Here is a 114,674-nt window from a genome sequence, read left to right as displayed (position 1 = left end):
TCTTCATCGTGGCAGCCGTGTCGGCGCTGGCGCAGTGGCTGATCGGCGGCAACGCCGGGATCTTCGCGGCGATGGTGGAAAGCATTTTCGCCATGGCCAAGCTCTCGGTCGAAGTCATGGTCCTGCTGTTCGGCACCCTCACCTTGTGGCTGGGCTTTCTGCGCATCGCCGAAAAGGCCGGGATCGTCGAATGGCTGGCCAAGGTCCTCGGCCCGCTGTTTCTGCGGCTGATGCCGGAAGTACCGGCCGGTCACCCTGCCCTCGGCCTGATCACGCTGAACTTCGCCGCCAACGGCCTGGGCCTGGACAACGCCGCCACGCCTATTGGCCTCAAAGCCATGAAAGCACTGCAGGAGCTCAACCCCAGCGCCACCATCGCCAGCAACGCGCAGATCCTGTTTCTGGTGCTCAACGCCTCGTCGCTGACCCTGCTGCCCGTGACCATTTTCATGTACCGCGCCCAGCAAGGCGCGCCGGATCCGACGCTGGTGTTCCTGCCAATTCTGCTGGCGACCAGTTGCTCGACTATCGTCGGTTTCCTTTCCGTAGCCTTCATGCAACGCCTGCGCATCTGGGACCCGGTAGTGCTCGCCTATCTGCTACCCGGCGCGCTGATCCTTGGCGGTTTCATGGCCCTGCTCGGCACCCTATCTGCGACAGCGCTGGCGGGATTGTCGTCGATCCTCGGCAATCTCACGCTGTTCGGCCTGATCATGCTGTTTCTGCTGATCGGCGCGCTGCGCAAGGTCAAGGTGTACGAGGCGTTCGTCGAAGGCGCGAAAGAAGGCTTCGATGTGGCGAAGAATCTCTTGCCGTATCTGGTCGCGATGCTGTGTGCAGTCGGGGTGTTGCGCGCCTCTGGTGCGCTGGATTTCGGCCTGGACGGTATTCGGCATCTGGTCGAGTGGGCCGGTTGGGACACGCGCTTCGTCGATGCATTGCCGACGGCGATGGTCAAACCGTTTTCCGGCAGCGCGGCGCGGGCGATGCTCATCGAGACCATGCAGACTTCCGGCGTCGACAGCTTCCCGGCGCTGGTCGCGGCGACGGTGCAGGGCAGTACCGAAACCACGTTCTATGTGCTGGCGGTGTACTTCGGCGCGGTGGGCATTCAGCGCGCACGGCACGCGGTGGGGTGTGCGTTGCTGGCGGAGTTTGCCGGAGTGGTGGGCGCTATCGGGGTCTGCTACTGGTTCTTCGGCTGAGCAAAAATTCCCATGTGGGAGCGAGCCTGCTCGCGAAGACGGAGTGTCAGTCAACGCTTAGGTGACTGATACACCGCTTTCGCGAGCAGGCTCGCTCCCACAGGGATTGTGGTGTGTCAGCGCGGTTGCGGGGCCAGTTTCTGCCCTTGCTCTACGGCCCATGCCACAACCTTGGCCGTGAGGCGATCACTGGCCTGGCCAAACCCGGCGACCACCGCTGGCACCTGCACATCATTCAACGGCTGGCGCTCTTCAAAACGGCGGCTGGCGAGGATGCGCTGGTCGTAACCACGCACCAGCAACGCATCGACCCGCACCACGACGCCGGCCTGGGTGCCCTGATATTCGGTCTGAAACGCCTGCAAACTGCCGCCCAGCTCCAAATCCGCCTGGAAGTTGCTGTCGTCGGTGCTCAGCAGCGTCACTCTGCCGTCACGCTGGAATCCATCGAGCAGGCGATTGCGCAGCAGCACCGGCGCCGGATCGCTCCAGCGCGAGCCCTTGTAGGAGCTGATCACATCGCCCTGCGGAATCACGGCAATGCTCGGCCGGTTCAGCGCTTCGCTGGCCTGCAACTTATTCAAGCGCAGCGACCACGACTGCGTCGCCGCCGGGCTGGCCGAGGCGGGCGCTTGGGCGGCGGGCAGGCGGTAGACGTCCGAGGGTTCCGACTTGGGCAAGATCGAGCAAGCACCGATCAGGGTCAGGCCAGCGCCGAGCAGGGCGATTCGAGTCAGCTTCATGGGGTGAATTCCTTGTTCTTGTCGCTGCCCAGCAGGTAGCCGCTGGGGTTGGCCTCAAGGCGTTGAGAAATGGCGCGCAGCGAGGTCAGCGTCTCGCGCAGTTCGCGAATCGCCGGGGCCAGGCCGTTGAGGCCCTGCATGCCGTTATCCAGGGAATTCTGGTTTTTGCTGAGCAAACCGTTGATGGTCACGCTGCTTTGCTCCAGCGACTTCATCGCCTGCTCGGCGCTGCCCAGGGCCTGTTTGCCCTGATCGTTGAGCAGGCCGTTGGCGTTGCGCATCAGCAGTGAGGTCTGCTCGAGCATGCTGCCGGCCTGTTTGCCGACGGTCGCCAGTTGCTGCATCGCTTGTTTGATGTCGCCGCGCTGGTCGTTGATGGTACCGGTGGTCTGTTCCAGATGGGCGAGGGTCTTGCTCACGCGCTCGACGTTTTCCGCGGAGAACATGTGGTTGGCGTTTTGCAGCAGGGCGCTGATGCCGGTCATCAAGTCGCTGCTGTCATTGAGCAGACGCGAAATAGGCGAGGGCGAGGCGATCAGCGTCGGCAGCTTGCCGTCATGCCCGCGCAGTTTCGGGCTCTCGGGTGTGCCGCCGCTGAGCTGAATGATCGAGGTGCCGGTGATGCCGGTCAGCGCCAGTTTGGCCTGGGTGTCTTCCTTGACCGGCGTGTCGCCCGCCAGACGAATCCGCGCCAGCACCCGGCGCGGGTCCTGCGGGTCGAGGCGCAGGCTGACCACGTCTCCGACCTTGATCCCGCTGTACTGCACCGAGCTGCCCTTGGACAGACCGCTGACCGCTTCGTTGAACACCACTTCGTAATCCTTGAACTCGGTGTCGACGCTGGACTTGGCCAGAAACAGGCCGAAGAGCAGGGCGCCGGCCACGACGATCACCGTGAACAGGCCGATCAACACATGATGGGCTCGGGTTTCCATTTCAGACCTCGTTGAGCAGTTTGGCGGCGTCCAGCGCCGAGCGGCCGCGCGGGCCGTGGAAGTATTCGTGAATCCACGCGTCGGCGGTTTCCGAGACCACGTCGATCGGGCCGGCGACCAGCACTTTCTTCTGCGCCAGCACCGCCACGCGATCGGTGATGGTGTACAGCGTGTCGAGGTCGTGGGTGACCAGAAACACACTCAGGCCCAACGCATCACGCAGGGTCAGGATCAATTGATCGAACTGCGCCGCGCCAATCGGATCAAGGCCGGCGGTGGGTTCGTCGAGAAACAGAATGTCCGGATCCAGCGCCAGGGCCCGCGCCAGCGCCGCACGCTTGATCATGCCGCCGGACAGCGACGCCGGGTATTTGTCCGCCGCCGACAGCGGCAGCCCGGCCAGTGCCAGTTTCACCGCCGCCAGGTGCTCGGCGTCGTGGCGGCTGAGGCCGGCGTGTTCGATCAGGGGCAGGGCGACGTTCTCGGTTACGGTCAGCGAAGAGAACAGCGCGCCTTTCTGGAACAGCACACCGAAACGGCGTTCGATCAGCGAGCGTTCATGCTCGGGCAGATTCGGCAGGTTCTGGCCGAAGACCTTGACCATGCCCTCGCTGGGCCGATTCAGCCCGACGATGCTGCGCAGCAACACCGATTTGCCGGTGCCGGAGCCACCGACCACGGCGAGGATTTCGCCCTTGTACACGTCCAGATCAAGGTTCTCGTGCACGCTCTGCGGGCCGAAGCGATTGCACAGGCCACGGACCTCGATCACCGCCTCCGAGGGCGCGCGGGGTAGACGACTCACCAGCCCATCTCCATGAAAAACAGCGCGGCCACCGCATCGAGCACGATCACCACGAAAATCGACTGGACCACGCTGGAGGTGGTGTGCGCGCCGACCGACTCGGCGCTGCCGCTGACCTTGAAGCCTTCCAGGCAACCGATCGCCGCGATCAGGAAGGCGAAGATCGGCGCCTTCACCAAGCCGACCAGAAAATGCTGAATGCCGATGTCCGATTGCAGCAGCGAGAGGAACATCGCCGGCGAGATGTCCAGCGACACTGCGCAGACCACGCCGCCGCCAACAATCCCCGAGAGCATCGCCAGGAACGTCAGCATCGGCAGCGCCACCAGCAGCGCCAGCACGCGCGGCACTACCAGCAACTCGATGGGGTCGAGGCCGAGTGTGCGGATCGCGTCGATTTCTTCGTTGGCCTTCATCGAGCCGATCTGCGCGGTGAAGGCACTGGCGGTGCGCCCGGCCATCAGGATCGCCGTGAGCAGCACGCCGAATTCGCGCAGGAACGAGAAGCCGACCAGGTCCACGGTAAAAATCGTCGCGCCGAAACTGGCCAGCACTGTGGCGCCGAGAAACGCCACCACCGCGCCGACCAGAAACGTCAGCAGGGCCACGATCGGCGCGGCGTCGAGACCGGTCTGCTCGATGTGCGCGATCATCGGTGTAATGCGCCAGCGCTTGGGCCGCAACAGACCACGGGCGATGACTTCGAGAATCAGGCCGACGAAGCCAAGCAGCTGCATCGTGTCTTTCCACACCGTATCCACTGCGCGGCCGATGCGCGTCAGCAGTTGCACGCTGACGCTGACCTCCGGCTCCTTGATCGGCACGCAGAAATCACTCAGCGAGCAGTACACGGTTTGCAGCAAGGCGCGGTCGGCAGTTGAAAGGGTGCAATCGGGGTGTTCGGCGGTTTTGCCCAAGCGTTCGGAACCGAGCAGCTCGACCAGCAACGATGCGCCAGCGGTGTCGAGGGCACCGAGGTCGTTGAGGTCTATCGGTGTATTGGCGTCGTACTGGCCATGGAGCTTTTCGCTCAGGTGCTTGAGCGCGGTGTAATGGGCGAGCGTCCAGTCGCCGCTGACCCGCAGGCGGGCAGGGCTGAACGCGGTGTCCAGGTGGGCACTGCCGGGGGTTGGGCTGCTGGTCATAAGCTCCGTGCTTGTACGGCCGTTACGAGATCCTACGTAATAGCACGAACCGGATTACTTTTCTTTGGCCGGTGTGCTGTCGGTGATAGCGAAACGCAGCACGCCGATCAACTGCCCGTCCTCGGTCAACACCCGCACCTGCCACTTGCCCGCCGGGTTGCCGGGGAAATTCTGTTTGTGCGTCCACGCCCGGTAGCCTTCCTTGCGCCCGCCATGGATGTCGAGGGCGATGCGGTCGACCTCTTTGCCGTTGAAGGTCCACACGTGATAAATCCGCTCATCGAGGCCGCGCGGCGCGTTGATTGCGGTGTAGGCGTAGAGCCCGCCGCTGCGGATCTGCTCGGCGCTGACGGTTTCGAGGCTGGCGCCGGGGGTGCGATCCTGCAGCTGCGTGCTGATCGCCACGTCGGTCATCCACAGCGTTGCCGGTGGCACCCACGAACGCAGCGCCCAACCGACGCCGCCGATGCCGACTGTGATGAACAGAATCGCCAGGGCGTTGCGCACCGTGCGGATCGGGAAGATCGACGCCAGGCTCGGGAACGACAGCAGCACGGCAATCCCCAGCGCCCATTTGAAACTCTGCGCGGTGGTCAGGTGCATGATTACTGGCAGCGCGGTGAGCAGGGCGGCGAACAGGGTCAGGGTGTGCAGCGCGAGAAACGCCCAGCGCCGTGGCGCCAGCCATTTGTAGTACAGCGGATCGACGATAGAGATCAGTGCAGCAACGCTGAGCAGCCCCGTGAAGACAAACTGGCCGCTGTTCCACGTGGTGGTGATGAAGAAGAATGGCAGAACGAAAAACAGGCTTTCCTGATGGATCATCTGCGTCGCGTAGCGCAGCAGCGGCTGGGGAATCTCGCGTTTAAAGATTCTCGTGAACAGGCCGGTCAGGGTGTTTTCCAGCATCAGCCAGATCCAGCTGAGCAGCATGATCACTGTGATCCAGCTGGCCAGCCCCTGTTGGCGATCGACGAGGATGAAACTGCCGACCCCGGAAATGAAACCACCCGCCGCAATAACCCCGGGGTAGCGCTTCATCAGCTCGAGAATGCGCTGGATAAGGAGGGTCAGTTTTGGCATTTTGGCGGTTCACGACGATAGGGGGAAAATCCCGGAAAGGTTAACGCCGCATGCCCCCTGTGGCGAGGGGATTTATCCCCGATCGGCGGCGCAGCCGTCGTAGAGCCTGCAAGCGAATTTTGTCTGGATATACCGAGCTGCCCTTATTGGGGCTGCTGCGCAGCCCATCGGGGATAAATCCCCTCGCCACAAGTGCTCACTCATCACAGGATTAATGGCTTCCAGCGATTTTGTGGCGGCGATGCAGGCGCCAGCCGATCACGATCAGCAGCAACAACCCGATTCCACCCGCGACCAGCCACAACACCTGATCATCACTGATCAACGGCTTCTCGATCCGGATATACCCCGGCTGCAACAGCAGCTCGCGCATGGCCTTGTTCGCCGCTTCCAGCGTCACCCCTTGCAGCTCGCGCGCGGGATTGGCAAAGCGGCCATCCTGATAGTCGGCCAGCGCGCTCCAGTAATAGTCCGCCAGCGCGCTGTTGCCCTGCACGGCCCAGGCTTGGTGAGCCATGGCGGCTTGTTTGATGCGGGCGAAAGTGCTCGGCTCGAGGCCGTTTTTCAGCAGGTCGGCCTTGAGGTCTTCAAGCACTTGAATGGCTTCGTCGACGTCATCGCGATCCAGGTCCGCGTTGAGGCTCATGAAGCCGACACCGCCGAACACTTCGCGCTCGGCCCACGGCCCGTACGACAAGCCATGGTTGAGACGAATCTGCCGGTACAGCGCCCAGTCGAGATAATCCTTGAGAATATCGAACGTCTGGTCGTACTGATCGTCGAGCACCGGTTCCGGCACCAGCCAGTGCAGCTTGGCGCTGTCGCCGATAAAGCCACGGGTAAGGGTGCGTTCATGGGCGGCGCTGGTGCGGATGTCCGGCAGAGGCCGATGTTCGCTCGGCTCGACCGGCTCCAGCTCGCCCCAGGTGCGCTCCAGATAGGCCGGCAGCAGTTTGTCGAGTTCGCCGACGACGATCAGGGTCATGTTGTTCGGCGCGTACCAGGCTTTGCGCACCTTCTCCAATTGCTCTTGGGTCAGATGGCCGACTTCGGCGCGCTGCGGGCATTTCAGTCCCAGCTCGACAGCCAGTTGATTGCTCGCGGTATGACCGAGGTCCTGACGGTCGAGGAAACGTTGCAGCTTGGTGTAATGCCCGCCGTCCTCACGCTCGACCACCCGTTTCGCCGCGTTGATTGCGTTGTCGTCGATGCGTGTCTGGGTCAGCAGCGCGAGCAGCAGGTCGAGCACCTTGCGCTGGTTTTTCGCCGGGGCTTCGATGACGAACGTGGTGTCGGCATTGCTGGTGAACGCATTCCAGTCCCCGCCGAGCGCCTGCATGCGTTCTTCCAGACCGCCTTCGCCGGTGGCGTCGATACCGCTGAACAGCAGGTGTTCGAGCAAATGCGGCAGCTCTTTTTCGTCGCAATCGAAGTCATCGAGGCCGACGCCGACCACCAGCCGGATCGCCACATGCCCACGCTCGGTGCCGGGCTTGAGCATCAGTTGCAAACCGTTGGGCAGCGCATAGCCTTCGACCTGAAAGCGATCCAGGGCGAAGGCGGGCAGGGAACCGAGCAACAGACAGGCGAACAACAGGCAACGCATAACAGGCTTCCATACGGCTGATTTGGAGATCCGTGTCGTCAGTCAGGGCCGCATCGCTGGCAAGCCAGCTCCCACAAGGATCTGCGGCGCTCACAAAACCCTGTGGGAGCTGGCTTGCCAGCGATGCGGCCTCAAGGCTGAACCACTGTAACTGACTGACCCCAGCCCCAGACGTTCAAGGCGAATGCGTAATGTCGGCCATGTCATCCACCGCCAGCGCGCCGGTGTCCGCAGTTTCCAGCACGACATAGGCGCTGCTGCAGAACAGCGAATTGAGCCGTTTCATGTCGGCAATCAATTCCAGATGCAGCGAACTGGTCTCCAGACTCTGCACGATCTTGCGTTGCAACCGGCTGACGTGCGCATGGGCCAGACGCCGTTCCTGCGCGCGAAAGCGGCGTTTCTCCCGCAGCAACTGCCGCGCGCTCTCGCGGTCGCCGCTGAGAAACACCGACAGCCCCAGGCGCAGATTGGCGATCAGTTGCTGTTGCAGCCCGGCAAGATCTTCCAGGCCTTCTTCGGAAAACGAACGCCGTTGCGAAGTCTTCTGCTGCTGGATCTTGCGCAGCATGCGCTCGATCAGGTCGGCGGCGAGTTTCAGGTTGATCGCCAGTTCGATGATCTCGGCCCAGCGCCGACTGTCCTGCTCGCCAAGATCTTCGCGGGGCATCTGCGCCAGATACAGCTTGATCGCGCTGTACAGCGCCTCGACGTCGTCGGTCAGTCGGCGCATCTCCTGAGTGACGGCGGTCTGCTTGCCGCGCAGCACATCGAGGGAGGCGTCGAGCATGTTGTCGAGCAGATCGCCCATGCGCAGGGTTTCCCGCGCGGCATTGGCCAGCGCCAGGCTCGGCGTGACCAGCGCGGTCGGGTCGAGATGGCGCGGTTTGGCGGTGCCGTTGACCTCCGGCCGCTCCGGCAGCAGCCACGCACAGAGCCGCGCCATCGGCCCGACGCTGGGCAGCAGGATCAGGCAGCGCGCGGTGTTGTAGAGCAGGTGGAAGCCGATGACCATTTCCTGCGGGCTGAAATCGAGGCTGTCGATCCAGTGCACCAGCGGGTCGAGCACCGGGATGATCAGCAGCAGGCCGATCAGTTTGTACAGCAGACTGCCCAGCGCCACCTGGCGGCCGGCGGCGTTCTGCATGCTGGTGCTCATGAAGGCGAGAATGCCGCTGCCGATGTTGGCGCCGATCACCAGACCGATTGCCACCGGCAGGCTGATCACCGCAGCCCCGGCCAGCGTGGCGGTGAGCAGCACGGCGGCGAGGCTGGAGTAGGAAATCATCGCAAACAACGCGCCGACCAGGGCGTCGAGCAAAATGTCGCCGGTCAGCGAGGCGAAAATCACCTTCACCCCTTGCGCGTGCGTAATCGGCGCGGCGGCCTCGACGATCAATTGCAGGGCGAGAATGATCAGCCCGAGACCAATGGACACCCGGCCCATCTGCCCGAGCCGCGTCTGTTTGCGCGACAGAAAGAAAATCACCCCGAGGAAAATCAGCAGCGGCGACAGCCACGACAGATCGAGGGTCAGCACCCGCGCCATCAACGCGGTACCGACGTCTGCGCCGAGCATGGTCGCCAGCGCCGGGGTCAGCGCCATCAGACCCTGCCCGACAAACGAAGTGACCAGCATCGCCGTGGCGTTGCTGCTCTGCACCATGGCGGTGACGAGAATACCGGCGATGAACGCCAGCCATTTCTTCGACATGTTCTGGCCGATGACATGTCGCAGATTGGTGCCATAAACCCGCAAGATGCCGGTTCGGACGATGTGCGTGCCCCAGATCAACAGGGCGACGGCGGACAGCAAATTGAGCAGGGTGAGCATGCAGACCCCCTGTAGTAGCAGCGCCCCAGAGGGGCAAGTGGACGGCACCGCGCGGTTTCTACCTTCTTGATACTTAAGCTGTAGTTGGCGAACGGTCTCGGCGCCAGCATTGCACAGCTAAAGCGTGGATTGAAACAAAAGTGTCATCAAAACAAATGCATCCACTCACCGAATCCGACACGTTTTCCCTCTGTTGCCCAAAACAACTGTGGGAGCGAGCCTGCTCGCGAAAGCGGTGGGCCAGCCAACATTGTTGTCGACTGGCACTCCATCTTCGCGAGCAGGCTCGCTCCCACAGGGGTGTAGCGTGTTGCCGCTGGACTACCGGGTTACTGGCCCGGAACATCCTTGCGCAGTTTCACCGGATCCTGTTGCTGTCTCTTCTTGGCCATCGCGCCGCGCAGTTTGATGTTGATAGCCTCAACCGCCAGCGAGAACGCCATGGCGAAGTAGACGTAGCCTTTTGGCACGTGCACGTCGAACGATTCGGCGATCAGCACGGTACCGACCACCAGCAGGAAGGACAGGGCGAGCATTTTCAGCGACGGGTGCTTGTCGATGAATTCGCTGATCTTGCCCGACGCCAGCATCATCACCAGCACTGCCACGACGATCGCCGCGACCATGACCGGAACGTGGGAGACCATGCCGACGGCGGTGATCACCGAGTCCAGCGAGAAGACGATATCGATGATCGCGATCTGGATGATGGTGTAGAGGAAGTTGCCGCCCTTGCCCGATGGCGCGTCGTCGCTTTCGTCTTCACCTTCCAGCGCGTGGTACATCTCCTGCGAACTCTTCCACAACAGGAACAGGCCACCGAAGAACAGGATCAGGTCGCGACCGGAGATGCCCTGGCCGAACACTTCGAAAAGATCGGCAGTGAGGCGCATGACCCAGGTGATCGACAGCAGCAACAGGATCCGCGTGATCATGGCCAAGCCAAGACCGAAGATCCGCGTGCGCTGCTGCATGTGTTTGGGCATGCGGCTGACCAGGATCGAAATCATGATGATGTTATCGATACCGAGGACGATTTCCAGGGCGGTCAGGGTAAAGAAGGCAACCCAGATTTCGGGGTTGGTCAGCCAATCCATGTGTATTCCTTTGAGCAATTGTTAAACCGAAAAAGGTCCGGGCTTCAAACCGCGAAGCCAGGACCCGTTACGGTGAGTCTTGGGCTTATAGAGTGCTGAACACCGGGAAAGTCCCCAACAGCAGTGCAGCAATCAAAATGCAGATACACACCAGGATCGCCCATTTCAGGGTAAAACGCTGGTGATCACCGAAATCGATGCCGGCCAGCGCCACCAACAGATAGGTCGACGGCACCAACGGGCTCAGCAAGTGGACGGGCTGGCCGACAATCGAGGCACGGGCCATTTCCACCGCAGTGATTCCATAGTGGCTGGCCGCTTCGGCCAGCACCGGCAACACGCCATAGTAGAAAGCGTCGTTGGACATGAAGAAGGTGAACGGCATGCTCACCAGCGCCGTAATCACCGCCAGGTACGGGCCGAGGAAATCCGGAATCACCGCCAACAGGCTCTTCGACATCGCATCGACCATGCCGGTGCCCGACAGGATACCGGTGAAGATACCGGCCGCAAAGATCAGCCCGACCACTGCCAGCACGCTGCCGGAATGCGCGGCGACGCGATCCTTCTGCATTTGCAGGCACGGGTAGTTGACGATCATGGCAATACTGAACGCCACCATGAACAGCACCGGCAGCGGCAACAGGCCACCGATCAGCGTGCACATCAGGCCGAAAGTCAGTGCGGCGTTGAACCAGATCAGCTTCGGACGGCGTGCGTCAGGGAATTGCGAGACGCTGATTTCACTGTGATCGATCTCGTCGCCGACCAGATGCAGCTCGCCGAGACGGGCACGCTCACGCTTGCCGTAGAAGTAGGCAATCAGCAGGATCGCCACAACACCAGCGGCCATCGCCGGGATCATCGGTACGAAAATATCCGACGGATCGACATGCAGCGCACTTGCCGCACGGGCGGTCGGGCCGCCCCACGGGGTCATGTTCATCACGCCGCCGGCGAGGATGATCAGACCGGCCATGATCCGCGGGCTCATGCCGATGCGGCTGTACAGCGGCAGCATCGCGGCCACGCAGATCATGTAAGTGGTCGCGCCGTCACCATCAAGGGAAACGACGAGCGCCAGAACGGCGGTGCCGACCGAAACTTTCAACGGGTCGCCCTTGACCAGTTTGAGAATTTTGCGCACGGCCGGGTCGAACAGGCCGGAGTCGATCATCAGGGCGAAATACAGAATGGCGAACATCAACATCACGCCGGTCGGCGCCAGTTTGGTGATGCCTTCGAGCATCATCGGGCCGATTTTCGGCGCGAAACCACCGAACAGGGCGAACAGGATCGGGATGATGATCAGGGCGATCAGCGCGGACAGGCGCTTGGTCATGATCAGGAACATGAACGTGATGACCATGGCGAAGCCAAGGAAAGTCAGCATGGGAATACTCCAGGCGTAGCGCGGCTAATGGAATGAGCGGATCGGGCGAGATCAGCGCAGAACGGCAGGCGCGAGGCGTACGGGCGGAGTGACCAGCAGGAAGCGGGAGAAACGGCGGGTTGCAGAAGACATCAGAATCACCATTGTTGTTAATTGGGCCGGGCCTGTGGAAAAAACACAGGGCTTGGGCCAACCGGTCTGTTGCCGGGAGTGGGGCGATCCTAATCGGGGAAGCTTTCAGCTACCTTTCGCGAGCGAAAGCGATGAATGAATGGTCAACCGGCGGTCGGATGCAACGACAGCCAATGAATACGGGACTAGTAGCGATGCGGATAAACGGACAGACAGCGCTGGCTGGCAGTCTGGACATATCCGTTATCAGTTCAGCGTCAGCATCTGATTAAAAAAATCGACAAATCCAGCGGCCGCACCGCGCCCATCCAGATCGCGTGTTCGGTGTGGTCGAGCAAGTCGTCGCCCGTGTCCGGATGCAGGAACACCACCAGGCCTCTGCGGTTGAGTGCCAGCCATGGCAGCACCTCGCCAATCAGCTCGGGGCCGAAAGCCAGTTGGCAGCTCCAGTCGGGGTGCGGCCCTACCGGGCGTTCGTGCACGCGGCCCATTTTCAGCGCAAACAACTGCGCGGCCTGTTCGCACAAGGCCCGCGCCTGGTCGATGGTTTGCGCGTCGAAATAGACATGGGCGTGATAGCCCTTGATCCCTTGCATCGTGTCGCCTCTCAATCGGTTCGAACCCTTGGCTGTTTCCACCGTCACAGGTCATACAGGACAAATATAAGGAAAACAGCCATGAAAAATGCCGAGACCCCAGTGGTCAAAGTGGTGCTTTATGGTGCCATGGCCAGCCTGGGCGGTGCATTGATGGCTGAATTGCTGCGTCGGCAACACGAAGTCATCGCCATTCTCGACGATCTCACCGCACTCGCGCCGCGTCCGGGGTTGCGCACCAAGACCGGTGATCTGTTCGATGCCGAGCGGGTCAATCAAAGCGTCGCCGGCAGTTCGGCGGTGATTTGCCTGCTGGACGCGCCGGGGTTGCCGTTCAGCAGCGACCACGTAGAGCGCTCGGTGACGCTGGGGCCGGTGGAACAAGTGCTGGCAGTCGACGCCTTGGTCGAAGGTTTGCAACTCGCCAGCGTGCCGCGCCTGTTTCTGGTCGGCAACTTCGGTGTGCTCGACGAGCCAGAAAATGACGAGCGCCTGCAACGTCACGCTGCCGAAGAAATCCTCGAGGCGGTACAAAGCAGCTCACTGCGCTGGACCCTGGTCAATGCGCCCCATGGCGTTGCCGGGTTGACCATCGAGCACTTCAGTCAGGTGGGCGGCAATCTCGAACCGGGGCTGGCCGAACCGCTGGAGCGCCTGAACCGTGTCGCGGTGGGCATCGCCGATGAGCTGCGGTTGAACCTGCATGTGGGGCAGCATGTGAATTTTGTGGCGGCTTCTGATTCGTAAAAGATCGTCCGATCTTTTGCTCTTCATACCGCAATAGAAGGCAACGCCAACCCGTTCAACGATTCCGCACTGCTGGCCTGCTCGGCCATCAACCAGTCAACGAACAGTTGAATCAACGCACCCCGACGCTTGCGTTGCGGCAACACCACGTAATACCCCAGCCGCGACAGCGTGGTTTGCGCCAGCGGCCGGCACAGCAAACCCTGCACCAGCAAGTTATCCACAAGGTGCCGCCAGCCAATCGCCACGCCTTGTCCGCCAATCGCCGCTTGAATCAGCAAGGTGTAATTGTCGAAGCGCAATTGCCCCGGCGCTGGCGGCGTAGTCAGGCCCAACTGACGAAACAAGCCACTCCAGTCGAACCAGTTGCTGCTGTTTTCCCCACGCAGATGCAACAGCGGAAATTCCAGCAGGGCCTGCGCAGGCAACGGCAATGAACGCTCCTTGAGCAGCAGCGGACTGCACACCGGGAACACCTCTTCGCTGAACAGCCAGTGGCTCTCGCCCTGCTTGAATCGACCATCGCCAAACAGGATCGCCACGTCGATGTCGGTGCGCAGCATGTTGTGGTTGCGCTCGCTGGTGACCAGGCTGACATCAATATGCGGATTGGCCTCATGGAAGCGATGCAGGCGCGGCATCAGCCAATAAGCGGCGAAAGCGAAATCCGTGGCCACTTGCAGCACTTCATGTTGCTGCTGAGTGCTGATTGCGCTCAATCCTGCGTCGATATTCTGCAAACCGAGGGTAACTTGCTCGAACAGCAGCGCGCCAACCTCTGTCAACTCGATACCCCGGTAAATCCGGTCGAACAGGCGCGTACCGAGCTGCTCTTCCAGACGTTTCATTTGCTGGCTGATCGCCGGCTGCGTGGTGCCAAGCTCCACCGCAGCAGCGGTAAAACTTCGATGGCGGGCCGCCGCTTCAAAAGCGCGCAGCAGATCTAGGGACAGGTCACCGAGGGCGTCATACATAAGCTGTGCTTATCCTAGTCATTGTCGGGCGCGGGCTTTACCGAAGGAGGCATGGGATCCATCCTCGGTCACAGCAGTCTCGCATAAATATTCAACATGGAATGCCGCGATCACATGAAGCGCAAGAACATTCTTTTCATCATGGCCGATCAAATGGCCGCGCCAATGTTGCCGTTCTACGGCCCATCGCCGATCAAACTGCCGAATCTGTCCCGCCTCGCCGCCCAAGGCGTGGTGTTCGATGCTGCCTATTGCAACAGCCCGCTATGCGCGCCGTCGCGCTTCACCCTGGTCAGTGGGCAGTTGCCGAGCAAGATCGGCGCCTACGACAACGCGGCCGATTTCCCCGCCGACATTCCAACTTATGCGCATTACCTGCGGCGTCTCGGCTACCGCACCGCGCTGTCGGGCAAGATGCATTTCTGCGGGCCGGATCAGTTGCACGGTTATGAAGAACGCCTGACCAGCGACATCTACCCGGCCGATTACGGTTGGGCGGTGAACTGGGACGAGCCGGACGTGCGGCCGAGCTGGTATCACAATATGTCTTCCGTGCTGCAAGCCGGGCCGTGCGTGCGCACCAATCAGCTGGATTTCGACGAAGAGGTGGTGTTCAAGGCGCAGCAGTATCTCTTCGATCACATCCGCGAGGACGGCGACCAGCCATTCTGCCTGACCGTGTCGATGACCCACCCGCACGATCCGTACACGATTCCCAAGGCTTTCTGGGATCTGTATGACGATGCCGATATCCCGTTGCCTACAGCCTTGAACCAGGACCAACTCGATCCACACTCGCAACGTCTGCTCAAGGTTTACGACCTGTGGGACAAGCCGCTGCCTGTGGATAAGATCCGCGATGCCCGTCGCGCCTACTTCGGTGCTTGCAGCTATATCGACGCCAATGTCGGCAAACTGCTGCAAACCCTTGAGGAAACCGGGCTGATCGATGACACAATCATCGTCTTCTCCGGTGACCATGGCGACATGCTCGGCGAGAAGGGCCTCTGGTACAAAATGCACTGGTTCGAGATGGCCGCGCGGGTGCCGCTGCTGATCAGCGCACCGGGACAATTCGAGGCGGGCCGGGTCAGCGCCGCGGTTTCCACCGCCGACTTGCTGCCGACGTTCGTGGATCTGGCCGGTGGCACGCTTGAGCCGGGCCTGCCACTGGACGGCCGTTCCTTGCTGCCGCACCTGCAAGGGCAGGGCGGGCATGACGAGGTGTTCGGCGAATACATGGCCGAAGGCACTGTCAGCCCGCTGATGATGATCCGCCGGGGCGCCTTCAAATTTATCTACAGCGAAAGCGACCCGTGCCTACTCTTCGATGTGGATAACGATCCGCGCGAAGAAGAGGAACTGAGCCAATCGCCGCAACATCGTCAGCTGTTCGACGATTTTCTCGCTGAAGCGCGGGCCAAGTGGGACATTCCGGCGATCCACCGGGACGTACTGGCCAGCCAGCGCCGACGCCGTTTCGTCGCCAATGCGTTAACCATCGGCAAGCTGAAGAGCTGGGACCACCAGCCACTGGTCGATGCCAGTCAGCAGTACATGCGCAACCACATCGACCTTGATGATCTGGAGCGCAAGGCCCGTTATCCACAACCCTGCCAAAACCAATAACGTTAAGGGGAAGTCCATGCGCAAGTTATCCACAGCTGTCACCGTTGGCCTGATCGCATTGAGCAGCGCCTCGGCCTTCGCCGAGCAAAGTTGCGAAACCGTGAAAATGGCCGATCCGGGCTGGAGCGACATCGCCGCGACCAATGCCATCACCGGATTTCTGCTCGACGGCATGGGCTACAAGGCCAAGGTCGACACCCTTGCGGTGCCGATCACCTTTGGCGGATTGAAGGATGGTCAGGTTGACGTGTTTCTCGGCAACTGGATGCCGGCGCAGCAGGGCTTCTACGACAAGTTCGTCGCCACCGGTGATGTGACGCAACTGGCGAAAAATCTCGAAGGCACCGAATTCACCCTCGCCGTCCCCGACTATGTCTGGGAGGCGGGTGTGCATGATTTTGCCGACCTGAACAAATTCGCCGACAAGTTCGACAAGAAGATCTACGGCATCGGATCAGGCGCGCCGGCGAACATTTCGTTGCAGGAGATCATCAAGAAGAATGACTTCAACATGGGTCAGTGGAAGCTGATCGAGTCCAGCGAACAGGCGATGCTCGCCGAAGTGTCGCGGGCGGTGAAGAAACAGAAATTCGTCACCTTCCTCGGCTGGACCCCACACCCGATGAACGTGCAGCTGAAAATGCGTTACCTCAAGGGCGGCGAAAAATACTTCGGCGACACCGGCAACGTCTTCACTCTGACCCGCAAGGGCTACGCCGAGGCCTGCCCGAATGTGGGCAAGTTGCTGACCAATCTGGCGTTCACCCAGGACATGGAGAACAGCATCATGGCCGAGGTGGTGAACAAGAAAATCAGCAATGCCGAAGCAGCGAAGGCATGGATCAAGGCGAATCCGGCGGTGCTGGACAAGTGGCTGGATGGGGTGAAGACCGTGGATGGCAAGGATGCGTTGGTGGCGGTGAAGGCCAAGCTTTGATCTCAGGGTTGCTGGAATAGCGTTCGGCTGGAGATTTTTGCCCCCTCACCCCAGCCCTCTCCCCAAGGGGGCAAGGGGGAAAGGGAGCCGATCGCTGTTGAATTGCGTTCAACGCCGAAATCGCAGGTCGGTGAATCTTCAACAAACAGCTCGGTCAGTCCCCTCTCCCTCAAGGAGAGGGCTAGGGTGAGGGGCTTTTGCACCTGACACCCTGATAACCTTGAACAAAACCCCAACCGCGAGGACCCATGGCCCTACCCAGCCGCCATTCACTTTTTCCTTTCCTGAGCTGGCTGCCACGGCAAACCCGAGCCAGCGTCGGGCGGGACCTGATCGTCGGCCTCAGCGGTGCGATTCTCGCGTTACCCCAGTCGATAGCCTACGCACTGATTGCCGGTCTGCCACCGGAATACGGCCTGTATGCGGCGATCATTCCGGTATTGATCGCCTGCCTGTGGGGTTCGTCGTGGCATCTGATCTGCGGCCCGACAGCGGCGATTTCGATTGTGTTGTACGCCAGCGTGAGCCCGCTCGCGGTGCCGGCGTCCGAGGACTACATCACCCTGATCCTGCTGCTGACCTTTCTCGCCGGGATTTTCCAATGGCTGCTCGGCTTGCTGCGCTTCGGCGCGCTGGTGAATTTCGTTTCGCATTCGGTGGTACTTGGCTTCACTCTCGGTGCTGCGGTGGTCATCGCCATCGGGCAGTTGCCCAATTTGCTCGGCCTGGAGTTGCCGGCCAACACCACGGCGCTCGCCAGCCTGATGGATCTGTTGCGACATCTGGGGGCTGTGGATAAACCTTCGCTGATCCTTGGCATCGCCACGGTAATCGTCGGTGTGGCCCTGAAAAAACTCCTGCCGCGCTGGCCGACGCTGTTGCTCACGCTGGTGCTGGCCAGTCTGCTGGTGTGGATCTGGCCGGCGATTTTTGGTCACGTGCATCTGGTCAGCGCTTTCGTCGGACGCCTGCCGCCCCTGAGCGCCTTGCCGCTGGATCCGGAGTTGATCCTGCGCCTGCTGCCGAGCGCCGTGGCGGTGGGCATGCTCGGGCTGGTCACCAGTCTGTCGATCGCCCGTTCGATATCGGCGCGCTCGCAACAGTTGCTCGACGCCAATCAGGAAGTCCGCGCACAGGGTCTGTCGAATATCGTCGGTGCGTTCTTTTCCGGGTCGCTGTCCGCCGGATCGTTTACCCGCTCGGGATTGAGTTATGAGGCGGGTGCCTGCTCGCCGCTGGCCGGGGTATTTTCGGCAATCTGGGTGGCGCTGTTCGCGGTGTTCGGCGCGGGGCTGATCGCGCACATTCCCATCCCCGCCATGGCAGGCAGCATCCTGTTGATCGCCTGGGGTCTGGTCGACCACCGGGGCATTCGCGCTTTGCTGCGGGTCAGCCGCGCCGAGTTCGTGGTGATGGCCCTGACCTGCCTCGCGACCTTGCTGCTGGAATTGCAGACGGCGATCTACGCCGGGGTGCTGGCGTCGCTGTTTTTCTACCTCAAGCGCACCTCGCAACCACGGGTGCAGCATTGGCGCGACGGTGACGACGATGTGCTGCGGGTGGGCGGTTCGATCTTTTTCGGCGCCAGCCATTACCTGCAAGTGCGCCTGCAACGCCTGCATGGCGCGCGGGTGGTAATCGAGGCACAGCAGATCAACTTCATCGATTATTCAGGGGTAGAGATGCTGCATCAGGAAGCGCGACGGCTGCTGGGCCAGGGTCGCAGCCTGACCTTGCGCCGGGCGCGGCCGCCAGTGGTGGAGGAACTGAGGAAGCTGGAGGGGGCGGAGAAGTGTCCGATCAGGTTTGAGGATTGAGCTGATATCGGTGGTGATGCGATTCGCGAACAGGCTCGCTCCCACATTGATCGTATTTCAATGTGGGAGCAACGCTTAAAGGGCCAGTTGGCGGCGCAGCTCGGCGAGTACCGGCGCGGTATCCGGGCGTACGCCGCGCCACAGCAGGAACGCCTCGGCCGCCTGTTCGGCAAGCATGCCCAGACCATCCATCGCCAGCGCCGCGCCGTGCTCAGTGGCCCAGCGGCAGAACGCGGTCGGTTCCTTGCCGTACATCATGTCGTAGCACAAGGTCTGGCCCGGCTCGATCAGGCTTGGCGCAATCGGCGGCACGTCGCCGGTCAGGCTGGCCGAAGTGGCGTTGATGATCACGTCCACCGGCTCGCGCAGCCAGTCGAAACCACTGGCCGACACCGGCCCCAGATCGCCGAACAATTCCGCCAGCAGTTCCGCCTTGTCCACCGTGCGATTGGCGAGGATCACCGAGGCCGGTTTCTCCGCCAGCAAAGGCTCCAGCGCACCGCGTACTGCGCCACCGGCGCCGAGCAAGAGGATGCGCTTGCCGGTCAGGCTGAAACCGGCATTGACCGTCAGATCGCGGACCAGTCCTGCGCCATCGGTGTTGTCGCCGAGCAGCGAACCGTCGTCCAGTTTGCTCAAGGTGTTCACTGCACCGGCGCGCTGCGCGCGGGCGGTCAGGCTGTTGGCCAGCCGGTAAGCGTCTTCCTTGAACGGCACCGTAACATTGGCGCCGCGGCCTTCGCGAAAGAACGCCGTGGCGCAGCCGGCAAAATCATCCAGCGGCGCGAGCAGCGTGCTGTAGTCGAGGCGCTGGCCGGTCTGTTCGGCGAACAACTGGTGAATCATCGGCGACTTGCTGTGGCCGATCGGGTTACCAAAAACAACGTAACGATCCATCACCCGTCCTCAGGCCTCGGCCAGCCAGTCGCGATCCTGCAGGAAGTACTCGGTCAGGCGTGCTTCTGCGCTGCCCGGCTCGGCCTTCCAGTCATAACCCCAGCGCACTTGCGGCGGCAGCGACATCAGAATCGATTCGGTACGGCCACCCGACTGCAAGCCGAACAGCGTGCCACGGTCGTAAACCAGGTTGAATTCGACGTAGCGGCCACGGCGGAATTCCTGGAATTCGCGTTGCTGTGCGGTGAAGGCGTCGTTCTTGCGCCGTTGCACGATCGGCAGGTAGGCCTCGATATAGGCATCGCCGATGGCGCGCATGAAGGCGAAGCTGGTGTCGAAATCCCACTCGTTCAGATCATCGAAGAACAGACCGCCAATGCCGCGCGGCTCATGGCGATGCTTGATGTGGAAGTAGGTGTCGCACCAGGCCTTGTAGCGCGGATAGACGTCCGCACCGAACGGCGCACAGGCTTGCTCGGCGACGCGGTGCCAATGAATGCAGTCTTCTTCAACGCCGTAGTAAGGGGTCAGGTCGAAACCTCCGCCGAACCACCAGACCGGTTCTTCGCCTTCTTTTTCAGCAATGAAAAAACGCACGTTGGCGTGGGAGGTCGGCACATGCGGGTTGTGCGGATGAATCACCAGCGACACGCCGAGCGCCTCGAAGCCACGCCCGGCCAGTTCCGGCCGATGGGCGCTGGCCGAGGGCGGCAGGCCGCTGCCGAACACGTGGGAAAAATTGACGCCGCCCTTTTCGATCAGCGTACCGTTTTCCAGCACGCGGGTGCGCCCGCCACCGCCCGCCGGCCGGGTCCAGGCGTCTTCGACGAAGCATTTGCCGCCGTCTTCGGTTTCCAGTGCAGCGCAGATGCGGTCTTGCAGATCGAGCAGATAGGCCTTTACGGCGTCGGTGCGGGTCGTCATGGCTTCACCTTGAATCGGGCGGCACCCGGGCAGGCGGGCGGCGCAAATGGGCGCGTAGCATACCATCGCAGACCGGCGCGCCGCAGTTGACGAAGATCAAGCAGGGGAGTTGGATAGAGGGCTTAGCAACGACCCAAGGAGAGCAGGCAGATGGCAAAGCGTATCCAGTTCCGCGCCCACGGCGGTCCCGAAGTGCTCGAATATGTTGACTACGAACCCGCTGCGCCCGGGCCGAATCAGGTGCGCGTGGCCAACCAGGCGATCGGCCTGAATTTCATCGACACCTATTACCGCAGCGGCCTCTACGCGCCACCGGCGTTGCCGTCCGGCCTGGGTTCGGAAGGCGCCGGCACGGTCGAAGCGGTGGGCAGCGACGTCACCCGGTTCAAGGTTGGCGATCGCGTGGCATACGGCAGCGGCCCGCTCGGCGCCTACAGCCAGTTGCATGTGCTGCCGCAGGACAATCTGGTGCACCTGCCCGATGAAATCAGTTTCGAAACCGCCGCCGGGGTCATGCTCAAGGGCCTGACCGTGCAATACCTGCTGCGCCAGACCTACCAACTGCAGGGCGGCGAAACCATTCTGTTCCACGCCGCAGCCGGTGGCGTCGGCTCGCTGGCCTGCCAATGGACCAAAGCGCTGGGCGTGAAGCTGATCGGCACCGTCAGCTCGAAGGAAAAAGCAGAACTGGCCAAGGCGAACGGCGCCTGGGCGACCATCGACTACAGCCATGAAAACGTTGCCGAGCGCGTGCTGGCGCTGACTGACGGCAAGAAAGTCCCGGTGGTGTATGACGGCGTCGGCAAGGACACTTGGCTCACATCCCTGGACAGCGTCGCACCACGGGGCCTGGTCGTGAGTTTCGGCAATGCTTCGGGCGCGGTAGATGGCGTCAATCTGGGCATTCTCGCCGCCAAGGGTTCGCTCTACGTCACCCGGCCTACGCTGGCGACCTACGCCAACAACGCCGAGAACCTGCAGCGCATGGCCGACGAGCTGTTCGAGATGATCATCAGTGGCAAACTGAAGGTCGACATCAGCCAGCGCCATGCACTGGCGGATGCGGCGAAAGCACAAACCGAACTGTCGGCACGGCGCACGACCGGTTCCACAATTCTGCTGCCATAACGCCTCAAGTTGATACTCGGCGAACTCTTCCATGAGTTCGCCGAGGTTCTTGTGGCTATATCAAGTACATCTTGCGGTGAAGTTTCTTCGCCGCAGGCCTGCGACCGGCAAACTTCCTGCGCAACTTCTTCGATTCATATACGAGCCATTTCTCAGCCCACTCTTCAATCACTGGCGGATCAATACTGACGGTTAAAAACATCACGATACTCCGGCTGATGCGCGTTCATGTTTACCGGCTGATCCAGGGCCATGAGGATTTGTCGCCACTCGGCAGACAACAGCCAATAATCGCCACGGGCACGTTGCTCGATATGCATTGCCTGCGAAGCGATCGGGGTCAGGCCGAAGCGCTGATACAGTTGCCGCTGTGGCGATCTGCACAAGGCCGTGACTCCCTGATATCCACGATCAATCGCCCATTCCGCAGCGGTGGCAAGCAGACCATTGACCGACACCGGCCGGTGCTGCTGGGAATGGGTGATCAGGCGGCTGAACTCGACGTGGCGCGCCAATGCCACAGTGGGAGACACATGATGCTGCGCCAGTGAAGCCCATTCGAAGGGCGCCGGGGTTGCCCGCAGCACCGCAATAAGCTGATCACGCTGATACAACAGAAAGTGCGTGCTGCGCGAGGTGATCGCCAAGCGGGTTTCCAGCGCCCGGGCTCTGGAGGTGAGCATGTAATGCTGCAATCGCAGGCGAAACTGCCGATTGATGAAGCGTTCAAATTCCCCGGCATCCGATCCTGCCTCAAGAATGGCCACACGATAGTCGGCCTGTTGATTCTTGAGTGTCTCCTGAAAGCCCTGCAGATAATCCTTGAGGTGTAAATCCGTAATATCCATTACTTCTCCGCAGCCATTAATATTTCGAAGTTGCTTCAAGCACATTGAAAGAATGGATGCTTTTGGAAATCTCGCCACTGCACGCGTTCTGATAATCACGTGGGAAAACTTACAGATATTTCAGACTCAAAGATCCGTCTGACGCATGCAAGAACAATTGCAACAGACAGGCTTTAAACAGCTGCAGAAATAATTGCAGACATGCGCAAAGCTCCTCGTCGATACCGCCGAGGAGTGCGCACAGAACACAAAAGAATTGGTGTCAGTCAGGACGAATGACGTCACCGCTCGCCAGGTCGCGGATCACGCTGGGGTTCTTGCGCCCGCCAAGGCTGCCGCCAAGCACCAGGTCGACCTGACCACGGAAATACTGCTCGATGCGCAAACGCGTGCGTGCTGGCGGTCGCCCCTGTGGATTGGCCGATGTCGAAATCAACGGCCCGACCAGCGAGCACAAATCGCGCACCTGCGGGTGATCGCTGACCCGCAGCGCCACGGTGTCATGCACGCCTGTGACCCATTCCGGCAACAGGTTCTGATGCGGCACCAGCCAGGTGTTCGGCCCCGGCCAGGTACTGGCCATGCGGTCGATCCAGTCCTGGGGGAAGTCCTCGAAGAGGAAATCGAACTGGCGGATGTTGTCGGCGACCAGGATCAGCCCTTTGCTCACCGAGCGATTCTTGATCGCCAGCAAGCGGTCCACCGCGTCTTCATTCCACGGGTCGCAACCCAGCCCCCAGACGGCTTCGGTTGGATAGGCAATCACTGCGCCGGCGCGAACTTCACGCGCGGCTTGTTGCACACGCCAACTGTTGACCATGAAAAAACTCTCCACAAACAGGTTTCGCGCAGTTTACCGATCTTCCTCGTAAAACCTAGCTCGACCGCGCCAGCCAGCGACCGTTTTCGCATACCGCACGGCCTTCGATTTCCAGCTCGGTCAACGTTGCCAGCACTTTCGGCAACGCCCAGCCACAACTCGCGGCCAAGGCCTCGCTGGTGTGCGGCGCCGCGTGCAGCAGCGCCAGCAACGGGTGATCGGCCTTCGCCGCCGCCGTGGATAACAGTGGCTGCTGCCAGCCGCGCAGGGCTTCGAGGATGTGTTCGATAGTCTCCACCAACACCGCCCCGTCGCGAATCAACTGGTGACAACCGCGCGCGCCGGGGTGATGGATCGAGCCCGGAATGGCATAAACCTCGCGGCCCTGTTCGGCTGCCAGCCGCGCGGTGATCAACGAACCGCTGGCAACACTGGCCTCGACCACCAGCACGCCGAGGGACAACCCGCTGATGATACGGTTGCGCCGGGGGAAGTTGCTCGGGCTCGGCCCGGCGTCCAGCGGAAACTCGGAAAGCACCGCGCTGCCCGAGGCAATCATTGCCTCAGCCAGGCGTTTATTGCGTTGTGGATAAAAATTTTCCAGCCCCGTGCCGAGCACACCCACGGTCAAGCCACCAACATCCAGAGCAGCCTGGTGGGCAGCAGCATCGATGCCCAGCGCCAGACCACTGTTGATGACAAAACCGGCCCCGGCCAGACTGCGGGAAAACGCCGCCGCCGTATCCATGCCCGGGCGCGAAGCGCGGCGGCTGCCGACCATCGCCAGTTGCGGTTTTTCCAGAATCGAAGGATCGCCGGCAACAAACAACAGCGGCGGCGGATCGGCAATTTGCGCCAGCAACGCCGGGTAATCCGCTTGGTCCCACATCAGCAAATGTTGATCGGGACGCTCTAGCCAGCGCATTGCGTGGCTGGCGCCGTCGCGCACCGTCGGACAACGCCGCGCCTCGGCGCAAGCCGCCGGCAAACCCAGCGAGCGCCAGGCACTGGCCGGGGCACTGATGGCTTTTGATGCGGAACCGAAGGCCTCAAGCAGTTTGGCAAAACGCTTGGGACCGATATCCGGCATGCGGTGCAGGCGCAGACGCGCTTCCAGTTCCGCCGGGGAAATGGCCGTACTGACAGACAACATGAATGGATCATCCTTGATCGTTCTATGCTCCGAACCATTCGGAACAAGTTGTGGATAACTCTGTTGGTAACTTGTTAAGCAAGCTTACGGATTTCGCACCTTGTCGAGCACCGCCAGCGAGCGTGAAGCATTGAGGACCAGGCCGTAACTGAGTTTGTCGTAGGTGCGGAACACCATCAGCAGGCCGGCGCGTTCATCGGGAATTTTCAACGGCTGGCCGGTGATCCGATCACGCACCGTTTCGCCGGTTTTCATCACCGCCAGAACATTGCCTTCGGCCAGACCGTCACGTTTGCCTTTGTTCAGGGTAACCACGTCCATCACACCGATCTGCGTAACGCCGCGTGGCACGTCAATGATCAGCCCGTCGATGGACCGCTTCGGCGCGCTGGGCATGAACGTTGAATTGATCGAACGTTCTTCACCGCCGAACAAGCGGTCACCGAGGCGTACTTCCTGGGTGGTGCGTTGCAAGGCGAGGGTGGCGACGTCGCCTTCGGTGGCAACAATCTCGCCGCCGCCGATATCGTCGGCGTTGATGCCGAGGAATTCCTTGGTCTGCGGATCGGTGTAGACCTTGCCCTGGCGGAAGATGCCGTACACCGGTTGCTCCGGATCGAAATGGCCGCGGGCGAAAATACGATCGCCTGTACCGCTGAGCACCCGTTCGGCATCGCCGGCGACGATGTACGGCGCCTTGTCGAAGTCTTCGGCCTTGTCGACGATGCGGTTGCTCAGCAGAAAGCTGTTGATCGATTTCAGCGGAATGCTTGGAATCGCCTCGGCCACCGGGCTGGTGCGAATCCGTGGCGAGAGCTTGATGGTGCCGCGCGACTCGCCACGATGGACGGTCAGTTGCGGTTGGCCGTTGACGTAGCTGAGGGTCAGCGTGTCGCCGGGATAGATCAGGTTGGGGTTTTCGATCTGCGGGTTGGCCCGCCACAGTTGTGGCCATTGCCAGGGCTCGCGCAGGTATTTGCCGGAAATGTCCCAGAGCGTGTCCCCGGAAACCACCGTGTATTGCTGTGGAAAACCATCCCTGAGTTGCACTTGCCCTTGCGCGGCGCCAGCCGAAGCCAGAAGCAGCAGGGCGAGTAGTGTTTTCCTCATGCAGTGAATCCCTTTATCATGTGCATTCGCGTGAATCGTCAGAGCCCCCGTGGCTCGCTTCTGTTTTTCAGAAGCTACGCTTCACAACGGTAGCCTGCATCTTCGGACCCGCCAGGCCATCGACCCGACTTTACTCAACGTGTGCAGCAATCGAAGCCTATGGCCATTTTAAACATCCTCGAATTTCCGGACCCGCGTCTGCGCACTATCGCCAAACCAGTGGCTGTAGTGGACGACGAAGTGCGTCAGTTGGTCGACGACATGTTTGAAACAATGTATGAAGCGCCGGGCATCGGCCTCGCCGCGACCCAGGTCAACGTGCACAAACGTATCGTCGTGATGGACCTGTCCGAAGACCGTACCGAGCCACGGGTGTTCATCAACCCCGAGTTCGAACCGCTGACCGACGAGATGGACCAGTATCAGGAAGGCTGCCTCTCGGTACCGGGCTTCTACGAAAACGTCGACCGCCCGCAGAAGGTCAAAATCAAAGCGCTGGACCGCGACGGCAAGCCTTATGAGCTGATCGCCGAAGGTCTGCTCGCGGTGTGCATCCAGCACGAATGCGACCACCTCAACGGCAAATTGTTCGTCGATTACCTGTCCACGCTCAAACGCGACCGGATCAAGAAGAAGCTGGAAAAGCTGCACCGCCAGAACGCTTGATGCCCCTCTCCAAAGGCTTGCTGCGGCAAGCCTTTTTCTTTTTATGAGACGCCCTTCATGACTGAGCCACTGCGCATTGTTTTTGCCGGTACCCCGGAATTCGCCGCCGAACACCTCAAGGCCCTGCTGAGCAGCCCATACGAGATCGTCGCGGTCTACACCCAGCCGGATCGCCCGGCCGGCCGTGGGCAAAAACTCATGCCGAGCCCGGTCAAACAACTCGCCCTGGAAAATAATATCCAGGTGTTGCAGCCGCCGACCTTGCGCAATGCCGAGGCTCAGGCAGAGCTGGCCGCGCTGAAGCCGGATCTGATGGTGGTGGTCGCTTACGGTTTGATCCTGCCGCAAGCGGTGCTGGATATTCCGCGTCTGGGTTGCATCAACAGCCATGCGTCGTTGCTGCCGCGCTGGCGCGGTGCGGCGCCGATCCAGCGCGCGGTCGAACACGGCGATGCCGAAAGCGGTGTGACCGTGATGCGCATGGAAGCCGGGCTGGATACCGGGCCGATGCTGCTCAAGGTCGTCACGCCGATCGGCGCGCAAGACACTGGCGGCACCCTGCATGATCGCCTCGCCGAGATGGGGCCGCCCGCAGTGGTGCAGGCGATTGCCGGTCTGGCTGCCGGCACCCTGCAAGGTGAGGTGCAGAATGATGAACTCGCTACTTACGCACACAAACTCAACAAAGACGAAGCACGCATCGACTGGAGCCGTCCGGCGGTGGAGCTGGAACGTCTGGTCCGCGCGTTCAACCCATGGCCCATCACCCACAGCACGCTCAATGGCGAAGCGTTGAAAGTGCTGGCCGCGACCGTGGCCGACGGCACTGGCGCTCCGGGTGAAATCCTCAGCGCCAGCAAGGACGGCCTGATTGTCGCCTGCGGTGCACAAGCGCTGTGCCTGACCCGCCTGCAATTGCCCGGCGGCAAGGCGCTGAACTTCAGCGACCTGTTCAACAGCCGCCGCGAGAAATTCGCCGTCGGCAGCATGCTCGGCGCTGCGGTGGAAGCGCAATGAATCCGCGTCTGGCCGCCGCCAAGGCCCTCGCTGCCGTACTCAGCGGCAAGGCTTCGCTGAACAGCTCCCTGCCGACGCAACTGGACAAGGTCGAGGATCGCGATCGCGGTTTCACTCAGGACCTGGCCTTCGGCACCGCACGCTGGCAGCCACGCCTGTCGGCACTGGCGGAAAAACTCCTGCAGAAACCTTTCAAAGCCGCCGACGCTGATGTCGAGGCGTTGCTGCTGGTTGGTCTGTATCAACTGCTCTACACCCGCGTACCGGCCCATGCCGCGATCGGCGAAACCGTCGGCTGCGCAGACAAGCTGAAAAAGCCCTGGGCCAAAGGTCTGCTCAACGCCGTGCTGCGCAATGCCCAGCGCGAAAGCGAGACGATCTTCGCCGAACTGGAACGCGACCCGGTGGTGCGCACAGCTCACCCGCGCTGGCTGCAAAAATCCCTGAAGGCATTTTGGCCCGAGCAGTGGGAAGCGATCTGCGCAGCGAACAACGCGCATCCGCCAATGATCCTGCGGGTCAACCGTCGTCATCACGGCCGCGATGCTTATCTCGCGTTGCTGGGCGACGCCGGGATCGCCGCGACACCGTGCGTTTACAGCCGCGACGGCATCGTCCTCGAAGCTGCTGCCGACGTGCGCAGCCTGCCGGGTTTCGCCGAAGGCTGGATCAGCGTGCAGGACGAAGCCGCGCAACTGGCCGCCGACCTGCTCGATCTGGCCCCGGGCCAGCGCGTACTCGACGCCTGCTGCGCCCCCGGCGGCAAGACCTGCCACATCCTTGAAGCCGAACCGGCCCTGGCCGGGGTGGTGGCGGTGGATCTGGAGGCCAAGCGTCTGGTGCGGGTGAAGGAAAACCTCGAGCGCCTCGGCCTCGACGCTGAACTGATCGCTGCCGACGGTCGCGATATCGACAAATGGTGGGACGGCAAACCGTTCCAGCGCATCCTCCTCGATGCGCCATGCTCGGCCACCGGCGTGATCCGCCGCCATCCGGACATCAAGCTGACCCGCCAGCCCGACGACATCGTCGCGCTCGCGCAACTGCAAGGCGAACTGCTTGATGCGATGTGGAAAGCCCTCGAGGTCGGCGGCATCCTGCTCTACGCCACGTGCTCGACGCTGCCGACCGAGAACACCGAAGTCATCGCCGCGTTCCTCGAGCGCACGCCCGGCGCGCGGGAACTGGATCTGGCCACAGCGGCCGGGATCAAGCAGCCCCATGGTCGCCAGTTGCTGGCCCAGCAGGGCGGGCATGACGGGTTCTACTACGCCAAGCTGATCAAGATCGCCGCCGCGCGCGGCTAAACGGATTCATGGAGTGACTGGATGAAAATCATCATCCTCGGTGCGGGACAGGTCGGCGGTTCGCTGGCCGAACATCTGGCCAGCGAGGCCAACGACATCACTGTGGTCGACACCGATGGCGAGCGCCTGCGCGACCTCGGCGACCGCCTCGACATCCGCACCGTGCAGGGCCGGGGCTCGCTGCCGTCGGTGCTGCGTCAGGCCGGTGCCGACGACGCCGACATGCTGGTCGCGGTGACCAACAGCGACGAAACCAACATGGTCGCCTGCCAGGTCGCCCACACGCTGTTCCACACGCCGACCAAAATCGCCCGGGTGCGCGAAGCGTCGTACCTCAATCGCGAGGAACAGCTGTTCCAGAACGAAGCGATTCCGGTCGACGTGCTGATCAGCCCCGAGCAGGTCGTGACCAATTACATCAAGCGCCTGATCCAGCACCCCGGCGCGTTGCAGGTGATCGACTTCGCCGAAGGCGCGGCGCAACTGGTAGCGGTGCGCGCCTACTACGGCGGGCCGCTGGTCGGCCAGCAACTGCGCCAATTGCGCGAGCACATGCCGAACGTCGAAACCCGCGTCGCGGCGATCTTCCGCCGTGATCGGCCGATCCTGCCCCAGGGCGACACGGTGATCGAGGCCGATGACGAGGTGTTCTTCATCGCCGCCCGTGAGGACATTCGCGCGGTGATGAGCGAAATGCGCCGCCTCGACGAAACCTACAAACGCATTGTCATCGCCGGCGGCGGGCAGATCGGCGAGCGTCTGGCCGAGGCCATCGAAAGCCGTTATCAGGTGAAGATCATCGAGATGAGCCCGGCGCGTTGCCGCTACCTCTCCGACACCCTCGACAGTACCGTAGTGTTGCAGGGCAGTGCCTCGGACCGCGATCTGCTGCTGGAAGAGAACATCGCCGACGCCGATATCTTCCTCGCCCTGACCAACGATGACGAAGCCAACATCATGTCGTCGCTGCTGGCCAAACGGCTGGGGGCGAAGAAGGTCATGACGATCATCAACAACCCGGCCTATGTCGATCTGATCCAGGGCGGCGACATCGATATCGCCATCAGCCCGCAACTGGCGACCATCGGCACCTTGCTCGCCCACGTGCGTCGCGGCGATATCGTCAGCGTGCACTCACTGCGCCGCGGCGCGGCGGAAGCGATCGAGGCGATTGCCCACGGTGATGCGAAATCGAGCAAGGTCATCGGCAAGCCGATCGAGAAGATCGGCCTGCCGCCCGGCACCACCATCGGCGCGGTGATCCGCAATGAGAAGGTGATCATCGCCCACGACGACACGGTGATCGAAGCGGGCGACCACGTGATTCTGTTCCTTGTGGATAAAAAGCATATTCGCGATGTGGAGAAGCTGTTTCATGTGGGGTTGAGCTTTTTCTGACCTGAAAACAACGTTGCCCGTAATTGCCCCTTCGCGAGCAGGCTCGCTCCCACAGTGGAATGCATTCCAACTGTGGGAGCGAGCCTGCTCGCGAAAGCGGTCTGACAGACTCGCTGGTTCTCTGACGAACAATAGAAAGGAATCCGCCAATGCTCGAATCCCTGGAAAAAATGCTCGCCAAGGGTGTGGATAACGCTCTGCTGCGCTTCGGTCTGGGCAAGGGTTATCTGGACTTGGGTGAAAACGCCAAGGCTGCCGAGCATTTTCAGCGCTGTGTCGCATTCGATCCGAAATACTCGGCGGCGTGGAAGCTGCTGGGCAAGGCGCAGCTGGCGCAAGGCAATCACGCCGCTGCGCGTCAGGCCTGGGAACAGGGCCTGGAAGCGGCCCGCGCCCACGGTGACAAACAGGCCGAGAAGGAGATGACGGTATTCCTGAAAAAGCTCGAGCGGCAGACGCCTTAAGCTACAGATAGCGCAAAGCGTCTGCATTTACCGTCACCACATGGAGGCGGCTCAGTACCAGCGCGCCTCGCCCGGCGGACGCTTCTTGAAGCGTTTCATGCTCCACATGTACTGGCTCGGATACGCCGCAACATAACGTTCCACTACCTTGCTCATCGCCGCGCAGGACTCTGCGGTATCGGTGCTGTACATCGCTTCGGGCGCGGCTTCGAGAATGACTTTGTAGCCCGAGCCGTCAGGCAGGCGCAGGGCGTGCAGGAACACACCGACCGCTTTGCCGCCGGCCAACATGTTCGGCACGAATTTGCTGGTCAGTGCCTGAGTGGCGAAGAACGGCACGAAAATCCCGGCGGATTCGGCCGGTTCCGGGTCGGCGGGGATGCCCACAGCACCGCCCTTACGCACTTCCTTGATGACGCTGAGAATGCCTTCCTTGGTCGACGCTGCGACCTTGTTGCCCAGCTGCACGCGCTGTTTGCGCAGCAATTCATCCACTGCCTTGAGCTTCGGCGGACGGTAGAAAATGATCGGTTTGCACTGGCTGCAATAGAAGTGGTTGAGCACTTCCCAGTTGCCGAGGTGGCTGGTGATGCCGACCACGCCTTTGCCCGAGGCCAGCGCATCCTTGAGCACATCGAGGCCTTCGACTTCACGGACCAGATCGATCGAGCGCTGCGCCGGCCAGATCCACGCGCAGGCGCTTTCGGTCAGCGACTTGCCGATGTCCTTCAGACTCTGACCGACCAGACGCTCACGTTCGGCCGCATCCATCTGGGGAAAACACTTGGCGAGGTTGATCCGCACCACGTCGCGGGAACGGTTGGGGGTTTTCCACATGATCCAGCCGATCGCCGAACCCACGGCCTGCACGGCTCGCCATGGCAGCAGGGCAAACAGCCGCAGAGCGCCTACCAGCAAGGCGCCTTTAAACTTTTCCACAGGTCACTCCTGATCTTTGTGCTGTGCGCGAGGCGCGCATTCTAACCGGCGTTGGCGAGCTGCGCGTAGCGGTCGCAATCCTGGGTGTGGTCCATGACCATGCCCGAGGCCTGCATCAGCGCGTAGCAAATGGTCGGACCGACGAAGGTGAAGCCGGCTTTTTTCAGCGCCTTGCTCATCGCCAGCGCTTCGGGGGTGATCGCCGGGACTTCGCTGCGATCCTTGAAATGATTGATGATCGGTTGCTCGCCAACAAACGACCAGAGCAACGCCACCGGATCTTCCAGCGCCAGCCAGGCCTGAGCATTGCGCCGCGCAGCATTGAGTTTGAGGCGATTGCGGATGATGCCCGGGTCGAGCATGAGCTCGTCGATTTCGGCATCGCTCATCTGCGCCACGCGCTGCACGTCAAAGCCGAACAGCACCTCGCGATAGCGCTCACGTTTGCGCAACACCGTGATCCACGACAGCCCGGCCTGGAACCCTTCGAGCAAAAGCAACTCGAACAAACCCTGCGCATCGCGCAGCGGCGTGCCCCACTCCTGATCGTGATAAGCCATGTACAGCGGATCTTCGGTACACCAAAAGCAGCGTGGCATAAGGCTCCAGGGGGCGTGCGCAGCAACGAATCGGGTATACTCCCGCTCTTTAAATCGCAGCCCAAGAAACAGGTGAATTTCGTGAGCCAGCCTACGCCAGCCGTGCGTACCTTCCAAGACTTGATCCTCGCGCTCCAGCAATACTGGGCCGAGCAAGGTTGTGTGGTACTTCAGCCCTACGATATGGAAGTAGGCGCCGGCACTTTCCACACCGCGACCTTCCTGCGCGCCATCGGCCCGGAAACCTGGAACGCCGCTTACGTGCAGCCAAGCCGCCGTCCGACTGACGGCCGTTACGGCGAAAACCCGAACCGTCTGCAGCACTACTACCAGTTTCAGGTCGTGCTCAAGCCCAACCCGGACAACTTCCAGGAACTGTACCTGGGCTCGCTCAAGCATGTCGGCCTCGACCCGCTGGTGCACGACATCCGCTTCGTCGAAGACAACTGGGAATCGCCGACCCTCGGCGCCTGGGGTCTGGGCTGGGAAGTCTGGCTCAACGGCATGGAAGTCACCCAGTTCACCTACTTCCAGCAAGCGGGCGGCATCGAGTGCTACCCGGTGACCGGCGAGATCACCTACGGTCTCGAGCGTCTGGCGATGTACCTGCAAGGCGTCGATTCGGTCTACGACCTGGTCTGGGCTGACGGCCCGTTCGGCAAAGTCACCTACGGCGATGTGTTCCACCAGAACGAAGTGGAGCAGTCCACCTACAACTTCGAACACGCCAACGTCGACAAACTGTTCGAGCTGTTCGACTTCTATGAAAGCGAAGCCAAGCGCCTGATCGAACTCGACCAGCCGCTGCCGTTGCCGAGCTACGAAATGGTGGTGAAGGCGTCGCACACCTTCAACCTGCTGGATGCGCGCCGGGCGATCTCGGTGACTGCGCGTCAGCAATACATTCTGCGCGTGCGCACCCTGGCGCGTTCCGTTGCGCAAGCCTACCTGCTGGCACGCGCCAAGCTGGGCTTCCCGATGGCGACCCCGGATCTGCGTGACGAAGTACTGGCCAAGCTGGAGGCTGCACAATGAGTGCGCAAGATTTTCTGGTTGAACTGGGCACCGAAGAACTGCCACCCAAAGCCCTGAACACTTTGGCTGATGCGTTCCTCGCCGGTATCGACAAGGGCCTGCAAGCCGCCGGCCTGAGCTACGAAAGCAAAACCGTGTATGCCGCGCCACGTCGTCTGGCCGTGCTGATCACTGCGCTGGCTACTCAGCAGCCGGATCGCAGCATCAACCTCGATGGCCCGCCGCGTCAGGCCGCGTTCGACGCTGATGGCAATCCAACGCAAGCAGCTCTGGGCTTTGCCAAGAAGTGCGGCGTCGACTTGAGCGAGATCGACCAGAGCGGTCCGAAACTGCGCTACAGCCAAAACATCGCCGGCAAGCCGACCGCGAGCCTGCTGCCGACCATCGTCGAAGACTCGCTGAACGACCTGCCGATCCCGAAACGCATGCGTTGGGGTGCGCGCAAGGAAGAGTTCGTGCGTCCGACCCAGTGGCTGGTGATGCTGCTCGGTGACCAGGTCATCGACTGCACGATCCTCGCGCAGAAGGCTGGCCGTGAATCTCGTGGTCACCGTTTCCACCATCCGCAAGCCGTACGCATCGGTTCGCCGTCGAGCTACCTCGCCGACCTGCGTGCCGCTTACGTATTGGCCGATGCCAACGAGCGTCGCGAGATCATCAGCAAGCGCACCGAAGAGTTGGCCACCCGTCAGGAAGGCACCGCGATCGTGCCGCCGGCGCTGCTCGACGAAGTGACCGCGCTGGTCGAATGGCCGGTGCCGCTGGTGTGTTCGTTCGAGGAACGCTTCCTCAACGTTCCGCAGGAAGCACTGATCACCACCATGCAGGACAACCAGAAGTACTTCTGCCTGCTGGATGCCGACGGCAAGTTGCTGCCACGTTTCATTACCGTGGCCAACATCGAAAGCAAAGACCCGCAGCAGATCATCGCCGGTAACGAGAAAGTGGTGCGCCCACGCCTGACCGACGCCGAGTTCTTCTTCAAGCAGGACAAGAAGCAGAAGCTCGAAGAGTTCAACCTGCGCCTGCAGAACGTGGTGTTCCAGGAAAAACTCGGCAGCGTCTACGACAAGGCCGAGCGCGTATCGAAACTGGCCGCGTACATCGCCGCACGCATCGGCGGCAACGCCTCGTGGGCAGCCCGCGCAGGCCTGCTGTCGAAGTGCGACCTGGCCACCGAAATGGTCGGCGAGTTCCCGGAGATGCAAGGTGTCGCCGGTTACTACTACGCCCTCAATGACGGCGAGCCACAGGATGTCGCGCTGGCACTGAACGAGCAGTACATGCCACGCGGTGCCGGTGCCGAATTGCCAGCGACCCTGACCGGTGCAGCCGTCGCCATCGCCGACAAGCTCGACACTCTGGTCGGCATCTTCGGTATCGGCATGCTGCCAACCGGCAGCAAAGACCCGTATGCCCTGCGCCGTGCGGCACTGGGCGTGCTGCGTATCCTGATCGAGAAACAACTGGATCTGGACCTGAACGACGCCGTGGCTTTCGCGGTGAATGCGTTCGGCGGCAAGGTCAAGGCTGCCGGTCTCAACGAATCCGTGCTGGAATTTATCTTCGACCGCCTGCGTGCGCGTTATGAAGACGAAGGCGTCGACGTCGCCACTTACCTGTCGGTCCGTGCCCTCAAGCCGGGCTCGGCGCTGGACTTCGACCAGCGTGTGCAGGCGGTTCAGGCCTTCCGCAAACTGCCGGAAGCGGCAGCGCTGGCGGCGGTGAACAAGCGTGTGTCGAACCTGTTGAGCAAAGTCGAAGGCTCGGTACCGACCGTGGTCGAGGCCAAGTATTTCGACAACGCCAACGAGTTCTCGCTGTACTCGGCAATCCAGCAAGCGGATCAGGCGGTGCAGCCAATGGCCGCGGCGCGGCAGTACAACGAATCACTGGCGCGCCTGGCGGCCCTGCGCGAGCCGGTCGATGCGTTTTTCGACGCAGTGATGGTCAATGCCGACGATGCCAATGTGCGGGCCAACCGTTACGCGCTGCTGGCGCGTCTGCGTGGGCTGTTCCTCGGTGTTGCCGACATTTCGCTGCTGGGTTGAGGGATTGCTGTTGAAACTGCTGATTCTCGATCGTGACGGCGTGATCAATTATGACTCCGATGCCTACATCAAGTCGGTGGAGGAGTGGATTCCGCTGCCCGGCTCGATCGAAGCGATTGCGCAGTTGAGCAAGGCCGGCTGGACGGTGGCGGTGGCCACCAACCAGTCGGGCATTGCTCGCGGCTATTACGACCTCGCCACCCTCGAGGCCATGCACGCGCGCCTGCGCGAGCTGGTCGCGGAGCAGGGCGGTGAAGTTGGCTTGATCGTGTATTGCCCGCATGGCCCGGATGAGGGTTGCGATTGCCGCAAACCGAAACCAGGAATGTTGAAAACCATTGCCGAGCATTACACGGTGCCGTTGACCAACGTCTGGTTCGTCGGCGACAGCCTTGGTGACCTGGAGGCCGCCAAAGCCGTCGATTCACAGCCAGTTTTGGTGAAGACCGGGAAAGGCGAGAAGACTCAGGGCAAAACCCTGCCGGTTGGCACTCTGATTTTTGACGATCTGGCGGCGATTGCCGCAGAACTTATCCACAACTAGAGTACTTCTGAATTTCCTGGCCAAGGATTGCTCGGGAGTGCGCTTGAACAGTCGGGGCATTGCCCCGTAACGGTAACCGTCGCCATGTCGATACTGCGGGCCTTCAGAATCTTTGTTTTTTATCTGCTGCTGGGCACAACAGCGTTGCTGTGGTGCAGCCTGAGCTTTTTCATCGCGCCGTTTCTGTCCTTCAAGGCGCGCTATCGTTTCATCAACGTGTACTGGTGCCGTTGCGCCCTGTGGCTGACCAAGGTTTTCCTCGGCATCCGCTACGAAATCAAAGGCGCGGAGAACGTGCCGGACCGGCCCTGCGTGATTCAATCGAACCACCAGAGCACATGGGAGACGTTCTTTCTCTCCGCTTATTTCTCGCCATTGAGCCAAGTGCTCAAGCGCGAATTGCTCTACGTGCCGTTCTTCGGCTGGGCGATGGCCATGCTGCGCCCGATCGCCATTGACCGCGACAACCCGAAAGCCGCGCTCAAACAGGTCGCGGCCAAAGGCGATGAGCTGCTCAAGGACAACGTCTGGGTGCTGATTTTTCCGGAAGGGACACGAGTCCCGTACGGCACCGTTGGGAAGTTTTCCCGCAGTGGCAGTGCATTGGCTGTGAATGCGGCGCTTCCGGTGCTGCCGATTGCACACAATGCCGGCAAATTCTGGCCGAAAATCGGCTGGGGTAAACAGTCCGGAGTGATCACCGTGGTCATCGGCGAACCGATGTATGCCGAAGGCAGCGGGCCGCGCGCCATCGCTGATCTGAATGACCGTGTGCAGGCGTGGAACGAGAAAACCCAGCGCGAAATGGGCTCGCTGCCACCGGCGCCACAGGCACCGGCCGCGAGTGACCAACTGGCTGTCTGAATTTTGTGGATAACCTGTGTACGCTTTTGCTTCAAAAGACCGTAATTGTTTTCTAACTTGTTGATTTTAATCAATATTTATTAATCGATGAGTTGAACGAAATCCGTGCATAAGTTTTATTCGGATGTAAAAAAGCCGGCCGTTATAGCCGGTTTTTTTGTGCCCCTTTTTCATTCAGCAATCAGCGGCAACTCGATGCGGAATGTGGTTCCGGTATCGACCACGCTATGACATTCGATCGTCCCGCCATGATGGTCGATCACAGCCTTGACCATCGACAAACCCAGGCCCACGCCGTCGATGCCCTGAGCGGAGGAGAAACGCCGATACTGGCTGAACAGGTCAGGCAATTCATCGGCAGAAATCCCCTTGCCCTGATCGGTCAATTCGCAGCGCAGCCACTGTCCGTGACAACTGACCTTTAGTTGCACAGTGGTGTCTGCCGGGCTGTACTTGATCGCGTTCTCCAGCAGGTTGAACAGGGCGCGCGTCAGCAAACCCTGATCGGCCAGAAGCAGACGCTCCTGGCATTCTTCATCGACTTGATTCAACAGTTCGATATGTTTCTGCTGAGCGATGGGCAGGGCCTGATCGAGGACGTCCAATACCAGCATCGCGAACAATGTCGGGCGGAACTGGTAGGTCTCGGACTCAGCCCGCGCCAACAAGACGAAACCATCGGTCAGATCCAGCGCTCGGCGCACCTGACGCTCAATCTGCTCGAACAACGGCGCATCAGCGCCCGCCTGATGACGATGTACATCCAGCAGGGCGAGAATCGCCGAATGTGGCGCGCGCAGGTCATGGGAGAGAAAGCGCAGCAGAACGCCGCGCTGCTCCTCGGCCGCACGCTCGGCACTCAAATCCGTCAGGCTGAGGAGCCAACCGATCGGCGTATCGCCGTCGACCGGCAGCAGCGCTGCTCTTTCCAGGCGCAGGCTGCGCTCCTTGTGATCGCGAAATTCCAGCAGCGGCAGGGTGGCCAGCGGCGGTCGCGGCGCTGTGGACAACTCCGGATAGCCGAGCCGTGCCAGTTGATCGAGTACGTCATCGCCCACCAGCGGATCCTCGAACAGCTCGCGCGCCTTGCGATTGCCCAGCAGAATCTTGCCCTGCGGATCACTGATCAGCGTCGCCACCGGCAGGTATTCCAGGCCATCGGCAATGAACCGCCGGGTATCGCGGGTGCGGCTCATGGCTTGTTCGAGCGCCATGATCTGTCCCTGCAAACGGTCGGCACCGGTGAAGCGGGTCCGGCGTCGTTCCGGGAAGACTTTAGGTTCACTGTCCAGACGCGCCAGCTCCCAGCCGAAATAGGTCAGCACCACACTCAGGCGCCGCCAGTTCCAGATCAGGTAACCGAACAACATGCCCAGCGCTGCAGATGTGGGCGACCACCAGTAGCGGATCTCGGCGAGCAGGGCGCTGGCAATCAGCGTACAGGCCATACCGATCAAGGTGACCCACAGCGCCCAGCGCGGTCGCCACAGCAATAATCCCAGCACACAGGCGACCATTGCCACCGACAGCAGCGCGCCGAGCGCTGGCGACGGATTGTGCAAATTGATCTGGGCGCGATAAGACAACAAGGCAGTCAGTGGCAACAGCACTAGACTTATCCACAACCACTCGCGCACCAGCCGGCGGAACAGACGCTGGACCTGGCTCGGCTCACGACTTTCACGTCGGCGTTGAGGGTTACGCATAAGGCAAAGGGCAGGGCAGCGGGAATGGTTTCATAGGTCTCGGGTCTGAGGCGTAGACCCGAGGAATCATAGCGGACGTCGACCAGCGACGGGCCGCTTCTTTCATCGCGGCCGAGGAGTCGCTATTGTCGACATCCCAGCCCCAGCGACAAGGAACACCGCCGATGCGCGTTGCCATTCTGGACGACGAACCCGCCGAACTGCGCCGGGTCGAGCAAACCCTGGAGCAAATGGCCGAAGCTGGCGAACAGCCGTGGTCACTGCACAGCTTCGAGCGCGGCGAAGACTTGTTGCGCCAGTTGCGCCGGGAGACTTTCGACCTGCTGATCCTCGACTGGCAACTACCGGACCTGACCGGCTTGGCACTGCTACGCTGGACCCGCGAACACATGGACGCGCCACCCGTCGCAATCATGCTCACCAGCCGCGATGGCGAGAGCGATATCGTTCAAGCCCTGAACGCCGGTGCCGATGACTATGTCAGCAAGCCGTTTCGCCCCAATGAGTTGAAGGCGCGGGTGGCAGCGGTATTGCGTCGGCATAGCCAGCCGCGCAGCGCAGCGGGTGAAGTGCAGACGTTTCACGATCTGGTTTTCGACGACGCCGAACTGACCGTCACCCGTGAAGGCAAACCGATCCTCATGACCGAGCGCGAATACCGCCTGGCGCGATGTCTGTTCAGCAATCTGGGTCGGCCGCTGTCGCGGGACTATTTGTATGAGCGCTTCTGGCCGAACGAGGAGACGACATCCTCGCGACCACTGGATACGCACATCTACCGGCTGCGCAACAAGCTGGGGCTGACGGCGGATCGCGGTTGGCAGTTGCTGACGATTTATGGATATGGGTATCGGTTGGAGAGTGTGGCGACAGGGGGCGACTGAGCCACGACAATCGAAAAATTTATCAAACGATGAAAAAGGGTCTCAGGGAATTGACTGCTTATCACGAACAATCGAAACCTGCTGCCTCCATCGTGGTGTTCGAGGCCAGCGTTATCTCGGGTGACTGTGCCGAGGCTTTGCAGACCTTGGGTTTGAGCGTGACACCTGTGGCGCTGAATGAAGATAACGTCATGGCTCTGATGAGCATGCGGCCCGACTACGTGCTCACCATCAACTTCAATCAGTACATCAGTGAAGTCTGCGAACTGCTGAGAATTCCTTATCTGGCCTGGGTGATCGATACCCCGTGCTATCCGATCTATGACAAGGCGATCAATCATTCACACAGCTTTACTTTCATCTATGACGCGTCAGTTGCGCGCGGGTTGAGGCAGAGCGGGGTTCGGCAGGTCTATCATCTGCCGGTCGCTGCCAACCTGGAGCGCATTGATCAGATCGATTGTTTCTCGCAGGATTCGTCTTTTGGAAACGACATCAGTTTTGTCGCCAACCTGACCCGTACCGAATACCGGACTTCGATGTTGCCGCACCTTTCGCCGCAGACCGGCGAGCGGTGTCAGCGGCTGATCGACTTGCTAGATCAACCCGAGGGTTTCTTGAACCTGTCGGCGCAGTTGGGCGAAGAGCTTATCGGCACGATCAAGCAAGAGTCGAGCTACCCGCTGGTGGGCGATCACTATCTTTCGGTGGCGCAGAAGCTGGCTTACCTGCTGGGCAGAGAGCATTCGTGGCAAGAACGCATCGACGTTATTCAACAGCTTGAAGAACGCTTCAGGGTTGCCGTGTATGGCAATAATGAATGGCAAGCCCAAGTCCGCAGCTACGTCGGACATGCCGACCACTTCGCAGAGATGCCGGGGATTTTCCAGCGCTCGAAAATCAACCTCAACATCATCCGCTCGTTCGTGGAATCTGGCCTGCCGATGCGCGTGTTTGATGTGCTCAGCTGCGGCGGCTTCCTTGTCAGCAACGATAAGGATGACCTGCACAAGCTGTTCACCGATGGCAAAGATCTGGTGATCTATCGCGACACTCAGGATCTGATCGAAATTTGCGGCTATTACCTTGAGCACGATGAAGAGCGCAGGGCGATTGCCCGGCACGGGCGGGCAACATTGGCGCAAAATCATACCTTTGTGCAGCGCATGAGCGACATGCTGTCCACGGTGCAGAGTGAGCTGCGCGGTGAGCCGGGGGCGTTCAGCCGCTGGTATCACTGATCTCGTTCCCTCCGACATAAAAAACCCCGGCGCACTGGCCGGGGTTTTTATGGGCGGGCAAACAACAGGGATCAGAAATCCAGGTTGGAAACCGCCAAGGCGTTGCTCTCGATGAAGTCCCGGCGAGGTTCGACCGCATCACCCATCAGGGTGTTGAAGATCTGGTCTGCACCGATGGCGTCTTCGATGGTGACCTTCAGCATGCGCCGCACGCTTGGATCCATGGTGGTTTCCCATAGCTGATCCGGGTTCATTTCACCCAGACCCTTGTATCGCTGAATAGTGTGGCGCTTGGTGCTTTCGGCCATCAGCCAGTCAAGGGCTTCCTTGAACTCGGTAACGGCTTTCTTGCGTTCGCCACGCTGGATGTACGCGCCTTCGTCGAGCAGGGTGCTCAGCTGCGCGCCCAGGGTGACCACGGTTTTGTAGTCGTTGCTGCCGAAGAAGTCGCGGTTGAAGGTGACGTAGTTCGACAGGCCGTGGGAGATCAGTTCGACCTCTGGCAGCCAGACGCCACGTTCACGGTCTTCGCGCAGGCTGGCCTTGTAGACCAGGCCGGACTTCTCGTTGGTGCGCAGGCGGACTTCGTACTGGGCCAGCCACTCTTGCATCGCTGCGTGGTCGCCAAGGGTTTCCAGGCTGACGGCCGGCAGGTAGATGAAGTGCTCGGTCAGTTCCTGCGGGTACAGGCGCGACAGACGCTTGAGCGTCTTCATGACCATGCGGAAGTCATTCACCAGACGTTCCAGCGCTTCACCGGAAATGCCTGGGGCTTCTTCGTTCAGGTGCAGGCTGGCATCTTCCAGGGCCGACTGCGTCATGTACTCTTCCATGGCGTCGTCGTCTTTGATGTATTGCTCTTGCTTGCCTTTCTTGACCTTGTACAGCGGCGGCTGGGCAATGTAGATATAGCCTCGCTCGATCAGCTCCGGCAGTTGACGGAAGAAGAAGGTCAGCAGCAGGGTGCGGATGTGCGAACCGTCGACGTCAGCATCGGTCATGATGATGATGTTGTGATAGCGCAACTTGTCGATGTTGTACTCTTCGCGCCCAATGCCGCAGCCCAGCGCGGTGATCAGCGTGCCCACTTCCTGGGACGAGATCATCTTGTCGAAACGCGCTTTCTCGACGTTGAGGATCTTGCCCTTCAACGGCAGGATCGCCTGGGTCTTGCGGTTACGTCCCTGCTTGGCAGAGCCGCCCGCGGAGTCACCCTCCACCAGGTACAGTTCGGACAGCGCCGGGTCTTTTTCCTGGCAGTCCGCGAGTTTGCCCGGCAGGCCGGCGATGTCCAGTGCACCTTTGCGGCGGGTCATCTCACGAGCCTTGCGCGCCGCTTCACGGGCACGGGCGGCGTCGATCATTTTGCCGACCACCAGCTTGGCTTCGTTGGGGTTTTCCAGGAGGAAGTCGGAGAAATACTTGCCCATCTCCTGTTCCACCGCGGTCTTAACTTCGGAAGACACCAGCTTGTCTTTGGTCTGCGAGCTGAACTTCGGATCCGGCACCTTCACCGAAATGATCGCGGTGAGGCCTTCACGGGCATCGTCACCGGTGGTGGCGACTTTGTGCTTCTTCGCCAGACCTTCCTGTTCGATGTAGTTGTTCAGGTTACGCGTCAGCGCCGAGCGGAAGCCCACCAGGTGGGTGCCGCCGTCGCGCTGCGGGATGTTGTTGGTGAAGCACAACAGGTTCTCGTTGAAGCTGTCGTTCCACTGCAGGGCGATTTCCACGCCGATGCCGTCTTCACGCTGGATGTTGAAGTGGAATACCTGGTTGACCGCAGTCTTGTTGGTGTTCAGGTATTCAACGAACGCACGCAGGCCGCCTTCGTACTTGAAGAGCTCTTCCTTGCCGCTGCGCTCGTCCTTGAGGACGATGCCGACACCGGAGTTGAGGAAGGACAGTTCACGAATGCGCTTGGCCAGGATGTCCCAGCTGAAGTGAATGTTCTTGAAGGTTTCGCTGGACGCCTTGAAGTGGATCTGGGTACCAGTGGTTTCGCTGTCGCCAACGATGGCCATCGGTGCCTGAGGCACGCCGTGGACGTAGGTCTGTTCCCAGATCTTGCCACTGCGACGAACGGTCAGGACCAGCTCTTCGGACAGTGCGTTCACTACCGAAACACCTACACCGTGCAGACCGCCGGAAACCTTGTAGGAGTTGTCGTCGAACTTACCGCCAGCGTGGAGGACGGTCATGATGACCTCAGCGGCAGAAACGCCTTCCTCTTTATGCACGTCTACCGGGATGCCACGACCGTTGTCTTTAACGGTGATGGACTCGTCCGGGTGGATGATGATGCTGATGTCGTCGCAATGGCCGGCGAGGGCTTCGTCGATCGAGTTGTCGACCACCTCGAACACCATGTGGTGCAGACCGCTGCCATCGTCGGTGTCACCAATGTACATACCGGGACGTTTGCGTACGGCATCCAGGCCTTTCAGCACTTTAATGCTCGTTGAGTCGTACGTATTTTCTTCGCTCAATGCCTTCACTCCCGATGGTCGTGGGTCTGGGTGATACGGCCCTGTTCCACGTGGAACAAAGCGACTGGCGTTTCCGTCTGCCAGCCTTCCCTCAGTAATTCGTGATCTACACAGGTGATGAACACCTGGCAGCGTAAGTCTTCCAGCAAGCGGCACAGCGCGCGACGGTGGCTCTCGTCCAGCTCGGACGGCAAGTCATCCACCAGATAAATACACTGTCCGCGGCGGGCCTGGCTGACCAGGTGCCCTTGGGCAATCCGTAGCGCACAGACCACCAACTTCTGCTGACCCCGGGACAAGATGTCCGCGGCATTGTGTGCGCCCAATCTGAGACGCAAATCAGCTCGTTGCGGTCCGGCCTGGGTGTGCCCCATCTGCTGGTCCCGTTGCACGGAACCGGCGAGTACGGCGCTCAATTCGCGGTCCTTGTCCCAGCCTCGGTAATAGCTGAGCGTCAAACCCTCGAGCTCAACCAGTTCGCTCAAGGTCTGTTCGAAGACCGGTTTCAAGGCTGTGATGTAAGCGCGGCGGTATTCATCGATTTCAGCGCTGGCCTGGCACAGTTCCCTGTCCCAAACCGCTTGCGAAACGGCGTCAAGTGTACCATGCCGCAGCCAGGAGTTTCTCTGGCGCAGCGCCTTCTGCAAACGCTGCCAGGTGGCCATGAAACGCGGTTCAACGTGGAACACGCCCCAGTCGAGAAACTGCCGGCGGATCTTCGGCGCGCCCTCCAGCAGACGGAAGCTGTCCGGGTTGATCAACTGCAGCGGCAGGATCTCCGCCAGCTGCGCAGCGCTGCGGGCGTTCTGGCCATCGATGCGAATCTGGAACTCACCCTGACGGTCGCGAGAAATCCCCAGCGCACTGTGTCCGCCTTCAGCCAGCTCAACCTGACCAAATACCGTACAGGCGAGCTGTTCGTACTGAATGACCGGCAACAGCCGCGTGCTGCGAAACGAACGGGCAAGCCCCAGCAGATGAATGGCTTCCAGAACACTGGTTTTGCCGCTGCCGTTGGCGCCGTAAAGAATGTTGATGCGGGGGGAGGGGGAGAAGGTCACCGGGTGCAGATTGCGCACCGCGGTGACCGAAACACGACTTAACGACATTCAGGATCTGCTGATTACAGACGCATCGGCATGACAACGTAAGCCGAATCGTCATTGTCGGACTCTTGCACCAGCGCACTGCTGTTGGAGTCGGACAGGATCAGGCGAACCTGCTCGGTGGTCATCACGCCCAGCACGTCGAGCAGATAGCTGACGTTGAAGCCGATTTCCAGCGAGCCGCCGTTGTATTCAACGCCCACTTCTTCTTCCGCTTCTTCCTGCTCCGGGTTGTTGGCCTGGATCTTCAACTGACCGCTGGCCAGTTGCAGACGGATACCGCGGTACTTCTCGTTGGACAGAATCGCGGTACGGCTGAACGCTTCACGCAATGCCTGACGATCGCCGAGTACCAGTTTGTCGCCACCTTTCGGCAGTACGCGCTCGTAATCCGGGAATTTACCGTCGACCAGTTTCGAGGTGAAAGTGAACTCGCCCGTGGTGGCGCGGATGTGATGCTGGCCGAGGACGATGCTGACATTGCCCTCCGGCTCGGTGAGCAGACGCGCCAGCTCGAGGATACCTTTACGCGGCACGATTACCTGATGACGATCAGGCTGACCGATATCGGCCTGCATCGAGCACATCGCCAGACGGTGACCGTCGGTGGCCACGGCGCGGATCACACCAGCGGAAACTTCCAGCAACATGCCGTTGAGGTAATAACGCACGTCCTGCTGGGCCATGGCGAAGCTGGTGCGTTCGATCAGGCGACGCAGTTTGCTTTGCTCCAGGCTGCAAGTCAGCGAGCCCGGGCCTTCTTCAACAGTCGGGAAATCGTTGGCCGGCAGCGTCGACAGGGTGAAGCGGCTACGACCGGCCTTTACCACCAGTTTCTGCTCGTCGACCTTGATATCGATCAGCGCGTCGTTGGGCAGGCTTTTGCAGATGTCCATCAGCTTGCGCGCCGGCACGGTGATGGAACCGGTTTCGGCCGGCTCTTCGAGTTGCACACGACCGACCAGCTCGACTTCCAGGTCGGTACCGGTCAGCGACAGTTGCTGGCCTTCGACGACCAACAGCACGTTGGACAGTACCGGCAAGGTCTGTCGGCGCTCGACGACGCCTGCGACCAGTTGCAGGGGTTTCAACAGGGCTTCGCGTTGAATGGTGAAATGCATGGTCTCGTCCCTTGCCTTAATAAGCTGCGCTGGTGTTCATCAAGTGGTCAGTGTACGCAGCAGGTTCTTGTAGTCCTCGCGGATGTCCGCGTCGGATTCCTTAAGTTCGTTGATCTTGCGGCAAGCGTGCAACACGGTGGTGTGGTCGCGGCCGCCAAACACGTCGCCGATTTCCGGCAGGCTGTGGTTGGTCAGTTCCTTGGACAGCGCCATGGCCACCTGACGCGGACGTGCCACCGAGCGCGAACGGCGCTTGGACAGCAGGTCGGAGATCTTGATCTTGTAATACTCGGCGACTGTGCGCTGAATGTTATCCACAGAGACCAGTTTGTCCTGCAATGCCAACAGGTCTTTCAGGGACTCACGAATCAGCTCGATGGTGATGTCGCGACCCATGAAGTGCGAGTGGGCGATTACGCGTTTCAGCGCACCTTCCAGCTCACGGACGTTGGAGCGAATGCGCTGGGCAATGAAGAACGCGGCATCGTGAGGCAACTCGACTTTGGCCTGATCGGCCTTCTTCATCAGGATCGCCACGCGGGTTTCCAGTTCCGGCGGCTCGACCGCAACCGTCAGGCCCCAGCCGAAGCGGGATTTGAGGCGTTCTTCAAGGCCTTCGATTTCTTTCGGGTAGCGGTCACTGGTGAGAATGACCTGCTGACCACCTTCAAGCAACGCGTTGAAGGTGTGGAAAAACTCTTCCTGGGAACGCTCCTTGCGAGCGAAGAACTGAATATCGTCGATCAGCAAGGCGTCCACCGAACGGTAGAAACGCTTGAATTCGTTGATGGCGTTCAGTTGCAACGCCTTGACCATGTCGGCCACAAAGCGCTCGGAATGCAGGTATACGACCTTGGCATTCGGATTCTTCTTTAATAGATGGTTGCCCACCGCGTGCATCAAGTGGGTTTTACCCAAGCCGACGCCACCATAAAGGAAGAGCGGGTTGTAACCGTGCTTGGGATTGTCCGCCACCTGCCAGGCCGCCGCACGGGCGAGCTGGTTGGATTTACCTTCAACAAAATTCTCGAAGGTGAATGTGCGATTCAGGTAACTGGTGTGCTTGAGCGCACCTTCTACCTGCACGGTGCGCTGCTCCGCGCGAACCGGGGCCTGCTGCGAAGCGGCGCCGGCCATCGGGTCGAAGCTGTCGCGGGAAGGCTCTTCGCTGACTTCAGCGGCCTTTTGTGTGGAACGCTTGGCCGGAGCAGGGGCTGGCGTCGGTGCCGGATTGCTCGCTGGCACATTATTGGCCTGCGCCTGAGCAACCTGCGCGGCCGCCAGTGGTGCATTGGGTGCGGCGCGAGGTGCCGAGCTGCGTTTGCTGCCTATTAACAAGGACAGCGCCGGCGTCGAGCCATTGCCGCGCTCATCCAGCAGTTCAAGGACGCGGCCCAGGTACTTTTCGTTGACCCAGTCCAGCACGAAACGATTCGGTGCGTAGACGCGCAACTCGTCGCCTTCGGCTTCGACCTGTAGTGGACGGATCCAGGTGTTGAATTGTTGGGCAGGCAGCTCTTCGCGCAAAAGCTCCACGCACTGCTGCCAAAGTTCCACTGACACGGATATCCCCTAAGTTGAAAGCCGGTGAGGCAAAAACAAGCGGCCATTGTAGCGGCGAGCGATTCACTTATCCACATGCAGGTAGGTTCGTCACCATCATTTATCAACGCGTTAACGCATTAAAAGGCGACCAACGGCATGTGAATAAGCCCTGTGGATAAACGCCTCTGAGGGCACTGGACAACTAGGGGCTAAACCCGGTGGATAACCAGCCTGTGGATAACAGCCCATTCCACGCACAGCTTATCCGATAGCGCAGCACAGGCTGAACACGGTTTTCCACCGTAGTTGTCATTCTCTGTACAGCCCGTGGAATAAGGCACCATGGCAGTTATCCACAGAAGATGGCGTGTCTAGCTTTTACAAGCTTTACAGAAAAGCTTTAAATAATTCCCTTCTTTATTTCTATATCTGGCGGACAGGCTTTCAAGCTAAAACCGTGCCCGGATCTATTTATAAGGAAACGCTGGTTGGAAATTGACCTGAAGGCTTGCTTTCTCTAGAATCCCCGGTCTCTTAAAACGGGGGCCATTCCGGCCCGTTGTGGACGAACCAGGTAACACGACATGAAACGTACTTTCCAACCAAGCACTATCAAACGCGCTCGTACCCACGGTTTCCGTGCTCGCATGGCTACCAAGAACGGCCGCGCAGTCCTGTCGCGTCGTCGCGCCAAAGGTCGTGCGCGTCTGGCAGTTTGATAATCCGGTACTGGAGGTGAGTCAGGACTTCAGTCGGGAAAAGCGTCTGCTTACCCCCCGGCATTTCAAGGCAGTCTTTGACTCCCCTACCGGCAAGGTTCCGGGGAAAAATCTCCTGCTCCTTGCACGCAACAACGATCTTGATCACCCCCGTCTCGGGCTGGTTATCGGGAAAAAGAGCGTAAAGCTCTCCGTTGAGCGCAATCGCCTCAAACGTCTGATGCGCGAATCGTTCCGTCTGCACCAGGATTCACTGGTCGGCTGGGACATCGTTATCGTCGCGCGCAAAGGTTTGGGTGATGTAGAAAACCCCGAATTGATTCAGCATTTCGGCAAACTCTGGAAGCGTCTGGCACGCAACAAGCCCGTTCCGGCAGTCAAAACCGAAACTGTAGGGGTAGACAGTACCGATGCGTAAACTGGCCCTCGTTCCGATCCAGTTTTATCGCTATGCCATTAGTCCTTTAATGGCCAGCCACTGTCGCTTCTACCCCAGTTGTTCCTGCTACGCGTATGAAGCCATTGAAAATCATGGCCTTCTGCGCGGTGGCTGGCTGACCTTTCGTCGTTTAGGTCGCTGTCATCCGTGGAATCCCGGTGGTTATGACCCGGTTCCACCTGTCCCTACCTCCCGTTCTTCTTCGATGGCCGAGTAATCATGGATATCAAACGCACGATCCTGATCGTCGCCCTGGCAATCGTGTCCTACGTCATGGTTCTTAAATGGAACCAGGATTATGGCCAGGCTGCCCTGCCGACTCAGAATGTTGCTTCCAGTACGACTACATCCGGTTTGCCGGACACCGCCACTGGCACAAATGCCGCCAGTGACGATATTCCGCGCGCCGCCAGCGATACCAGCGCACCTGCCGAAACGCCGGTCGCCGCCAGCAAGGATCTGATTCAGGTCAAGACCGATGTGCTCGATCTGGCGATCGATCCACAGGGTGGCGATGTTGCGCAACTGACTCTGCCTCTGTATCCACGTCGTCAGGATCGTCCTGATGTGCCGTTCCAGCTGTTCGATAACGGCGGCGAACGTGTGTATCTGGCGCAAAGCGGTCTGATCGGTACCAACGGCCCGGATGCAAACCCGGCCGGTCGTCCGGTTTATTCCTCGGAGAAGAAGGTTTACCAACTGGCTGACGGTCAGGATCAACTCGTCGTTGACCTGAAATTCAGCAAGGACGGCGTCAACTACATCAAGCGTTTCACCCTGAAACGTGGCCTGTACGACGTCGCTGTCTCCTACATTGTGGATAACCAGAGCGCTCAGCCCTGGAACGGCGCAATGTTTGCCCAGTTGAAGCGCGACGCCAGCGCTGATCCGTCGTCGACCACTGCTACCGGCACCGCGACTTACCTGGGCGCTGCCCTGTGGACAAGTTCCGAGCCGTACAAGAAAGTGTCGATGAAGGACATGGACAAGGCGCAGCTCAAGGAAACCGTCACCGGTGGTTGGGTTGCCTGGCTGCAGCACTACTTCGTGACTGCGTGGATTCCGGCCAAGGGCGAAAACAACATCGTCCAGACCCGTAAAGACAGCAAAGGCAACTACATCATCGGTTACACCGGTCCTACCTTGACCGCTGCTCCAGGTGCAAAAGTTGAAACCAGCGCTGTGCTGTACGCCGGTCCGAAAAGCCAGGCTGTACTGAAAGAGTTGTCCCCAGGTCTGGAATTGACCGTCGACTACGGCATTCTGTGGTTCATTGCCCAGCCGATCTTCTGGCTGCTGCAACATATCCACGCCATTGTCGGTAACTGGGGCTGGTCGATCATCTTCCTGACCATGCTGATCAAAGGGATCTTCTTCCCGCTGTCGGCCGCCAGCTACAAATCGATGGCGCGCATGCGTGCCGTGGCACCGAAACTGGCTGCGCTGAAAGAGCAACATGGCGATGACCGGCAGAAAATGTCGCAAGCCATGATGGAGCTGTACAAGAAAGAGAAGATCAATCCACTGGGCGGCTGCTTGCCGATCCTCGTGCAGATGCCGGTCTTCCTTTCGCTGTACTGGGTTCTGCTGGAAAGCGTGGAGATGCGCCAGGCGCCGTTCATGCTGTGGATCACTGACCTGTCGATCAAGGATCCGTTCTTCATTCTGCCGATCATCATGGGCGCAACCATGTTCATCCAGCAGCAGTTGAACCCGACTCCTCCGGATCCTATGCAGGCGAAAGTGATGAAAATGATGCCAATCATCTTCACCTTCTTCTTCCTGTGGTTCCCTGCTGGTCTGGTGCTGTACTGGGTTGTGAACAACTGCCTGTCTATTGCACAACAGTGGTACATCACGCGTAAGATCGAAGCGGCGACGAAAAAAGCCGAGGCGTAACTTGCACTGTGGATAACACCACTCAAAACGCCCCCTAGTGGGGCGTTTTGCTATCTGCCACTTTTGTCTGGATGCCGCTTTATGAGCACACCCCGTGAAACCATTGCCGCTGTCGCCACTGCTCAAGGGCGCGGCGGTGTGGGCATCGTCCGTATTTCCGGGCCGCTGGCCAGCGTGGCGGCAAAAACCATAAGCGGCCGTGAACTGAAACCGCGATACGCCCATTACGGGCCGTTTTTCAGTGACGACCAGCAGGTGCTGGATGAAGGTCTGGCTCTGTATTTTCCGGGGCCGAACTCGTTTACCGGCGAAGACGTCCTGGAATTGCAGGGCCACGGTGGCCCGATCGTGCTGGACATGTTGCTCAAGCGTTGCTTGGAATTGGGTTGTCGTCTGGCCCGTCCGGGGGAATTCAGCGAGCGCGCTTTCCTCAACGACAAACTCGATCTGGCCCAGGCCGAGGCAATCGCCGATTTGATCGAAGCCAGTTCTGCACAGGCTGCGCGCAATGCGCTGCGTTCATTGCAGGGTGCGTTTTCCCAGCGTGTGCATAACTTGACCGAACAATTGATTGGTCTACGCATCTACGTCGAAGCGGCGATCGACTTCCCGGAAGAGGAAATCGACTTCCTCGCCGATGGCCATGTGCTGAGCATGCTCGACAAAGTCCGCGACGAGTTATCCACAGTACTGCGCGAAGCCGGGCAGGGGGCTTTGTTGCGCGATGGCATGACCGTGGTAATAGCTGGTCGGCCGAATGCCGGTAAATCCAGCCTGTTGAATGCCTTGGCTGGTCGAGAAGCGGCCATCGTTACCGAAATCGCCGGCACCACGCGGGATATCCTGCGCGAACATATCCACATCGACGGCATGCCGTTGCACGTTGTCGATACAGCAGGCCTGCGGGACACAGACGATCATGTGGAAAAGATCGGTGTGGAACGGGCATTGAAAGCCATTGGTGAAGCGGATCGGGTTTTACTGGTGGTCGATGCGACCGCACCAGAGGCACGGGATCCTTTTGCCTTGTGGCCAGAATTCCTCGAGTCTAGACCGGATCCGGCGAAAGTCACCCTGATCCGGAACAAAGCCGATCTGACCGGTGAAGCGGTTTCTCTGGAAACCAGTGACGACGGCCACGTGACCATCAGTCTCAGCGCCAAGTCCGCCGAAGGCCTTGACCTGCTGCGTGATCACCTCAAGGCTTGCATGGGTTACGAGCAGACGTCGGAGAGCAGCTTCAGCGCACGTCGTCGGCATCTGGAAGCACTGCGCCACGCCAGCGCGGCACTGGAACATGGCCGCGCGCAACTGACCCTGGCCGGGGCAGGCGAATTGCTCGCCGAAGATCTGCGCCAGGCTCAGCACTCACTGGGTGAAATTACCGGTGCATTCAGCTCAGATGACTTGCTGGGGAGGATTTTCTCCAGCTTCTGCATCGGCAAATAAAAGAAGGGGCTGTGGATAATTCACCCACAGCCCCTTTTTGTTCACCAGTTATAGGACACCGTACCGAGCAGCGTGCGGTCTTCGCCCCAATAGCAACGGCCGGCATCGTTGCATCCCGACACATATTCCTTGTCGAACAGATTCTTCGCGTTCAGATCGACACTCCAGTGTGTATCAATCTGGTAACCAACAGCCGCATCGACCAACGTCACGTCGCCGGCATCCAGCTTTCCGTATAACGAAGGCGAGGTGTAGGCAAACGCACTGTCGAAATAACGCACACCACCGGCCACATACAAACCTTTCAGATCACCATCGAGGAAGCGATATTTCGCCCAGACCGAAGCCTGATTGCGGGGCACGCCGGTCATTTGATGGCCTTTGACCAGCGACGTCGGCGCATCCTTGGTGATTTTGGCGTCGGTGTAGGTATAAGCCGCCGTGACATTGAGGTTCTGCGTCAGGTTGCTGTTTAGTTCCAGCTCGACGCCCTTGGCGCGGCTTTCACCCACTTGGCGATAGGTCGAAGTCGTTGCATCGAAATAGGTGTCGTCCTTCTTGCGCAGGTCATATACCGAAGCGGTGAACGCGGTGTCCCAGCCGATCGGTTCGTACTTCAAACCCACTTCGTACTGGCTGCTGGTGATCGGATCAAGCGGCGCTCCGGCGTTGGAAATCTGCTGCACCGGCACGAACGCCGTGGAGTAGCTGACATACGGCGTCATGCCGTTGTCGAACTGATACATCACGCCGCCCTGATAGGTGAACTTCTTGTCCTCGGAGCTGATGTTGCTGCCTCGGGCCACCTTGTCGCGGAAGTCACTGTCGACCCAGTCCTGGCGACCGCCGAGCAGAAACAGCCAGTTGTCGTACTTGCTCTGGATCTGTGCATAAACACCTTTCATCTGCTGCTCAAGCAAAGTGTTCTGCACAGCGATCGGAGTGGTCGGATCACGCAGGTAGACCGGGTTATACACATTGATCGGCCCGACAACGCCGGCATTCCAGTCCTGATTGAACGAGGTGCGATCGTAGCTGGCGCCGAACAGCACGGTGTTTTCCAGCTCGCCTGCCTCGAACTTGCCTTCCAGCTGGTTATCCAGCGAATACACCATGGATTTGTTGAAGCGATCGTAGGCGGTCACGTTCAACCGCGTGCCGAAACCGGCGTTGTTCAGATTGCCCGGCCAGGTTTCGTGGCGGGTGATGCGCGACTGCATGTAGCGCGAGTTCTGGCGGAACTGCCAGTCATCGTTGAACGAGTGGCTGAACTCGTAGCCGGTGCTCCAGGTTTCCCGTTCGAAGGTATTCCAGTCCGGGTCACCGAGCATGGTGTCTTTGGATAGCTGGCCGTTGGGATTGCTCAGCAACGTGCCGGCGGCCGGCAGGCCAAGCTCCATGTTGGTGTGGTCTTTCTGATAGTTGGCCAGCAGCGTCAGCGTATTGAAATCGTCGAAATTCAGGGTCAGCGAAGGGGCGATATAAATACGGTCGTCAGGCACGTGATCGGTCTGGGTATCGGATTTGCGCCCCAGCATCACCACGCGTCCGAGAACGTTGCCGCTGTCATTGAGCGGGCCGGAGACATCTACGCCGATTTGCCGGTGATTGTTCGAGCCATAGCCCAGTTGCACTTCACCCTGAGGCGCGGCGGTCGGGCGTTTGCTGACCAGATTGACCAGACCGCCTGGCGCATTTTCGCCATACAGCAGCGAAGACGGGCCACGGAACACCTCGACCCGCTCAAGTCCGTACGGCTCGGTGCTGGTGTCATAGCGATTGCCCTGCACGCGCAGTCCATCGCGCAGCAAACCGTAGCCGTAATCGGTGGCGTTGAAACCACGGATATAGAACAGGTCGCCAGCCAAGCTGTCGCCGGCGGCAAAAGGTGGGGCGAAGATCCCCGGCACGTAGCCGAGTACGTCGGTGAGTGTCTGGGATTTCTGATCCTTGATCCGCTGGCCGGTCACCACTGACACCGAACGCGGTGTTTCCGACAGCGGCGTACTGGTTTTCGTACCGATCCGGCTGTTTTGCGCCTTGTAGCCGACGTCGGCGGCGTAATCGAGATTCATTGGATTGCCCAACTGCGCATTGATGTTGGTCGGCGCCAGTTCCAGGGAGTCACCGTTGGGCACGTTCTGCAGAATGTAACTGCCGGGTGCTTGTGGCACTGCCTGTAAACCCGAGCCTTGCAGCAGTTGAGCGAATCCTTGTTCGACGCTGTAGTCACCGTTCAACCCGGCACTGCGCAGGCGGCTGGTCTGTTGCGGCGAGAACGACAGAATTACATTGGCGGCAGCGGCGAACTGGCTCAAGGCACTATCCAGCGGGCCGGCGGCAATGGCGAAGCGCTGGGATGTCGACGCCGCGAAGGCGCTGTTGCTGATCACCAGACAGGACGCAGCGCTGGCCATCAATAAGCTGTAGGCAATGCAATGAGGAGAAAAACGCTGACGGAACGTGGGAAGACGCATGTGTGGATTAGCCCTGAAGGTGGCGAAGAGCCGCGTTGATCGCGATTACCTGTAGGGCCGGACCAGGGCGAAAAAAGATAACCCTGTTTGCGATTATTTTTCCCCGGGCCATATTTCAGTCAACGCTGTGGCTGATCGACACCCAGTAACGGCTGAAATAACGCACATTGATCGGCAACGAAGCCTGAAGGTTGGCCAGCACTGCGTCGGTTGAATCGAGCCGGAAAGTCCCGGAGACCCGCAGATCCCGGGCGCTGCGATCACAATGCAATACACCGCTGCGATAGCGGCCCAACTCTTCGAGGACAGTGCCCAAGCGCGCATCGAGTACGATCAACTGGCCGTTGATCCAGGCCACTTCTGATGCCTGGAAGGGATGACTGAGGCCGATATGCCGACTGTCGAAATCCGCGCCTTCGCCTGCTTTCAGGATGAGCGCAGCAGTGGATAACTGCGCAGGTTGAACGCTGACTCGATCCTCCAGCACGCCGACCCGGGTTGCGCTCGACAGCTGATGCACCGAGAAGCGGGTGCCCAATGCTTGAATCCGCCCGTCACGGGTTTGCACATAAAAGGGTCGCGGATCCCCGAGCTTGCCGGTCTGAACGAGAATCTCACCGCAGCGCAGGTGAATCATGCGTTGCGCTGCGTCGAAAGACACGTCGACCGCGGAGTCGGTGTTGAGCTGGATCTGGCTGCCATCGGCCAGGCTGACAGTCCGACGCTGGCCCACGCCGGTTTTATAGTCGGCCCAGACGTTGCCCAGGGATGTGTGTCGTTGAACGTTCCAGCCAACGAAACCTGTTCCCGCTGCGAGCAACAGCAGTTTGAGTACCTGGCGTCTTTGTTGGCCGCTATTGAGCGCACGTCGTTTCAGATCCTGCGGCAGCGTACCGAGGTGGCGCTGCAATTGTTCCATCTGGTTCCACGCCGCCAGATGCGCTGGATCGCTGTCTATCCACAGCTGCCAGGCCTTTTGTTCGGCAAGGCTCGGTGGTTGGGATTGAAACTGCACATACCAGCTGGCTGCAGTTTCGAATACCTGACGGTCTGCAGCGGCGGCCATCATGGTTGCGCCATGATCAGGGCGCATTCAGTCAGGGCGCGAATCATGTGTTTCTTTACCGTGGTCAGCGAAACCTTCAATTGCCCGGCAATCTGTTGATAAGTCAGTCCTTCGACTTGCGAAAGCATGAAGATCTGCCGGGTTCGCGCGCCCAGGCCGGCCAGTGCCTTATCCACAGAAATCAGGGTTTCAATGATCAGTGCTCTGTCTTCTTCGCTGATGACCGTTGCTTGCGGCCGAGCTGAGAGGGCCTGCAGATAAGCGCTTTCAATGGCCCTGCGTCTATAACGATCAATGACCAGCCCGCGCGCAATGGTCGCCAGGTAATCCCGCGGCTCGCGAATATGAGCGGCATTGCGCGCCGCGAGAATTCTCAAAAACGTGTCATGTGCCACATCGGCTGCATCACTGGTGTTGTGCAGCTTGCCCTTGAGCCAGCCATACAGCCACGAGTGGTGTTGCTCGTAGATTTGCTCGATCGCAGCGGTGTGGGCGGGTAGGGACATGGCAGAAACTGGTCAGTTAATGATAATGGCTATTATTAGCCTCTGCTACGTGGTCTCACAATAGCCTTTTCACTTCCTGCCACTGGCTTGCCAAGCGTCACCGATTCTTCGCTGGCGCTTTTTTTCCGCCTGGAAAACGCCTTCCGAGCAAATTTCTGTGGATTAAGCCCTGTGAGTAACTGGTGCTAAGGCCAGTTGATAAGAGGGCCTGAAAACTGGATATAACCTGCCCTGTGGATAAGCAGCACTTTAATCCACAGGCTTACACCGCTTATCCAAGGGCCTCATTGTTACCTGGGCACAGGGTTTTGAAACTCTGTACACAGCGTAATATTGGGCTTATAGAGATCTATCCACAGAAACGTGGCTCAGTAAGAATAAACATAAAAACAAAGGTTTTATAAATTTCTCTCTTTTTTATTCTTTTAACCTCGAGTTCTCCACAGCTGGTTAAATTTTGTGCAAAGGGTTCTTTAGAAAGGGCGAAGTCCCTATACTTGCCGACCAGGTCCAGAAACCTGAGCTCAACTATTTCCTGAATGACCTACTTAAGCAGGCACGAGGTGCGTGGTGGATTTCCCTTCCCGTTTTGAAGTGATCGTCATCGGCGGCGGTCATGCCGGTACCGAGGCAGCACTGGCGTCAGCACGCATGGGGGCAAAAACCCTGCTACTGACGCATAACGTGGAAACCCTCGGTGCCATGAGTTGCAACCCGGCCATCGGTGGCATCGGCAAAAGCCATCTGGTCAAGGAAATCGATGCCCTCGGCGGCGCGATGGCCATGGCTACCGACAAGGGCGGCATCCAGTTTCGCGTGTTGAACAGCCGCAAAGGCCCGGCCGTACGGGCGACCCGTGCGCAAGCCGACCGGATTCTCTACAAGGCAGCTGTTCGCGAAATTCTTGAAAACCAGCCGAACCTGTGGATATTTCAACAGGCTGCTGACGACCTGATCGTTGAGCAGGAGCAAGTCCGTGGTGTGGTTACACAGATGGGTCTGCGTTTCTTCGCCGATTCCGTGGTGTTGACCACTGGTACCTTCCTCGGCGGACTTATCCACATCGGTTTGCAGAATTTCTCCGGCGGTCGCGCCGGTGATCCACCGTCGATTGCTCTGGCCCACCGTCTGCGTGAGTTGCCATTGCGGGTCGGGCGTCTGAAAACCGGTACGCCACCGCGCATCGACGGCAAGTCGGTTGATTTCTCGGTGATGACCGAGCAACCGGGCGATACGCCGATTCCGGTGATGTCGTTCATGGGCAACAAGGAACAGCATCCCCGTCAGGTCAGCTGCTGGATCACTCACACCAATGCGCGTACCCACGAAATCATCGCGGCGAATCTCGATCGGTCGCCGATGTATTCCGCTGCCGGGGAGATCGAAGGCGTCGGCCCGCGTTATTGCCCGTCGATCGAAGACAAGATTCATCGCTTTGCCGACAAGGAAAGCCATCAGGTGTTCATCGAACCGGAAGGTCTGACCACCCATGAGCTGTACCCGAACGGGATATCCACAAGCCTGCCGTTCGACGTGCAATTGCAGATCGTGCAATCGATCCGCGGTATGGAAAACGCGCACATTGTGCGTCCGGGTTATGCGATCGAGTACGACTACTTCGATCCGCGCGACCTGAAGTACAGCCTGGAAACCAAAGTCATCGGTGGTCTGTTCTTCGCCGGGCAGATCAACGGCACCACCGGTTACGAAGAAGCTGGCGCTCAAGGTCTGCTCGCCGGGGCCAACGCTGCACTGCGTGCCAAGGGCAAAGAAGCCTGGTGCCCGCGCCGCGATGAAGCGTACATCGGCGTTCTGGTCGACGACCTGATCACCCTCGGTACCCAAGAGCCGTACCGCATGTTCACGTCGCGAGCCGAGTACCGCCTGATTCTGCGCGAAGACAACGCCGACCTGCGTCTGACCGAAAAAGGCCGAGAGCTGGGTCTGGTCGATGACGCGCGCTGGGCGGCCTTCTGCAAGAAGCGCGAAAGCATCGAACTGGAAGAGCAGCGTCTGAAAAGCACCTGGGTACGGCCGAACACCCCGCAGGGTGATGCGATTGCCGAGAAATTCGGCACGCCGCTGACCCACGAATACAATTTGCTCAACCTGTTGAGCCGTCCGGAGATCGATTACGCCGGTCTGGTCGAAGTGACCGGGCAGGGCGCCGAAGATCCACAGGTCGCCGAGCAGGTCGAGATCAAGACCAAATACGCCGGTTACATCGACCGCCAACAGGACGAAATCGCCCGTCTGCGCGCTAGCGAAGACACCAAATTGCCTGTGGATATCGATTACACCAACATCTCCGGTCTGTCCAAGGAGATTCAGAGCAAGCTCGGCGCCACACGCCCCGAGACTCTGGGCCAGGCTTCGCGGATCCCGGGCGTGACCCCGGCAGCGATTTCGCTGTTGATGATTCATTTGAAAAAACGCGGCGCGGGCCGTCAGTTGGAGCAAAGCGCTTGAGTGCCAAGGTCACTTCGCAACACGCCGAAGAGTTATCCACAGGAGCCCGCGAGCTCAGTGTCAATCTCACAGCAACCCAGCATGAATTGCTGCTGGGTTATCTGGCCCTGTTGATCAAATGGAACCAGGCCTACAACCTGACCGCTGTGCGCGATCCGGACGAAATGGTTTCGCGGCACTTGCTCGATAGTCTCAGCGTGATGTCGTTTATCGATGACGGCCGCTGGCTCGATGTTGGCAGTGGCGGTGGCATGCCTGGTATCCCGCTGGCGATCCTGTATCCGGGCTCGCAGGTGACCTGTCTGGACAGCAACGGCAAGAAAACCCGCTTCCTGACTCAGGTCAAACTGGAGCTAAAGCTGGATAACCTCCAAGTTATCCACAGTCGCGTCGAGGCCTTCCAGCCTGCGCAGCCATTCAACGGGATCATTTCCCGGGCATTCAGCAGCATGGAAAACTTCACCAACTGGACTCGCCACTTGGGCGATGCCGATACACGCTGGCTGGCAATGAAGGGCGTTCATCCGGCCGATGAGCTGGTAGCATTGCCGGCAGATTTCAAACTCGATAGCGAACACGCCCTGGCCGTCCCCGGTTGCCAAGGCCAACGCCATCTGCTGATACTGCGCCGCACGGCATGATTGGGAACACAAGCAAGAATGGCTAAGGTATTCGCGATAGCGAACCAGAAGGGTGGTGTGGGCAAGACCACCACCTGCATCAACCTCGCAGCATCCCTGGTCGCGACCAAGCGCCGGGTGCTGTTGATCGATCTCGATCCACAGGGCAACGCCACCATGGGTAGCGGTGTGGATAAACATGGTCTGGAAAACTCGGTCTACGATCTGCTGATCGGTGAATGCGACCTCGGTCAGGCCATGCACTTCTCCGAGCACGGCGGTTATCAACTGCTGCCGGCCAACCGCGATCTGACCGCGGCCGAAGTGGTGCTGCTGGAAATGCAGATGAAGGAAAGCCGTCTGCGCAGCGCGCTGGCGCCGATCCGGGACAACTACGATTACATTCTGATCGACTGCCCACCGTCGCTGTCGATGCTCACGCTCAATGCATTGGTCGCCGCTGACGGCGTCATTATCCCCATGCAGTGCGAATACTTTGCGCTGGAAGGTTTGAGCGACCTTGTGGATAACATCAAGCGCATCGCTGAACTGCTCAACCCGAATCTGAAAGTCGAAGGTTTGCTGCGGACCATGTACGACCCGCGCCTGAGCCTGATGAACGATGTTTCGGCGCAGCTCAAGGAACACTTCGGCGATCAGTTGTACGACACGGTGATCCCGCGCAACATTCGCCTGGCCGAAGCACCGAGCTACGGCATGCCGGCGCTGGCTTACGACAAGCAATCGCGTGGCGCGCTGGCCTATCTGGCTCTGGCGGGCGAGATGGTTCGTCGTCAGCGCAAAAATTCACGCATTGCTGCTGCTCAGCCAACTTAAGGAATCCCCATGGCCGTCAAGAAACGAGGTCTCGGACGTGGACTGGATGCACTGCTGAGTGGTCCGACGGTCAGCGCGCTGGAAGAACAAGCCGCGCAGGCTGACACCCGCGAACTGCAACACCTGCCGCTGGACCTGCTGCAGCGTGGCAAATATCAGCCGCGCCGTGACATGGACCCGCAGGCCCTGGAAGAGCTGGCGCAGTCGATCAAGGCTCAGGGCGTGATGCAGCCGATCGTGGTTCGCCCGATTGGCGGCGGTCGCTTCGAGATCATTGCCGGTGAACGCCGCTGGCGCGCCAGTCAGCAGGCCGGGCAGGAAACCATCCCGGCGATGGTTCGCGATGTGCCGGATGAAACCGCCATTGCGATTGCGCTGATCGAGAACATCCAGCGTGAAGACCTCAATCCGATCGAAGAAGCCGTCGCCTTGCAGCGCTTGCAGCAGGAATTCCAGCTGACTCAGCAGCAGGTTGCCGAGGCTGTGGGTAAGTCGCGGGTGACTGTGGCTAACCTGTTGCGACTTATTGCACTGCCCGAAGTGATCAAAACCATGCTGTCGCACGGTGACCTGGAAATGGGTCACGCGCGTGCCTTGCTCGGTCTGCCGGACAATCAGCAGGTCGAAGGGGCGCGACATGTTGTCGCACGAGGACTGACCGTGCGCCAAACCGAGGCACTGGTTCGCCAGTGGTTGAGTGGCAAACCGGAGCCTGTGGAAGCTGCAAAACCCGACCCGGACATCGCTCGCCTCGAGCAGCGTCTGGCCGAGCGCCTAGGCTCTGCGGTGCAGATTCGCCATGGCAAGAAGGGCAAAGGCCAATTGGTGATTGGTTATAACTCGCTCGACGAGCTTCAAGGTGTGCTCGCACACATCCGCTGAAACATTTCCTCATGTAGCGCGCAGTCGGAAATCACTACCTGACAGTTGAATAGGGGCAGAACCGCCCCTATACTCTGCGCGCATTTTGTCGGCACAAATTATGCCAAGTTATTGAATTTCGGCAGCCGACCATTGGAGAGCAAACGTGATGGAAACCCGCAAGCCAAACCGCCTGCCCTTCCATCGCCTGGCAGTTTTTCCGGTGCTGATGGCTCAATTTGTCGTTTTGCTCATTGCCGCTTTGGCGCTCTGGCAATGGCATGGAGTCGTTGCCGGATACTCGGGACTTTGCGGAGGCCTGATAGCCTTGCTGCCCAATGTTTATTTCGCTCACAGGGCATTTCGGTTTTCCGGCGCCCGAGCAGCCCAGTCCATCGTCCGGTCTTTTTATGCCGGCGAGGCAGGCAAACTTATTTTGACGGCAGTGCTGTTTGCACTGGTGTTCGCAGGTGTGAAGCCACTGGCGCCGATCGCAGTATTCGGCGTGTTCGTGCTGACGCAGTCGGTCAGCTGGTTCGCTCCCCTGCTGATGAGAACAAGACTTTCGAGACCTTAGGGCGTTTGAGGCAACCATGGCAGAGACAACCGCTTCGGGCTATATCCAGCACCACTTGCAGAACCTGACTTTCGGTCAGCTACCCAACGGCGGCTGGGGCTTTGCCCACACCGCAGCAGAGGCCAAGGAAATGGGCTTCTGGGCTTTCCACGTCGATACCCTCGGCTGGTCGGTCGCGCTGGGTCTGATCTTCGTACTTCTTTTCCGCATGGCGGCAAAGAAAGCGACGTCGGGTCAACCGGGTGCCTTGCAGAACTTCGTTGAAGTATTGGTCGAATTCGTCGATGGCAGCGTGAAAGACAGCTTCCATGGCCGTAGCCCGGTGATTGCACCGCTGGCGCTGACCATCTTCGTCTGGGTGTTCCTGATGAACGCCGTCGACCTGGTACCGGTCGACTGGATTCCTCAGCTGGCCATCCTGATTTCCGGCGATGCCCACATCCCGTTCCGCGCCGTGTCGACCACCGACCCGAACGCGACCCTGGGCATGGCGTTCTCGGTTTTCGCACTGATCATTTTCTACAGCATCAAGGTCAAGGGCATCGGCGGCTTCATCGGCGAACTGACCCTGCACCCGTTCGGCAGCAAGAACATCTTCGTTCAGGCCCTGCTGATCCCGGTGAACTTCCTGCTGGAATTCGTCACCCTGATCGCCAAGCCGATCTCTCTGGCTCTGCGTCTGTTCGGCAACATGTATGCCGGCGAGCTGGTGTTCATTCTCATCGCTGTGATGTTCGGCAGCGGCCTGCTCTGGCTCAGCGGCCTGGGCGTTGTTCTGCAGTGGGCGTGGGCTGTATTCCACATCCTGATCATCACCCTGCAGGCGTTCATCTTCATGATGCTGACCATCGTCTACCTGTCGATGGCGCACGAAGAAAACCATTAAGACCAGTCTCGACTAGTCTGATGTTCCTCCCGGTCAAACGGGAGGGAGCTCCTTGCGGGGCAGCTGAAACGATTTGTTTTACCGCTTTAATCTAAAAAACCTAAACCATACGACGTAAAAGTCGGGAGGAAAGATGGAAACTGTAGTTGGTCTAACCGCTATCGCTGTTGCACTGTTGATCGGCCTGGGCGCACTGGGTACCGCAATTGGTTTCGGCCTGCTGGGCGGCAAGTTCCTGGAAGGCGCAGCGCGTCAGCCAGAAATGGTTCCAATGCTGCAAGTAAAAATGTTCATCGTTGCCGGTCTGCTCGACGCCGTAACCATGATCGGTGTTGGTATCGCTCTGTTCTTCACCTTTGCGAACCCGTTCGTTGGTCAGATCGCTGGCTGATTACTCGGATCTTCCGGGTAATTTGGTGTGATGGACAACGTAACTGCGAGGTGTTGGCGTGAACATTAATGCGACCCTGATTGGCCAGTCCGTTGCGTTCCTGATTTTTGTACTGTTCTGCATGAAGTATGTATGGCCTCCGGTCATCGCTGCTCTGCACGAACGTCAAAAGAAGATCGCTGATGGTCTGGACGCTGCCAGCCGTGCAGCTCGCGACCTGGAGTTGGCCCAAGAGAAAGCGGGTCAGCAACTGCGCGAAGCGAAAGCTCAGGCAGCTGAAATCATCGAGCAAGCCAAGAAACGCGGTAACCAGATCGTCGAAGAGGCTGTTGAAAAAGCCCGTATCGACGCTGACCGTGTGAAGGTTCAGGCTCAAGCCGAGATCGAACAGGAACTGAACAGCGTCAAAGACAAGCTGCGTGCCCAAGTGGGCTTGCTGGCTGTTGGCGGCGCCGAGAAGATCCTGGGTGCCACAATCGATCAAAACGCGCACGCAGAGCTGGTTAACCAACTGGCTGCTGAAATCTAAGCGAGGGCGATCATGGCAGAACTGACCACGTTGGCCCGACCTTACGCTAAGGCGGCCTTCGAGCACGCTCAGGCCCACCAGCAACTGGCCAATTGGTCAGCCATGCTCGGCCTGGCAGCAGCGGTGTCGCAAGACGACACCCTGCAGCGCGTGCTCAAGGCCCCGCGACTGACGAGCGCAGAAAAGGCCGCCACGTTCATTGACGTGTGCGGCGACAAGTTTGATGAAAAGGCACGCAATTTCATCAACGTCGTTGCCGAGAACGACCGTCTCCTGCTTCTGCCGGAGATCGCCGCTCTGTTCGACCTGTACAAGGCCGAACAAGAGAAATCGGTAGACGTTGAAGTAACCAGTGCATTTGCATTGAACCAAGAACAGCAAGACAAACTCGCCAAGGTTCTCAGTGCACGACTCAACCGGGAAGTGCGCCTGCAAGTTGCGGAGGACGCTGCCTTGATTGGTGGTGTCGTGATCCGCGCCGGCGACCTGGTTATCGATGGCTCGATTCGCGGCAAAATCGCGAAACTTGCCGAAGCATTGAAATCTTGAGTTTGAAGGGGCAGCAGAGCAATGCAGCAACTCAATCCTTCCGAAATAAGTGAAATTATCAAGGGCCGCATCGACAAGCTCGATGTGACCTCCCAAGCCCGTAACGAAGGCACTGTCGTCAGCGTATCTGACGGCATCGTGCGGATTCACGGTCTGGCCGACGTCATGTACGGCGAGATGATCGAGTTTCCGGGCGGCGTCTACGGTATGGCCCTCAACCTGGAGCAGGACTCCGTAGGTGCCGTGGTATTGGGCTCCTACCAGTCGCTGGCTGAAGGCATGAGCGCCAAGTGCACCGGCCGCATCCTCGAAGTTCCTGTTGGTAAGGAATTGCTGGGCCGCGTAGTCGATGCTCTGGGTAACCCTGTTGACGGTAAAGGTCCACTGGGCAACACCGAGACCGACGCGGTCGAGAAAGTTGCTCCAGGCGTGATCTGGCGTAAGTCGGTAGACCAGCCTGTACAGACTGGCTACAAGGCTGTCGATGCCATGATCCCTGTCGGCCGTGGCCAGCGTGAGCTGATCATCGGTGACCGTCAGATCGGTAAAACCGCTCTGGCGATCGACGCGATCATCAACCAGAAAGACAGCGGCATTTTCTGCGTCTACGTAGCCATCGGTCAGAAGCAATCGACCATCGCCAACGTGGTTCGCAAGCTGGAAGAAAACGGCGCCCTGGCCAACACGATCATCGTGGCTGCCAGTGCTTCGGAATCTCCTGCGCTGCAATTCCTGGCACCGTACTCCGGTTGCACCATGGGTGAATTCTTCCGCGACCGCGGTGAAGACGCGCTGATCGTTTATGACGATCTGTCCAAGCAGGCAGTGGCTTACCGCCAGATCTCCCTGCTGCTGCGCCGTCCACCAGGCCGTGAAGCTTACCCAGGCGACGTGTTCTATCTCCACTCCCGTCTGCTGGAGCGCGCATCCCGCGTTTCGGAAGAATACGTAGAGAAGTTCACCAACGGCGCAGTGACCGGCAAAACCGGTTCCCTGACCGCACTGCCGATCATCGAAACCCAGGCTGGCGACGTTTCCGCGTTCGTTCCGACCAACGTGATTTCCATCACCGACGGTCAGATCTTCCTGGAATCGGCCATGTTCAACTCGGGCATCCGCCCGGCAGTGAACGCCGGTGTTTCGGTATCCCGTGTGGGTGGTGCCGCTCAGACCAAGATCATCAAGAAGCTCTCCGGTGGTATCCGTACCGCTCTGGCTCAGTACCGTGAACTGGCGGCATTCGCCCAGTTCGCTTCTGACCTGGACGAAGCGACCCGCAAGCAACTTGAGCATGGTCAGCGCGTTACCGAGCTGATGAAGCAGAAGCAATACGCACCAATGTCGATCGCTGACATGGCGCTGTCGCTGTATGCCGCTGAGCGTGGGTTCCTGACTGACATTGAAATCGCCAAGGTCGGCAGCTTCGAACAAGCGCTGATCGCTTTCTTCAACCGCGATCACGCCGATTTGATGGCCAAGATCAACGTTAAAGGTGACTTCAATGACGAAATCGACGCTGGCATGAAAGCCGGTATCGAGAAGTTCAAGGCCACCCAAACCTGGTAAGCCGCAGCGGGAGCCGCGAGGCTCCCGCTTGCTAACCTGATAGGTGTTACATGGCAGGCGCAAAAGAGATTCGCAGTAAGATTGCGAGCATCAAAAGCACGCAAAAGATTACCAGCGCCATGGAAAAAGTGGCGGTCAGCAAAATGCGCAAGGCACAAATGCGCATGGCTGCTAGCCGTCCTTATGCGGAGCGTATCCGCCAGGTAATTGGGCATCTGGCCAACGCCAACCCGGAATACCGCCACCCGTTCATGATCGACCGCGAAATCAAGCGCGTCGGTTATGTCGTCGTGAGCAGTGACCGTGGTCTGTGCGGCGGCTTGAACACCAACCTGTTCAAGGCCCTGGTCAAGGACATGGCGGTAAACCGCGAAAACGGCGTCGAGATTGATCTGTGTGTAGTCGGTAGCAAGGGTGCGGCCTTTTTCCGCAACTTCGGCGGTAACGTCGTTGCAGCTATCAGCCACCTGGGTGAAGAGCCGTCGATCAATGACCTGATCGGCAGCGTCAAGGTGATGCTGGATGCCTACCTGGACGGCCGTATCGACCGCCTGTCCGTGGTGTCCAACAAGTTCATCAACACCATGACGCAACAGCCTACCGTGGAGCAGTTGATTCCACTGGTGGCAACCCCGGATCAGGATCTCAAGCACCACTGGGACTATCTCTACGAACCGGACGCCAAAGAGCTGCTTGACGGCTTGATGGTCCGTTACGTCGAGTCGCAGGTCTACCAGGCGGTGGTCGAGAACAACGCGGCTGAACAGGCTGCGCGGATGATCGCGATGAAGAACGCTACCGACAACGCCGGTGATTTGATCAGCGATTTGCAGCTGATCTACAACAAGGCGCGTCAGGCTGCGATCACCCAAGAGATCTCGGAAATCGTCGGCGGCGCTGCCGCGGTTTAACGGTTCAAATATTCAGAGGATCCAGCTATGAGTAGCGGACGTATCGTTCAAATCATCGGCGCCGTTATCGACGTGGAATTTCCACGCGACAGCGTACCGAGCATCTACAACGCGCTGACTGTACAAAGCGCGGCCGCAACCACCCTGGAAGTTCAGCAGCAGCTGGGCGACGGCGTGGTGCGTACCATTGCGATGGGTTCCACCGAGGGCTTGAAGCGCGGTCTGGAAGTCACCGACTCTGGCGCAGCCATCTCCGTACCGGTCGGTAAAGCGACCCTGGGCCGGATCATGGACGTCCTCGGTAACCCGATCGACGAAGCTGGCCCGATCGACACCGAAGAGCGCTGGGGCATTCACCGTCCAGCTCCTTCGTTCGCCGAGCAAGCGGGCGGCAACGATCTGCTGGAAACCGGCATCAAGGTTATCGACCTGGTTTGCCCGTTCGCCAAGGGCGGTAAAGTCGGTCTGTTCGGTGGTGCCGGTGTAGGCAAAACCGTAAACATGATGGAACTGATCCGTAACATCGCCATCGAGCACAGCGGTTATTCCGTGTTCGCAGGTGTGGGTGAGCGTACTCGTGAGGGTAACGACTTCTACCACGAGATGAAGGACTCCAACGTTCTGGACAAAGTGGCACTGGTTTACGGTCAGATGAACGAGCCGCCGGGAAACCGTCTGCGCGTAGCACTGACCGGCCTGACCATGGCCGAGAAGTTCCGTGACGAAGGTAACGACGTTCTGCTGTTCGTCGACAACATCTATCGTTACACCCTGGCCGGTACTGAAGTATCCGCACTGTTGGGCCGTATGCCTTCGGCAGTAGGTTACCAGCCGACCCTGGCTGAAGAGATGGGCGTTCTGCAGGAACGTATCACTTCGACCAAGGAAGGTTCGATCACCTCGATCCAAGCGGTATACGTACCTGCGGACGACTTGACCGACCCGTCGCCAGCGACCACTTTCGCCCACTTGGACGCCACCGTCGTTCTGTCCCGTGACATCGCTTCCCTGGGTATCTACCCAGCGGTAGATCCACTGGATTCGACTTCGCGTCAGCTGGACCCGAACGTGATTGGTCAGGACCACTACGACACCGCTCGCGGCGTTCAGTATGTTCTGCAGCGTTACAAAGAGCTGAAAGACATCATCGCGATCCTGGGTATGGACGAGCTGTCGGAAGCCGACAAACAGTTGGTTAACCGTGCTCGTAAGATCCAGCGCTTCTTGTCGCAGCCGTTCTTCGTGGCTGAAGTCTTCACCGGTGCTTCGGGTAAATACGTTTCCCTGAAAGACACCATTGCTGGCTTCAAAGGCATCCTCAACGGTGACTACGACCACCTGCCAGAACAAGCGTTCTACATGGTTGGCGGCATCGAAGAAGCGATCGAGAAAGCCAAGAAACTGTAATCCCGGCGCCCGGCAACGGGCGCTAATTTAGGTTGAGGCAATCAGATGGCTATGACAGTCCATTGCGATATCGTCAGCGCGGAAGGGGAAATCTTTTCCGGCCTGGTCGAGATGGTGATTGCGCACGGTGCACTGGGTGATCTTGGTATCGCTCTGGGTCACGCGCCGCTGATCACTAATCTCAAGCCGGGTCCGATCCGCCTGATCAAGCAAGGCGGGGAAGCCGAGGTGTTCTACATCTCCGGTGGTTTCCTCGAGGTTCAGCCGAACATGGTCAAGGTACTTGCCGATACCGTGCAACGTGCCGCCGACCTGGATGAAGCTCAGGCTCAGGCAGCTCTCAAGGCTGCCGAGAATGCCCTGAACGAAAAAGGCGCGGACTTCGATTACGGCGCCGCTGCCACTCGTCTGGCCGAGGCTGCAGCCCAGCTGCGCACCGTCCAGCAGATCCGCAAGAAGTTTGGCGGTTAATCCGCCAGCCGCTTGTTGTGCGATTGATAAAAAAGGGTAGCCTCGGCTACCCTTTTTTCTTTTCCGAATTCCCACAACCCGGTCGCAGTTGCTGACCACCCAGGATTGGTAGCCAGTCATGTCTCTCGAAATCGTTATCCTCGCGGCCGGTCAAGGCACTCGCATGCGCTCGGCGCTGCCCAAGGTGCTGCACCCGATTGCCGGCAACTCCATGCTCGGCCATGTTATCCACAGCGCTCGGCAACTTGATCCACAACGCATTCACGTGGTGATCGGTCACGGTGCCGATGTGGTGCGTGAGCGGCTGGCAGCTGATGACCTGAATTTCGTGTTGCAGGACAAGCAACTGGGCACTGGCCACGCCACCGCCCAGGCGGTGCCGTTCATTGATGCCGACACCGTGCTGATTCTTTACGGTGATGTGCCGCTGATCGAAGTCGAAACCCTGCAACGTCTGCTCAAGCATGTCGTACCGGGCCAGATGGGTTTGCTCACTGTCGAGCTGGATGACCCGACCGGTTACGGCCGCATCGTGCGTGATGCTGACGGCAAGGTCGCGGCAATCGTCGAGCACAAGGACGCCAGCGAAGCGCAACGGGCCATCACCGAGGGCAACACCGGCATCCTCGCTGTGCCGGCCGATCGTCTGGCGGACTGGATGAGTCGCCTGTCGAACAACAACGCGCAGGGCGAGTACTACCTCACCGACGTGATCGAAATGGCGGTCAGCGATGGTTTGGTCGTGGCCACCGAACAACCGCACGACCCGATGGAAGTGCAGGGCGCCAATGATCGCAAGCAGCTCTCTGAACTGGAGCGTCATTACCAGTTACGCGCCGGCCGTCGTCTGATGGCTCAAGGCGTTACCCTGCGCGACCCGGCGCGTTTCGATGTGCGTGGCGAAGTCAGCGTCGGCCGCGATGTGCTGATCGACATCAACGTGATCCTCGAAGGCAAGGTGATCATTGAAGACAACGTACAGATCGGCCCGAACTGCGTGATCAAGGACAGCACCCTGCGCAAAGGCGTGGTGATCAAGGCCAACAGTCATATCGAAGGTGCCATTCTCGGTGAGGGCAGCGACGCTGGTCCTTTCGCGCGTCTGCGTCCAGGCACTGTGCTCGAGGCTCGCGCTCATGTGGGCAACTTCGTTGAGCTGAAAAATGCGCACATGGGCGAAGGTGCAAAGGCTGGCCACCTGACCTACCTGGGCGATGCCGAAATCGGTGCACGCACCAACATCGGCGCCGGCACCATCACCTGCAACTACGATGGCGCCAACAAGTGGAAGACGGTGTTGGGCGCTGATGTATTCATCGGTTCCAACAATTCGCTGGTTGCCCCTGTGGATATCTCCAACGGTGCGACGACCGCAGCCGGCTCGACCATCACCCAGAATGTGGATAACGCTCAGCTGGCGGTTGGCCGAGCCCGTCAGAAGAACATTGACGGCTGGAAGCGGCCGGAAAAAATCAAGAAATCCTGATTTATCCACAACCTCCTGTGGGAGCGAGCCTGTTCGCGAATGCGGTTTGTCAGTCACGTCTTCAGTGGCCGAGACTCCCTTTCGCGAGCGGGCTCGCTCCCACAGTCATTTCAATCTTTCTGAATTTTTCTCCCTGCGCCTTGACGGAAACCTTTCGATAGAGTTTCATTGCTTACGTTATCTTTCGAATCGAAACTTAAGCCGCCATGTCCAAGCGCAATACACCCCAGCGTCGTCATAACATCCTCGCCTTGCTCAACGAGCAGGGCGAAGTCAGTGTCGATGAGCTGGCCAAGCGCTTTGAAACTTCCGAAGTTACGATTCGCAAGGATCTCGCGGCGCTGGAAACCCATGGTCTGTTGCTGCGTCGTTACGGCGGTGCGATCACCATGCCGCAAGAGCTGGTGGCGGAAACAGCGCAGAGTATTTCCAAGTACAAGCAGGCGATCGCCCGCGCGGCGGTCAAACGCATCCGCGAGCACGCGCGCATCATCATCGACAGCGGCAGCACCACCGCCGCGATGATTCCCGAACTGGGCCAGCAACCGGGCCTGGTGGTGATGACCAATTCCTTGCACGTTGCCAATGCCTTGAGCGAACTGGAACACGAGCCAGTGCTGCTGATGACCGGCGGTACTTGGGATCCACACTCGGAATCCTTTCAGGGCCAGGTCGCCGAGCAAGTACTACGCTCTTATGACTTCGACCAACTGTTCATCGGCGCCGACGGCATCGACCTGGTGCGCGGCACCACCACCTTCAATGAACTGCTCGGCCTCAGCCGGGTGATGGCCGACGTTGCACGAGAAGTCATCGTCATGGTCGAGGCCGACAAGATCGGTCGCAAGATTCCCAACCTGGAGCTGCCCTGGAGCAGCATCCATACCCTCATTACCGATGATCGCCTGCCCGTCGAGGCACGCGATCAGCTTCAGGCCCGCGGGATCACGTTGATCTGTGCGGCTGTCAGTCAGGAGAAATAACCATGTGTGGCATTGTCGGCGCTGTAGCTGAACGTAATATCACCGCCATCCTTCTCGAAGGCCTGAAGCGCCTCGAATACCGCGGCTATGACAGCGCCGGTGTGGCGGTCTATACCAATGAAGAAACCCTGGAGCGCATGCGCCGTCCGGGCAAGGTCAGCGAACTGGAAACCGCATTGGCCGAACAGCCGCTGGCCGGTCGTCTCGGTATTGCCCACACTCGTTGGGCCACCCATGGCGCGCCCTGCGAACGCAATGCCCACCCGCATTTTTCCGGCGACATTGCGGTGGTGCACAACGGCATCATCGAGAACCACGAAGCCCTGCGCGAGCAACTCAAAGCATTGGGCTATGCGTTCAGTTCGGACACCGACACCGAAGTCATCGCCCACCTGCTGACCCACAAGCTCAAGGAACAACCGGACCTGACTGCCGCGCTCAAAGCGACCGTCAAGGAACTGCACGGCGCCTATGGTCTGGCGGTGATCAATGCCCGGCAACCGGATCGTCTGGTTGCCGCGCGCAGTGGCAGTCCATTGGTGATCGGCCTCGGTCTGGGCGAAAACTTCCTCGCCTCCGACCAGTTGGCCCTGCGTCAGGTCACTGACCGTTTCATGTACCTGGAAGAAGGCGATATCGCTGAAATCCGTCGCGACAGCGTGCAGATCTGGGATGTAACCGGCAATGCCGTCGAACGCGCTACCGTGCAGTACACCGACGGTGCCGAAGCCGCCGACAAGGGCGAGTTCCGCCATTACATGCTCAAGGAAATCCACGAGCAACCGGCCGTGGTCCAACGCACCCTCGAAGGTCGCCTGGGCAACAATCAAGTGCTGGTTGAGGCCTTCGGTCCACAAGCTGCCGAGCTGTTTGCCAAAGTGCGCAATGTGCAGATCGTCGCCTGCGGCACCAGTTATCACGCCGGCATGGTCGCGCGTTACTGGCTCGAAGAACTGGCCGGTATTCCGTGCCAGGTCGAAGTCGCCAGCGAATTCCGTTACCGCAAAGTGGTGGTGCAGCCAGACACGCTGTTCGTGACCATTTCGCAATCCGGCGAAACCGCTGACACACTCGCCGCGTTGCGCAATGCCAAAGAGCTGGGCTTCCTCGCCAGCCTGGCGATCTGCAACGTCGGTATCAGCTCGCTCGTGCGGGAGTCCGACCTGACCCTGCTGACCCAGGCCGGCCGCGAAATCGGCGTGGCCTCGACCAAAGCCTTCACCACGCAACTGGTCGGCCTGTTGCTGCTGACCCTGTCGCTGGGTCAGGTGCGCGGCACTCTGGCCAACGGCGTTGAAGCCACGCTGGTCGAAGAGCTGCGTCGTCTGCCGACCCGTCTCGGCGAAGCGCTGGCGATGGACAGCACCGTGGAAAAGATCGCCGAGCTGTTTGCCGAGAAAAACCACACCCTGTTCCTCGGCCGTGGCGCGCAATTCCCGGTGGCGATGGAAGGTGCCTTGAAACTCAAGGAAATCTCCTACATCCACGCCGAAGCCTACCCGGCTGGTGAGCTGAAACACGGTCCGCTGGCACTTGTGGATAACGATATGCCGGTTGTGACCGTCGCGCCGAACAACGAACTGCTGGAGAAGCTCAAGTCCAACTTGCAGGAAGTCCGCGCTCGCGGCGGCGAGTTGATCGTGTTCGCGGATGAGAAGGCTGCGATGACCAACGGCGAAGGTACCCACGTGGTGCAAATGCCGCACATCCACGACATTCTCTCGCCGATCCTTTATACGATCCCGTTGCAACTGTTGTCGTACTACGTCGCCGTGCTCAAGGGCACCGACGTCGATCAACCGCGCAACCTGGCGAAATCGGTGACCGTGGAATAAGTTATCCACAGTTAATCTACTCTACCCACAATCGCAGCCTCGGCTGCGATTGTCGTATCCGCCGCCGAGGAATCCCATGGACCGCTTTCAGGAAATGCAGATCTTCGTTGTCGTCGCCCAAGAGCAAGGCTTTTCGGCGGCGTCGCGGCGTCTGGGTTTGTCGGCGGCGAGTGTTACCCGGGCGGTGGCGGCGCTGGAGCAGCATATCGGTACGCAGTTGCTGGTGCGTACCACGCGCACCGTGCATCTCACCGAAGCCGGGCAGCGTTACTGCGATGACTGCCGGCGGATTCTCGCCGAAGTGCAGGAGGCCGAGGATTCGGCGGCAGGCAGCCATGCCTTGCCGCGCGGGCAGTTGACGATTACTGCGCCGGTACTGTTTGGCGATCTGTTCGTGACGCCAGTGATGGCCGATTACCTTTGTCGTTATCCGGATGTGTCGATCAACGCGCTGTTGCTGGACCGGGTCGTCAACATGGTCGAGGAGGGCATCGATGTCGCGGTGCGCATCGGTGAACTGCCGGACAGTAATCAGCATGCGATTCGCGTCGGGGAAGTACGACGGGTGATTTGCGCTTCGCCGACGTTTCTGGCTGAACACGGCCGACCGGAGCATCCCCAGGCCTTGGCCGCGCTGCCAGTGGTGGCGACGTCGGCGATCGGGCAACAACGCAACTGGCCGTTTCTCGACGGCGGTGAAGCCCTCAGCGTGCGCACCGAACCGCGCCTGACCGTCACGGCCAATCAGTCGGCGATTACTGCCGCGCGCAAAGGCCTGGGCCTGACGCGAGTGCTGTCCTATCAAGTGGCGGACAAGGTCGCGGCGGGCGAACTGGAAATCGTCCTCGCCGAGTTTGAATTGCCGCCGTTGCCGATCCATGTGGTGTATCAGGGCGGGCGCAAGGCGCCGGCGCGGATCCGCAGTTTTGTCGACTTCGCCGTGAAAGCGCTGCGTGAGCATCCGGCCTTGAGCGCTGCGGCGTTATTGCACGAGATGAAATAATCGATTGCAGCGGCTGGTTATTCTGTTGTTCCGGCAACCCATAGATGATGACTCCATCGGCGCGCTCATCCCGTAGCGACGTCACTTTCCAGCGGAGTCGACCATGCAAGCGATCAAACTCTACAACTTTCCCCGTTCCGGCCATGCCCACCGCGTCGAGTTGATGCTGTCGCTGCTGCAACTGCCGACCGAGCTGATCTTCGTCGACCTCGCCAAGGGTGAGCACAAGCAACCGCAATACCTGGCGATCAACAGCTTTGGTCAGGTGCCGGCGATTGATGACAACGGCGTGGTGTTGGCCGATTCCAACGCGATTCTGGTTTATCTGGCGCAGAAGTATGGCAACGGTCGCTGGCTGCCGACCGACCCGGTGGGCGCAGCGAATGTGCAGCGCTGGTTGTCGACTGCGGCGGGACCGATTGCATTTGGCCCGGCGGCGGCACGCCTGATCACGGTGTTCGGTGCGCAACTGAATGCCGAGGAAGTCATTGGCCGAGCGCACAATCTGCTCAAGGTGATGGAGCTGGAATTGGGCAAGACAGCGTATCTGGCGGGCGAAGAGCCGACCATCGCTGACGTGTCTGCCTACAGTTACATCGCGCATGCGCCGGAGGGCAATGTCTCGCTGGATGAATACGTCAACGTTCGCGCCTGGCTGGCACGGATCGAAGCCTTGCCGGGTTTTGTTGCGATGCCGCGCACTGTCGCCGGCTTGCAGAAGACCGCGTAGTACTCAGCCTTCGCAGACGCGAGCCAATTCGCGGCCTCTGAAGGCGGGTCATGTTCACGCGTAGGACAGCGCCTTTTCTGCCAGTAATTCCTGATACAGCTCAGTCCATTTGCGGCCCATTACATCGGCGGTGAACAACTGCCGATAACGCGCTTCTGCCTTGACGCCCATGGCGGCTGCACGCTCGGGGTTTTCCCATAACGTGCGCATGGCTTCGCTGAATGCGTGTGGATTGCTGGGCGGCACCACCAGCCCGGTTTCGTTGTGAATATTGATGAAACTGGTACCGGTGCCGATCTCGCTTGAAATCAGCGGCTTACCGTACATCGCGCCCTCTAGCAACGAGATACCGAAGGCCTCGGAGCGCAAGTGCGAAGGGAAGACGAACGCGTAGCTCAATTGCAGCAACGCGACTTTGTCTTCATCGTCCAGGCGTCCGACGAAATGGATGTTGCGCAAGCCAAGTGCGGCGGCCTGAGCGCGCAGCTTCAGCTCCAGCGGGCCGGCGCCGACGATGACTGTCGGGTAATCCGCTTGTTTGAGCGCGTCAAGCAGGATATGCAAGCCCTTGTAATAACGCATCACCCCAACGAAGAGGAAAAACTTATCCCCAAGTTGCTGGCGCCAACGGTTCATCCGCTGACCGTTGGGTTGTGGATAACCTGCCTTGTTCAAGCCGTACGTGATGACGCGAGTCTTTTCCTGGAACTGCTGCAACACATCGCTGGTATGCAGGTAGTTAGGCGACGCGGCGACGATTCGGTCGGCGCTGGCCAGGAAGCGCTCCATTAGCGGTCGGTACAATTTGAGCAGGTGTTTTTGCCGAATGATGTCCGAGTGATAGGTGACCACACTGGGTTTGTTCAGGGCGCTGGCGAAGTGCACCAGGTCCATGAATGGCCACGGGAAGTGATAGTTGATCACGTCGGCCTCGGCGGCCAGTTCGCGGAACTGCTTGAACACGCTCCAGGAAAACCCGGTCGAGGCGAACTGGATATCCAGTTTGGCCCGATGCACTTCATGTTGGCCCAACTGCATTACCCGGGGTGTCGGATCCGCGCTCAGGGTCAGGACCTGCGCTTCGATGCCGTGCTGAACGCCGCTTTCGCAGAGTTGGAAGACGACTTGTTCGATGCCACCGAATGAGTCGGGCAGGTAAGTCTTGAAGAAATGAAGAACGCGCATTCAACCTCCCATGGCCTGGCGGTAGGCACCGGCCGTGACCTGTGCACAACGTTGCCAGGAAAAAAAACCAGCCCTCAGCAATCCTGCTTCGCGGCATGCCTGCCAATGCAGCGGATCGTCAATGAGACGACTCAGCGCATCGCGCAGGCCCTCGGCATCGTCCGCTTCAATATAGTTGCCAGCCGCGCCGGCCACCTCCGGCATTGCCGAAGAACCGGTCGTCACCACCGGCGTGCCACTGGCCATGGCTTCCAGCACCGGCAAGCCAAAGCCCTCATACAGCGATGGAAATATCAGCGCCCGGGCGCCGGCCAGCAGTTGCGCCAATTGCTCATCTGGCAGATAGCCAAGCAGGCACACATGGCCACTCGCCAATGCCTGACGCAGCGGCTCGTTGAACTGTTCGCGCTGCCAACCGGCCATTCCCGCAATCAACAAGGGAAAGCGCTGGCGCACCGCATCTGGCAACAGGGCGTGGGCCCGCAGCGCCAGGCTCAGGTTTTTGCGCGGCTCGAGGGTGCCGACACAGAGGAAATATTCCCGTGCCTGCACGGCGTGAGCCTTGAGCACGCTGTCGATTTCTTCGGTTTGCCGAGGACGAAAGCGCGCGGCCACGCCCAATGGCGCCACCACGAATCGCTGCGCAGGCAGGCTGAAATAAGCCTGCGCCTCGTCGGCGATTGCCTGCGAGTCGGTCAGAATTACCCGCGCCTGCTGAACACCTGCGGCCAGGCGACGTTCGATCTCTCTCAAACGTGCCGGCGGTTGAGTGTCAGGAAAATGCAGGTGCGTCAGGTCATGCAAAGTGATTACGGTCGGGCCGTCGAAGGCCAGCGGCCACAGGCTTGGCTCGTGATAAAGATCAATCTTTTGTGTACGCACCTGATCAAAACGTTTCTGCTCCAGCCAGCGCCGTGCCTGATAGGCTCCGGGTATTTGCCGCAGCAGCGGCGTCATCCGCGAATAACCGGGCATGGCTGCGTCCGGCAGGGCCGGATTCCAGCCCCAGCCATGAAACAGGGTTACGTCCACGTCGGGTTCGCTACGCAGGGCGTTGACCAGTTCAGCGACGTAATGGCCGATACCGGTGCGCGGTGCCTGCAGGATGCGAGCGTTAAGAGCAATGCGCATGGGGCCTCGCTGGCACGCGCGGGGCCTGCTGGACATGGTCAAGGCTGCGTGTAGCCAATTGCTCGCTGGCTTCACGCCAGCCGATCCAGCGCCAGTCAGCGACGTCGCGGGCGGCAGGAAACTGCCCACTGCGCTGATAGGTATCGATCAGATCGGCAAGGCTTTGTGGATCCAGCAGATCGAAATACGCCATGAACTCGCCGCCGATTTCGCGGAATACCGCGATGTCGCTGCCCATTGCCGGCAACCCGCGCTGCATCGCTTCCACCAGCGGCAGGCCGAAGCCTTCGACGAACGAGGGGAACACCAGCGCGCTGGCCTGCGCGTAAGCGTATTCGAGGCTGGTGTCGCTCAGGTCATTGAACATGAACAGGCGCCGGTTCAGTTCCGGATGATTGCGAATTCGCTCGAGCAGCGCGTCGCATTTCCAGCCGATGCGCCCGGCGATGCACAGGCGTGCCGTCGAGCCGGCGGCCCAGGCGCGGTCGAAGGCGTCGAGCAGATACGCATGGTTCTTGCGCGGCTCGATGGTGCTGACCATCAGGAACACCGCTCCGGGCGCCGCGAACAGATTCTTGAGGCGTGGTTCGACCGATGCTGCGCTGTGATGCAGATCAAGTTCGGAACCCAGATGGAAGAAATCAAACCAGCGACTCTCAGTCTGGTCAGCGCCGATCCTGCGCTGCAATTCGCCACGTACCTGATCGCGCACGGTGGCCGAAATCGCCATGTAGCCATCAGCGGTGCGAGTGATCCAGTCGAACCATTCGTTGAAAACCTCGACCAGACGCGTGTCGTAAAACTGCGGATGTGTCAGCGGAATCAGGTCGTAAACCACCGCGATCACACCGACGCCGTCGCGTTTGAGCTGTTCGACGTGGGCGAAAAAATCCGAGTGCCATGATGAATCCAGCAGCACCAGTTGATCGCCTGATTGGTGCTGCAGGGGTATGCAGCGTTTGAGCAACTGCCTGCGATTGATCTGCCGGATCAACCGTATCGGCAAGCCGAATACGCCGATCTGGGTGAATTGATAGGCAACATACAGCAGCCCTCGGGACAGTTTCGAAGTGCATCGCGCATCGCGGCGCTGGTGCCACTGCCAGAAGCGATGTGCCAGGCGCTCCAGGCGTTCGCCGAAGGTTTGCAGAGCATTCAGGAACGGCGTGTCGAGCGGCGCCAGCCTCAGTACACGATAGAGCTGGCCGTTGATCACCACCACTGGCAGGCACTCGACCCCTTGCGCACTGGTTGGCAATTGCTTGATGACGTTGCGCACCACGCGCTGAATCCCCGAGTTGACCATCGGGTGCTTGAATACGTGGGTGCATTCGACCAACAGGCGGGTCATGGCGCGCGCTCGACAGTCCGGGTCTCGGTTTCACGGGTGACGGTGGTCCGGGCGTCCAGCCAGGCACAACCGACGAAATCCTCCCGTGGGTTGTTGATCACGTGGAACACCAGTGCGTAGTCACGCCACTCGAAATTGCGATCCAGGTGCGAGTCCAGACGCGACAGGCTAAGGGACACCGAATAGTTGCCTTTGCCCAGGCCCATGATGAAGGCGAAGCGATAGGTGAAGCGTTCACCGGCGCGCAGATCGGTCAATGCCTTGTTCAGCCGGTGGGTGTTGATGCCGTACATCATCTGGCCCAGTCGATCCTTGAGGATAAAGCCCAGCACCAGCCGTTCGATGTCCTCGCGTACCTCGACCTGCACTTCGAGCACCACCGGTTGGCCGACTTCGACAGCGTCAATGCTGCGCTGGTTTTCATCGAGCAGGCGTACGCTGAGAATCGCCGCCTCGCCGGTGCCGGAAACCGTTTGCACCTCGCCGCCGGCGAGCGTTTCCTGGCGTACGACCTGACCCTCCCGTTCGGCCATCAGCGCATTGTAATAATCCAGAACCGGCTCCGGTTTGCCGCGCATGGCCACGCGCCCGTCCTTGAGCAGGATCGCCGAGTCGCAAATCGACTGAATCGCGAAACGATCATGGGACACGATCAATAACGTCGTGCCGGATTTACGAAAGCTGCGGATGCGTTCGAAGCTCTTGTGCTGAAAATAGGCGTCGCCCACCGACAGCGCTTCGTCGACGATCAGGATGTCCGGGCGCCGAGCCGTGGCGACGCTGAACGCTAAACGCATCTGCATGCCGCTGGAGTAAGTCCGCACCGGGTGATCGATGGCTTCGCCGATTTCGGCAAAACGCTCGATATCGGGCATCAGGGCCTGGATTTCTTCAAGCTGCATGCCCAACAACTGACCGGCCATGATTGCGTTCTGCCGACCGGTAAAGTCCGGATGGAAACCCATGCCCAGCTCCAGCAGGGCTGCGACGCGCCCTTGCAATTCAATCTTGCCTTGGGTGGGTTGAGTGGTGCCGGTGATCATTTTCAGCAAGGTGCTTTTGCCTGCACCGTTGGCGCCGACGATACCCACCGCTTCACCCGGAGCAATCTCGAATTCGACATCTTGCAGCACCCAATGCTGTTGATGGCGGATCGGCGAAAACGGGATCAGCCACTCGGTCAGGCGCGCCCAGCGGTTGGGGTATTGCTTATAGGCCTTGCCCAGGCCGGTGACGCGAATATGTCCCATCAGAGTTCATCCACCATTTCGCCGACGCGCTGGCGAAACAGTCGCAGACCGATCAGACAGACCACCACGCCGGTAATGAAAACCGGCAGCAGCGAACTCCATACCGGCCACTGACCGTAGAGAAACAGGTTCTGGTAACTGCTGAACAGGTTGGTCAGCGGGTTGAGTTGCAGCAGGCGCTGCACCCATTCCGGCAGGATCGTGATCGGGTAGACGATCGGTGTCAGCCAGAACCAGAACTGCAGGCAGATGCCGAACAACTGGCCGACATCGCGAAAGAATACGTTCAATACGCCAAGGACCATGCCCAGCCCGGCGCAGAACATCATTTGCAGAGCAATCAGCGGAATCAGCGCCAGCAAAGCCATCCCCGGCCAGCGCCCGGTGACCAGCAGAAATCCGAGAAACAGGCTGATGATGATGGCGAAATTGATCCCGGCGTTGATCAGGACGATCACCGGCAGGCAGATCCTCGGGAAGCTGATTTTCTTCAACAGATTGGCGTTTTCCAGAAACATGTTCTGACTGCGCAGGGTGATTTCGGAAAACAGTCCCCAGGCCAACAGACCAGCGCAGAGGTAGACACTGTAGGCCATGCTGTCGTCCACACCGGGCAGGCGCGCGCGCATGATCTGGGAAAAGATCACCGTGTAAACGATGATCATCGACAGCGGATTGAAGATCGGCCATAGCGCGCCGAACAGCGAGTTGCGATAACGCGCTTGAAACTCGCGCTGCACGCTGCCGAGGATGAACCCACGGTAGCTGTACAGCGAGCGGTACAGGGAAAGCAGCATTCAGACCGTCCTGCCGTATTGATCTTCGAAGCGAACGATATCGTCCTCGCCCAGGTACTCGCCGCTTTGCACTTCAATGATGACCAGATCGATCACTCCGGGGTTCTCCAGGCGATGCTTGTGGCCGGCGGCGATGAACGTTGATTCATTCTTGGCGACCAGGGTCGTGCCGGAGCCGTTGTTGGTGACCTTGGCCATGCCTTCGACCACCACCCAGTGCTCGTTGCGGTGATGGTGCATCTGCAACGACAATTTGCCACCGGGTTTGACCACGATGCGCTTGATCTTGAAACGCGGACCTTCTTCCAGAACGGTATAGGTGCCCCAAGGACGGCTGACCGTACGATGCAGGCGATAGGCTTCGTGGGACTTGTCCTTGAGTTGCTTCGCCACGCGGCGTACATCCTGTGCACGGTCGGCATGGGCCACCAGCACCGCATCGGCGGTGTCGACGATGATCAGGTCATCCACACCGACGGTTGCCACCAGCCGGCCTTCGCTCTGCACGAAGTTGTTTTGGCTGTCGATGAAGATCGCTTCGCCACTGGCGCGGTTGTTGTCGGCGTCGGCGGGAATCAGCGCGGCGACCGCATTCCACGAACCGATGTCGCTCCAGTCGAAACCGGCAGGTACCACCACGACTTTTTCCGAGCGCTCCATCAGTGCGTAGTCAATGGAGATATCAGTGATTTCGGCAAACAGGGCCGGTGACAACTCCTGTTGCAGGCAGCCGACCGTTTCGACCGGTGCGCTGATGGCCATGCAGGCGCGGGTCTGTTCCAGCAACTCGGGTGCGTGCAGTTGCAGTTCGGCAATGAGCGTCGCGGTGGTGAAGCAGAACATCCCCGAATTCCATAGGAAGTTGCCGCTCTCCAGGTAATGCGTGGCGGTCTGCAAGTCGGGTTTCTCGACGAAGCGCTGCACCTTGGCCGCACCCTTGGCGTCCAGCGGCGCACCGGTTTCGATGTAGCCGAAGCCGGTTTCCGGCGCGGTCGGAACTACGCCGAAGGTCACCAGATAACCGTCCTTCGCCAGATTCACTGCGTGCTCGACCGCACTCTTCAAGGCGTCCTGATTGACGATCAAGTGATCGGCCGGCATCACCACCATGATTGCGTCGTCACCATGCAGCGCCTGCAATGACAGTGCTGCCGCTGCGATCGCCGGTGCGGTATTGCGCCCGCTCGGCTCCAGCAGAAAGTGCCCGCGATGGCGCGACACCTGCGCCGCGCAATAGTGATCCTTGCTCTGGAAGTAATACTCGCGGTTGGTCACGGTGACGATGTCGCCCCAGCCGTCCAGCAACGCCGCCGCACGCTGGTAGGTCTTGCCCAGCAGCGACTGGCCGTCGGGCAGGGTCATGAACGGCTTGGGGTGGCCCTCGCGGGACACCGGCCACAAACGGGTGCCGGCACCGCCGGACAGAATCACCGGAATCAGCATGGCCTACTCCTTGGCGACGCGTTTCATGTCCGCATCCATCATCATGCGGATCAAGGTATCCAGGTCGGTTTTCGGTTTCCAGCCCAGCACACGCTGGGCCTTGGCCGGGTTGCCGAGCAGCACTTCGACTTCGGCCGGGCGGAAGAACGCCGGGTCGATCTTCACGTAATCGCGGTAGTTAAGGCCAACGTGATCGAAGGCAATTCGGCACATTTCGCGCACGGTGGTGGTGACGCCCGTGGCGACCACGAAGTCGTCGGGTTTGTCCTGTTGCAGCATCAGCCACATGGCCTCGACGTAATCGCCGGCAAAGCCCCAATCGCGTTTCGCGTCGATGTTGCCCAGCGCCAAGTCCTGCTGTTTGCCCTGCTTGATGCGCGCGGCAGCGTCAGTGACCTTGCGGGTAACGAATTCGATGCCGCGCAGCGGTGATTCATGGTTGAAGAGGATGCCGCTGCTGGCGTGCAGGTTGAAGCTTTCGCGGTAGTTGACGGTGATCCAGTGGCCGTAGAGCTTGGCCACGCCGTAAGGGCTGCGCGGGTAGAACGGCGTGTTCTCGTCCTGTTGCTCAGCCTGGATCAGGCCGAACATTTCGCTGGTCGAGGCCTGATAAAACCGTGTGTGCGGGCTGAACTGGCGGATCGCTTCGAGCAAGTGCGTCACGCCCAGCCCATCGACGATGCCGGTGGTCACCGGTTGATCCCAGGAAGCAGCGACAAAACTCTGTGCGGCGAGGTTGTAGACCTCGTCCGGTGCCGACTTGATTACCGCACGCTGCACCGAACAGGCGTCCGCCATGTCGCCGTCGAGGTAGACGATATCGGCTTCGATACCCGTCTCGCGCAGGCGCCAGCGTGAATCGCTGCTGCGTCGAGCGACGAGGCCGTGGACCTTGTAACCCTTGTCCAGCAGCAGTTTGGCCAGATAGGCGCCATCCTGGCCCGTGATCCCGGTAATCAGTGCACTTTTTGTCATTGTTGTCGTACTCGCGTCTCCCAGTCGGACAGGATCGCCCGCAGGGATTGTTGTGTGGTGGTGGCTGGCGCCCATCCTGTGGCGCTCGCCAGTTTTGCGTGACTGCCGCAGACACGGCGCTGGTCGGCGCGCCGCATGCGCGCCGGATCCGCCACCAGTTCTACGTCGACTTCGGCCAGATCGGCCAATTGCTCGATCAGGCTGCGAATGCTTTGCTCGCGGCCCGAGCAGATGTTGTAGACCTGCCCCGGTGCGCCGTTTTCCAGCAGGGCGAAATACGCTGCGATCACGTCGCCGACATCAAGAAAATCCCGCGTAACGTCGATATCGCCGACTTGCAATTGCGGCGCTTGCAGACCCTGTCTGATACGGCAGATCTGCCGGGCTGCGCTGGCGATGACGAAGCTGTCTTTTTGCCCGGTGCCGATGTGGTTGAACGGACGCGTCACCAGCACTGGCCAGCCTTCACTCAGGCCCCATTGCAAACTGAGGAACTCCGCTGAAAGTTTGCTCACCGCGTAAGGATTGCGCGGCAGCGGCGGTTGTTGCTCGGTGATTGGCAGATGCTCTTCGGCGACTTGCCCGTAAACGTCGCCGGAGCTGACGTACAGGAAAGTGCCGGAAAAACCGCGAGCCTTGAGCGCCTGCAGCAGGTTGAGGGTGCCGAAAAGATTGATATCGAAGGTGCGGGCCGGGTCACGGAAGGCTTCCGGCACGAAGGTCTGGCCGGCCAGATGAATGACTGCATCCGGCATCTCGGGCCAAAGGTCGGTGAGGCTGTCGGCGTTCGTAAGGTCGTAGGCCGATGCGGCAGGCAGCAGCTCCCACGACGAGCCCGGCGACGCCAGACGAGACTGAATGTGTTGTCCCACGAAGCCGCTGAGGCCCGTGACGAACAGACGTTTTTTCAAACAGCGACCCCTTGGTCATGACTCGCGCCGCTTTCCTTGCACGCTTTGAGGAAAGCCCTGTCAGACCGGAGGAAACATCCGGTGAAACAGCAGGCGAAGCCGTTGTTGTAGTTGTTTGGTTGCCAATCTGTGCCAATTGCTCGGCAATTTCAACCGGGCAAACCGTGACTGGTCAGTTCTCGTCAGCATAGTCCGATTTATTCTCGCCCGGCGGTTCCCGGACTCGCGATGGATGTGTTTAGAATGGCCTTCGTCGCGAGTTGGCCGATTGTTTTCCGGACGCCGCGACGCGGGGTGAAACTGACCACTAAAACAAGAACAGAGACGTGCCCGATGATGACGGACGAGTGCCGGCCCTGCCGACCCGATCCGCCGCGCGGCCGTCATAGCATGAAGTCGCCGGGATGGCGCTTCATCGTGGGATGCCATGAATTTCATTCTCTACTCGGACGTCAACGACAGCTCCATCAGTGCCAGTCTCGGGCGTCCGGAATACAGCTATTACTTTGTCCTCAAAGCCTATCGCCCGGTGCTGGAAAGCCTGGGGCGCGTGCACGTGGCCGGATCTGTCGCCGACGTCGATGTGATTTACCGGCAATTGCTCGCCGCAGGTGAAGACAGTGTGTTCCTGTCCTTCACCCCACCGCAGAAAACTCCGGTTGATCTGGAATGCCCGACGATTTGCGTGGTGGCCTGGGAGTTCGATTCGATCCCGAATGAACAATGGGACGACGATCCGCGTCAGGACTGGACACGCATGCTCGCGCGCCACGGTCGGGTCATCACCCTGTCGAGCCACACGGCAACGGCCATCCACCGCGCCATGGGCGAAGCGTTCCCGGTGCTGGTTTTGCCGACGCCGTTGTGGGACAGCTTCGCAACGATTCGTCAGCAACACCAACCGATGCCGGTCAACCCGGGCACTGCACTGGCAATCAAAGGGTGCATATTCGATTCGCGCACCCTCGGCCTCTCAGCCGATGCGCTGATCCCGACGCCAATCAGCCCTGAAGAGCAGGCTGCACTGGCCGCAGCAATTGAAGCCGCGCGCCCGCCACCGTTGACGTTCAAACGCCGACTGGTCATCGCTCGACATTACCTGCGGCTGTGGGCGCTGGACTTGGGACACGAGCAGGCGGAGCCGGTGCCGCGGGTGAAATTTCTGCACAACTGGTACTGGGAAGGCATTCGCGATCTGCTGCCGGACGCTCTGCATGGCTGGCTGCAACAGCGTTGGCCGGCGGTGTGCGGCGCTGCGCCGGTGCCCGTGATCGAACCGGCGCCGCTCGATCTGCCGGACACCTCATCGGTGGTCGAAACCACTGTCGAGGGTGTGGTGTACGTCTCGGTATTCAACCCCAAGGATGGCCGCAAGAACTGGCATCGACTGGTCAGCGCATTCTGCTGGGCGTTTCGCGAAACGCCCGACGCGACGCTGGTGCTCAAGATTACCCAGAATGATCTGGCGTCCTATTACAGCGAATTGATGACCCTGCTGGCGCAACTCACGCCGTTCGCCTGTCGGGTCGTGGTGATGCACGGTTACCTCGACGACGCGCAGTACGCCAGGCTTTATCAGGCGGCCAGTTTCTACGTCAACGCGTCACGTTGCGAAGGGTTGTGCCTGCCCTTGATGGAGTTCATGTCCAGCGGAAAACCGGTGATAGCCCCCGATCACACGGCGATGAAGGACTACATTGATGACTCGGTGGCGTTCGTGGTCAGGTCCAGTGAAGAGCTGACGATCTGGCCGCAGGACACGCGGATCATCTACCGCACGCTGCGGCACCGCCCCGACTGGGGCTCGCTGAAAAACGCCTACGAAAACAGCTATCGAATGGCCAAGGCCCAGCCGCAGGAGTATCGGCGGATGTCTGCCGCCGCCGTCGCGCGCATGCAGCAATACTGCGCCTTCGCGCCGGTGCGCAAACGGCTCGCGGAGTTCTTTGCGCTGACAGCAGGCCCCGCCGATGCTGCGCCTGTGACGGATAACGCCTCATGCTGATCATCATTCATTCAGAAACCAACCGGCACACCATTGCGCAGAACCTCGGGCGTTCGGAGTACAGCTATTACTTCGTGCTCAAGGAGTATCGTCCGGTGCTCGAACGCATCGGTCGGGTCGTGGAAGTGGCCGATCCGCAGACAGAAGTCGATGCGCTGTATCTGGAATGCCTGAGCCGTGGCGAGCCCTGCGTGTTTATGTCGTTCTCGCCGCCGCATCGCACCCCCGTTCACCTGGCCTGTCCGACGCTGCCGGTGTTTGCGTGGGAGTTCAGCACGATCCCCAACGAAGCCTTTGCGGGCGAGCCGCGCAACGACTGGCGTAGCGTCTTGCATGCCTGCGGGGCGGCGATTACTCATTCCAGTTATACGGTCAACGCCGTGCATGAGGCGATGGGTGCCGCGTACCCGATCGTCGCGGTGCCGGCGCCGGTCTGGGACCGTTTTGCGGCCCGTGGCGCGAAAATGCCCGAGCAAGCCCTGGCCACCGCTTATAGCCTGACGATCAAAGGTCTGGTCGCGGACAGCCGCACCCTCAATCTGAATGCATTCGGGCCGGCGCACCTGCGCAGCGGCGACGGCATCGACTTCGCCGCGCCGGCCTCCGAGCAGACGCTGATGCTTGACGGCGTGGTTTACACCTCGGTGTTCAATCCTGGTGACGGGCGCAAGAACTGGGAAGACATGCTCAGCGCGTTCTGTGTGTGTTTCCGCGATGTCGAAGACGCGACGCTGGTGCTCAAGCTCACTCACCATGACGCCGAAGAAGCACTCAGCGATATTCTCCACCACTTGTACAAGAACCAGTCTTACCGCTGCCGCATCGTTCTGATCTACGGCTACCTCGCCGATCCGGACTACGAGCAACTGGTGCAGGCCACGCGGTATGTGGTCAACACCTCGTACGGTGAAGGGCAGTGCCTGCCGCTGATGGAGTTCATGTCCTGCGGCAAGCCGGCGGTGGCGCCGCGTACCACGGCGATGATCGATTACCTGAGCACCGCGAATGCCTTTCTCATCGAGTCCACGGATGAGCTGACAGCCTGGCCTCACGACCCGCGCAAGGCCTTTCGAACCCTGCGTTACGTGACCAACTGGACCTCGTTATGCGAGGCCTATCGGGCCAGTTACGACGTCGCGAAAAACCAGCCGCAGCGCTATGCCGATATGTCCGCGCAGGCAGTCGACAGTTTGCAGGCGTTCTGCAGCCAGGCTGTGGCTGAACAGCGTTTGCGAGGGTTTCTGACGCAGTTGTTCGAGCATCGTGCGCCTGCCCAGGAAGCCCCCCAGGCATGAACGCCAAGCGCATCATGGACGTTGAAGTCCTGCGTGCGGTCGCGGTGCTCGCGGTGTTGTTCCATCATCTGCAGGACAATCTGTTCACTGACCCGGTGCCGTCGATGGCCCGGATCCACGAATGGGCGCAGACGTGGTGGGGCGTTGACCTGTTTTTTGCGATCTCCGGTTTTGTCATCGCCCGCAGCTTGATCCCGGTGCTGCAAGGCTGCACGACGGGCCAGGAGCGCTGGCAACAGGTACGCCATTTCTGGCTGCGCCGGGCTTTTCGGTTGTTGCCTTCAGCTTGGCTGTGGCTGGCGCTGATCCTGCTGGCCTGTATGTTTTTCAATCGATCCGGTGCGTTCGGCACGCTATCCGCCAATCTTCAGGCGACCTTGGCCGGGGTGCTGCAATACGCCAATTTCCGCTTCGCCGACAGCTTCTTCCACTACGAATATGGCAGCAGTTTCGTTTACTGGAGCCTGGCGCTGGAGGAGCAGTTCTACCTGCTCTTTCCTTTGCTGATCCTGTTGTTTCGCCGACGCCTGGTCTGGGCATTGCTGGCGCTGGTGGCGGTGCAGATTCTGACTGTGCGTACGCCGTTGCTGATGGTGGTACGCACCGACGCGCTGGCCCTTGGCGTGCTGTTGGGGATGTGGAGTGCGCAGCCGGGTTATCAGCGCTGGCAGCCCTCGTTCTTGCGCCGACCATGGCTTGGCATTTCAGCCTTGATTGTCATTGCAGCGCCGTTGAGCTTCATGGCCACGGACCGTTTTACCTTGGCCAATTATCGGATCGGTTCGATCGCCGTGCTCAGTGCGCTGCTGGTCTGGATCGCCTCGTACAACCGTGACTACCTGATGCCTGCCGGACGCATTCAGCGCTGCCTGGCCTGGATCGGCAGCCGTTCCTACGGCATCTACCTGATCCACATCCCCGCCTATCTGCTGCTGCGTGAGCTGATCTTTCGCTTGCAGAGCAGCGGTCTGCCGAGCCCGGCCGGACATCCCATCCTTACGGTGCTGATTGCCTTCGGCCTGATCGCGCTGCTCAGCGAATTCAACTATCGCTTGATCGAAATGCCGATGCGCAATCGCGGAGCTGCGCTGGTCAAGCGCCTCGGCACCTCCCGAACTGCAGTTACCTCACCCGGAGCCACCTCATGCTGAGCTTTTTGAAGAAACTCTCGGCGACAACGCCTGCGCAAACTTCGGCAGAACCGGTCGCTGCGGTTGCCGATAAAGTCGATCCGTACATGCTCGGCCTTTACGATGCGAAGCTCAGCGGCTGGTTCAACCAGGAGACTCACGAGCTGTACACGGGCTTCGCTGTGAGCGCCGACGACACGTTGCTTGATGTCGGTTGCGGTGATGGCGGCAACGTGCACTTCTGCGGTATGCGTGGGGCGAAGATCATTCTTGCCGATATCGATGCAGCCAAGGTCGAAGCCACGCGCCAGCGTCTGAGCGACACCCCGGCCCGGGACATCGAATGCCACGTTACCGACTGCAACCCGCTACCGATTGCCGAGGCAACGGCAACGCGTGTGGTCTGCACTGAAGTTATCGAACACGTTGACGATCCCGCGCAGTTTCTTGCCGAACTGGTGCGTGTCGGCAAGCCGGGCGCGTTGTATCTGCTGAGCGTGCCGCATCCCAGCTCCGAGGACCTGCAAAAGGACATCGCCGCGCCGGAGTATTTCCAGAAACCCAACCACATACGCATCATCAGCGAAGACCAGTTCAAGGCCATGGTCAGCGACGCCGGGCTGGAAATCATCAGCCACAGCCAATATGGCTTCTACTGGTCGATGTGGATGATGTTGTTCTGGGAGGCCAAGGTCGAGTTCAGCAATCCCGATCACCCGATGCTCGAGCACTGGGCCAATACCTGGCAAGCGGTGCTGGATTCCCCGCGCGGCGCGCAGATCAAGCAGGCGCTGGATGCGGTGGTGGCCAAGAGTCAGGTGATTATCGCGCGCAAACCAGCGGCATCCCTGTAGGCGCTGCGGCACGCTGCGATCTTTTGATCTGGAGTCTTGAAGCAAGATCAAAAGATCGCAGCCTCGTTTCACTCGTCAGCTCCTACACGGTTTTTGTGTAACCTTGCGGCCTGTGGTTTCGGGGATTTTCAAGGTATGCGGTTTATTGCGGGTCTGATCCTTAGCGTCTTGCTGGCAGGTTGCGAGCAACACGCCGCACCGGCCCTCGACCAGCAGCTCTACGTCTGGCAACGCCAATGGACACCTGCGCATGAACCGGCATTGCGCGACAGTCGCCATGATTTCTCCACCCTGCGCGTACTGGCATTGCAGGCCTTTCCCGGCGAGCGGTGGCGCAGGGCGCGGGTTGATCCAGCGTTGTTGAAAGCCGATGGTCGCCCTCTGATCGCAGTGATTCGCCTCGATGGTCAGCTGCAGTCACTGGACCAGCAGCAGGTCACCGAGCAGATTCTGCAGGTCATTGCCGATTGGCAAGCGCAAGGCCTCACGCTGAACGGTATCGAAATCGACCACGATGCCGGCAATGCACGGCTGCCCGTGTACGCTGAATTCCTCAAACACTTGCGTGCGGTCTTGCCGCCATCGTTGCCTTTGAGCATCACCGCGCTGCCGGCCTGGCTCGACAGCGCGCACTTGCCGGCGCTGTTGCAAAGCGTCGACAGCAGCGTGCTGCAAGTCCACGCCGTGAGCGATCCGCGACTGGGTCTGTTCGATCCCGAGCAGGCGTTGAGATGGGCCAAGGCCTGGGCACATGTCAGCGACAAACCCTTCTATCTGGCGCTGCCGGCCTACGGCGTTGCGCTGTTGAGCGATGACGGTGGCGCGCCGGTAGTGGAAAGCGAAGTGCAACTGGAGCGCGGCGGGCAGCGTCGGGAGTTGCTCGCCGATCCGCAGCAACTCAGCCAATTGGCCAAGACTTTGCGCGAGGATCCGCCTGAGCATCTGACCGGTTTGATCTGGTTTCGCCTGCCGCTGGCCAACGATCGTCGCGCCTGGAGCCTGACTACTTTACGCGCGGTGGCTCGCGGAGATGTGCTGAACAGTCAGTTGCGCCTGTCATTCAAAGAGCAGGGCGGACTCTATGACATCCAGCTCGATAACCGCGGCAATCTCGACAGCCCGTGGCCCGCGAAAATTACATTGAAGGCGCAGGATTGTGCAGGCGCCGATGCGCTCGCCGGTTACTCGTTGCAACAAAGTGCCAATCTGCTTACCTTCACCCGCCTGCGTGACGGCCGCTTGCCGGCGGGCGGACAGCGCGCTGTCGGTTGGGCGCGTTGTGCACATATTGATCAAGGAGGTTCGCATGTTGACCCGTAACTGGCCCCGCCATCTGCTCTGCCTGAGCCTCAGTCTGCCGCTGGGGTCGGCGCTGGCCTGCGGCCCGGACTTCCCGATGCGCCTGCTCGACAACCGCGCGCAGACCCTGGCGGATTTGCCCGAAGGCAGTTTCAGCTTCGAAATCAGTCGCCTGGGTAAAACCATTGCCGGGCTGAAAAATGTCACCGCAGCGACCCATAACCCCAACGATTATGCCGAAGACAACACGTCAGAGCTGGCGCGCGAACAGGCTGAGCAGGTGGGCCTGAGCGCCGAGCAATACGTCGTGGTCAAGCGCCTGCGCGGGCTCAGCGATGCCCATCAGGCCGAGGAGCAGGGCGCCAGTCTGCCGGTGGAAATCCGCTTGTACGTCGCCGGCGCGGTGGCCTTTGCCACCGGTGAGCATCAAATGGCCAGTGAGTATTTCAACAAGGTGCTGGCCCTGCCGGCAGACCAGCGTCGGTTGCGCAGCACCTGGGCGGCGTATTCCCTCGGGCGCATCGCCTTTGCCATGAGCAACGAGGCGCACGATCGCATCGAAGCGCTGGAGCAGGCGCGCGATGCCTTTCGCCAGGCACGGCAACTGAGCATCGACGGCTTCAGCGATCCACTGGAACTGGGCGTTGCCAGCCTTGGTGAAGAGGCCCGGGTGTTGCGCAGCGCGGGCGACTGGAGCGGCGCCATCGAACTGTACGAAGCACAGAACCTGCACGGTTCGGCCGTCGGTTACACCTCGCTCAAGCAACTGATGAACGAACTGGCCGAATTGCCGGAATCTCAGTTGGCCAAACTGCTCCAGCAGCCAGCAGTGCAGCAACTGGTCACGGCGTCGCTGGTCAGCCGTCAGGGCTGGTCTTTCGGTGAGCAGCCGGCGAATGAAAAGAAACTCGTCACACTTCTGCAAAACAGCACCCGTGGCAGCCTCGACAATGCCGATCGACTGGCGGCGATGAGTTATCAACAGGGCGACTACGCGTCTGCCAAGGCGTTTCTGGTAAACGCCGGCGACGGCGGGCTGGCCTGGTGGCTGCGGGCAAAACTGGCAGTGCGTGACGGCGACACGACTGCCGCTGCCGCCGCTTACGCCAAAGCCGCCCAGGCCTTTCCGCAGAACGAAGACTGGGGTTATCGCCGCACACCGGACTGGGCGTTTGAAACGGTACAGCCAAAATGCCGGGTGGAGGGCGAAAGCGCGATCCTGGCGCTGCAACGCGGCGAATACCTGCAAGCGTTCGTGCAGCTGTATCGCAGCAACAGCTTTTACTGGTTCGATGCCGCCACCGTTGCCGAGCGGGTGCTGACGGTCGATGAGCTCAAGCAGTACGTCGATGAGAATGTGCCGGCGCCGCCGCCATTGACGCAGCAGGAGCGCGACAACTATGTGCCGCTGTCGGTGGCCGCCAATCTGCGCAATTTGCTCGGTCGGCGCTTGCTGCGTGAGGGCCGTTACGAGGAAGCGGTCGGTTATTTCGCCAGTGACGATCTGCAGCACAAGGCCCGGCTCTATGGCGAGCAACGGCTCAAGGCCGAGTCGGCGTGGTGGCCGAGCAAACGCGCCAGTGCGTTGTACAACGCCGCATGGACGGCCCGGGAGTGGGGCATGGACATCCTCGGTTATGAGATGGCGCCTGATTACGCCACCTTCGGCGGCAATTACACGCTGGAGAGCACGAAGCTGGATGTCGGCCCGCTGATTTCCACGGCGGAAGTGCAGCGCCAGCAGGCCAGCGCCGCGCAACCGGAGCAGCGTTATCACTATCGTTTTGTCGCCACGGCACTGGCCAGTCGCGCCGCCGATAACCTGCCCCACACCAGTCAGGCATTTGCTGCGGTGTTGTGCAATGCCGCCGGCTGGAACAGCAGCCTTGAAGACCAGAGTGCGCTGTATCAGCGCTACGTCAAGGAAGGTCCTTACGTGCCGTGGGCGCAAGACTTCGGCAATCAATGCCCGTATCCGGATTTTGAGAATGCCGACAAGCGTTACGTTACCCAAGTGACCGATGCCGTGCGTGGGACGCTGCGGCCGTACAAGTGGCCGGTGCAGATCGGCGCGGTGCTGCTTGTCGCTGTTGCTGCGTTAATGCTGATTACCCGTCGTCAGCGCAAGGTGCGCAAAGGCTAGGCCTGTTGAATAAAGCCCAGGCGTACGGCGAAGCCAATCAACAGGCTGCCGAACAGCCATTGCTGAATGCGCTGGGCGGTCGGACTGTGTTGCAGCCAACGGCCCAGGGCCGCGCCGGTCATGGCGACAACACTGTCGAACAGCAGGCCGACGCTGACCAGCACCAGGCCGAGCACGGCGAACTGCGTCAGCACCGGCACGCCGTCGCTGACAATAAACTGTGGCAACAGCACTGAGCAGAACAGCAGCGCCTTGGGATTAAGCAGGTTGGTCAGCAAACCGCGACGGATCGCACCGCGCCACTGGCCGTGGGCAGGTACCTGCTCTTGGGCTTGCAGGCTCGGTACCAGCGAGCTGCGAAAACACTGGATGCCGATCCACAGCAGATAGGCCGCGCCAGCGATGCGCACCACGTCAAACGTCCACGGCGCCGTTTTGAACAGCGCCGCCAGCCCCAATGCCGCCAATGCCACGTGGCAGGCGCGGGCGATGGCCAGGCCCAGCGCGGTGGCCAGCGCCGCAGCTCGACCTTGCCACGCACCGGTTTGCAACAGCAGGATCATGTCCGGTCCCGGCAGTAGCAGAACCACAGCCAAGGTCAGGATAAACAGCCACAGACTTGCCACATCACACCCCCATTCGTTGTTTATTTGCTCGCGCCAGTCTAGAGCGAGGGGGCGGGGCAGGTGCTTGCGTAGTCAGCTTCAAACCATGGCGGTTTTGGCATAACCTGCTGGTTTTCAACCGTCGGACTATCGGGATCTGCCAAAGATGAAACTCGACGCCTATGACCGCAAGATTCTCGCCGCGCTGCAGCGCAACGGACGCCTGAGCAATGTCGAGCTGGCAGAAGAAATCGGCCTGTCGGCCTCGCCGTGCCTGCGCCGGGTGCGCATGCTGGAAGAGGCGGGGGTGATTCGAGGCTACCAGGCCAATCTGGATCGCGATGAAGTCGGGCTGGGGCTGACGGTGTTTGTCGGGGTCAAGGTCGAGCGGCACAACGAAGAACGCGCCGAGGCTTTTTATGCCGCTGTTACTGCGCTGCCTGAGGTGGTCTCGGCGTTTCTGGTGTCCGGTGAATCGGACTTTTTGTTGCAGGTAGTGGTGCCTGACTTGCGCGCTTATGACCGCTTTGTCAGCGCGCACCTGCTGAAACTGCCGGGGGTGAGCGATATTCGCAGCAACTTTGCCATTCACACGGTGAAAGCGCCGGGCGCGCTGCCGTTAGGCCATCTGCCGCTGTAGACCGGGTGGCGCCATTCGCGAGCAGGCTCGCTCCCACGGGGGAACGCATTCCAAAGTGGAAGCGAGCCTGCTCGCGAAGACGGCGGCAAGGTTTGGAACCTACATCTGCGTCGCCATTCCCTCGACATTCATCGCTGCCTGACGCAACGCCTCCGAACGCGTCGGGTGCGGATGGCAGGTCAGGGCAATGTCCTCGGCCGAGGCGCTGAACTCCATCGCCACACAGAATTCGCCGATCATCTCGCTCACGCTCGGCCCGACCAGGTGCACGCCGAGCACTTCGTCCGTGCGCTCGTCGGCGAGGACTTTGGCAAAGCCTTCTGTTTCGTGATTGATCTTCGCCCGGCTGTTGGCGGTGAAGGGAAACTTGCCGACCTTGTAGGCGCGGCCCTCGGCCTTGAGCTGTTCCTCGGTCTGGCCGACGCTGGCCAGCTCCGGCTGGGTGTAGATGACGTTGGGGATCAGCGCGTAATTGACCTCGCCGGCCTTGCCGTGGATCTGCTCGACGCAGGCCATGGCCTCATCTTCTGCCTTGTGCGCGAGCATCGGGCCGGACGTGACGTCGCCGATCACCCAGACCCCGGCGGCTTCGGTGCGATGTTGCTTGTTGGCGAGCATGCCGCGTTTGTCGGTACTCAGGCCGACGTTCTCCAGCCCCAGGCCTTGGGTGTACGGGCGGCGCCCGATGGCTACCAACACATAGTCGGCTTCGATCAGCTCAGCCGTGCCACCGGCGGCAGGCTCGACGCTAAGCTGCACGCCTGTGGCGGAGCTGGTGGCACTGGTGACCTTCGAGCTCAGTTTGAAGGCGATGCCTTGCTTGCTCAGCGCGCGCTGCAAGGTCTTGCCGGCCTCGCCATCGACGCCGGGGCAGATACGATCAAGGTATTCGACCACGGTGACCTGCGCGCCGAGTCGGCGCCACACCGAACCCAGCTCCAGGCCGATCACCCCGGCACCAATCACTACCAGATGTTTGGGTACTTCACTCAATGACAGCGCGCCGGTGGAATCGAGGATGCGCTGGTTGTCGATCTCTACGCCGGGCAGGGGAGTGGGCTCGGAACCGGTGGCGATGATGATGTCCTTGGCGCTGAGCTCGCTCTTGTTGCCTTGAGCGTCGGTCACCGTCACTTTGCCCGGGCCGTCGATGTGACCCCAACCCTTGATCCAGTCGACCTTGTTCTTGCGAAACAGAAACTCGATGCCCTTGGTCAGGCCGGCGACGCTTTCGTCCTTCTGCTTCATCATCTGCGCAAGGTTCAGCTTCGGTTCGACCTCGATGCCGAGATTGGCGAACTCCTTACCCACCGCAGCGGCGTACAGCTCTGAGGCGTGCAACAAGGCCTTGGACGGCATGCAACCAACGTTCAGGCAGGTGCCGCCGAGGGTCGCACGTCCTTCGACGCAAGCGGCCTTGAGCCCGAGCTGGCCCGCGCGGATCGCTGCGTTATAACCGCCGGGGCCGCCGCCCAGAATCACCACGTCATAGTTGCTCATGCGCTTGCTCCAGATTGCTCTATGGGGGATAGCCAAGATTAGTCGCGATAAAAATTACGTGCGTAATATGAGCGTTGTCAGACATTTCGGTCAAGGCTTCAGGCAAGCGACAGCTACGGCGACTTTGAATAAAGGCAATTGTGTACGAATATTTCACAGTCTCTGTTATATCGTAACGCTAAGACTATTTCGCCGGGGTGTTATGCAAGTCGATCTTGAGTTGGACGCCACGCCAGCCACCGGGCTGCCGCGCTTTCAGCAGGCAGCCGCGCAGTCACGCAAATTGCGTCGGTTGGCGTATGGACTCGGCGCAGTGGCCGCGTCGGGCTGGGTGCTGGCGTTTTTCGTCGGCCTGTTTGTGCCGCAATCCCTGTGGTTGCCGTTGTTGGTCAATCAGAGCGCGGCGTTGCTGGTGCTGGTCGCCGGTCTGCAATCGGCCTGGTGGGTGACGCGATGGCGCGCGCGGGTGATGCATCCGCCCGCTTCGCAATCGACCGTCGTGGAGGAGGGCGCCGCAGCCGAGGGCTGGTACGAAAGGCTTCTGGAGCGCTTGAGTCAGCAGAGCCGCCATCTGCTTGGGCACATCGGCGCGCCGACGTTGTGGCTCGGCGGCTGGGCGTTGCTGGTTCTGCTTGGTATTGAGCAGGTGTGGAATCTCACGTTGCCTGCGGCGGCCTTGGGACTTTCGGCAAGCATCGGTGCGGCATTGGCATTGTTGCTGGCGTTTGCCCTGTTGGTGCTGGAGCGGCAACTGGCGCAGGAACCGCGGGCGCAATGGCCGGAAGCGGCTGCGCTGGCGCAACTGACCCGGATGGTGATCATCACCCTGTTGATCGGTGCGCTGTGTCTGCTGTTTGCCAGCGAAAGCGCAGTCTGGCCGGTACGCGTGGCGGTGCTGAGCGCAGTCCTGCCAACGTTGGTTGCCGGCGAACTGTTGTTGCGCGCGTTACTGTCTGTCTTCAGCCCGCGGCGTGAGCAACTGGAACCGACCCTGCTGGCGCGCAGTTTTATCGCCGATATGCTGCGCTGGCCGCCGCAGCCGTGGCTGGCGTTGCAGCATGAAATGCACAATCGGTTCGGCATCGATCTGCGCCAGATCTGGGCGTTCAGTTACATGCGCCGGGCTTTGTTACCCGTGTTGGCAGTGGTGGCACTGAGCGGTTGGCTGCTGACCGGCGTACATGAAATTTCCCTGCAAGGTCGCGGCATCTACGAGCGCTTCGGTAAACCGGAACAGGTTTTCGGCCCAGGTTTGCACGTCGGATTACCTTGGCCGTTGGGGCGTGTGCTGAGCGTTGAGAACGGCGTAGTCCACGAACTGGCAACCAGCGTCGGCGATAAGCCAGTCGCTATGCAGTCCGATTCAGCTGAAGGCCCGGCGCCGCTGACCGCCAACCGTTTGTGGGACGCCAGCCACGTCAACGACAAATCCCAGGTCATCGCCAGCCGCCGCGGCGCGCAACAGGGCCTGCAAATCGTCAACATGGACGTGCGCTTCGTTTATCGCATCGGTTTGAACGACGAAGCGGCACTTGCCGCGACCTACAACAGCGCTGATGTACCGACGCTGATTCGCAGCACCGCCAGCCGCATCCTGGTTCACGATTTTGCCTCGCGCACCCTCGACGGTCTGCTCGGCGATGACAGGGCAGGGCTGGCTGAGGAAATCGGTCGCGCAGTGCAAAATGATCTGAACACATTGAACAGTGGCGTGGAAATCCTCGCCACAGTTGTCGAAGCGATTCATCCACCGGCCGGCGCGGCGAATGCCTATCACAGTGTGCAAGCGGCGCAGATCGGCGCGCAGGCGTTGATCGCTCGCGAACGCGGGGCGGCTGCGCAGGCCAGTAATGAAGCGCAGTTGCAGGCGAGCACGGCGCGCGACCGGGCAACGGCAAACGCACGGGAGATCAATGCCGCCGCGCAAGCCGCCGACCTGAAATTCAGCGCCGAACAGAAAGCCTTCGCCAGTGCCGGCCAAGCCTTCGTGCTGGAGCAATATCTCAGCCAGCTCAGTCAGGGCTTGAGTAAGGCCAGGTTGCTGGTGCTCGACCATCGACTCGGCGGCAGTGCGAATGCGCCAACCATCGATCTGCGAACTTTTACGTTGCCGGCTGATCCGTCGCCCCCCCGTACCACCGCTCAACCAGGAGCCACCCATTGAGCCAGTCGCCTGTTCATGACGTTCACGACCACAGCGGCCACGATCACGGCCACGGCGGGCATCACCATCATGGTCATCATCACCATCACGGCGATCCGCAAGAGGCCGGGCCATTTCCATGGCGGCGTATGGGCTGGGCTGCGTTGCTGGTGGCATTTGCCATTGCCGCCGCGAGTCTGGTGCAAGTGCGCTCCGGTGAAGCCACGGTCATCACCCGTTTCGGAAATCCGTCGCGGGTCTTGCTTGATCCCGGTTTGAGCTGGCGCTGGCCGGCACCGTTCGAAGCGGCAATCCCGGTGGACCTGCGTCTACGTACCACCTCAAGTGGTTTGCAGGACGTCGGCACCAAGGACGGTTTGCGCATCATCGTTCAGGCCTACGTCGCGTGGCAGGTGCAGGGTGATCCTGAACACGTGCAGCGTTTCATGCGTGCCGTGCAGAATCAGCCGGACGAAGCGGCGCGGCAGATTCGCACTTTTGTCGGCTCGGCACTGGAGACCACGGCCAGCAGTTTCGACCTGGCCAATCTGGTCAACACTGATGCCAAACAAGTGCGCATCGCTGGTTTTGAAGCGCAGTTGCGTCAGCAGATCGATCAACAGTTGCTTGCTACTTATGGCGTGCGCGTGGTGCAGGTCGGTATCGAGCGGCTGACTTTGCCCTCGGTCACGCTCAGCGCCACGGTCGACCGCATGCGCGCCGAGCGTGAAACCATTGCTACCGAACGCACGGCTGTTGGCAAACGCGAGGCGGCGCAAATCCGCTCCGCCGCCGAGCGCGATGCGCGGATCGTCCAGGCCGATGCGACGGTGAGAGCCGCCGATATCGAAGCACAGTCACGGGTCGAGGCTGCGCAGATTTATGGTCGCGCCTACGCCAGTTCGCCGCAGCTGTACAACCTGCTGCGCTCGCTCGATACCCTCGGCACCATCGTCACGCCGGAAACCAAACTGATTCTGCGCACCGATGCCGCGCCGTTCCGCGTGCTCGTCGATGGCCCGCCGAACCTCGACAGCAAGTCCGGATCGCAGCCATGAATAAAGAAGTTCCACGTGGAACACATGCGTTGAACAGTCCGTGGATTCAGGCGGGACGTCTTACATTCATCTCTCTGTATGCGATCACCGTGTTGGCGGCGCTGGCATGGGCGTTCTCCAATGTGCGGCAGATCGATCCACAGAACCGCGCCGTGGTGCTGCACTTCGGCGCGCTGGATCGCGTTCAGAGTGCTGGACTGTTATGGGCTTGGCCGCAACCTTTTGAGCAGGTAGTTCTATTGCCGGCGGCGGACCGGGTGATCGAGCGTCGGGTGGAAAATCTGTTGCGCAGCGATGAAGCGCTAAAGGCTGATCGGGTGGCGTCTTTCGCCACTCCTTTGAGCGATGCACTCGCCGGATCTGGTTATTTATTGACCGGTGACGCCGGTGTAGTGCAACTGGACGTGCGAGTGTTTTACCAAGTCTCCGATCCCTACGAATTCGTATTGCAAGGCGAGCATGTGCTGCCGGCACTTGATCGGTTGGTGACGCGCAGCGCTGTAGCGCTGACTGCCGCGCGCGATCTCGACACCATTCTGGTTGCGCGTCCGGAACTGATCGGCGCCGACAATCAGGCGGCCGAGCGTCGTGAGCGATTGCGCGGTGATCTGGTGCAAGGCATTAATGCGCGTCTCGCTGAACTGAAGGCGAGCGGGCAGGGCATCGGCATCGAGGTGTCGCGGGTGGATGTGCAATCAAGTCTGCCGGAGCCGGCGGTCAGTGCCTTCAACGCGGTTCTGACCGCCAGTCAGCAAGCCGATAAGGCGGTGGCCAATGCGCGTACCGAGGCGGAAAAACTCACTCAAGCTGCCAACGAACAGGGTGACCGCACCCTGCAAGTGGCTCACGCGCAGGCAGGCGAGCGTCTTGCAAAAGCCTCGGCCGATACCGCAACCGTCACGAGTCTGGCCAAGTCTGCCGACCCGCAAATGCTCCTGCGTCTGTATCGCGAACGCCTGCCGAAAATTCTCGGTCAGGCCGGGTCGGTCACCACCGTCAACCCGAAGGACGATTCCCGGTTGATCATCCAAGGAGCCACTCAATGATGGCGAACACCGCTGCTCCAGGTTTGTTGTCCTCGGCCGAACAACGCCGTGCCGCGCGCCAGTTGACCCTGGCGATGCTTGCGCTCGGACTGCTGGGTCTGGGCTTGCTCTGGCGCTGGATACTTCCGGAGCAAACCGGGGTCAGCCAATTGCTGCTCGGTTTCGCCTCGTTGCTGGTGGCGGTCCCGGTGATCCGTTCGGCGTGGTACAGCCTGCGTTATCCGAGCCTGCACGGCATCACCGATCAGTTGATCGCGCTGGCCATGCTCGGTGCGTGGGCGACCGGCGATCTGCTCACCGCCGCGTTGTTGCCTATCATCATGATCTTCGGCCATGTGCTCGAGGAGCGCAGCGTCATCGGCTCCCAGGAAGCGATCAATGCGCTTGGCCAGTTGACCCGCAGCCATGCGCGCAAGCTGCAAGCGGAAGGTTCGATCATCGAAGTGGACAACAGCACGCTCAGCGCTGGCGATGTTGTCGAGGTGCGGGCCGGTGATCGTGTGCCGGCGGACGGTCGGGTGTTAGCCGGCCAGGCGAGTCTCGATACGGCGTCGATTACCGGTGAGTCGGTACCGGTGGAAGCTGGCGTCGGCATGCCGGTGTTCGGCGGCGCGATCAACCTCGATGGATTGCTGCGCGTCGAAGTCACTCGCACCGGCGACGAATCCACCTTGGGCAAAGTCATCGCCCTGATGCAAAACGCCGAGCGCTCGAAACCGCCGATCACGCGATTGCTCGAACGCTATGCCGGCAGCTACATGGTGCTGGTCTTGTTGCTGGCGGCGGTAACCTGGTTCGTCACCCATGATGCGCAAGCAATGCTCGCGGTATTGGTGGCGGCGTGTCCGTGTGCGCTGGTGCTGTCGGCGCCGGCCACGGCGATTGCCGGAGTCGCCGTCGCCGCGCGTCACGGGATTCTGATTCGCAGCTCGGCGTTCCTCGAAGAACTCGCCGATCTGACCTCGCTGGTGGTCGACAAGACCGGCACGCTGACTTACGGCACCTTGCGCTTGCAGTCGATCGACAGCCTGAATGCGGAAACCGCCGAAGTGCAGACACTGGCCGCCAGTCTTGGCGCGGCAAGCAGTCATCCGGTGAGCCGGGCACTCGCTGGGCTGGTTGATCAGGAAGCGTATTGGCCTCTGACCAACATCCATGAGCGCCAAGGCCTGGGCGTAGTGGCGACGACAGAGAAGGGCGAAGCTGCGCTCGGTCGTCCAGAGTTGTTCACGCAACTGGGTATCACAACAATCCTTGTTCCTGAACATGATGGCCCGATTGCCGGCCTGGCTTTAAACGGTGAATTCCTCGCCTGGCTGCTGCTAGCAGACAGCATCAAACCGGAAGCGCGCTTCGCCTTGAACGAATTGCGAGAACTGGGGCTGGGACGCCAACTCCTGTTGACCGGTGATCGTCAGAGCGTTGCCCTAACCCTGGCGCAGGAAGTCGGGCTGAACGAAGTCCAGGCGCAAGCGCTCCCGGAGGACAAACTTAATCGCGTGCTCAAGGAAATCGACCACGGCTTCCGCCCGATGGTGGTAGGCGACGGCATCAACGATTCGCTCGCGCTCAAGGCCGGCGTGGTCGGCGTGGCGATGGGCGCTGGCGGCGCCGACATTGCCCTGGCGTCGGCGGACATCGTGTTGATCGGCAGCGATCTGCGTCGCCTCGGTACCTGCGTGCGCTTGAGTCGTCAGTGTCGGCGTACTTTGCAGGTCAACGTGATTATCGGCCTTGGCTGGACGCTGGCGATCGTGGTCTTCGCGGCTTTCGGTTGGCTTGGCGCCGCCGGGGCGATGATTGCAGCGCTGCTGCATAACCTGAGTACCTTGTTGGTATTGGGCAACGCCGGACGTTTGCTGCGCTTTCAGGAGCCATTGCTCAGGCTCGACGCTCACGCTAAATGAAAGAAAATTCATCGAACCGCCGAGTGCGCAGGCAGTCATCTATCGTAAGGCGCGTCGTCTGTGGCGTTCAGCCGATGTGCCGATCACGATAGACAAGGCCGATCGAATCGATAGCCTGCTATTTTTCCAGGTTGGTCTACCCTCAGATCAGACGTCTGAAACAAGGGGGGATTTTCCATGCTCGCGCAACTTCCACCGGCCTTGCAGAACCTGCAGCTACCGCTTCGCCTGCGACTCTGGGACGGCCACGAGTTCAATCTGGGGCCGACGCCCAGCGTCACCATCGTGGTCAAGGACCCGCAGATGGTCACTCAGTTCACCCACCCAAGCCTGGATGCGCTGGGTGCGGCATTCGTCGAAGGCAAGCTGGAGCTTGAGGGCTCGATCAGCGAAGTCATCCGGGTCTGCGATGAGTTGAGCAGTGCGCTGCTCGACGAGGACGAAGGCAGTCAGCCGGTGCGTGCGCATCACGACAAGGACACCGACGCCAAAGCCATTTCCTACCACTACGACCTGTCGAACGCGTTCTACCAGCTCTGGCTGGACAGCGACATGGTGTATTCCTGCGCGTATTTCGAAACCGGCAGCGAGACCCTCGAACAGGCGCAGCAAGCCAAATTCCGCCATCTGTGCCGCAAGCTGCGCTTGCAGCCGGGCGAATATCTGCTGGACGTCGGTTGTGGTTGGGGTGGTCTGGCGCGGTTTGCAGCACGAGAGTTCGGCGTGAAGGTGTTCGGCATCACCCTCAGCAAGGAACAGTTGGCGCTGGCGCAGGAGCGGGTCAAGGCCGAAGCTCTGGAAGATCAGGTCGAACTGCAATTGCTCGACTATCGCGATCTGCCGCAGGACGGCCGCTTCGACAAGGTTGTCAGCGTCGGCATGTTCGAACACGTTGGCCATGCCAATCTCGCCGAGTATTGCGCAACGCTGTTTGGCGCGGTGAAGGAGGGCGGCCTGGTGATGAACCACGGCATCACCGCCAAGCACACCGATGGCCGCCCGGTTGGACGCGGCGCTGGCGACTTCATCGAAAAATACGTGTTCCCTAACGGCGAGCTGCCACATCTGGCGATGATCTCAGCCGAGATCAGTGAAGCCGGGCTGGAAATAGTCGATGTCGAAAGCTTGCGCCTGCATTACGCGCGCACGCTCGATCACTGGAGCGAGCGACTGGAGGATAACCTCGAAGCTGCGGCGAAACTGGTGCCTGAGCAAGCACTGCGTATCTGGCGTCTGTATCTGGCCGGTTGCGCGTATGCCTTTGCGCGTGGCTGGATCAATCTGAATCAGATCCTCGCCGTGAAAGCGCATCCGGATGGCAGCCACGAACTGCCCTGGACCCGCGACGACATCTACCACCCCTGAAACGGGGCGCTCAGAGTATCGGCGAAATCAGCCGGGCGATCCGCATGCCGACCTGTTGCAGGCGGTGGATCTCCCGGCTTTCTTCTTTGGCCACTTCATCGGCCAGGGCGAAATCGTCATTGAGCATGTGTTCCACAGCGGCAGCGAACTCGCTGTCGACGGTCAGTAACATCACTTCGAAATTCAGGCGGAACGAGCGATTGTCCAGATTGGCGCTGCCGATGGCGCTGATTTCGCTGTCGATCAACACCACTTTCTGATGCAAAAAACCCGGTCGATAGCGGAACACCCGCACCCCGGCACGCACCGCCTCGAAGGCATACAGGCTTGAGGCGGCATAGACGATGCGATGATCTGGCCGCGACGGCAACAGCAGGCGCACATCAACACCACGCAAAACTGCCAGCCTCAATGCCGCGAACACCGCTTCGTCCGGGACAAAGTAAGGGCTGGTGATCCATACGCGTTGCGTTGCTGCGTGAATGGCTTCGACGAAAAACAGCGAGCAGGTTTCGTAGGCATCCGCCGGGCCGCTGGCGAGCAATTGGCAAAGCACGCCATCCTCCGGGTATGTATCCGGAAGGATCAACGGCGGCAAAGTACGAGCAGCCCAGAACCAATCTTCGGCGAACGATTCCTGCATGCAGGCCACCACCGGCCCGCGGACTTTGACGTGGGTGTCACGCCACGGCGCCAATGGTGGCTTCTCACCCATGTATTCATCGCCGACGTTATGCCCGCCGACAAACCCGACCACGCCATCGACCACGACGATTTTACGGTGGTTACGGAAGTTGACCTGAAAGCGGTTGAGCCAGCCGCTGCGTGTGGCAAAGGCTTTGACCTCGACACCGGCATCACGCAGCGCTTGCACGTAATGATGGGGCAGGGCATGGCTGCCGATACGGTCGTAGAGCAAATGAATGGATACGCCTTCAGCGGCTTTCTGCAAAAGCAAATCACGCAAGCGCTGGCCGAGCCGATCGTCGTGAATGATGAAGAATTGGATCAGCACGGCTTCCTTCGCTTGTTCGATCGCCTGAAAAATCGCATCGAAAGTCGCGGTGCCGTTCACCAGCAGTTGCACCTCGTTGTTCGCCAGGCACGGCATGCGCCCCAGTTTCGGCATCGCGCGCAGTGAGGCATAGGCACTCGAAGCGCGAGCGGCGAGGGCTTCTTCCACCCACGGGCGCCAGTTCAATTCGGAGATGGCCAGGCGCATCTGCTCGTTGGCTTGGCGCCGGGCCTTGATGTAGCCATCGAAGGTGCTGCGACCAAATACCAGATATGGAATAAGCGTGAGGTAGGGAATGAAGATCAGCGACAATGCCCAAGCGATCGAGCCTTGCGCGGTGCGTACGGTGAGCACCGCATGGATTGCAGCGATCGAACCGAGTGTGTGCAAAAGGGCGATCAGGTAACCGAAAATGTGCGGTCCGAAAAAATCCATGGGGCAGCCTTGCTCCGCGAGATGCAATGCTTAACAGACCATGTTCTGCCGCGAATGTCTCTATTTAATCGGTGCATGAACCGACGCAATCGGCCGGCGTCTAACGGCCACAACTGATCAGGAGTTACTCGATGAACGTTCGTCTGCTGGGTTTGGCGCTGGGCCTGGGTTTGGCATTACCGGTGGTTGCGCAGGCGCAAATGCTGCAGCCGGGGTTGTGGGAAATGTCTTCGAGCAATCTGAAGGTCGATGATCAGGCCATGGATGTGCAATCGATCCTTGGCCAGATTCAAGGCCAGATCACCCCGCAGCAGCGCGCGGCGCTGGAGAAGAACGGCATCAACATCGGCGGCAAAGGCATCCGCGCTTGCCTGACGCCGCAGCAGGTGGCGACCAACGACATCCCGTTGGCCGACCCGCAATCGGGCTGCAAGCAGCAGATCACCGAGCGCACCGGCAACCAGTGGAAATTCCGCTTCAGCTGCCCGAAAGCCCAGGGCACAGGCGTGGCGACGTTCCTCAGTGACCGCGAATTCACCACCGTTGCCAATGGCACCTTCAACGCCATCGGCATCAACCAGAAGGGCAGCCTGGAAACCCGTGCGGTGTGGCTGGGTCAGGATTGCGGCACGGTAAAACCCCGCGCTTGAAACCTTCGCAGCGCTCCCACAGTTGAAACGCATTCAAACTGTGGGAGCGAGCCTGCTCGCGAAAGATCGGAAGTTCGCCTCAAGTCATGGCTGACGCAGCGCCTTGTACAGCGTATTGAGGTTGTATTCGAACAGCCCGGTAAAGGTGCTCGCCGGTCCACTCGCCGCCAGTGCATCCGAGTACAGCGTGCCGCCAATGTGCGCGCCGCTTTCATCCGCGATCTGCTTGAGCAGGCGCGCGTCCTTGATGTTTTCCATGAACACCGCTTTGACCTTGGCCTGGCGAATCTGCGTGATCAGCGCAGCGACTTCGGCGGCGGAGGGTTCGCGTTCGGTGGATAAACCCTGTGGCGCGATAAAGTCGATGCCATAAGCCTGACCCAGATAGCCAAAGGCATCGTGGCTGGTGACGATCTTGCGATTGCCCGGCGGCAGCGCGCCGAGTTTGTTTTTGGCTTCGGCGAGCAGGGCATAGATCTGCTTGAGGTAGGTCTGGCTGTTGCGCTCGTAGTCAGCCTTGTTGCCCGGGTCGGCGGCGATCAGCGCCTTGGTAATGTTGGCGACGTATAACTCGGCGTTCGCCAGATTGTGCCAGGCGTGCGGATCCGGAACGGTCTCGCCGTCTTCATCAAGCGAACGTGGAATCACCCCGCGACTGGCACTGATCACCGTTGCCTTGCTCTCGGTGCTGGTCACCAGGCGATCCAGCCAAGGTTCGAAACCGAGGCCGTTCTTGATGATCACTTTGGCTTTGAGCAGCGCCTTGGCATCGTCAGGGGTCGGCTCGTAGGTGTGCGCATCGGCATCCGCGCCGACCATGTTGGTGATCTGCACATGCTCGCCGCCGACCTGATGAACCATGTCGGCGAGGATGCTGAAGCTGGTGACCACCGGCAGTTTTTCGGCGGCCGACAATGACATCGACAGCATCAGGCTGAACAGCACGAGTAGAGCGCGCATCGGGAAACACCTCATTGGGATGTGAGCAAAGGCGGGCGGCGCAGCAAACCGTGAACCGGTCCCAACACCACCGACAGCAGATAGCCGACCCCCGCGACCAGCACGATGGCCGGGCCGCTGGGCAGCGAGTAGTAGAACGACAGCAGCAAGCCGAGCCACACAGACACGCAGCCCATGACGGCGGCGACGGCAAACAGTATTGGCAGACGGCGACTCCAGAATCTCGACGCGGCAGCCGGAAGCATCATCAGCCCGACTACCATCAGTGCGCCGATGGCCTGAAAGCCGATCACCAGATTCAGCACGACCAGAGTCAGGAACACCCCATGAGCCAGCGGCCCGAGGCGACTGACCGTGCGCAAGAACAGCGGGTCGAGTGTGTCCAACAGCAGGGGTTTGTAGATCGCGGCCATGGCCATGAGGCTGATGGCCGAGACCCAAAGCATGCCGGTCAGTGTCGGCCCGTCTACGGCCAACGCTGAGCCGAAAAGCAAATGCAAAAGGTCGAGGCGTTTGCCGGCAATACCGAGAATCAGCACGCCGCTGGCGAGTGAAATCGGATAGATCGCGGCGAGACTGGCGTCCTCGCGCAAACCCGTACGCCGGGTTATCCAGGCTGCAAGTCCGGCCATGCTCAGGCCGGCTCCCAAGCCACCGAGGGTGAGTGCGGGAAGACTCAAACCGGCAAACCAGAATCCCAATGCAGCGCCCGGAAGGATGCCGTGGGCGACGGCGTCACCGATCAAGCTCATACGTCTGAGAATCAGAAAAACACCCAAAGGCGCCGTGCTGCACGCCAGCACCAGGCCGCCGAGCAAGGCACGGCGCATGAACACGAATTCGCTGAACGGCTGCCAGAAATGGCTGACGGTGGCGAGCATCAGGCGACCTGCATGTGCGGTGTTGGCTGGATCAGTTCTCTGCTGGTTCCGTACACGCAGTGGCCGTTTTTGATCAGCAGGGTATTCGGAATGTGTTGGCGGACAGCCGCCAGGTCGTGGCAGACGACGACCAGTGTCCGGCCCTCGGCATGCCAGTGGTGAATGTGTTGCCAGAGCAATTGCTGGCCGAGTTCGTCGAGTGCAGCGTGCGGTTCATCGAGCAACAGTACCGGGGCGTCAGCGAGGCTCAGTCGCGCGAGAAGGGCGCGTTGTAACTCACCACCGGACAGGGCCATCAACGGACGCTGTTCGAGTCCAGTCAAATGCCAGTCTTCCAATGCGTTTTTCAGTCGCTGCGTGCGCAGTTGTGTCGAGAGTCTACGGCCCCAGAAACCTGCGGCGATGAGCTCTTCGAGGCTGATTGGAAACTGCCGATCCAAGTGCTGCTGTTGCGGCAGAAAGGAAATGCCGCTTTGGCGTGGAACAGCCATTTCCACCTTGCCGGCCAAGGGCCTCTGCAAACCGGCGATGACTTTCAGCAGACTGCTTTTGCCGCAGCCATTAGCCCCAATGATGGCGGTCAGGCTGGCGCTCTCGAACTCAAGACTCAGAGGCGTTGTCAGCGGTTGGCCGGGAGCGCCCCAGACCAAGGATTGGCAGCGGATCATTGTTGCTCCCGTCGCCAGCTGCTTTCGGCGACGGCGTCATGGGCATGCAGGCTTTCGGCGTGGATCACGCGAATGTGGAATTGGTTGATGCCGGGCGTGCGCTGCAGTGCCAGATTGAGGCGGCGGGCGGCGTCTTCGCAGAACATCAGGTTCTGCCCATTGGCGAGAGCGAATGCTTGTTCGTCGGGTCGCTTTACTGCGGTCTGCACGGCGGTGCCGAGGGCTGCTTCAGCGTCATCGATGATCGCGGTCAGCGGTAGCTTGTCGATGAAATTGTCGAGATGCAGGTGCAGTTGCGCATAGCTGCGCTGGCTGTGCGGTGTCGCTACGATCCCTTTGGTTGAGCCAAGCCATGCCAAAACATCGGCATGTTGCAGAGATTTGTTGGCGAAATCATCGACGAACTGCTGCTGGATCAATTGCCGCGCCAAGGCTGCGGAGCACGGGCATGTCGAGGAATAAGGCACCTCGACTTTTAGTTCCACGTGGAACATTTGCTGTTTCAGGCTCGCTGAAATGGACGTCGGATAGGATTTCCAGCCGGCCAAGGGGCTGACCAACGCGGGTCGTTTCAGCAACAAGTCAGTGTGAATACTCAGATACGCGCAGGCGGATAGGCCTTGATGGCTTGTCAGAAAACACTTGATTACCTGATGCAGCAGCGCGGTAGAAAGGGGCTGCTGTTCGAGGGCTTCGAGTGCCAAATACAAGCGCGACATGTGAATCCCGCGCGCTTCACCATCATCGAGACTCACGCCAGCGTCGACTCTGGCGCTGAGGCGTTGGCCTTCAAGCACAACGGGTAGAGCAATTCCACGCATGCCTACCCAGTCGAGGGGTAGTGCAAAGCGTGCAGATTGGGCGGCTATATCTGGAAGTGTTAGAGCATTCATAGTGAGACCGTCGTGTTGATCTCTTTTAACGTTACATTATAACAATCCATTCAGCGACGCTTTTTTCATGAAAAGGTTTTCACTAGCAGCCCGTCATCCGGCTGCAGGTGAACCTTGCGCTGCTACCGCCCGAGCTGGAGAAGCGGTTGATGGTTGTCCAGCCGACACGGCGGGTATAGCCAACCCAAGCCTCGCCATCGGAGGCAATGCCGGTAAAAAAGGTCAATTGGCCGAAGCGGCTATTGGTCTGTGCCCAATAGCGATGGCCATCCTTCTCGAATCCGCGCAGGTAAAGCGTGGTGCCGACCGTATTGACGCTATAGGCATTGCCGTCGGCGTCCACGCAAGCCAGCAGGTTAGCGCTGCGTGTGCAGTGCGCTGGCCCCGGCATATGCGCTTGGGCTTGGCCGGCCAGCGACATAGCAAAGCTCAAAAGCAGGTATTTCAACCCCTTGTTCATTGCGAGTTTCCACGATCGGTGGTGCAGCAATTTGCGAAATCTCCTCTGCCGGACTGGCAAAATCAAGTTGTTATACTATAACATAAATCGCAACCAGCCTGAGCTGCCGATCACAATCGTATGCCTTCTTTGACCCGGTTAAATGAAGCGCAACACGCCAAGCGCACCTCAAAGCGCAAATCGGCTGCCGTTTATGAGGATTATCCAATGTCAGCCAAATTGCCCGTCACCGTACTTTCAGGATTTCTCGGTGCCGGAAAAAGTACGCTTTTGAATTACGTACTACGTAACCGAGACGGCTTGCGCGTTGCGGTGATCGTCAACGATATGAGCGAGATCAACATCGATGGCAGTGAAGTCCAGCGCGATGTCAGTCTGAACCGTGCGGAAGAAAAGCTCATTGAGATGAGCAACGGCTGCATTTGCTGTACGTTACGCGAAGACCTGCTTGAAGAAGTCAGCAAACTCGCCCGCGAGGATCGTTTTGATTACCTGCTGATCGAATCCACCGGCATTTCCGAACCGCTTCCGGTCGCTGAAACCTTCACCTTCCGCGATGAACAGGGACAAAGCCTCGCCGACATTGCTCGCCTGGATACCATGGTCACCGTGGTCGACGGTGTGAATTTCCTGCTCGATTACCAGGCGGCCGAAAGTCTTGCCTCTCGCGGCGAGATTCTCGGTGAAGAAGACGAGCGCTCCATCACCGATCTGTTGATCGAGCAGATCGAGTTCGCCGACGTCCTGCTGATCAGCAAAATCGACCTGATCAGCCAGCACGAGCGTGAAGAACTCACCGCCATCCTCAAGCGCCTCAATGCCCAGGCTGAAATCATTCCAATGGTGATGGGCGAAATCCCCCTGGAGAAAATCCTCAACACCGGTCGTTTCGATTTCGATCAGGCCGCACAAGCGCCCGGATGGCTACAGGAATTGCGCGGTGAGCACGTCCCGGAGACACAGGAATATGGCATCGCCTCGACGGCCTACCGCGCGCGCCGGCCATTTCACCCGCAACGCTTCTTCAGCTTCATCGATCGGCCTTGGCTGAACGGCAAGCTGCTGCGCTCCAAAGGCTTCTTCTGGCTCGCCAGCAAACCCACCGATGCCGGTAGCTGGTCCCAAGCAGGCGGCTTGATGCGGCATGGCTTTGCCGGTCGCTGGTGGCGTTTTGTGCCAAAGAATCAATGGCCGCAGGATCAGGAAAGTGTCCAGGCGATCATGGGAAACTGGATTCCAAGCGTAGGAGATTGCCGCCAGGAGCTGGTTTTCATCGGTCAGAACATAGATTTCCTACAGCTCTCCGCCGAACTCGATGCCTGCCTTCTGACCGACGAAGAAATGGCAACGGGCACAGAAGGCTGGCGCTTGCTGCCTGATCCATTCGGCCCTTGGCAAGAAGAGGCCGCCTGATGCTCGCACTCAAAGATCAGCCGCTTCTTACCCGTCATCAGCACCAGGGGCTGACACCGGAAACATTGACGCGAATCCTGGAAGACCAGACCAATCTCGCCGTCTGGCAACGTCAGCTGCCCGTGCACATTGCCGATTTTGCGCAATTGGTGCTGTCGCTCAACGAGCCCTTGGCCGAGTCGCTGTGTCTGGAATTGCCCGACGAAGATGCCGAACCGGATCTCGCCGGTCTGGCTGCAGGGCTGCGTGATCTGCAGGGTTTCGAAGGTTTCATGAGCGATCTCAAATGGCTGATCAGTGCCTTCGCCTGCCTGCTCGGTGCGCGGCGTATCGGCGTGCGTTTGCGTGTGCTGGACAAGGCCATGTGTCCGCGCTTCCACGTCGATCACGTGCCGGTGCGCTTGATCACAACTTACGCTGGCATCGGCAGCCAATGGCTTGAGGAGGGCGCGATGGATCGCCTGCAACTTGGCCAGGCCAATGCCGAACCGCAAGGTGCAGCGTCGATTCGCCAGCTCAACAGCGGCGACGTCGCGTTGCTCAAAGGCGAAAAATGGCACGGCAATGAAGGCTTCGGCCTGATCCATCGTTCGCCGCAACCGGCGCCCTGTGAGCGCCGTCTGCTGCTGACCCTCGACTGGCTCGGCTGACACATCAGGGTTTGCGCCAGGCGCCCTGGCTCTGGCTTTCGCAATACGGCTTGAGATACGCCGCATCAGTGGCCACGCCGTAATAGTGGATATCCTGGCGATAGGGCATATTGGCGACTTGCGCGTTGCTGCACACGCCGAAAGCGCCGCTCGGGCACTGGTCGACGTATTGCACCTCGACCTTCTGCCCGGCCAGCGTCGGTTGGCAGAAGCCGTCATTGAACAATTTTTGCGGAATCGTCCTGTTCTGCTGACAGACTTTGACGTCGAGCCGTTCGCCCTGCGTGTGCACCACGCAGGCCTGGGCCCACGCTTCACTCGACAGCAGCGCCAACAGCAACGACCATCCCGACCAGCGCATCTTCGATCTCCTCAATAACAGTCCGCAGAAAAGTGCCCACCATGTTGCAGAACATTCCGACCCACGTCATCGCCGGCCCGTTGGGCGCCGGCAAGACCAGCCTGATTCGTCAGTTGCTGGCGCAACGGCCTGCGGACGAACGCTGGGCGGTGCTGATCAACGAGTTCGGCCAGATTGGTCTGGACGCCGCGTTGCTCTCTCGCGACGACGATGGTATCGCACTGGGTGAGGTGGCCGGGGGCTGCCTGTGTTGCGTCAATGGCGCGCCATTCCAGATCGGCCTCGGCCGCTTGCTGCGCAAGGCCAGGCCGGATCGACTGTTTATCGAGCCATCCGGGCTGGGCCATCCGGCGCAGTTGCTCAAGCAATTGAACGAGGCGCCGTGGCTGGGCGTGCTGGCGGTTCAGCCATGTGTGCTGGTTCTGGACGCTCAGGCATTGCACGCGGGTAGAACCCTGCCGGACGCTCAGCAGCAAGCGTTGGCCAGCGCGGGTTTGCTGTTGTTGAACAAGGCCGAAGATCTCGATGAAGCGGTTCGAGAGAAAATCGCCAGCCAGTTGCCGCCCGTCAGGCTGATCTGGACGCAGCAAGCGCAACTGCCTCTGAGCGAGCTTCCGGGGCTGAAAGCAAAAGCAAAAGCGAACGAAGGCGCAGGGCATCTGCCGCTGCCCACTGGATTGGCACAGCTGCCAGCGGTCTGGAGCGATCCGGCCGAACCGATTTGCCTGAGCCAGTTACAGGAGGGTGGGTGGAGCATCGGTTGGCGCTGGCATCCGGGGCAGGTATTTGATCAAGGACGCATCGCCGATTGGCTGAGCGGTATGAACTGGAAGCGCGCGAAACTGGTTATCCACAGCGCGAATGGCTGGATGTCGGCCAATGCACTGGAAAATGCCGAGCTGGACTGGCAGGTAAGTGAATGGCGAAAAGATTCGCGGATCGAGCTGATTTTCAGTGGTCTTGAGGAAGTTGAAATGCTTCAGGCGGGGCTTGCTGCTTGCCGGAAGCTTTAGAAGCAAAAGATCGCAGCCTTCGGCAGCTCCTACAGGACGTGCATGTACGCGCCGGTGTTGTGGCGTTTCAAGGCTTCCACTTGGTATGTTCCTGGCGCCACTGGCTCAGCTCGATGACTTCGGCGCGAGGCTTGTGCACTTCGACTACCGGCGGCGTATCGTCGAACGGCGCCGGGTAGGGTGCCAGTTCAATCTGCGCACTGTGCGCGCCGAACTGGGTGACGGTGCCGTTGTGGCGGCTTTCGCCGGTCACGGTGAACTCGAAGTTGTAGACCCGCGCCAGTCGCCGGCGACCGTTGGCATCCCTGATCAGACCGATCTTTTTCAGCGCGACGTTACCGTCCAGCAGCTCCACGCCGACGTTGGTGCAATGCTGTTTGACCCGCTCCAGCGCGCGCTCGCGCAAGCCGTGGTTGTGCCATAGCCAGGCGCCAGCGGCGGCGAACAGCATCAACACAAAGATGTTTTCCAGGGTCAGCATCTACATCGAACTCCAAATGATGGCGTCAGCTTAACTGTCTCGCCGGTCTGTCGTACAGGCTGTGTTTCGTCGCATACTGCGCGGCTTGAATTTCAATCGTTTTACGGAATGACCCGAATGAAACGTACGCCTCATCTGCTCGCCATCCAGTCCCACGTGGTGTTTGGCCACGCCGGCAACAGCGCTGCGGTTTTTCCGATGCAGCGCGTCGGGGTCAATGTCTGGCCGCTCAACACCGTGCAGTTCTCCAACCACACCCAGTATGGTCAGTGGGCCGGTGAAGTGCTGGCGCCGCAGCAGATTCCCGAGCTGATCGAAGGCATCGCCGCGATTGGCGAGCTGGGCAACTGCGACGCGGTGCTGTCCGGCTACCTCGGCAGTGCCGCGCAGGGCCGGGCGATTCTCAGCGGTGTGGCGCGGATCAAAGCGGTCAATCCGAAGATGCTGTATCTGTGTGATCCGGTGATGGGCCATCCGGAGAAGGGTTGCAGCGTGCCCACCGAGGTCAGCGATTTCCTCCTTGATGAGGCCGCGGCCGTGGCGGACATCATGTGCCCGAACCAGTTGGAGCTGGACAGTTTTTCCGGGCGCAAGCCGCAGTCGCTGTTCGATTGCCTGGCGATGGCACGGGCGCTGCTGGCGCGCGGACCGAAAGCGGTACTGGTCAAGCATCTGGATTATCCGGGCAAACCGGCGGATGGCTTCGAGATGCTGCTGGTAACCGCCGAGGGCAGTTGGCATCTGCGCCGTCCGTTGCTGGCGTTTCCGCGTCAGCCGGTGGGCGTCGGCGATCTGACATCCGGTCTGTTCCTGGCGCGGGTGTTGCTGGGCGACAGCCTGCTGGCGGCCTTCGAATTCACCGCAGCGGCAGTGCATGAGGTGTTGCTGGAAACCCAGGCGTGCGCCAGTTACGAGCTGCAACTGGTGCGGGCGCAGGATCGCATTGCGCATCCGCGGGTGAAGTTCGAGGCTACCGCGATCAGTCTCTGAGACCGGGTCGTCTTTATTCGCGAGCAGGCTCGCTCCCACAGGAAGAATGCATTCCAGATGTGGGAGCGAGCCTGCTCGCGAAAGCAATCAATCAAGGCTGATCAGGCGTCGCCCTTGATCTCCTGATAACGCTTCTCCAGCTCCTGGCGAATCTGCCGACGCTGCTGCGCCTGCATGAAGCGGCGCTTGTCTTCGCTGTTCTGCGGTTGCAGCGGTGGCACGGCGGCCGGTTTGCGCTGATCATCCACCGCGACCATGGTGAAGAAACAGCTGTTGGTGTGGCGCACCGAGCGTTCGCGGATGTTTTCGGTGACCACTTTGATGCCAACTTCCATCGACGTGTTGCCGGTGTAGTTGACCGAGGCCAGGAACGTCACCAGTTCGCCGACATGAATCGGCTCACGGAAAATCACCTGATCCACCGACAGGGTTACCACGTAGCGCCCGGCATAACGGCTGGCGCAGGCGTAGGCCACTTCATCGAGGTATTTGAGCAGGGTGCCGCCGTGGACATTGCCAGAGAAGTTGGCCATGTCGGGGGTCATCAGTACCGTCATCGACAGCTGGGCGTTTCCGGGTTCCATAACGTTCTCACGGATCAAGGCTGATTGCAGGAAGCGCCTCTGCGGGCACCTGGTGGCTTTTCGAAAAGCACCGTTATCGGGACGCCGCGCGGCGGGCCGCCGTCACGCCGGTAGCGATCTGTTTCCATATATTGCACCGGCTTCCAGAGCGAAGTCGCGGTGTTAACCTGCAAAAGCCCTGCCCAAGGGCAATTCCTACATTAAAAGCGGATTTTTACCCTGCTCGCGCAGACCTTTTGACGTCTGTCCGCGCGCCTCGTCATCAAGGAGCCCACGCCATGCATGCCATCAGTTTTATTCAGGATCTGGCAGTGATCATGCTGGTCGCAGGCGTGGTGACCGTACTGTTTCATCGTTTCAAGCAGCCGGTGGTGCTCGGCTACATCGTCGCCGGCTTCATCATCGGCCCGCACACGCCGCCGTTCGGCCTGATCCACGATGAAGAAACCATCAAGACCCTGGCCGAACTCGGGGTGATCTTCCTGATGTTCTGCCTCGGCCTGGAGTTCAGTCTGCGCAAGCTGTTCAAGGTCGGGGCGACGGCATTCATTGCCGCGTTTCTCGAAATCATCCTGATGATCTGGATCGGTTACGAAATCGGCCGCTGGTTCGACTGGAACACCATGGATTCGTTGTTCCTCGGCGCGATTCTGGCGATCTCCTCAACTACCATCATCGTCAAAGCGCTGAACGATCTGAAGATGAAGAACGAGCGCTTTGCGCAGTTGATCTTCGGTGTGCTGATTGTCGAGGACATCCTTGGCATCGGCATCATCGCGCTGCTGTCGAGCATCGCCGTCAGCGGCACGGTGAGTTCGGGTGAAGTGTTTTCCACGGTCGGCAAGCTGTCGCTGTTCATGATCGTCGCGCTGGTCATCGGCATTCTGTTGGTGCCGCGTCTGTTGGCTTATGTGGCGAAATTCGAAAGCAACGAGATGCTGTTGATCACCGTACTCGGCCTGTGTTTCGGCTTCTGCCTGCTGGTGGTCAAGCTTGAATACAGCATGGTCCTGGGCGCTTTCCTGATCGGCGCGATCATGGCCGAGTCGCGGCAATTGCTGAAAATCGAACGGCTGGTCGAGCCGGTTCGCGATCTGTTCAGCGCAATCTTTTTCGTCGCCATCGGGCTGATGCTCGATCCGCTGATTCTCATTGAATATGCCTGGCCGATCGCGGTGATCACCGTCGCCGTGGTGCTGGGCAAGATGTTGTCCTGCGGCCTCGGTGCGTTTATCGCTGGCAACGACGGACGGACCTCACTGCGGGTCGGCATGGGTCTGTCACAGATCGGCGAATTTTCCTTCATCATCGCCGCGCTGGGCATGACCTTGCAGGTGACCAGCAACTTCCTCTATCCAGTCGCCGTGGCCGTGTCGGTGATCACCACGCTGCTGACGCCGTACCTGATTCGCGCGGCGGATCCGCTGTCGATCAAGCTCTCGGCGGCCGTGCCCAAGCGGCTCGGGCGGGTGCTCGGCATGTATGGCGAATGGTTGCGCAGTATTCAGCCGCAAGGTGAGGGCGCGCTACTGGCGTCGATGATCCGGCGGATCCTCTTGCAGGTCGGGGTCAATCTGGCGCTGGTGATTGCGATCTTCTTTGCCGGCGCATATTTCGCCGAGCGCATGTCGTTGTGGCTGCAGGACTGGATCAGCGATCCGAGCTGGCAGAAGGCTCTGATCTGGGGCGGGGCGTTGCTGGTCTCGCTACCGTTCCTGATTGCGGCTTATCGCAAGCTCAAGGCGCTTTCGATGCTGCTGGCGGAGATGGGCGTCAAGCCGGAGATGGCCGGGCGTCACACACAGCGAGTGCGCCGGGTGATCGCCGAAGTGATCCCGATTCTCTCGCTGCTGGTGATTTTCCTGCTGTTGGCAGCCTTGTCGGCCAGTATCCTGCCGACCAACAAGCTGCTGGTGCTGATCGCCGTCGTCGCGGCCGCCGTAGCGGCGCTGCTCTGGCGCTGGTTCATTCGCGTGCATACGCGCAT

104 protein-coding genes (2 of these 104 only partly in view) are annotated in these 114,674 nt (G+C 60.1%); 58 read left to right on the top strand and 46 right to left on the bottom strand.

From position 1 onward, the window contains the following. A protein-coding gene (locus tag PspCFBP13508_RS11760; protein ID WP_071173947.1) for a spore maturation protein crosses the window boundary here: on the top strand, window positions 1–1,205 show its 3' portion. Its footprint begins 25 nt before the window's first position; only the last 1,205 of its 1,230 coding nucleotides appear in the window; its start codon lies beyond the left edge, outside the window; the stop codon is at window positions 1,203–1,205. A gap of 116 nt (window positions 1,206–1,321) precedes the next feature. Here the strand turns inward: PspCFBP13508_RS11760 and PspCFBP13508_RS11755 are convergent, their stop codons facing one another. The 10 genes from PspCFBP13508_RS11755 to PspCFBP13508_RS11710 all read right to left on the bottom strand — a co-directional run bounded on the left by PspCFBP13508_RS11755 (window position 1,322) and on the right by PspCFBP13508_RS11710 (window position 12,574). Then, entirely contained in the window at window positions 1,322–1,948 is a 627-nt protein-coding gene (locus PspCFBP13508_RS11755; RefSeq protein ID WP_122692261.1) for an ABC-type transport auxiliary lipoprotein family protein, read from the bottom strand. After that, window positions 1,945–2,883: an MlaD family protein gene (locus tag PspCFBP13508_RS11750; protein WP_130910437.1), complete on the bottom strand. Its 939-nt coding sequence runs from the start codon at window positions 2,881–2,883 to the stop codon at window positions 1,945–1,947. The genes PspCFBP13508_RS11755 and PspCFBP13508_RS11750 overlap by 4 nt, the downstream gene beginning before the upstream one ends. A gap of 1 nt (window position 2,884) precedes the next feature. Then, complete coding sequence (locus PspCFBP13508_RS11745) at window positions 2,885–3,688, bottom strand: ATP-binding cassette domain-containing protein (protein ID WP_071173945.1); 804 nt, start codon at window positions 3,686–3,688, stop codon at window positions 2,885–2,887. After that, window positions 3,685–4,833 (bottom strand): ABC transporter permease, encoded by a 1,149-nt coding sequence (locus tag PspCFBP13508_RS11740; protein WP_130910438.1) that lies wholly within the window; start codon window positions 4,831–4,833, stop codon window positions 3,685–3,687. Before PspCFBP13508_RS11740 ends, PspCFBP13508_RS11745 begins: the two co-directional genes overlap by 4 nt. 54 nt (window positions 4,834–4,887) lie before the next feature. Further along, complete coding sequence (locus tag PspCFBP13508_RS11735; protein ID WP_137214525.1) at window positions 4,888–5,916, bottom strand: DUF5924 family protein; 1,029 nt, start codon at window positions 5,914–5,916, stop codon at window positions 4,888–4,890. Window positions 5,917–6,127: 211 nt separating this feature from the next. Beyond that, window positions 6,128–7,522, bottom strand: coding sequence for an insulinase family protein (locus PspCFBP13508_RS11730; protein ID WP_137214523.1), 1,395 nt, complete (start codon window positions 7,520–7,522; stop codon window positions 6,128–6,130). A 175-nt stretch (window positions 7,523–7,697) separates the two neighbouring features. Beyond that, the gene (locus PspCFBP13508_RS11725; RefSeq protein ID WP_133335438.1) at window positions 7,698–9,356 is read right to left on the bottom strand and encodes a Na/Pi cotransporter family protein; all 1,659 of its coding nucleotides are present in this window, start codon (window positions 9,354–9,356) and stop codon (window positions 7,698–7,700) included. A 329-nt stretch (window positions 9,357–9,685) separates the two neighbouring features. Beyond that, window positions 9,686–10,453: a TerC family protein gene (locus PspCFBP13508_RS11720; protein WP_071173939.1), complete on the bottom strand. Its 768-nt coding sequence runs from the start codon at window positions 10,451–10,453 to the stop codon at window positions 9,686–9,688. An 85-nt stretch (window positions 10,454–10,538) separates the two neighbouring features. Next, window positions 10,539–11,846: a CitMHS family transporter gene (locus PspCFBP13508_RS11715; protein ID WP_039757164.1), complete on the bottom strand. Its 1,308-nt coding sequence runs from the start codon at window positions 11,844–11,846 to the stop codon at window positions 10,539–10,541. Between the two features lie 389 nt (window positions 11,847–12,235). Beyond that, window positions 12,236–12,574 (bottom strand): DOPA 4,5-dioxygenase family protein, encoded by a 339-nt coding sequence (locus PspCFBP13508_RS11710; RefSeq protein ID WP_137214521.1) that lies wholly within the window; start codon window positions 12,572–12,574, stop codon window positions 12,236–12,238. A gap of 81 nt (window positions 12,575–12,655) precedes the next feature. Here PspCFBP13508_RS11710 and PspCFBP13508_RS11705 point away from each other — a divergent pair, with 81 nt between their 5' ends. Further along, window positions 12,656–13,321, top strand: coding sequence for an NAD(P)H-binding protein (locus PspCFBP13508_RS11705; RefSeq protein WP_016772367.1), 666 nt, complete (start codon window positions 12,656–12,658; stop codon window positions 13,319–13,321). Between the two features lie 23 nt (window positions 13,322–13,344). Here the strand turns inward: PspCFBP13508_RS11705 and PspCFBP13508_RS11700 are convergent, their stop codons facing one another. Then, window positions 13,345–14,295 (bottom strand): LysR family transcriptional regulator, encoded by a 951-nt coding sequence (locus PspCFBP13508_RS11700; RefSeq protein WP_137214519.1) that lies wholly within the window; start codon window positions 14,293–14,295, stop codon window positions 13,345–13,347. Window positions 14,296–14,409: 114 nt separating this feature from the next. On the opposite strand from PspCFBP13508_RS11700, the gene betC reads away from it, so the two are divergent. The 3 genes from betC (at window position 14,410) to PspCFBP13508_RS11685 (ending at window position 18,678) form a co-directional block, all read left to right on the top strand. Further along, complete coding sequence (gene betC, locus PspCFBP13508_RS11695) at window positions 14,410–15,924, top strand: choline-sulfatase (RefSeq protein WP_137214517.1); 1,515 nt, start codon at window positions 14,410–14,412, stop codon at window positions 15,922–15,924. A gap of 16 nt (window positions 15,925–15,940) precedes the next feature. Beyond that, a complete protein-coding gene (choX, locus tag PspCFBP13508_RS11690) occupies window positions 15,941–16,861 on the top strand; it encodes a choline ABC transporter substrate-binding protein (protein ID WP_130910444.1) in 921 nt (306 codons plus the stop codon). A 248-nt stretch (window positions 16,862–17,109) separates the two neighbouring features. Then, window positions 17,110–18,678, top strand: coding sequence for a SulP family inorganic anion transporter (locus tag PspCFBP13508_RS11685; protein WP_137214515.1), 1,569 nt, complete (start codon window positions 17,110–17,112; stop codon window positions 18,676–18,678). Between the two features lie 75 nt (window positions 18,679–18,753). On the opposite strand, the gene aroE is transcribed toward PspCFBP13508_RS11685, so the two are convergent. After that, on the bottom strand, window positions 18,754–19,575 hold the full coding sequence (aroE, locus tag PspCFBP13508_RS11680) for a shikimate dehydrogenase (protein WP_137214513.1): 822 nt from the start codon (window positions 19,573–19,575) through the stop codon (window positions 18,754–18,756). 9 nt (window positions 19,576–19,584) lie between these two features. Next, on the bottom strand, window positions 19,585–20,499 hold the full coding sequence (gene hemF / locus PspCFBP13508_RS11675; protein WP_071173933.1) for an oxygen-dependent coproporphyrinogen oxidase: 915 nt from the start codon (window positions 20,497–20,499) through the stop codon (window positions 19,585–19,587). Window positions 20,500–20,649: 150 nt separating this feature from the next. Between hemF and PspCFBP13508_RS11670 the strand changes: the two genes are divergently transcribed. Next, window positions 20,650–21,627, top strand: coding sequence for a quinone oxidoreductase (locus tag PspCFBP13508_RS11670; RefSeq protein ID WP_137214511.1), 978 nt, complete (start codon window positions 20,650–20,652; stop codon window positions 21,625–21,627). Window positions 21,628–21,806: 179 nt separating this feature from the next. On the opposite strand, the gene PspCFBP13508_RS11665 is transcribed toward PspCFBP13508_RS11670, so the two are convergent. The 4 genes from PspCFBP13508_RS11665 to PspCFBP13508_RS11650 form a co-directional block, all read right to left on the bottom strand. Then, window positions 21,807–22,574, bottom strand: a complete 768-nt coding sequence (locus PspCFBP13508_RS11665) for a hypothetical protein (protein WP_241662912.1) — start codon at window positions 22,572–22,574, stop codon at window positions 21,807–21,809. Between the two features lie 163 nt (window positions 22,575–22,737). Next, window positions 22,738–23,295, bottom strand: a complete 558-nt coding sequence (locus PspCFBP13508_RS11660; protein WP_137214509.1) for an L-threonylcarbamoyladenylate synthase — start codon at window positions 23,293–23,295, stop codon at window positions 22,738–22,740. A 55-nt stretch (window positions 23,296–23,350) separates the two neighbouring features. Beyond that, entirely contained in the window at window positions 23,351–24,448 is a 1,098-nt protein-coding gene (dprA, locus tag PspCFBP13508_RS11655) for a DNA-processing protein DprA (protein ID WP_137214507.1), read from the bottom strand. 84 nt (window positions 24,449–24,532) lie between these two features. Then, window positions 24,533–25,558 carry a LysM domain-containing protein gene (locus PspCFBP13508_RS11650; RefSeq protein WP_016772377.1) on the bottom strand — a complete coding sequence of 342 codons (1,026 nt, stop codon included), beginning with the start codon at window positions 25,556–25,558 and terminating at the stop codon, window positions 24,533–24,535. 159 nt (window positions 25,559–25,717) lie between these two features. Between PspCFBP13508_RS11650 and def the strand changes: the two genes are divergently transcribed. From def to PspCFBP13508_RS11625, 5 genes are all read left to right on the top strand, one after another. Then, a complete protein-coding gene (def, locus tag PspCFBP13508_RS11645) occupies window positions 25,718–26,224 on the top strand; it encodes a peptide deformylase (protein ID WP_016772378.1) in 507 nt (168 codons plus the stop codon). A 57-nt stretch (window positions 26,225–26,281) separates the two neighbouring features. Then, entirely contained in the window at window positions 26,282–27,241 is a 960-nt protein-coding gene (fmt, locus tag PspCFBP13508_RS11640; RefSeq protein WP_110599669.1) for a methionyl-tRNA formyltransferase, read from the top strand. Next, a complete protein-coding gene (rsmB, locus tag PspCFBP13508_RS11635; RefSeq protein ID WP_137214505.1) occupies window positions 27,238–28,548 on the top strand; it encodes a 16S rRNA (cytosine(967)-C(5))-methyltransferase RsmB in 1,311 nt (436 codons plus the stop codon). The genes fmt and rsmB overlap by 4 nt, the downstream gene beginning before the upstream one ends. 21 nt (window positions 28,549–28,569) lie before the next feature. Beyond that, complete coding sequence (gene trkA / locus PspCFBP13508_RS11630) at window positions 28,570–29,946, top strand: Trk system potassium transporter TrkA (RefSeq protein ID WP_016772381.1); 1,377 nt, start codon at window positions 28,570–28,572, stop codon at window positions 29,944–29,946. A gap of 149 nt (window positions 29,947–30,095) precedes the next feature. Then, window positions 30,096–30,410 carry a tetratricopeptide repeat protein gene (locus PspCFBP13508_RS11625; protein ID WP_137214504.1) on the top strand — a complete coding sequence of 105 codons (315 nt, stop codon included), beginning with the start codon at window positions 30,096–30,098 and terminating at the stop codon, window positions 30,408–30,410. Window positions 30,411–30,461: 51 nt separating this feature from the next. On the opposite strand, the gene PspCFBP13508_RS11620 is transcribed toward PspCFBP13508_RS11625, so the two are convergent. Continuing rightward, window positions 30,462–31,349: a lysophospholipid acyltransferase gene (locus tag PspCFBP13508_RS11620; protein ID WP_024014955.1), complete on the bottom strand. Its 888-nt coding sequence runs from the start codon at window positions 31,347–31,349 to the stop codon at window positions 30,462–30,464. A 41-nt stretch (window positions 31,350–31,390) separates the two neighbouring features. After that, window positions 31,391–31,948, bottom strand: coding sequence for a DNA-3-methyladenine glycosylase I (locus tag PspCFBP13508_RS11615; protein ID WP_125916983.1), 558 nt, complete (start codon window positions 31,946–31,948; stop codon window positions 31,391–31,393). An 81-nt stretch (window positions 31,949–32,029) separates the two neighbouring features. Between PspCFBP13508_RS11615 and glyQ the strand changes: the two genes are divergently transcribed. The 4 genes from glyQ to PspCFBP13508_RS11595 all read left to right on the top strand — a co-directional run bounded on the left by glyQ (window position 32,030) and on the right by PspCFBP13508_RS11595 (window position 36,442). After that, complete coding sequence (gene glyQ, locus PspCFBP13508_RS11610; RefSeq protein WP_137214502.1) at window positions 32,030–32,983, top strand: glycine--tRNA ligase subunit alpha; 954 nt, start codon at window positions 32,030–32,032, stop codon at window positions 32,981–32,983. Continuing rightward, window positions 32,980–35,034 (top strand): glycine--tRNA ligase subunit beta, encoded by a 2,055-nt coding sequence (gene glyS / locus PspCFBP13508_RS11605; protein WP_137214501.1) that lies wholly within the window; start codon window positions 32,980–32,982, stop codon window positions 35,032–35,034. The genes glyQ and glyS overlap by 4 nt, the downstream gene beginning before the upstream one ends. A 4-nt stretch (window positions 35,035–35,038) precedes the next feature. Then, window positions 35,039–35,578, top strand: coding sequence for a D-glycero-beta-D-manno-heptose 1,7-bisphosphate 7-phosphatase (gene gmhB, locus PspCFBP13508_RS11600; protein WP_164488352.1), 540 nt, complete (start codon window positions 35,039–35,041; stop codon window positions 35,576–35,578). Between the two features lie 84 nt (window positions 35,579–35,662). Beyond that, window positions 35,663–36,442 (top strand): lysophospholipid acyltransferase family protein, encoded by a 780-nt coding sequence (locus tag PspCFBP13508_RS11595; protein WP_137214499.1) that lies wholly within the window; start codon window positions 35,663–35,665, stop codon window positions 36,440–36,442. 170 nt (window positions 36,443–36,612) lie between these two features. Here the strand turns inward: PspCFBP13508_RS11595 and PspCFBP13508_RS11590 are convergent, their stop codons facing one another. Further along, window positions 36,613–38,148 (bottom strand): HAMP domain-containing sensor histidine kinase, encoded by a 1,536-nt coding sequence (locus PspCFBP13508_RS11590; protein ID WP_137214497.1) that lies wholly within the window; start codon window positions 38,146–38,148, stop codon window positions 36,613–36,615. A 164-nt stretch (window positions 38,149–38,312) separates the two neighbouring features. Between PspCFBP13508_RS11590 and PspCFBP13508_RS11585 the strand changes: the two genes are divergently transcribed. After that, window positions 38,313–39,032: a response regulator transcription factor gene (locus PspCFBP13508_RS11585; RefSeq protein ID WP_137214494.1), complete on the top strand. Its 720-nt coding sequence runs from the start codon at window positions 38,313–38,315 to the stop codon at window positions 39,030–39,032. Further along, a complete protein-coding gene (locus PspCFBP13508_RS11580; protein ID WP_241669508.1) occupies window positions 38,966–40,273 on the top strand; it encodes a glycosyltransferase in 1,308 nt (435 codons plus the stop codon). Before PspCFBP13508_RS11585 ends, PspCFBP13508_RS11580 begins: the two co-directional genes overlap by 67 nt. A 71-nt stretch (window positions 40,274–40,344) precedes the next feature. Here the strand turns inward: PspCFBP13508_RS11580 and gyrB are convergent, their stop codons facing one another. From gyrB to dnaA, 4 genes are read right to left on the bottom strand one after another with little or no spacing between them, the layout of a single operon-like run. After that, complete coding sequence (gyrB, locus tag PspCFBP13508_RS11575; protein ID WP_024014948.1) at window positions 40,345–42,762, bottom strand: DNA topoisomerase (ATP-hydrolyzing) subunit B; 2,418 nt, start codon at window positions 42,760–42,762, stop codon at window positions 40,345–40,347. A 5-nt stretch (window positions 42,763–42,767) separates the two neighbouring features. Next, the gene (recF, locus tag PspCFBP13508_RS11570) at window positions 42,768–43,871 is read right to left on the bottom strand and encodes a DNA replication/repair protein RecF (protein ID WP_016772389.1); all 1,104 of its coding nucleotides are present in this window, start codon (window positions 43,869–43,871) and stop codon (window positions 42,768–42,770) included. A 14-nt stretch (window positions 43,872–43,885) separates the two neighbouring features. After that, a complete protein-coding gene (gene dnaN, locus PspCFBP13508_RS11565) occupies window positions 43,886–44,989 on the bottom strand; it encodes a DNA polymerase III subunit beta (RefSeq protein WP_130911442.1) in 1,104 nt (367 codons plus the stop codon). Window positions 44,990–45,028: 39 nt separating this feature from the next. Continuing rightward, window positions 45,029–46,552, bottom strand: a complete 1,524-nt coding sequence (dnaA, locus tag PspCFBP13508_RS11560; protein ID WP_137214493.1) for a chromosomal replication initiator protein DnaA — start codon at window positions 46,550–46,552, stop codon at window positions 45,029–45,031. Between the two features lie 566 nt (window positions 46,553–47,118). Here dnaA and rpmH point away from each other — a divergent pair. The 5 genes from rpmH to mnmE all read left to right on the top strand — a co-directional run bounded on the left by rpmH (window position 47,119) and on the right by mnmE (window position 51,040). Beyond that, the gene (rpmH, locus tag PspCFBP13508_RS11555) at window positions 47,119–47,253 is read left to right on the top strand and encodes a 50S ribosomal protein L34 (RefSeq protein WP_003213577.1); all 135 of its coding nucleotides are present in this window, start codon (window positions 47,119–47,121) and stop codon (window positions 47,251–47,253) included. Between the two features lie 16 nt (window positions 47,254–47,269). Then, entirely contained in the window at window positions 47,270–47,671 is a 402-nt protein-coding gene (gene rnpA / locus PspCFBP13508_RS11550; RefSeq protein ID WP_024014946.1) for a ribonuclease P protein component, read from the top strand. Next, the gene (yidD, locus tag PspCFBP13508_RS11545; RefSeq protein ID WP_027901580.1) at window positions 47,664–47,909 is read left to right on the top strand and encodes a membrane protein insertion efficiency factor YidD; all 246 of its coding nucleotides are present in this window, start codon (window positions 47,664–47,666) and stop codon (window positions 47,907–47,909) included. The genes rnpA and yidD overlap by 8 nt, the downstream gene beginning before the upstream one ends. A gap of 2 nt (window positions 47,910–47,911) precedes the next feature. Further along, entirely contained in the window at window positions 47,912–49,591 is a 1,680-nt protein-coding gene (gene yidC / locus PspCFBP13508_RS11540) for a membrane protein insertase YidC (protein WP_071173916.1), read from the top strand. An 81-nt stretch (window positions 49,592–49,672) separates the two neighbouring features. After that, the gene (gene mnmE, locus PspCFBP13508_RS11535) at window positions 49,673–51,040 is read left to right on the top strand and encodes a tRNA uridine-5-carboxymethylaminomethyl(34) synthesis GTPase MnmE (protein WP_137214491.1); all 1,368 of its coding nucleotides are present in this window, start codon (window positions 49,673–49,675) and stop codon (window positions 51,038–51,040) included. A 41-nt stretch (window positions 51,041–51,081) separates the two neighbouring features. On the opposite strand, the gene PspCFBP13508_RS11530 is transcribed toward mnmE, so the two are convergent. The 3 genes from PspCFBP13508_RS11530 to PspCFBP13508_RS11520 all read right to left on the bottom strand — a co-directional run bounded on the left by PspCFBP13508_RS11530 (window position 51,082) and on the right by PspCFBP13508_RS11520 (window position 55,089). Beyond that, window positions 51,082–53,517 (bottom strand): TonB-dependent siderophore receptor, encoded by a 2,436-nt coding sequence (locus tag PspCFBP13508_RS11530; RefSeq protein ID WP_137214489.1) that lies wholly within the window; start codon window positions 53,515–53,517, stop codon window positions 51,082–51,084. A gap of 115 nt (window positions 53,518–53,632) precedes the next feature. Beyond that, on the bottom strand, window positions 53,633–54,583 hold the full coding sequence (locus tag PspCFBP13508_RS11525; RefSeq protein ID WP_137214616.1) for a FecR domain-containing protein: 951 nt from the start codon (window positions 54,581–54,583) through the stop codon (window positions 53,633–53,635). Next, window positions 54,583–55,089: a sigma-70 family RNA polymerase sigma factor gene (locus PspCFBP13508_RS11520; protein WP_137214487.1), complete on the bottom strand. Its 507-nt coding sequence runs from the start codon at window positions 55,087–55,089 to the stop codon at window positions 54,583–54,585. The genes PspCFBP13508_RS11525 and PspCFBP13508_RS11520 overlap by 1 nt, the downstream gene beginning before the upstream one ends. Before the next feature lie 570 nt (window positions 55,090–55,659). Here PspCFBP13508_RS11520 and mnmG point away from each other — a divergent pair. The 18 genes from mnmG (at window position 55,660) to PspCFBP13508_RS11430 (ending at window position 73,200) form a co-directional block, all read left to right on the top strand. Then, window positions 55,660–57,558, top strand: coding sequence for a tRNA uridine-5-carboxymethylaminomethyl(34) synthesis enzyme MnmG (gene mnmG / locus PspCFBP13508_RS11515; protein WP_122603541.1), 1,899 nt, complete (start codon window positions 55,660–55,662; stop codon window positions 57,556–57,558). After that, entirely contained in the window at window positions 57,555–58,199 is a 645-nt protein-coding gene (gene rsmG, locus PspCFBP13508_RS11510) for a 16S rRNA (guanine(527)-N(7))-methyltransferase RsmG (RefSeq protein ID WP_137214485.1), read from the top strand. Before mnmG ends, rsmG begins: the two co-directional genes overlap by 4 nt. An 18-nt stretch (window positions 58,200–58,217) precedes the next feature. Further along, window positions 58,218–59,015, top strand: coding sequence for a ParA family protein (locus PspCFBP13508_RS11505; RefSeq protein ID WP_016772400.1), 798 nt, complete (start codon window positions 58,218–58,220; stop codon window positions 59,013–59,015). A 9-nt stretch (window positions 59,016–59,024) separates the two neighbouring features. After that, window positions 59,025–59,897: a ParB/RepB/Spo0J family partition protein gene (locus PspCFBP13508_RS11500; RefSeq protein ID WP_007960777.1), complete on the top strand. Its 873-nt coding sequence runs from the start codon at window positions 59,025–59,027 to the stop codon at window positions 59,895–59,897. A gap of 148 nt (window positions 59,898–60,045) precedes the next feature. Next, the gene (locus PspCFBP13508_RS11495) at window positions 60,046–60,453 is read left to right on the top strand and encodes a F0F1 ATP synthase subunit I (protein ID WP_090287824.1); all 408 of its coding nucleotides are present in this window, start codon (window positions 60,046–60,048) and stop codon (window positions 60,451–60,453) included. A gap of 16 nt (window positions 60,454–60,469) precedes the next feature. After that, window positions 60,470–61,339 carry a F0F1 ATP synthase subunit A gene (gene atpB / locus PspCFBP13508_RS11490; RefSeq protein WP_016772402.1) on the top strand — a complete coding sequence of 290 codons (870 nt, stop codon included), beginning with the start codon at window positions 60,470–60,472 and terminating at the stop codon, window positions 61,337–61,339. Between the two features lie 133 nt (window positions 61,340–61,472). After that, window positions 61,473–61,730, top strand: coding sequence for a F0F1 ATP synthase subunit C (atpE, locus tag PspCFBP13508_RS11485; RefSeq protein ID WP_003097235.1), 258 nt, complete (start codon window positions 61,473–61,475; stop codon window positions 61,728–61,730). Window positions 61,731–61,788: 58 nt separating this feature from the next. Beyond that, on the top strand, window positions 61,789–62,259 hold the full coding sequence (locus PspCFBP13508_RS11480; RefSeq protein ID WP_016772403.1) for a F0F1 ATP synthase subunit B: 471 nt from the start codon (window positions 61,789–61,791) through the stop codon (window positions 62,257–62,259). A gap of 12 nt (window positions 62,260–62,271) precedes the next feature. Further along, window positions 62,272–62,808 (top strand): F0F1 ATP synthase subunit delta, encoded by a 537-nt coding sequence (locus tag PspCFBP13508_RS11475; protein WP_016772404.1) that lies wholly within the window; start codon window positions 62,272–62,274, stop codon window positions 62,806–62,808. Window positions 62,809–62,829: 21 nt separating this feature from the next. After that, window positions 62,830–64,374, top strand: coding sequence for a F0F1 ATP synthase subunit alpha (gene atpA / locus PspCFBP13508_RS11470; protein WP_016772405.1), 1,545 nt, complete (start codon window positions 62,830–62,832; stop codon window positions 64,372–64,374). Window positions 64,375–64,424: 50 nt separating this feature from the next. Next, on the top strand, window positions 64,425–65,285 hold the full coding sequence (gene atpG / locus PspCFBP13508_RS11465) for a F0F1 ATP synthase subunit gamma (protein ID WP_007911960.1): 861 nt from the start codon (window positions 64,425–64,427) through the stop codon (window positions 65,283–65,285). A 27-nt stretch (window positions 65,286–65,312) separates the two neighbouring features. Beyond that, window positions 65,313–66,692: a F0F1 ATP synthase subunit beta gene (gene atpD / locus PspCFBP13508_RS11460; RefSeq protein WP_025112247.1), complete on the top strand. Its 1,380-nt coding sequence runs from the start codon at window positions 65,313–65,315 to the stop codon at window positions 66,690–66,692. Between the two features lie 45 nt (window positions 66,693–66,737). Next, window positions 66,738–67,163: a F0F1 ATP synthase subunit epsilon gene (locus PspCFBP13508_RS11455; protein ID WP_016772407.1), complete on the top strand. Its 426-nt coding sequence runs from the start codon at window positions 66,738–66,740 to the stop codon at window positions 67,161–67,163. Between the two features lie 118 nt (window positions 67,164–67,281). Continuing rightward, window positions 67,282–68,649: a bifunctional UDP-N-acetylglucosamine diphosphorylase/glucosamine-1-phosphate N-acetyltransferase GlmU gene (gene glmU / locus PspCFBP13508_RS11450; RefSeq protein WP_137214483.1), complete on the top strand. Its 1,368-nt coding sequence runs from the start codon at window positions 67,282–67,284 to the stop codon at window positions 68,647–68,649. 206 nt (window positions 68,650–68,855) lie between these two features. Beyond that, window positions 68,856–69,632, top strand: a complete 777-nt coding sequence (locus PspCFBP13508_RS11445) for a DeoR family transcriptional regulator (RefSeq protein ID WP_041476528.1) — start codon at window positions 68,856–68,858, stop codon at window positions 69,630–69,632. A 2-nt stretch (window positions 69,633–69,634) separates the two neighbouring features. Next, entirely contained in the window at window positions 69,635–71,467 is a 1,833-nt protein-coding gene (glmS, locus tag PspCFBP13508_RS11440) for a glutamine--fructose-6-phosphate transaminase (isomerizing) (RefSeq protein WP_137214482.1), read from the top strand. Between the two features lie 76 nt (window positions 71,468–71,543). Continuing rightward, on the top strand, window positions 71,544–72,470 hold the full coding sequence (locus PspCFBP13508_RS11435; RefSeq protein ID WP_129998012.1) for a LysR family transcriptional regulator: 927 nt from the start codon (window positions 71,544–71,546) through the stop codon (window positions 72,468–72,470). A gap of 103 nt (window positions 72,471–72,573) precedes the next feature. Beyond that, complete coding sequence (locus PspCFBP13508_RS11430) at window positions 72,574–73,200, top strand: glutathione S-transferase (RefSeq protein WP_137214481.1); 627 nt, start codon at window positions 72,574–72,576, stop codon at window positions 73,198–73,200. 54 nt (window positions 73,201–73,254) lie between these two features. Here PspCFBP13508_RS11430 and PspCFBP13508_RS11425 read toward each other — a convergent pair whose 3' ends face one another. Genes PspCFBP13508_RS11425 through PspCFBP13508_RS11390 form a run of 8 tightly spaced genes read right to left on the bottom strand, consistent with a single transcriptional unit; the run spans window position 73,255 to window position 82,243 of the window. Next, window positions 73,255–74,385: a glycosyltransferase family 4 protein gene (locus PspCFBP13508_RS11425; RefSeq protein WP_137214480.1), complete on the bottom strand. Its 1,131-nt coding sequence runs from the start codon at window positions 74,383–74,385 to the stop codon at window positions 73,255–73,257. Continuing rightward, entirely contained in the window at window positions 74,386–75,516 is a 1,131-nt protein-coding gene (locus PspCFBP13508_RS11420; RefSeq protein WP_137214479.1) for a glycosyltransferase family 1 protein, read from the bottom strand. Further along, window positions 75,500–76,867 carry a glycosyltransferase family 1 protein gene (locus PspCFBP13508_RS11415; protein ID WP_137214478.1) on the bottom strand — a complete coding sequence of 456 codons (1,368 nt, stop codon included), beginning with the start codon at window positions 76,865–76,867 and terminating at the stop codon, window positions 75,500–75,502. Before PspCFBP13508_RS11415 ends, PspCFBP13508_RS11420 begins: the two co-directional genes overlap by 17 nt. Beyond that, the gene (locus PspCFBP13508_RS11410) at window positions 76,864–78,117 is read right to left on the bottom strand and encodes an ABC transporter ATP-binding protein (protein WP_137214477.1); all 1,254 of its coding nucleotides are present in this window, start codon (window positions 78,115–78,117) and stop codon (window positions 76,864–76,866) included. The genes PspCFBP13508_RS11415 and PspCFBP13508_RS11410 overlap by 4 nt, the downstream gene beginning before the upstream one ends. Then, entirely contained in the window at window positions 78,117–78,914 is a 798-nt protein-coding gene (locus tag PspCFBP13508_RS11405; protein WP_137214476.1) for an ABC transporter permease, read from the bottom strand. The genes PspCFBP13508_RS11410 and PspCFBP13508_RS11405 overlap by 1 nt, the downstream gene beginning before the upstream one ends. After that, entirely contained in the window at window positions 78,915–80,357 is a 1,443-nt protein-coding gene (locus PspCFBP13508_RS11400; protein WP_137214475.1) for a mannose-1-phosphate guanylyltransferase/mannose-6-phosphate isomerase, read from the bottom strand. A gap of 3 nt (window positions 80,358–80,360) precedes the next feature. After that, the gene (gmd, locus tag PspCFBP13508_RS11395) at window positions 80,361–81,332 is read right to left on the bottom strand and encodes a GDP-mannose 4,6-dehydratase (RefSeq protein WP_016772418.1); all 972 of its coding nucleotides are present in this window, start codon (window positions 81,330–81,332) and stop codon (window positions 80,361–80,363) included. Next, a complete protein-coding gene (locus tag PspCFBP13508_RS11390) occupies window positions 81,329–82,243 on the bottom strand; it encodes a GDP-mannose 4,6-dehydratase (RefSeq protein ID WP_137214474.1) in 915 nt (304 codons plus the stop codon). Before PspCFBP13508_RS11390 ends, gmd begins: the two co-directional genes overlap by 4 nt. Before the next feature lie 427 nt (window positions 82,244–82,670). Here PspCFBP13508_RS11390 and PspCFBP13508_RS11385 point away from each other — a divergent pair, with 427 nt between their 5' ends. From PspCFBP13508_RS11385 to PspCFBP13508_RS11360, 6 genes are all read left to right on the top strand, one after another. Beyond that, on the top strand, window positions 82,671–84,248 hold the full coding sequence (locus tag PspCFBP13508_RS11385; RefSeq protein WP_137214473.1) for a glycosyltransferase: 1,578 nt from the start codon (window positions 82,671–82,673) through the stop codon (window positions 84,246–84,248). Further along, window positions 84,242–85,543: a glycosyltransferase gene (locus PspCFBP13508_RS11380; RefSeq protein ID WP_137214472.1), complete on the top strand. Its 1,302-nt coding sequence runs from the start codon at window positions 84,242–84,244 to the stop codon at window positions 85,541–85,543. The genes PspCFBP13508_RS11385 and PspCFBP13508_RS11380 overlap by 7 nt, the downstream gene beginning before the upstream one ends. After that, the gene (locus PspCFBP13508_RS11375) at window positions 85,540–86,694 is read left to right on the top strand and encodes an acyltransferase (protein ID WP_122506294.1); all 1,155 of its coding nucleotides are present in this window, start codon (window positions 85,540–85,542) and stop codon (window positions 86,692–86,694) included. Before PspCFBP13508_RS11380 ends, PspCFBP13508_RS11375 begins: the two co-directional genes overlap by 4 nt. Beyond that, window positions 86,688–87,527 (top strand): class I SAM-dependent methyltransferase, encoded by an 840-nt coding sequence (locus PspCFBP13508_RS11370; RefSeq protein ID WP_122506293.1) that lies wholly within the window; start codon window positions 86,688–86,690, stop codon window positions 87,525–87,527. Before PspCFBP13508_RS11375 ends, PspCFBP13508_RS11370 begins: the two co-directional genes overlap by 7 nt. A 135-nt stretch (window positions 87,528–87,662) precedes the next feature. Continuing rightward, window positions 87,663–88,847: a DUF3142 domain-containing protein gene (locus tag PspCFBP13508_RS11365; RefSeq protein ID WP_137214471.1), complete on the top strand. Its 1,185-nt coding sequence runs from the start codon at window positions 87,663–87,665 to the stop codon at window positions 88,845–88,847. After that, window positions 88,834–90,969, top strand: a complete 2,136-nt coding sequence (locus PspCFBP13508_RS11360; RefSeq protein WP_137214470.1) for a hypothetical protein — start codon at window positions 88,834–88,836, stop codon at window positions 90,967–90,969. Before PspCFBP13508_RS11365 ends, PspCFBP13508_RS11360 begins: the two co-directional genes overlap by 14 nt. On the opposite strand, the gene PspCFBP13508_RS11355 is transcribed toward PspCFBP13508_RS11360, so the two are convergent. After that, entirely contained in the window at window positions 90,966–91,595 is a 630-nt protein-coding gene (locus tag PspCFBP13508_RS11355; RefSeq protein WP_122506290.1) for a LysE family translocator, read from the bottom strand. The genes PspCFBP13508_RS11360 and PspCFBP13508_RS11355 overlap by 4 nt on opposite strands. Before the next feature lie 145 nt (window positions 91,596–91,740). Here PspCFBP13508_RS11355 and PspCFBP13508_RS11350 point away from each other — a divergent pair, with 145 nt between their 5' ends. Next, a complete protein-coding gene (locus tag PspCFBP13508_RS11350) occupies window positions 91,741–92,214 on the top strand; it encodes an Lrp/AsnC family transcriptional regulator (protein ID WP_024014870.1) in 474 nt (157 codons plus the stop codon). 99 nt (window positions 92,215–92,313) lie between these two features. Here the strand turns inward: PspCFBP13508_RS11350 and lpdA are convergent, their stop codons facing one another. Next, a complete protein-coding gene (gene lpdA, locus PspCFBP13508_RS11345) occupies window positions 92,314–93,714 on the bottom strand; it encodes a dihydrolipoyl dehydrogenase (protein ID WP_137214469.1) in 1,401 nt (466 codons plus the stop codon). A 202-nt stretch (window positions 93,715–93,916) separates the two neighbouring features. Here lpdA and PspCFBP13508_RS11340 point away from each other — a divergent pair, with 202 nt between their 5' ends. The 5 genes from PspCFBP13508_RS11340 to cfaB all read left to right on the top strand — a co-directional run bounded on the left by PspCFBP13508_RS11340 (window position 93,917) and on the right by cfaB (window position 101,233). After that, on the top strand, window positions 93,917–95,878 hold the full coding sequence (locus PspCFBP13508_RS11340) for a protease modulator HflK (protein WP_137214468.1): 1,962 nt from the start codon (window positions 93,917–93,919) through the stop codon (window positions 95,876–95,878). Continuing rightward, window positions 95,875–96,915, top strand: coding sequence for a protease modulator HflC (locus tag PspCFBP13508_RS11335; RefSeq protein ID WP_137214467.1), 1,041 nt, complete (start codon window positions 95,875–95,877; stop codon window positions 96,913–96,915). The genes PspCFBP13508_RS11340 and PspCFBP13508_RS11335 overlap by 4 nt, the downstream gene beginning before the upstream one ends. After that, window positions 96,912–97,961 carry a protease modulator HflK gene (locus tag PspCFBP13508_RS11330; protein ID WP_137214466.1) on the top strand — a complete coding sequence of 350 codons (1,050 nt, stop codon included), beginning with the start codon at window positions 96,912–96,914 and terminating at the stop codon, window positions 97,959–97,961. Before PspCFBP13508_RS11335 ends, PspCFBP13508_RS11330 begins: the two co-directional genes overlap by 4 nt. Continuing rightward, window positions 97,958–99,868, top strand: coding sequence for a cation-translocating P-type ATPase (locus tag PspCFBP13508_RS11325; protein WP_137214465.1), 1,911 nt, complete (start codon window positions 97,958–97,960; stop codon window positions 99,866–99,868). The genes PspCFBP13508_RS11330 and PspCFBP13508_RS11325 overlap by 4 nt, the downstream gene beginning before the upstream one ends. Window positions 99,869–100,045: 177 nt before the next feature. Next, window positions 100,046–101,233, top strand: coding sequence for a C17 cyclopropane fatty acid synthase CfaB (gene cfaB / locus PspCFBP13508_RS11320; protein ID WP_137214464.1), 1,188 nt, complete (start codon window positions 100,046–100,048; stop codon window positions 101,231–101,233). A 10-nt stretch (window positions 101,234–101,243) separates the two neighbouring features. Here cfaB and cls read toward each other — a convergent pair whose 3' ends face one another. Beyond that, the gene (gene cls / locus PspCFBP13508_RS11315; protein ID WP_137214463.1) at window positions 101,244–102,683 is read right to left on the bottom strand and encodes a cardiolipin synthase; all 1,440 of its coding nucleotides are present in this window, start codon (window positions 102,681–102,683) and stop codon (window positions 101,244–101,246) included. Between the two features lie 131 nt (window positions 102,684–102,814). Here cls and PspCFBP13508_RS11310 point away from each other — a divergent pair, with 131 nt between their 5' ends. After that, a complete protein-coding gene (locus PspCFBP13508_RS11310; RefSeq protein WP_016772436.1) occupies window positions 102,815–103,333 on the top strand; it encodes a DUF3617 domain-containing protein in 519 nt (172 codons plus the stop codon). Window positions 103,334–103,417: 84 nt separating this feature from the next. Here the strand turns inward: PspCFBP13508_RS11310 and PspCFBP13508_RS11305 are convergent, their stop codons facing one another. From PspCFBP13508_RS11305 to PspCFBP13508_RS11285, 5 genes are all read right to left on the bottom strand, one after another. Further along, complete coding sequence (locus PspCFBP13508_RS11305; RefSeq protein WP_137214462.1) at window positions 103,418–104,293, bottom strand: metal ABC transporter substrate-binding protein; 876 nt, start codon at window positions 104,291–104,293, stop codon at window positions 103,418–103,420. Window positions 104,294–104,304: 11 nt separating this feature from the next. Then, window positions 104,305–105,174: a metal ABC transporter permease gene (locus PspCFBP13508_RS11300; RefSeq protein WP_137214461.1), complete on the bottom strand. Its 870-nt coding sequence runs from the start codon at window positions 105,172–105,174 to the stop codon at window positions 104,305–104,307. After that, window positions 105,174–105,842 (bottom strand): ATP-binding cassette domain-containing protein, encoded by a 669-nt coding sequence (locus PspCFBP13508_RS11295; protein WP_137214460.1) that lies wholly within the window; start codon window positions 105,840–105,842, stop codon window positions 105,174–105,176. The genes PspCFBP13508_RS11300 and PspCFBP13508_RS11295 overlap by 1 nt, the downstream gene beginning before the upstream one ends. Beyond that, entirely contained in the window at window positions 105,839–106,735 is an 897-nt protein-coding gene (gene folE2, locus PspCFBP13508_RS11290) for a GTP cyclohydrolase FolE2 (RefSeq protein ID WP_137214459.1), read from the bottom strand. Before folE2 ends, PspCFBP13508_RS11295 begins: the two co-directional genes overlap by 4 nt. Window positions 106,736–106,817: 82 nt before the next feature. Beyond that, the gene (locus PspCFBP13508_RS11285) at window positions 106,818–107,195 is read right to left on the bottom strand and encodes a glutamine synthetase (RefSeq protein WP_137214458.1); all 378 of its coding nucleotides are present in this window, start codon (window positions 107,193–107,195) and stop codon (window positions 106,818–106,820) included. A gap of 207 nt (window positions 107,196–107,402) precedes the next feature. On the opposite strand from PspCFBP13508_RS11285, the gene zigA reads away from it, so the two are divergent. Together zigA and PspCFBP13508_RS11275 are read left to right on the top strand one after the other, a co-directional pair. Beyond that, the gene (gene zigA, locus PspCFBP13508_RS11280; protein WP_137214457.1) at window positions 107,403–108,608 is read left to right on the top strand and encodes a zinc metallochaperone GTPase ZigA; all 1,206 of its coding nucleotides are present in this window, start codon (window positions 107,403–107,405) and stop codon (window positions 108,606–108,608) included. Further along, entirely contained in the window at window positions 108,608–109,258 is a 651-nt protein-coding gene (locus tag PspCFBP13508_RS11275; protein WP_130911476.1) for a DUF1826 domain-containing protein, read from the top strand. The genes zigA and PspCFBP13508_RS11275 overlap by 1 nt, the downstream gene beginning before the upstream one ends. Window positions 109,259–109,262: 4 nt before the next feature. On the opposite strand, the gene PspCFBP13508_RS11270 is transcribed toward PspCFBP13508_RS11275, so the two are convergent. Continuing rightward, complete coding sequence (locus PspCFBP13508_RS11270) at window positions 109,263–109,619, bottom strand: NADH:ubiquinone oxidoreductase (protein ID WP_130911477.1); 357 nt, start codon at window positions 109,617–109,619, stop codon at window positions 109,263–109,265. Window positions 109,620–109,660: 41 nt separating this feature from the next. Between PspCFBP13508_RS11270 and PspCFBP13508_RS11265 the strand changes: the two genes are divergently transcribed. Beyond that, complete coding sequence (locus PspCFBP13508_RS11265; RefSeq protein WP_137214456.1) at window positions 109,661–110,632, top strand: CobW family GTP-binding protein; 972 nt, start codon at window positions 109,661–109,663, stop codon at window positions 110,630–110,632. Between the two features lie 67 nt (window positions 110,633–110,699). On the opposite strand, the gene PspCFBP13508_RS11260 is transcribed toward PspCFBP13508_RS11265, so the two are convergent. Then, window positions 110,700–111,113, bottom strand: coding sequence for a DUF3301 domain-containing protein (locus PspCFBP13508_RS11260; protein ID WP_038861179.1), 414 nt, complete (start codon window positions 111,111–111,113; stop codon window positions 110,700–110,702). A 117-nt stretch (window positions 111,114–111,230) separates the two neighbouring features. On the opposite strand from PspCFBP13508_RS11260, the gene pdxY reads away from it, so the two are divergent. Continuing rightward, a complete protein-coding gene (gene pdxY, locus PspCFBP13508_RS11255) occupies window positions 111,231–112,103 on the top strand; it encodes a pyridoxal kinase PdxY (protein WP_042608042.1) in 873 nt (290 codons plus the stop codon). 101 nt (window positions 112,104–112,204) lie between these two features. Here the strand turns inward: pdxY and PspCFBP13508_RS11250 are convergent, their stop codons facing one another. Continuing rightward, a complete protein-coding gene (locus tag PspCFBP13508_RS11250; RefSeq protein WP_016772447.1) occupies window positions 112,205–112,687 on the bottom strand; it encodes an acyl-CoA thioesterase in 483 nt (160 codons plus the stop codon). A gap of 278 nt (window positions 112,688–112,965) precedes the next feature. Here PspCFBP13508_RS11250 and PspCFBP13508_RS11245 point away from each other — a divergent pair, with 278 nt between their 5' ends. Beyond that, window positions 112,966–114,674, top strand: the 5' portion of a protein-coding gene (locus PspCFBP13508_RS11245) for a cation:proton antiporter (RefSeq protein WP_110599748.1). Its footprint extends 55 nt past the window's final position; only the first 1,709 of its 1,764 coding nucleotides appear in the window; its start codon is at window positions 112,966–112,968; the stop codon falls past the right edge of the window.

Origin of the sequence: Pseudomonas sp. CFBP13508, assembly GCF_005233515.1 — a bacterium.
In the GTDB taxonomy this organism is placed as follows: Bacteria; Pseudomonadota; Gammaproteobacteria; order Pseudomonadales; family Pseudomonadaceae; genus Aquipseudomonas; species Aquipseudomonas mercuritolerans.
The sequence above is the reverse complement of the archived record's forward strand: the minus strand, read 5'-3'. Positions and strand labels throughout refer to the sequence as shown.

Coding starts and splice junctions, on each gene's coding strand:
- choX (WP_130910444.1), top strand. CDS start 15,941: ATGCGCAAGTTATCCACAGCTGTCACCGTTGGCCTGATCGCATTGAGC.
- dnaN (WP_130911442.1), bottom strand. CDS start 44,989: ATGCATTTCACCATTCAACGCGAAGCCCTGTTGAAACCCCTGCAACTG.
- PspCFBP13508_RS11415 (WP_137214478.1), bottom strand. CDS start 76,867: ATGACCCGCCTGTTGGTCGAATGCACCCACGTATTCAAGCACCCGATG.
- atpA (WP_016772405.1), top strand. CDS start 62,830: ATGCAGCAACTCAATCCTTCCGAAATAAGTGAAATTATCAAGGGCCGC.
- PspCFBP13508_RS11325 (WP_137214465.1), top strand. CDS start 97,958: ATGATGGCGAACACCGCTGCTCCAGGTTTGTTGTCCTCGGCCGAACAA.
- PspCFBP13508_RS11750 (WP_130910437.1), bottom strand. CDS start 2,883: ATGGAAACCCGAGCCCATCATGTGTTGATCGGCCTGTTCACGGTGATC.
- PspCFBP13508_RS11330 (WP_137214466.1), top strand. CDS start 96,912: ATGAATAAAGAAGTTCCACGTGGAACACATGCGTTGAACAGTCCGTGG.
- PspCFBP13508_RS11295 (WP_137214460.1), bottom strand. CDS start 105,842: ATGATCCGCTGCCAATCCTTGGTCTGGGGCGCTCCCGGCCAACCGCTG.
- atpG (WP_007911960.1), top strand. CDS start 64,425: ATGGCAGGCGCAAAAGAGATTCGCAGTAAGATTGCGAGCATCAAAAGC.
- rpmH (WP_003213577.1), top strand. CDS start 47,119: ATGAAACGTACTTTCCAACCAAGCACTATCAAACGCGCTCGTACCCAC.
- PspCFBP13508_RS11735 (WP_137214525.1), bottom strand. CDS start 5,916: ATGCCAAAACTGACCCTCCTTATCCAGCGCATTCTCGAGCTGATGAAG.
- PspCFBP13508_RS11305 (WP_137214462.1), bottom strand. CDS start 104,293: ATGCGCGCTCTACTCGTGCTGTTCAGCCTGATGCTGTCGATGTCATTG.
- PspCFBP13508_RS11275 (WP_130911476.1), top strand. CDS start 108,608: ATGCTCGCACTCAAAGATCAGCCGCTTCTTACCCGTCATCAGCACCAG.
- PspCFBP13508_RS11360 (WP_137214470.1), top strand. CDS start 88,834: ATGTTGACCCGTAACTGGCCCCGCCATCTGCTCTGCCTGAGCCTCAGT.
- PspCFBP13508_RS11380 (WP_137214472.1), top strand. CDS start 84,242: ATGCTGATCATCATTCATTCAGAAACCAACCGGCACACCATTGCGCAG.
- PspCFBP13508_RS11420 (WP_137214479.1), bottom strand. CDS start 75,516: ATGCGCATTGCTCTTAACGCTCGCATCCTGCAGGCACCGCGCACCGGT.
- PspCFBP13508_RS11405 (WP_137214476.1), bottom strand. CDS start 78,914: ATGCTGCTTTCCCTGTACCGCTCGCTGTACAGCTACCGTGGGTTCATC.
- PspCFBP13508_RS11705 (WP_016772367.1), top strand. CDS start 12,656: ATGAAAAATGCCGAGACCCCAGTGGTCAAAGTGGTGCTTTATGGTGCC.
- PspCFBP13508_RS11730 (WP_137214523.1), bottom strand. CDS start 7,522: ATGCGTTGCCTGTTGTTCGCCTGTCTGTTGCTCGGTTCCCTGCCCGCC.
- PspCFBP13508_RS11590 (WP_137214497.1), bottom strand. CDS start 38,148: ATGCGTAACCCTCAACGCCGACGTGAAAGTCGTGAGCCGAGCCAGGTC.
- PspCFBP13508_RS11265 (WP_137214456.1), top strand. CDS start 109,661: ATGTTGCAGAACATTCCGACCCACGTCATCGCCGGCCCGTTGGGCGCC.
- PspCFBP13508_RS11425 (WP_137214480.1), bottom strand. CDS start 74,385: ATGCGCGTTCTTCATTTCTTCAAGACTTACCTGCCCGACTCATTCGGT.
- PspCFBP13508_RS11500 (WP_007960777.1), top strand. CDS start 59,025: ATGGCCGTCAAGAAACGAGGTCTCGGACGTGGACTGGATGCACTGCTG.
- PspCFBP13508_RS11260 (WP_038861179.1), bottom strand. CDS start 111,113: ATGCTGACCCTGGAAAACATCTTTGTGTTGATGCTGTTCGCCGCCGCT.
- dprA (WP_137214507.1), bottom strand. CDS start 24,448: ATGTTGTCTGTCAGTACGGCCATTTCCCCGGCGGAACTGGAAGCGCGT.
- PspCFBP13508_RS11270 (WP_130911477.1), bottom strand. CDS start 109,619: ATGCGCTGGTCGGGATGGTCGTTGCTGTTGGCGCTGCTGTCGAGTGAA.
- PspCFBP13508_RS11410 (WP_137214477.1), bottom strand. CDS start 78,117: ATGGGACATATTCGCGTCACCGGCCTGGGCAAGGCCTATAAGCAATAC.
- PspCFBP13508_RS11300 (WP_137214461.1), bottom strand. CDS start 105,174: ATGCTCGCCACCGTCAGCCATTTCTGGCAGCCGTTCAGCGAATTCGTG.
- yidD (WP_027901580.1), top strand. CDS start 47,664: ATGCGTAAACTGGCCCTCGTTCCGATCCAGTTTTATCGCTATGCCATT.
- PspCFBP13508_RS11670 (WP_137214511.1), top strand. CDS start 20,650: ATGGCAAAGCGTATCCAGTTCCGCGCCCACGGCGGTCCCGAAGTGCTC.
- lpdA (WP_137214469.1), bottom strand. CDS start 93,714: ATGAGCAACTATGACGTGGTGATTCTGGGCGGCGGCCCCGGCGGTTAT.
- PspCFBP13508_RS11285 (WP_137214458.1), bottom strand. CDS start 107,195: ATGAACAAGGGGTTGAAATACCTGCTTTTGAGCTTTGCTATGTCGCTG.
- mnmE (WP_137214491.1), top strand. CDS start 49,673: ATGAGCACACCCCGTGAAACCATTGCCGCTGTCGCCACTGCTCAAGGG.
- zigA (WP_137214457.1), top strand. CDS start 107,403: ATGTCAGCCAAATTGCCCGTCACCGTACTTTCAGGATTTCTCGGTGCC.
- PspCFBP13508_RS11650 (WP_016772377.1), bottom strand. CDS start 25,558: ATGAGGAAAACACTACTCGCCCTGCTGCTTCTGGCTTCGGCTGGCGCC.
- PspCFBP13508_RS11625 (WP_137214504.1), top strand. CDS start 30,096: ATGCTCGAATCCCTGGAAAAAATGCTCGCCAAGGGTGTGGATAACGCT.
- PspCFBP13508_RS11660 (WP_137214509.1), bottom strand. CDS start 23,295: ATGGTCAACAGTTGGCGTGTGCAACAAGCCGCGCGTGAAGTTCGCGCC.
- trkA (WP_016772381.1), top strand. CDS start 28,570: ATGAAAATCATCATCCTCGGTGCGGGACAGGTCGGCGGTTCGCTGGCC.
- PspCFBP13508_RS11365 (WP_137214471.1), top strand. CDS start 87,663: ATGCGGTTTATTGCGGGTCTGATCCTTAGCGTCTTGCTGGCAGGTTGC.
- PspCFBP13508_RS11310 (WP_016772436.1), top strand. CDS start 102,815: ATGAACGTTCGTCTGCTGGGTTTGGCGCTGGGCCTGGGTTTGGCATTA.
- rsmB (WP_137214505.1), top strand. CDS start 27,238: ATGAATCCGCGTCTGGCCGCCGCCAAGGCCCTCGCTGCCGTACTCAGC.
- PspCFBP13508_RS11475 (WP_016772404.1), top strand. CDS start 62,272: ATGGCAGAACTGACCACGTTGGCCCGACCTTACGCTAAGGCGGCCTTC.
- hemF (WP_071173933.1), bottom strand. CDS start 20,499: ATGACGACCCGCACCGACGCCGTAAAGGCCTATCTGCTCGATCTGCAA.
- PspCFBP13508_RS11530 (WP_137214489.1), bottom strand. CDS start 53,517: ATGCGTCTTCCCACGTTCCGTCAGCGTTTTTCTCCTCATTGCATTGCC.
- PspCFBP13508_RS11340 (WP_137214468.1), top strand. CDS start 93,917: ATGCAAGTCGATCTTGAGTTGGACGCCACGCCAGCCACCGGGCTGCCG.
- PspCFBP13508_RS11755 (WP_122692261.1), bottom strand. CDS start 1,948: ATGAAGCTGACTCGAATCGCCCTGCTCGGCGCTGGCCTGACCCTGATC.
- fmt (WP_110599669.1), top strand. CDS start 26,282: ATGACTGAGCCACTGCGCATTGTTTTTGCCGGTACCCCGGAATTCGCC.
- PspCFBP13508_RS11375 (WP_122506294.1), top strand. CDS start 85,540: ATGAACGCCAAGCGCATCATGGACGTTGAAGTCCTGCGTGCGGTCGCG.
- PspCFBP13508_RS11715 (WP_039757164.1), bottom strand. CDS start 11,846: ATGCTGACTTTCCTTGGCTTCGCCATGGTCATCACGTTCATGTTCCTG.
- atpE (WP_003097235.1), top strand. CDS start 61,473: ATGGAAACTGTAGTTGGTCTAACCGCTATCGCTGTTGCACTGTTGATC.
- PspCFBP13508_RS11505 (WP_016772400.1), top strand. CDS start 58,218: ATGGCTAAGGTATTCGCGATAGCGAACCAGAAGGGTGGTGTGGGCAAG.
- PspCFBP13508_RS11525 (WP_137214616.1), bottom strand. CDS start 54,583: ATGGCCGCCGCTGCAGACCGTCAGGTATTCGAAACTGCAGCCAGCTGG.
- PspCFBP13508_RS11700 (WP_137214519.1), bottom strand. CDS start 14,295: ATGTATGACGCCCTCGGTGACCTGTCCCTAGATCTGCTGCGCGCTTTT.
- PspCFBP13508_RS11710 (WP_137214521.1), bottom strand. CDS start 12,574: ATGCAAGGGATCAAGGGCTATCACGCCCATGTCTATTTCGACGCGCAA.
- cls (WP_137214463.1), bottom strand. CDS start 102,683: ATGGATTTTTTCGGACCGCACATTTTCGGTTACCTGATCGCCCTTTTG.
- PspCFBP13508_RS11495 (WP_090287824.1), top strand. CDS start 60,046: ATGGAAACCCGCAAGCCAAACCGCCTGCCCTTCCATCGCCTGGCAGTT.
- PspCFBP13508_RS11585 (WP_137214494.1), top strand. CDS start 38,313: ATGCGCGTTGCCATTCTGGACGACGAACCCGCCGAACTGCGCCGGGTC.
- folE2 (WP_137214459.1), bottom strand. CDS start 106,735: ATGAATGCTCTAACACTTCCAGATATAGCCGCCCAATCTGCACGCTTT.
- PspCFBP13508_RS11400 (WP_137214475.1), bottom strand. CDS start 80,357: ATGCTGATTCCGGTGATTCTGTCCGGCGGTGCCGGCACCCGTTTGTGG.
- glyS (WP_137214501.1), top strand. CDS start 32,980: ATGAGTGCGCAAGATTTTCTGGTTGAACTGGGCACCGAAGAACTGCCA.
- aroE (WP_137214513.1), bottom strand. CDS start 19,575: ATGGATCGTTACGTTGTTTTTGGTAACCCGATCGGCCACAGCAAGTCG.
- PspCFBP13508_RS11720 (WP_071173939.1), bottom strand. CDS start 10,453: ATGGATTGGCTGACCAACCCCGAAATCTGGGTTGCCTTCTTTACCCTG.
- PspCFBP13508_RS11740 (WP_130910438.1), bottom strand. CDS start 4,833: ATGACCAGCAGCCCAACCCCCGGCAGTGCCCACCTGGACACCGCGTTC.
- PspCFBP13508_RS11520 (WP_137214487.1), bottom strand. CDS start 55,089: ATGTCCCTACCCGCCCACACCGCTGCGATCGAGCAAATCTACGAGCAA.
- PspCFBP13508_RS11595 (WP_137214499.1), top strand. CDS start 35,663: ATGTCGATACTGCGGGCCTTCAGAATCTTTGTTTTTTATCTGCTGCTG.
- cfaB (WP_137214464.1), top strand. CDS start 100,046: ATGCTCGCGCAACTTCCACCGGCCTTGCAGAACCTGCAGCTACCGCTT.
- def (WP_016772378.1), top strand. CDS start 25,718: ATGGCCATTTTAAACATCCTCGAATTTCCGGACCCGCGTCTGCGCACT.
- betC (WP_137214517.1), top strand. CDS start 14,410: ATGAAGCGCAAGAACATTCTTTTCATCATGGCCGATCAAATGGCCGCG.
- PspCFBP13508_RS11445 (WP_041476528.1), top strand. CDS start 68,856: ATGTCCAAGCGCAATACACCCCAGCGTCGTCATAACATCCTCGCCTTG.
- PspCFBP13508_RS11685 (WP_137214515.1), top strand. CDS start 17,110: ATGGCCCTACCCAGCCGCCATTCACTTTTTCCTTTCCTGAGCTGGCTG.
- PspCFBP13508_RS11350 (WP_024014870.1), top strand. CDS start 91,741: ATGAAACTCGACGCCTATGACCGCAAGATTCTCGCCGCGCTGCAGCGC.
- PspCFBP13508_RS11455 (WP_016772407.1), top strand. CDS start 66,738: ATGGCTATGACAGTCCATTGCGATATCGTCAGCGCGGAAGGGGAAATC.
- yidC (WP_071173916.1), top strand. CDS start 47,912: ATGGATATCAAACGCACGATCCTGATCGTCGCCCTGGCAATCGTGTCC.
- PspCFBP13508_RS11615 (WP_125916983.1), bottom strand. CDS start 31,948: ATGCCACGCTGCTTTTGGTGTACCGAAGATCCGCTGTACATGGCTTAT.
- PspCFBP13508_RS11430 (WP_137214481.1), top strand. CDS start 72,574: ATGCAAGCGATCAAACTCTACAACTTTCCCCGTTCCGGCCATGCCCAC.
- gmd (WP_016772418.1), bottom strand. CDS start 81,332: ATGACAAAAAGTGCACTGATTACCGGGATCACGGGCCAGGATGGCGCC.
- PspCFBP13508_RS11385 (WP_137214473.1), top strand. CDS start 82,671: ATGAATTTCATTCTCTACTCGGACGTCAACGACAGCTCCATCAGTGCC.
- PspCFBP13508_RS11725 (WP_133335438.1), bottom strand. CDS start 9,356: ATGCTCACCCTGCTCAATTTGCTGTCCGCCGTCGCCCTGTTGATCTGG.
- PspCFBP13508_RS11435 (WP_129998012.1), top strand. CDS start 71,544: ATGGACCGCTTTCAGGAAATGCAGATCTTCGTTGTCGTCGCCCAAGAG.
- glmU (WP_137214483.1), top strand. CDS start 67,282: ATGTCTCTCGAAATCGTTATCCTCGCGGCCGGTCAAGGCACTCGCATG.
- recF (WP_016772389.1), bottom strand. CDS start 43,871: ATGTCGTTAAGTCGTGTTTCGGTCACCGCGGTGCGCAATCTGCACCCG.
- atpB (WP_016772402.1), top strand. CDS start 60,470: ATGGCAGAGACAACCGCTTCGGGCTATATCCAGCACCACTTGCAGAAC.
- pdxY (WP_042608042.1), top strand. CDS start 111,231: ATGAAACGTACGCCTCATCTGCTCGCCATCCAGTCCCACGTGGTGTTT.
- glmS (WP_137214482.1), top strand. CDS start 69,635: ATGTGTGGCATTGTCGGCGCTGTAGCTGAACGTAATATCACCGCCATC.
- PspCFBP13508_RS11370 (WP_122506293.1), top strand. CDS start 86,688: ATGCTGAGCTTTTTGAAGAAACTCTCGGCGACAACGCCTGCGCAAACT.
- PspCFBP13508_RS11250 (WP_016772447.1), bottom strand. CDS start 112,687: ATGGAACCCGGAAACGCCCAGCTGTCGATGACGGTACTGATGACCCCC.
- atpD (WP_025112247.1), top strand. CDS start 65,313: ATGAGTAGCGGACGTATCGTTCAAATCATCGGCGCCGTTATCGACGTG.